General features: G+C 71.5%; 94 protein-coding genes and 1 other RNA gene (1 of these 95 running past the window's edge). 56 read left to right on the forward strand and 39 right to left on the reverse strand.

Annotation, left to right across the window (positions count from 1 at the left end; translation table 11 throughout):
* Positions 1 to 893: 893 nt before the first annotated feature.
* Positions 894 to 2,180, reverse strand: coding sequence for a coenzyme F420-0:L-glutamate ligase (locus ABZ810_RS07225; protein ID WP_358400348.1), 1,287 nt, complete (start codon positions 2,178 to 2,180; stop codon positions 894 to 896).
* On the reverse strand, positions 2,177 to 3,115 hold the full coding sequence (cofD, locus tag ABZ810_RS07230) for a 2-phospho-L-lactate transferase (protein ID WP_358400350.1): 939 nt from the start codon (positions 3,113 to 3,115) through the stop codon (positions 2,177 to 2,179). The genes ABZ810_RS07225 and cofD overlap by 4 nt, the downstream gene beginning before the upstream one ends.
* A gap of 222 nt (positions 3,116 to 3,337) precedes the next feature.
* Here cofD and ABZ810_RS07235 point away from each other — a divergent pair, with 222 nt between their 5' ends.
* The 4 genes from ABZ810_RS07235 (at position 3,338) to ABZ810_RS07250 (ending at position 11,438) form a co-directional block, all read left to right on the forward strand.
* On the forward strand, positions 3,338 to 4,354 hold the full coding sequence (locus ABZ810_RS07235; protein WP_358400353.1) for a hypothetical protein: 1,017 nt from the start codon (positions 3,338 to 3,340) through the stop codon (positions 4,352 to 4,354).
* Positions 4,355 to 4,571: 217 nt separating this feature from the next.
* Entirely contained in the window at positions 4,572 to 4,835 is a 264-nt protein-coding gene (locus ABZ810_RS07240) for a WhiB family transcriptional regulator (protein WP_067487041.1), read from the forward strand.
* 184 nt (positions 4,836 to 5,019) lie between these two features.
* Positions 5,020 to 9,981, forward strand: a complete 4,962-nt coding sequence (locus tag ABZ810_RS07245; protein WP_358400356.1) for a glycosyltransferase — start codon at positions 5,020 to 5,022, stop codon at positions 9,979 to 9,981.
* Positions 9,982 to 9,983: 2 nt separating this feature from the next.
* A complete protein-coding gene (locus ABZ810_RS07250) occupies positions 9,984 to 11,438 on the forward strand; it encodes a DUF5719 family protein (protein WP_358400359.1) in 1,455 nt (484 codons plus the stop codon).
* Between the two features lie 305 nt (positions 11,439 to 11,743).
* On the opposite strand, the gene ABZ810_RS07255 is transcribed toward ABZ810_RS07250, so the two are convergent.
* Together ABZ810_RS07255 and ABZ810_RS07260 are read right to left on the reverse strand one after the other, a co-directional pair.
* The gene (locus tag ABZ810_RS07255) at positions 11,744 to 12,568 is read right to left on the reverse strand and encodes a DUF899 family protein (RefSeq protein ID WP_358400362.1); all 825 of its coding nucleotides are present in this window, start codon (positions 12,566 to 12,568) and stop codon (positions 11,744 to 11,746) included.
* 440 nt (positions 12,569 to 13,008) lie between these two features.
* Positions 13,009 to 13,437: a metallopeptidase family protein gene (locus ABZ810_RS07260; protein WP_358400365.1), complete on the reverse strand. Its 429-nt coding sequence runs from the start codon at positions 13,435 to 13,437 to the stop codon at positions 13,009 to 13,011.
* Positions 13,438 to 13,963: 526 nt separating this feature from the next.
* Here ABZ810_RS07260 and ABZ810_RS07265 point away from each other — a divergent pair.
* The 8 genes from ABZ810_RS07265 (at position 13,964) to ABZ810_RS07300 (ending at position 22,385) form a co-directional block, all read left to right on the forward strand.
* A complete protein-coding gene (locus ABZ810_RS07265) occupies positions 13,964 to 14,344 on the forward strand; it encodes a DUF3499 domain-containing protein (RefSeq protein ID WP_358400368.1) in 381 nt (126 codons plus the stop codon).
* 148 nt (positions 14,345 to 14,492) lie between these two features.
* Positions 14,493 to 15,842 (forward strand): phosphomannomutase/phosphoglucomutase, encoded by a 1,350-nt coding sequence (locus ABZ810_RS07270; protein ID WP_358400371.1) that lies wholly within the window; start codon positions 14,493 to 14,495, stop codon positions 15,840 to 15,842.
* Between the two features lie 2 nt (positions 15,843 to 15,844).
* A complete protein-coding gene (locus ABZ810_RS07275; protein ID WP_358400374.1) occupies positions 15,845 to 16,021 on the forward strand; it encodes a Trm112 family protein in 177 nt (58 codons plus the stop codon).
* Positions 16,022 to 16,216: 195 nt separating this feature from the next.
* Complete coding sequence (locus ABZ810_RS07280) at positions 16,217 to 17,341, forward strand: bifunctional phosphoglucose/phosphomannose isomerase (RefSeq protein WP_358400377.1); 1,125 nt, start codon at positions 16,217 to 16,219, stop codon at positions 17,339 to 17,341.
* A complete protein-coding gene (locus tag ABZ810_RS07285) occupies positions 17,342 to 18,415 on the forward strand; it encodes a cation diffusion facilitator family transporter (protein ID WP_358400379.1) in 1,074 nt (357 codons plus the stop codon). It abuts the gene before it with no gap.
* Positions 18,416 to 19,224: 809 nt separating this feature from the next.
* Positions 19,225 to 20,604, forward strand: a complete 1,380-nt coding sequence (locus ABZ810_RS07290) for a sensor histidine kinase (protein WP_358400382.1) — start codon at positions 19,225 to 19,227, stop codon at positions 20,602 to 20,604.
* A gap of 21 nt (positions 20,605 to 20,625) precedes the next feature.
* Positions 20,626 to 21,297, forward strand: a complete 672-nt coding sequence (locus ABZ810_RS07295; RefSeq protein WP_358400385.1) for a response regulator transcription factor — start codon at positions 20,626 to 20,628, stop codon at positions 21,295 to 21,297.
* 179 nt (positions 21,298 to 21,476) lie between these two features.
* On the forward strand, positions 21,477 to 22,385 hold the full coding sequence (locus ABZ810_RS07300; RefSeq protein WP_358400388.1) for an alpha/beta hydrolase: 909 nt from the start codon (positions 21,477 to 21,479) through the stop codon (positions 22,383 to 22,385).
* On the opposite strand, the gene ABZ810_RS07305 is transcribed toward ABZ810_RS07300, so the two are convergent.
* Positions 22,310 to 23,836, reverse strand: a complete 1,527-nt coding sequence (locus ABZ810_RS07305; protein WP_358400391.1) for a helix-turn-helix domain-containing protein — start codon at positions 23,834 to 23,836, stop codon at positions 22,310 to 22,312. The genes ABZ810_RS07300 and ABZ810_RS07305 overlap by 76 nt on opposite strands.
* A 202-nt stretch (positions 23,837 to 24,038) precedes the next feature.
* Between ABZ810_RS07305 and ABZ810_RS07310 the strand changes: the two genes are divergently transcribed.
* Positions 24,039 to 26,819, forward strand: a complete 2,781-nt coding sequence (locus ABZ810_RS07310; protein ID WP_358400394.1) for a LuxR family transcriptional regulator — start codon at positions 24,039 to 24,041, stop codon at positions 26,817 to 26,819.
* Positions 26,820 to 26,888: 69 nt separating this feature from the next.
* On the opposite strand, the gene ABZ810_RS07315 is transcribed toward ABZ810_RS07310, so the two are convergent.
* On the reverse strand, positions 26,889 to 27,041 hold the full coding sequence (locus ABZ810_RS07315) for a hypothetical protein (protein WP_358400397.1): 153 nt from the start codon (positions 27,039 to 27,041) through the stop codon (positions 26,889 to 26,891).
* Positions 27,042 to 27,141: 100 nt separating this feature from the next.
* Positions 27,142 to 27,480, reverse strand: a complete 339-nt coding sequence (locus ABZ810_RS07320; RefSeq protein ID WP_358400400.1) for a MerR family transcriptional regulator — start codon at positions 27,478 to 27,480, stop codon at positions 27,142 to 27,144.
* Between the two features lie 168 nt (positions 27,481 to 27,648).
* On the opposite strand from ABZ810_RS07320, the gene ahcY (ABZ810_RS07325) reads away from it, so the two are divergent.
* The 4 genes from ahcY (ABZ810_RS07325) to ABZ810_RS07340 all read left to right on the forward strand — a co-directional run bounded on the left by ahcY (ABZ810_RS07325) (position 27,649) and on the right by ABZ810_RS07340 (position 32,665).
* Positions 27,649 to 29,079, forward strand: a complete 1,431-nt coding sequence (gene ahcY / locus ABZ810_RS07325; RefSeq protein ID WP_358400403.1) for an adenosylhomocysteinase — start codon at positions 27,649 to 27,651, stop codon at positions 29,077 to 29,079.
* Positions 29,080 to 29,314: 235 nt separating this feature from the next.
* A complete protein-coding gene (gene ahcY / locus ABZ810_RS07330; protein ID WP_358400405.1) occupies positions 29,315 to 30,571 on the forward strand; it encodes an adenosylhomocysteinase in 1,257 nt (418 codons plus the stop codon).
* The gene (locus ABZ810_RS07335) at positions 30,571 to 31,152 is read left to right on the forward strand and encodes a hypothetical protein (protein WP_358400408.1); all 582 of its coding nucleotides are present in this window, start codon (positions 30,571 to 30,573) and stop codon (positions 31,150 to 31,152) included. The genes ahcY (ABZ810_RS07330) and ABZ810_RS07335 overlap by 1 nt, the downstream gene beginning before the upstream one ends.
* 229 nt (positions 31,153 to 31,381) lie before the next feature.
* Positions 31,382 to 32,665 (forward strand): M14 family metallopeptidase, encoded by a 1,284-nt coding sequence (locus tag ABZ810_RS07340; RefSeq protein WP_358400411.1) that lies wholly within the window; start codon positions 31,382 to 31,384, stop codon positions 32,663 to 32,665.
* 57 nt (positions 32,666 to 32,722) lie between these two features.
* On the opposite strand, the gene ABZ810_RS07345 is transcribed toward ABZ810_RS07340, so the two are convergent.
* Positions 32,723 to 34,168, reverse strand: a complete 1,446-nt coding sequence (locus tag ABZ810_RS07345) for an RDD family protein (RefSeq protein ID WP_358400414.1) — start codon at positions 34,166 to 34,168, stop codon at positions 32,723 to 32,725.
* A gap of 94 nt (positions 34,169 to 34,262) precedes the next feature.
* On the opposite strand from ABZ810_RS07345, the gene ABZ810_RS07350 reads away from it, so the two are divergent.
* Positions 34,263 to 35,258, forward strand: coding sequence for a stage II sporulation protein M (locus ABZ810_RS07350; protein WP_358400417.1), 996 nt, complete (start codon positions 34,263 to 34,265; stop codon positions 35,256 to 35,258).
* Between the two features lie 46 nt (positions 35,259 to 35,304).
* Here the strand turns inward: ABZ810_RS07350 and ABZ810_RS07355 are convergent, their stop codons facing one another.
* The 5 genes from ABZ810_RS07355 to ABZ810_RS07375 form a co-directional block, all read right to left on the reverse strand.
* Positions 35,305 to 36,597, reverse strand: a complete 1,293-nt coding sequence (locus ABZ810_RS07355) for a DUF58 domain-containing protein (RefSeq protein WP_358400420.1) — start codon at positions 36,595 to 36,597, stop codon at positions 35,305 to 35,307.
* Complete coding sequence (locus tag ABZ810_RS07360; RefSeq protein WP_358401688.1) at positions 36,597 to 37,580, reverse strand: MoxR family ATPase; 984 nt, start codon at positions 37,578 to 37,580, stop codon at positions 36,597 to 36,599. Before ABZ810_RS07360 ends, ABZ810_RS07355 begins: the two co-directional genes overlap by 1 nt.
* Positions 37,581 to 37,651: 71 nt before the next feature.
* On the reverse strand, positions 37,652 to 38,917 hold the full coding sequence (locus ABZ810_RS07365; RefSeq protein WP_358400423.1) for a DUF4350 domain-containing protein: 1,266 nt from the start codon (positions 38,915 to 38,917) through the stop codon (positions 37,652 to 37,654).
* Positions 38,914 to 39,684, reverse strand: coding sequence for a DUF4129 domain-containing protein (locus ABZ810_RS07370; RefSeq protein WP_358400426.1), 771 nt, complete (start codon positions 39,682 to 39,684; stop codon positions 38,914 to 38,916). Before ABZ810_RS07370 ends, ABZ810_RS07365 begins: the two co-directional genes overlap by 4 nt.
* Positions 39,681 to 40,877 (reverse strand): hypothetical protein, encoded by a 1,197-nt coding sequence (locus ABZ810_RS07375; protein WP_358400429.1) that lies wholly within the window; start codon positions 40,875 to 40,877, stop codon positions 39,681 to 39,683. The genes ABZ810_RS07370 and ABZ810_RS07375 overlap by 4 nt, the downstream gene beginning before the upstream one ends.
* Before the next feature lie 389 nt (positions 40,878 to 41,266).
* Between ABZ810_RS07375 and mtrA the strand changes: the two genes are divergently transcribed.
* The 3 genes from mtrA to ABZ810_RS07390 all read left to right on the forward strand — a co-directional run bounded on the left by mtrA (position 41,267) and on the right by ABZ810_RS07390 (position 45,628).
* On the forward strand, positions 41,267 to 41,944 hold the full coding sequence (mtrA, locus tag ABZ810_RS07380) for an MtrAB system response regulator MtrA (RefSeq protein ID WP_151558308.1): 678 nt from the start codon (positions 41,267 to 41,269) through the stop codon (positions 41,942 to 41,944).
* A gap of 67 nt (positions 41,945 to 42,011) precedes the next feature.
* Entirely contained in the window at positions 42,012 to 43,643 is a 1,632-nt protein-coding gene (mtrB, locus tag ABZ810_RS07385; RefSeq protein ID WP_358400434.1) for an MtrAB system histidine kinase MtrB, read from the forward strand.
* The gene (locus ABZ810_RS07390; RefSeq protein WP_358400437.1) at positions 43,640 to 45,628 is read left to right on the forward strand and encodes an LpqB family beta-propeller domain-containing protein; all 1,989 of its coding nucleotides are present in this window, start codon (positions 43,640 to 43,642) and stop codon (positions 45,626 to 45,628) included. Before mtrB ends, ABZ810_RS07390 begins: the two co-directional genes overlap by 4 nt.
* Before the next feature lie 69 nt (positions 45,629 to 45,697).
* Here the strand turns inward: ABZ810_RS07390 and ABZ810_RS07395 are convergent, their stop codons facing one another.
* Positions 45,698 to 45,853, reverse strand: coding sequence for a Cys-every-fifth RiPP peptide CefA (locus ABZ810_RS07395; protein WP_358401690.1), 156 nt, complete (start codon positions 45,851 to 45,853; stop codon positions 45,698 to 45,700).
* 186 nt (positions 45,854 to 46,039) lie between these two features.
* Between ABZ810_RS07395 and ABZ810_RS07400 the strand changes: the two genes are divergently transcribed.
* The 4 genes from ABZ810_RS07400 to ABZ810_RS07415 all read left to right on the forward strand — a co-directional run bounded on the left by ABZ810_RS07400 (position 46,040) and on the right by ABZ810_RS07415 (position 50,217).
* A complete protein-coding gene (locus ABZ810_RS07400; RefSeq protein WP_358400439.1) occupies positions 46,040 to 46,594 on the forward strand; it encodes a phosphoribosyltransferase family protein in 555 nt (184 codons plus the stop codon).
* A 709-nt stretch (positions 46,595 to 47,303) separates the two neighbouring features.
* Positions 47,304 to 47,981, forward strand: a complete 678-nt coding sequence (gene raiA, locus ABZ810_RS07405; RefSeq protein WP_358400442.1) for a ribosome-associated translation inhibitor RaiA — start codon at positions 47,304 to 47,306, stop codon at positions 47,979 to 47,981.
* A 324-nt stretch (positions 47,982 to 48,305) separates the two neighbouring features.
* A complete protein-coding gene (locus ABZ810_RS07410) occupies positions 48,306 to 48,962 on the forward strand; it encodes a response regulator transcription factor (RefSeq protein WP_358401692.1) in 657 nt (218 codons plus the stop codon).
* A gap of 76 nt (positions 48,963 to 49,038) precedes the next feature.
* The gene (locus tag ABZ810_RS07415; protein ID WP_358400445.1) at positions 49,039 to 50,217 is read left to right on the forward strand and encodes a crosslink repair DNA glycosylase YcaQ family protein; all 1,179 of its coding nucleotides are present in this window, start codon (positions 49,039 to 49,041) and stop codon (positions 50,215 to 50,217) included.
* Positions 50,218 to 50,426: 209 nt separating this feature from the next.
* Here ABZ810_RS07415 and ABZ810_RS07420 read toward each other — a convergent pair whose 3' ends face one another.
* Positions 50,427 to 50,762, reverse strand: coding sequence for an HGxxPAAW family protein (locus ABZ810_RS07420; protein WP_358400448.1), 336 nt, complete (start codon positions 50,760 to 50,762; stop codon positions 50,427 to 50,429).
* Between the two features lie 182 nt (positions 50,763 to 50,944).
* On the opposite strand from ABZ810_RS07420, the gene secA reads away from it, so the two are divergent.
* Complete coding sequence (gene secA / locus ABZ810_RS07425; protein WP_358400450.1) at positions 50,945 to 53,791, forward strand: preprotein translocase subunit SecA; 2,847 nt, start codon at positions 50,945 to 50,947, stop codon at positions 53,789 to 53,791.
* 169 nt (positions 53,792 to 53,960) lie between these two features.
* Here secA and ABZ810_RS07430 read toward each other — a convergent pair whose 3' ends face one another.
* The 4 genes from ABZ810_RS07430 to ABZ810_RS07445 form a co-directional block, all read right to left on the reverse strand.
* Complete coding sequence (locus ABZ810_RS07430; RefSeq protein ID WP_358400452.1) at positions 53,961 to 54,434, reverse strand: Rv3235 family protein; 474 nt, start codon at positions 54,432 to 54,434, stop codon at positions 53,961 to 53,963.
* A gap of 306 nt (positions 54,435 to 54,740) precedes the next feature.
* Positions 54,741 to 56,114 carry a PTS transporter subunit EIIC gene (locus tag ABZ810_RS07435; protein WP_358400454.1) on the reverse strand — a complete coding sequence of 458 codons (1,374 nt, stop codon included), beginning with the start codon at positions 56,112 to 56,114 and terminating at the stop codon, positions 54,741 to 54,743.
* A gap of 33 nt (positions 56,115 to 56,147) precedes the next feature.
* A complete protein-coding gene (locus ABZ810_RS07440; protein ID WP_358400456.1) occupies positions 56,148 to 56,888 on the reverse strand; it encodes a GntR family transcriptional regulator in 741 nt (246 codons plus the stop codon).
* Between the two features lie 278 nt (positions 56,889 to 57,166).
* Positions 57,167 to 58,546 (reverse strand): PTS transporter subunit EIIC, encoded by a 1,380-nt coding sequence (locus ABZ810_RS07445; RefSeq protein WP_358400458.1) that lies wholly within the window; start codon positions 58,544 to 58,546, stop codon positions 57,167 to 57,169.
* Positions 58,547 to 58,709: 163 nt separating this feature from the next.
* Here ABZ810_RS07445 and nagA point away from each other — a divergent pair, with 163 nt between their 5' ends.
* From nagA to ptsP, 7 genes are all read left to right on the forward strand, one after another.
* Positions 58,710 to 59,864, forward strand: coding sequence for an N-acetylglucosamine-6-phosphate deacetylase (nagA, locus tag ABZ810_RS07450; protein WP_358400461.1), 1,155 nt, complete (start codon positions 58,710 to 58,712; stop codon positions 59,862 to 59,864).
* 8 nt (positions 59,865 to 59,872) lie between these two features.
* Positions 59,873 to 60,916, forward strand: a complete 1,044-nt coding sequence (locus ABZ810_RS07455; RefSeq protein ID WP_358400463.1) for an SIS domain-containing protein — start codon at positions 59,873 to 59,875, stop codon at positions 60,914 to 60,916.
* A gap of 8 nt (positions 60,917 to 60,924) precedes the next feature.
* Entirely contained in the window at positions 60,925 to 61,209 is a 285-nt protein-coding gene (locus ABZ810_RS07460) for a PTS glucose/sucrose transporter subunit IIB (RefSeq protein ID WP_358401694.1), read from the forward strand.
* 30 nt (positions 61,210 to 61,239) lie between these two features.
* Entirely contained in the window at positions 61,240 to 61,689 is a 450-nt protein-coding gene (locus ABZ810_RS07465; protein ID WP_358400466.1) for a PTS glucose transporter subunit IIA, read from the forward strand.
* On the forward strand, positions 61,680 to 62,354 hold the full coding sequence (locus ABZ810_RS07470) for an HAD family phosphatase (RefSeq protein ID WP_358400468.1): 675 nt from the start codon (positions 61,680 to 61,682) through the stop codon (positions 62,352 to 62,354). Before ABZ810_RS07465 ends, ABZ810_RS07470 begins: the two co-directional genes overlap by 10 nt.
* A 20-nt stretch (positions 62,355 to 62,374) precedes the next feature.
* Positions 62,375 to 62,641: an HPr family phosphocarrier protein gene (locus tag ABZ810_RS07475; protein ID WP_358400470.1), complete on the forward strand. Its 267-nt coding sequence runs from the start codon at positions 62,375 to 62,377 to the stop codon at positions 62,639 to 62,641.
* An 87-nt stretch (positions 62,642 to 62,728) separates the two neighbouring features.
* Positions 62,729 to 64,426, forward strand: a complete 1,698-nt coding sequence (gene ptsP / locus ABZ810_RS07480; RefSeq protein WP_358400472.1) for a phosphoenolpyruvate--protein phosphotransferase — start codon at positions 62,729 to 62,731, stop codon at positions 64,424 to 64,426.
* Between the two features lie 24 nt (positions 64,427 to 64,450).
* Here ptsP and ABZ810_RS07485 read toward each other — a convergent pair whose 3' ends face one another.
* From ABZ810_RS07485 to ABZ810_RS07495, 3 genes are all read right to left on the reverse strand, one after another.
* Positions 64,451 to 64,906, reverse strand: a complete 456-nt coding sequence (locus tag ABZ810_RS07485; RefSeq protein ID WP_358400475.1) for a hypothetical protein — start codon at positions 64,904 to 64,906, stop codon at positions 64,451 to 64,453.
* 127 nt (positions 64,907 to 65,033) lie between these two features.
* On the reverse strand, positions 65,034 to 66,680 hold the full coding sequence (locus ABZ810_RS07490) for a glycoside hydrolase family 3 protein (RefSeq protein ID WP_358400477.1): 1,647 nt from the start codon (positions 66,678 to 66,680) through the stop codon (positions 65,034 to 65,036).
* Between the two features lie 398 nt (positions 66,681 to 67,078).
* Complete coding sequence (locus ABZ810_RS07495) at positions 67,079 to 68,296, reverse strand: BadF/BadG/BcrA/BcrD ATPase family protein (protein ID WP_358400479.1); 1,218 nt, start codon at positions 68,294 to 68,296, stop codon at positions 67,079 to 67,081.
* On the opposite strand from ABZ810_RS07495, the gene ABZ810_RS07500 reads away from it, so the two are divergent.
* Together ABZ810_RS07500 and ABZ810_RS07505 are read left to right on the forward strand one after the other, a co-directional pair.
* Positions 68,262 to 69,224: a MurR/RpiR family transcriptional regulator gene (locus ABZ810_RS07500; protein ID WP_358400481.1), complete on the forward strand. Its 963-nt coding sequence runs from the start codon at positions 68,262 to 68,264 to the stop codon at positions 69,222 to 69,224. The genes ABZ810_RS07495 and ABZ810_RS07500 overlap by 35 nt on opposite strands.
* A complete protein-coding gene (locus ABZ810_RS07505; RefSeq protein ID WP_358400484.1) occupies positions 69,221 to 70,111 on the forward strand; it encodes an N-acetylmuramic acid 6-phosphate etherase in 891 nt (296 codons plus the stop codon). Before ABZ810_RS07500 ends, ABZ810_RS07505 begins: the two co-directional genes overlap by 4 nt.
* A 377-nt stretch (positions 70,112 to 70,488) precedes the next feature.
* On the opposite strand, the gene ABZ810_RS07510 is transcribed toward ABZ810_RS07505, so the two are convergent.
* On the reverse strand, positions 70,489 to 71,685 hold the full coding sequence (locus ABZ810_RS07510) for an acyl-CoA dehydrogenase family protein (protein WP_358400487.1): 1,197 nt from the start codon (positions 71,683 to 71,685) through the stop codon (positions 70,489 to 70,491).
* A 43-nt stretch (positions 71,686 to 71,728) separates the two neighbouring features.
* Here ABZ810_RS07510 and ABZ810_RS07515 point away from each other — a divergent pair, with 43 nt between their 5' ends.
* From ABZ810_RS07515 to ABZ810_RS07540, 6 genes are all read left to right on the forward strand, one after another.
* Positions 71,729 to 72,382 carry an HAD family phosphatase gene (locus ABZ810_RS07515; protein ID WP_358400489.1) on the forward strand — a complete coding sequence of 218 codons (654 nt, stop codon included), beginning with the start codon at positions 71,729 to 71,731 and terminating at the stop codon, positions 72,380 to 72,382.
* 139 nt (positions 72,383 to 72,521) lie between these two features.
* Complete coding sequence (locus tag ABZ810_RS07520; protein ID WP_358401696.1) at positions 72,522 to 73,028, forward strand: hypothetical protein; 507 nt, start codon at positions 72,522 to 72,524, stop codon at positions 73,026 to 73,028.
* A 283-nt stretch (positions 73,029 to 73,311) separates the two neighbouring features.
* A complete protein-coding gene (pruA, locus tag ABZ810_RS07525) occupies positions 73,312 to 74,940 on the forward strand; it encodes an L-glutamate gamma-semialdehyde dehydrogenase (RefSeq protein ID WP_358400491.1) in 1,629 nt (542 codons plus the stop codon).
* A gap of 115 nt (positions 74,941 to 75,055) precedes the next feature.
* On the forward strand, positions 75,056 to 75,598 hold the full coding sequence (locus tag ABZ810_RS07530; protein ID WP_358400493.1) for a hypothetical protein: 543 nt from the start codon (positions 75,056 to 75,058) through the stop codon (positions 75,596 to 75,598).
* A 234-nt stretch (positions 75,599 to 75,832) separates the two neighbouring features.
* Positions 75,833 to 76,543 (forward strand): haloacid dehalogenase-like hydrolase, encoded by a 711-nt coding sequence (locus ABZ810_RS07535; RefSeq protein WP_358400495.1) that lies wholly within the window; start codon positions 75,833 to 75,835, stop codon positions 76,541 to 76,543.
* A 134-nt stretch (positions 76,544 to 76,677) separates the two neighbouring features.
* Positions 76,678 to 78,642 (forward strand): acetoacetate--CoA ligase, encoded by a 1,965-nt coding sequence (locus tag ABZ810_RS07540; RefSeq protein WP_358400498.1) that lies wholly within the window; start codon positions 76,678 to 76,680, stop codon positions 78,640 to 78,642.
* A gap of 75 nt (positions 78,643 to 78,717) precedes the next feature.
* Here ABZ810_RS07540 and ABZ810_RS07545 read toward each other — a convergent pair whose 3' ends face one another.
* Together ABZ810_RS07545 and ABZ810_RS07550 are read right to left on the reverse strand one after the other, a co-directional pair.
* Complete coding sequence (locus ABZ810_RS07545; RefSeq protein ID WP_358400500.1) at positions 78,718 to 79,434, reverse strand: alpha/beta fold hydrolase; 717 nt, start codon at positions 79,432 to 79,434, stop codon at positions 78,718 to 78,720.
* A 95-nt stretch (positions 79,435 to 79,529) separates the two neighbouring features.
* On the reverse strand, positions 79,530 to 80,414 hold the full coding sequence (locus ABZ810_RS07550) for a hypothetical protein (protein ID WP_358400502.1): 885 nt from the start codon (positions 80,412 to 80,414) through the stop codon (positions 79,530 to 79,532).
* A 334-nt stretch (positions 80,415 to 80,748) separates the two neighbouring features.
* Between ABZ810_RS07550 and ABZ810_RS07555 the strand changes: the two genes are divergently transcribed.
* Both ABZ810_RS07555 and ABZ810_RS07560 read left to right on the forward strand, forming a co-directional pair.
* Entirely contained in the window at positions 80,749 to 80,922 is a 174-nt protein-coding gene (locus ABZ810_RS07555; protein WP_358400505.1) for a hypothetical protein, read from the forward strand.
* Between the two features lie 139 nt (positions 80,923 to 81,061).
* The gene (locus ABZ810_RS07560; RefSeq protein WP_358400508.1) at positions 81,062 to 81,196 is read left to right on the forward strand and encodes a hypothetical protein; all 135 of its coding nucleotides are present in this window, start codon (positions 81,062 to 81,064) and stop codon (positions 81,194 to 81,196) included.
* Between the two features lie 53 nt (positions 81,197 to 81,249).
* Here ABZ810_RS07560 and ABZ810_RS07565 read toward each other — a convergent pair whose 3' ends face one another.
* The 3 genes from ABZ810_RS07565 to ABZ810_RS07575 form a co-directional block, all read right to left on the reverse strand.
* Positions 81,250 to 82,263 (reverse strand): endonuclease/exonuclease/phosphatase family protein, encoded by a 1,014-nt coding sequence (locus ABZ810_RS07565; RefSeq protein WP_358400510.1) that lies wholly within the window; start codon positions 82,261 to 82,263, stop codon positions 81,250 to 81,252.
* Between the two features lie 202 nt (positions 82,264 to 82,465).
* Complete coding sequence (locus ABZ810_RS07570; RefSeq protein WP_358400512.1) at positions 82,466 to 83,062, reverse strand: hypothetical protein; 597 nt, start codon at positions 83,060 to 83,062, stop codon at positions 82,466 to 82,468.
* Positions 83,063 to 83,152: 90 nt separating this feature from the next.
* Positions 83,153 to 84,214 carry a C40 family peptidase gene (locus ABZ810_RS07575; RefSeq protein ID WP_358400515.1) on the reverse strand — a complete coding sequence of 354 codons (1,062 nt, stop codon included), beginning with the start codon at positions 84,212 to 84,214 and terminating at the stop codon, positions 83,153 to 83,155.
* A gap of 341 nt (positions 84,215 to 84,555) precedes the next feature.
* On the opposite strand from ABZ810_RS07575, the gene ABZ810_RS07580 reads away from it, so the two are divergent.
* Positions 84,556 to 86,274 (forward strand): serine/threonine-protein kinase, encoded by a 1,719-nt coding sequence (locus ABZ810_RS07580; protein ID WP_358400517.1) that lies wholly within the window; start codon positions 84,556 to 84,558, stop codon positions 86,272 to 86,274.
* Between the two features lie 163 nt (positions 86,275 to 86,437).
* Positions 86,438 to 91,270 carry an NAD-glutamate dehydrogenase gene (locus ABZ810_RS07585; RefSeq protein ID WP_358400519.1) on the forward strand — a complete coding sequence of 1,611 codons (4,833 nt, stop codon included), beginning with the start codon at positions 86,438 to 86,440 and terminating at the stop codon, positions 91,268 to 91,270.
* Positions 91,271 to 91,346: 76 nt separating this feature from the next.
* On the opposite strand, the gene ABZ810_RS07590 is transcribed toward ABZ810_RS07585, so the two are convergent.
* The 3 genes from ABZ810_RS07590 to prfB all read right to left on the reverse strand — a co-directional run bounded on the left by ABZ810_RS07590 (position 91,347) and on the right by prfB (position 94,628).
* Entirely contained in the window at positions 91,347 to 92,261 is a 915-nt protein-coding gene (locus ABZ810_RS07590; RefSeq protein WP_358400521.1) for a hypothetical protein, read from the reverse strand.
* Between the two features lie 130 nt (positions 92,262 to 92,391).
* The gene (locus tag ABZ810_RS07595; protein ID WP_358400523.1) at positions 92,392 to 93,402 is read right to left on the reverse strand and encodes a hypothetical protein; all 1,011 of its coding nucleotides are present in this window, start codon (positions 93,400 to 93,402) and stop codon (positions 92,392 to 92,394) included.
* A gap of 110 nt (positions 93,403 to 93,512) precedes the next feature.
* Positions 93,513 to 94,628: a peptide chain release factor 2 gene (gene prfB / locus ABZ810_RS07600; RefSeq protein ID WP_358400525.1), complete on the reverse strand. Its 1,116-nt coding sequence runs from the start codon at positions 94,626 to 94,628 to the stop codon at positions 93,513 to 93,515.
* Between the two features lie 114 nt (positions 94,629 to 94,742).
* Between prfB and ABZ810_RS07605 the strand changes: the two genes are divergently transcribed.
* Entirely contained in the window at positions 94,743 to 95,801 is a 1,059-nt protein-coding gene (locus ABZ810_RS07605) for a hypothetical protein (protein ID WP_358400528.1), read from the forward strand.
* A gap of 24 nt (positions 95,802 to 95,825) precedes the next feature.
* Here the strand turns inward: ABZ810_RS07605 and ABZ810_RS07610 are convergent, their stop codons facing one another.
* Complete coding sequence (locus tag ABZ810_RS07610) at positions 95,826 to 96,011, reverse strand: hypothetical protein (RefSeq protein WP_358400530.1); 186 nt, start codon at positions 96,009 to 96,011, stop codon at positions 95,826 to 95,828.
* Between the two features lie 349 nt (positions 96,012 to 96,360).
* On the opposite strand from ABZ810_RS07610, the gene ftsE reads away from it, so the two are divergent.
* The 9 genes from ftsE to ABZ810_RS07655 all read left to right on the forward strand — a co-directional run bounded on the left by ftsE (position 96,361) and on the right by ABZ810_RS07655 (position 104,504).
* Positions 96,361 to 97,050 carry a cell division ATP-binding protein FtsE gene (gene ftsE, locus ABZ810_RS07615; RefSeq protein ID WP_358400533.1) on the forward strand — a complete coding sequence of 230 codons (690 nt, stop codon included), beginning with the start codon at positions 96,361 to 96,363 and terminating at the stop codon, positions 97,048 to 97,050.
* Between the two features lie 62 nt (positions 97,051 to 97,112).
* Positions 97,113 to 98,018, forward strand: coding sequence for a permease-like cell division protein FtsX (gene ftsX / locus ABZ810_RS07620; protein WP_358400535.1), 906 nt, complete (start codon positions 97,113 to 97,115; stop codon positions 98,016 to 98,018).
* Between the two features lie 154 nt (positions 98,019 to 98,172).
* Positions 98,173 to 99,411, forward strand: coding sequence for a S41 family peptidase (locus ABZ810_RS07625; RefSeq protein WP_358400538.1), 1,239 nt, complete (start codon positions 98,173 to 98,175; stop codon positions 99,409 to 99,411).
* A 10-nt stretch (positions 99,412 to 99,421) separates the two neighbouring features.
* Positions 99,422 to 99,895 (forward strand): SsrA-binding protein SmpB, encoded by a 474-nt coding sequence (gene smpB, locus ABZ810_RS07630; protein WP_358400540.1) that lies wholly within the window; start codon positions 99,422 to 99,424, stop codon positions 99,893 to 99,895.
* Between the two features lie 86 nt (positions 99,896 to 99,981).
* Positions 99,982 to 101,901 carry a penicillin-binding transpeptidase domain-containing protein gene (locus ABZ810_RS07635; protein WP_358400543.1) on the forward strand — a complete coding sequence of 640 codons (1,920 nt, stop codon included), beginning with the start codon at positions 99,982 to 99,984 and terminating at the stop codon, positions 101,899 to 101,901.
* Positions 101,902 to 102,274: 373 nt separating this feature from the next.
* Positions 102,275 to 102,647: a transfer-messenger RNA gene (gene ssrA / locus ABZ810_RS07640) on the forward strand.
* Between the two features lie 331 nt (positions 102,648 to 102,978).
* Positions 102,979 to 103,128 carry a hypothetical protein gene (locus ABZ810_RS07645; protein WP_358400545.1) on the forward strand — a complete coding sequence of 50 codons (150 nt, stop codon included), beginning with the start codon at positions 102,979 to 102,981 and terminating at the stop codon, positions 103,126 to 103,128.
* A gap of 74 nt (positions 103,129 to 103,202) precedes the next feature.
* A complete protein-coding gene (locus ABZ810_RS07650; protein ID WP_358400547.1) occupies positions 103,203 to 103,586 on the forward strand; it encodes a DoxX family protein in 384 nt (127 codons plus the stop codon).
* A gap of 21 nt (positions 103,587 to 103,607) precedes the next feature.
* Positions 103,608 to 104,504: an RNA polymerase sigma-70 factor gene (locus ABZ810_RS07655; RefSeq protein ID WP_358400549.1), complete on the forward strand. Its 897-nt coding sequence runs from the start codon at positions 103,608 to 103,610 to the stop codon at positions 104,502 to 104,504.
* Positions 104,505 to 104,523: 19 nt separating this feature from the next.
* Here ABZ810_RS07655 and ABZ810_RS07660 read toward each other — a convergent pair whose 3' ends face one another.
* The 5 genes from ABZ810_RS07660 to ABZ810_RS07680 all read right to left on the reverse strand — a co-directional run bounded on the left by ABZ810_RS07660 (position 104,524) and on the right by ABZ810_RS07680 (position 111,070).
* Positions 104,524 to 106,233: a serine/threonine-protein kinase gene (locus ABZ810_RS07660; protein WP_358400551.1), complete on the reverse strand. Its 1,710-nt coding sequence runs from the start codon at positions 106,231 to 106,233 to the stop codon at positions 104,524 to 104,526.
* Positions 106,234 to 107,229 carry a hypothetical protein gene (locus ABZ810_RS07665; RefSeq protein ID WP_358400553.1) on the reverse strand — a complete coding sequence of 332 codons (996 nt, stop codon included), beginning with the start codon at positions 107,227 to 107,229 and terminating at the stop codon, positions 106,234 to 106,236.
* Between the two features lie 82 nt (positions 107,230 to 107,311).
* Positions 107,312 to 108,685 (reverse strand): MFS transporter, encoded by a 1,374-nt coding sequence (locus ABZ810_RS07670; protein WP_358400555.1) that lies wholly within the window; start codon positions 108,683 to 108,685, stop codon positions 107,312 to 107,314.
* A 178-nt stretch (positions 108,686 to 108,863) separates the two neighbouring features.
* Positions 108,864 to 110,843 (reverse strand): hypothetical protein, encoded by a 1,980-nt coding sequence (locus ABZ810_RS07675; RefSeq protein WP_358400557.1) that lies wholly within the window; start codon positions 110,841 to 110,843, stop codon positions 108,864 to 108,866.
* Positions 110,844 to 110,917: 74 nt separating this feature from the next.
* Positions 110,918 to 111,070, reverse strand: a complete 153-nt coding sequence (locus tag ABZ810_RS07680; protein WP_358400559.1) for a hypothetical protein — start codon at positions 111,068 to 111,070, stop codon at positions 110,918 to 110,920.
* Positions 111,071 to 111,326: 256 nt separating this feature from the next.
* On the opposite strand from ABZ810_RS07680, the gene fxsT reads away from it, so the two are divergent.
* Positions 111,327 to 113,867, forward strand: coding sequence for an FxSxx-COOH system tetratricopeptide repeat protein (gene fxsT / locus ABZ810_RS07685; RefSeq protein ID WP_358400561.1), 2,541 nt, complete (start codon positions 111,327 to 111,329; stop codon positions 113,865 to 113,867).
* Here the strand turns inward: fxsT and ABZ810_RS07690 are convergent.
* Together ABZ810_RS07690 and ABZ810_RS07695 are read right to left on the reverse strand one after the other, a co-directional pair.
* Positions 113,798 to 115,093 (reverse strand): FxsB family cyclophane-forming radical SAM/SPASM peptide maturase, encoded by a 1,296-nt coding sequence (locus tag ABZ810_RS07690; protein ID WP_358400563.1) that lies wholly within the window; start codon positions 115,091 to 115,093, stop codon positions 113,798 to 113,800. The two genes, fxsT and ABZ810_RS07690, sit on opposite strands and share 70 nt — an antisense overlap.
* A gap of 88 nt (positions 115,094 to 115,181) precedes the next feature.
* Positions 115,182 to 115,343: the final stretch of a GNAT family protein gene (locus ABZ810_RS07695; RefSeq protein WP_358400565.1), read on the reverse strand. 381 nt of this gene lie beyond the right edge of the window; 162 of the gene's 543 nt are visible here — the last part of the coding sequence; its start codon lies off the right edge, out of view; the stop codon is at positions 115,182 to 115,184.

Consider the following 115,343-nt stretch of genomic DNA (forward strand, 5'->3'; position numbering starts at 1 on the left):
GGACAATCTCGTCCTTGTGCTCCTGGGTGAAGTGCCGCCTTTGTCGCGCCAACGACCTTCCTTTCCGGTTCTCCCCAACCCTAGTTGGGGACCTGCCCGGAAGGTTCGGGGCACCTCAGGTGTGCGGAGGCCGGATAGGCCGGTGTGCGGACGTTTGCGAGGGAGTACGCGGACTGCGAGGGGGTGTGCGGACCGCGAGGATGTGCGCGGACGTCTGTGTTTTGGTCTGGATGCTTGCGGGATGCACGGATGTCTTTTGCGTGATGGCTGTGGGGTGTGTGGACGACTTTGGGGGCTTAGAGGCGCACGGGAATTGCGTGTCGGTTGTAGGGCTGTGGGATGCGTACGGGGGTGCGCTGGCTCGTGTGGGTGCTCGCGGGGGAGCGTGGACGTCTTGTTCGCTGTGTGAACGCCTGCGGGTGCATGGACGTCTCGGCGCGCCTGTAGGGGCGCTGGTGGGGCGTGCGGACGTCTGCGCGCCGTCTGGAGGCCCGTGGGAGCCCGGGGAGGCTCGTGGATGTGCGTGGTCGTGTGCGCGGCTGTCTGGACGTCTGCGGGATGCGCGTGAACATCTGCGCGTTGGTGCGGATGGTTGTGGGCCGCGCAAGCGTTTGCGAGTCGGCCCTGTGTGCTTGTAGGGCAGGCGACGTTGCGTGTTGGCCTGGGGCGTTGTGGGCGCGCGGACGTTTGCGGGATGCGCGTGGAGTGCCTGCGCCTCTGGGGGTGCTGTGGGGCGCGTGGACGTCTTGGGTGCTGGTCTGGACGGTTGCGAGATAGGCGTGGACGCTCTTGCCTCTGTGTGGGCGTGTGGGCGTGTGGGCGGGCGCGGGGACGCCTGCGCGGCTGTGTGGTGCCGGTGCGGGCGGGTGGACGGGCTGTGGGGCGGACTGGGGCTAGCGGACCTGGATGTAGGCGTCGGGGGTGCGGGGTGGGCGGTCTCTTGGCGGGGCGGCGGGGTGGCCTACGCCTACGGCGCCCATGGGGTCCCACTCGTCGGGGAGGTCGAGGACGTCGCGGACGACGTCGCGGCAGAACATCGTGCTGGACACCCAGCAGGAGCCGAGCCCTTCGACCGCCAGGCCGACCAGGAGGTTCTGCACGCCAGCGCCGGTCGCGACGACGAACATCTCGCGTTCGGCGCGGGCGCGGCGTTCGTCCGGGTAGTCGTGCGAGCCGTCCATGACCAGGCACGGGACGATCAGGTACGGGGCGCGCCGGAGCACGTCGCCGCGCCGCAGCCGCTTGGCGATCGACTCCGGGGTGAAGCCGTCCCGCCGCAGGTCGGCCTCCCAGGCGTCGCGCATCGCGTCGAGCAGTTCGGTGCGGGCGTCGGCGGATTCCAGGAGGACGAAGCGCCACGGCGTGGTGTGGTGCGGCGCGGGCGCGGTGATGGCGGCGGCAACGGCGCGCCGGACCGCGGCGGGATCGACGGGCTCGCCGGTGAATTCGCGGATCGTCCGGCGCGCGTGCAGGACGTCGGACGAGCCGTACCGGAACATGTCGTCGGCCGACGGCCGTACCAGCGCCCGTGCGCCCGGCCCGTCGTCGTCGGTGACCAGGCCGGACAGGCCGCGCACCACGGCGATCGGCACGCCGTCCAGCTTGCCCTTGACCAGTTCGGCCGCCGCGGCGATCTCGTCGGCGATCGCGGTGACGGTCGCGTCCAGCCGGTTGCCGTAGGTGTCCTCGCGGCCCCGCAGGTCGTCCAGCGGGGCGAGGCCGGCGACGCCGATGGCCGCGTCGGTCAGGCCGATCCGCCAGGGCCGCCCGAACGTGTCGGACACGATGACCGCCGTGCGTACGCCGGTGCGCGCGTGGAGGTCGGCGCGGAGCCGGCGGGCCGACTCGTCGGGGTCTGCGGGCAGCAGCAGGACGGTGCCGGGCTCGGTGTTGGACGCGTCGACGCCGGCGGCGGCCATGACCAGGCCCTGCCGCGTCTCGACGATCCGCGTCTCGCCGTTCGCGTGCCGCCGCCGGGCGACCACCCGGACGGTCTCGGCGTCGATCGCCTTCTCGCGGTCGGCGGCGACGAGCACCCGCCCCTCGGCCTTGCTGACGATCTTGGACGTGACGACGAGGATGTCGCCGTCCTCCAGCATGTCGGCCGGGACCAGGGCGGCGACGTCGTCGCCCTCCCGCACCTCCGGCAGCCCGGGGAGCCCGAAGACCTGGAGGTTCATGCCAGCTCCAGGGCCAGGTCGAGGGTGGCGCGGGCGAGGTCGGCGGTGGCCTCAGGGTCGCTCATCAGCAGCGGCCGGGCCCGTACCTCCATGCCGTCCACCCGGACGCCGGCGTCGGCCTCGGCGACCAGCCAGCCGTTCACCAGGTCGGGCCCGTAGAGCTCGGCCACGGCCCGCGCGGAGGTCTCGACGCCGATCGCGGTCAGGCAGGCGTCGGCCATGCCGCGCACGGGCGCGTCCCCGATGATCGGCGAGACGCCGGCCACGGTCTTGGCCGCGACCGCCGCCCGGACGCCCGGCACCGACAGGATCGTGCCGATGCTCACCACCGGGTTGGACGGCGGGAACAGCACCACGTCGGCCGCCTCGATCGCGTCGAGCACGCCGGGCGCGGGCTTGGCGTCCTCGGCGCCGACCAGCGCGATCGACTCGGCCGGCAGGGAGGCGCGCAGCCGCACCCACCACTCCTGGAAGTGGATCGCCCGGCGGCCCTTGTCGGGCTCGTTCACCACGACGTGCGTCTCGACCTGGTCGTCGGTCATCGGGATCAGGCGTACGCCCGGCCGCCAGCGGTCGCACAGGGCCTCGGTGACGGCCGACAGCGGGTAGCCGGCCGCGAGCATCTGGGTGCGCACGATGTGGGTGGCGAAGTCGCGGTCGCCGAGGCCGAACCAGCTCGGCCCCACCCCGTACTCGAGCAGCTCCTCCTTGACGGTGAAACTCTCGTCGGTGCGGCCCCAGCCCTGCGCCTCGTTGATGCCGCCGCCCAGCGTGTACATCACGGTGTCCAGGTCGGGGCAGACCCGCAGCCCGAACAGCGAGATGTCGTCGCCGGTGTTGCCGATCACTGTGATCTCCGCCTCGGGGGCGGCGGTCTTCAGTCCACGCAGGAAGCGGGCTCCGCCGATGCCGCCCGCCAGCGCCACGATCCTCATGCGGGCCAGCCTATGGCGCCCGGGTGGGCCTGTCTGACGGCGGTCCGGCCGTTGCCGCCGGAACGCCGCCCACCTGGGCGGGCTGAGGCCCGGCGGAGCCGTGCGGAGAGCGGCCGAACGGGTAAACACGGGTGTACACGATCATTGCCTTGGGGACGCGGGGCAGCCCGATGTGCAAAGCTTTGGGTTGGAAACCGATTCCCTCTGTCTGGAGAGATGGTCGTGAACAAGGAAGCCGTCCAGCGCCTGCGTGAACCGGCCGCCTGGGTATTGCTCGCCTCCGCCGGGTTGCAACTGCTCGCCGGCATCATCGACCTTCTGTCCGGCGGCGGTTTCAAGTACAGCGCGCTGTCGGAGATCGCCAACGGCACGTTCACGAGCGTCGCGGTGGTCGGTCTCCTGGTGATCGCGGTGTTCCTGGTCACATGGCAGGACCCGCCCACGCCGCAGGCGCGGACGATCGTCATGGGCGCGCTGGCCGTGCTCGGCGGCATCGCGCTCTTCACCGTGATCGCCTGGCTGGCGGGCATGCTGGCCGGCGGTGACGACGCGGCGGGCCTCACCGTCAGCGCGTCCACCAAGTTCGCGGCGTTCCTGGTCGGCATCGCCAAGCTCGGCGTGATCGGCATCGGCGGCTGGTTCATCTTCACGGTGTTCCAGAGCATGCAGCCGGCCCGCCCGAAGGCCCCGGCCCCCGGCGGCCAGGTGCCCGGCGGTTACCCCGACTACGGCTACCAGCAGGGCCAGGCGGGCCAGCAGGGTCAGCAGCAGTACGGCCAGCAGGCCGGCTACGACCAGCAGGGCCAGCAGCAGGGCCAGCAGCAGTACGGCCAGCCGGGCTACGAGCAGGGCGGCCAGCAGTACGACCAGGGCGGCCAGCAGTACGGCCAGCAGGCCGCTTACGACCAGCAGGGCCAGCAGCAGGGCCAGCAGCAGTACGGCCAGCAGTCGTACGGGCAGCAGGGGTACGACCAGGGCGGCCAGCAGTACGGGCAGCAGGCCGGCTACGACCAGCAGGGTCAGCAGGGCCAGCAGCAGTACGGCGGCCAGGCCGGCTACCAGCAGCAGCCCGCCGAGGAAGAGGGCGCCGGTGAATGGACCCGCGCCTATGGTGGTTCGTCCGACGATTCCGGTCAGCCGGGCGGTTACGGCCAGCAGGGTTACGGTCAGCAGCCTCAGCAGGGCGAGCAGCGCCCCGAAGAGGGCGACTGGTACCGCGACAACCGCCCGCCGCAGTGAACGGCTCAGTGAACAACTGACAGGACCAGCTGATCACTCGTCAATATCGGCCGATCCGATACCCATAAAGCCACCTATGTCACCCCGGAAACTTGTTCCGCTTGACGGGGCGGGCGCTACACGCGTGTAATTTCGTGGGTGTAGTTCTATGCCTTCTCGGGGGATGGAGCTCGAGGGAAGGCATTGACCAGGGGCTCCACGGGCTAGGAGGTGCGCTGTGAGCGAGGTAGTGATCCCGCTGGCGCACGGCACAGACGGTGAAGAGTTGGGCTGGCAGGAGCGCGCGCTGTGCGCGCAGACGGACCCGGAGGCATTTTTTCCGGAGAAGGGCGGCTCGACTCGCGAGGCCAAGAAGGTGTGCCGGGCATGCGAGGTGCGGGCGGAGTGCTTGGAGTACGCGCTTCAGCACGATGAACGTTTCGGTATTTGGGGGGGACTGTCGGAACGCGAACGTCGCAAGCTGAAGCGCCAGGCCGTCTGAGGAGACGTCGCCAGGGACGATCCACCATCGGTGTGGCTCCCCGTCCCAGGGTGACGACGCGCGCGAGCGCGCCCCCGATCTAGGGGGATCCCAGGGCGGGTCTCCCGGGGCACGCGTACAGTTGTCAGCCGTGTCGGCCACTGGCCGGCACGGCTGCCGATCGTCGACCCCCAACGAGCGCCCCTTGTCGACCCCACATTCTCGTCAAACGGACCGCCATGTCGTCACCGCGGTCCTCGTCGCCCATGACGGCGCGCGCTGGCTCCCGGAGACGCTCAAGTCGCTGCTCACGCAGACCCGGCCGGTCCAGCGCCTCGTCGCGGTGGACACCGGAAGCCGCGACCGCGGCCCGGCCGTGCTGGCCGAGGTCGTCGGCGCCGGCAACGTGCTGACGTTGCCCCGGACGACCGGGTACGGCCAGGCGCTCGCGGACGCGCTCGGCCACCCCGCAGCGTCGATCCCCGTTCCCGACGACTCCCCGGGCGAGCCGCGCACCGAGTGGGTCTGGCTGCTGCACGACGACTCCGCCCCCGCGCACGACGCCCTGGCGCTGCTGCTGCGGGTGGCCGACTCCGATCCCAACGCGACCGTGCTGGGCGCCAAGCTGCGCGACTGGAACGACCGCCGGGTGCTCCTCGAACTGGGCGTCACCATCGACGGCGCCGGCCGCCGCGAGACCGGCCTCGACCGGAGCGAGTTCGACCAGGGCCAGCACGACGGCATCAAGGACGTGCTGGCGGTGAGCAGCGCCGGGATGCTGGTGCGCAGGGACGTGTGGGAGCGGCTCGGCGGCTTCGACACCGGGTTCGGGCTGTTCCGCGACGACCTCGACTTCTGCTGGCGGGCGCTCGCCGCGGGCCACCGCGTGGTCGCGGTCAGCGACGCGGTGCTCTTCCACGCCGAGGCCTCGCGGCGCGGGGTGCGCGACGGCGCCCTCGCCGCCGAGCCGGTGCGGCGGCGCGACCGCCGCAACGTGCTCTTCACGATGCTCGCCAACCTGCCGTGGCTGCCCGCCGCGCGGGCGCTGGTGCGCAACGTCTGGTCGACGTTCGTCCGCGTGCTGTTCCTGATGCTGGTCAAGCAGCAGCAGGCCGCCAAGGACGAGCTGGGCGCCCTCGGCGACGTGCTCAAGAGCCCGCGCCGCCTGCTGCGCATGCGCGCCGCCCGCTCCGAAGGGCGGCGGCACGTCTACCACAGCGTCAAGCGGTACCGGGCGCGCTGGGTGGCGGCGCGGTACGCGTTCGAGATGCTCGGCGCGTACGTCGCGGCCCGCAACGCGGCCGGCCGGCGGCACGACGACGAGGACGCGCCCGTCCCCGACAAGCCGAGCGTCGTCCGGCGCCTGCTCGCCCACCCGGGCCTGGTGCTGGTCCTGGTCCTCACGTTCATCACGGTGGCCGCCGAACGGTCGCTGCTCACCGCCGGCGGGACACTGGGCGGCGGCGCGCTGGTCCCCGCGTGGGACGGCGCCGGGACGCTCTGGAGCCAGTACGTCTCCGGCTGGCACCCGGTCGGCCTCGGCTCGGACGCGGGCAGCCCCCCGTACGTCGCGGTGCTCGCCCTGCTGTCGACCCTCACGTTCGGCAAGCCGTGGTTGGCCGTGTCGTTGCTGCTGCTCGGCAGCGTGCCGATGGCCGGGCTCACCGCCTACCTCGCCGCGCGCCTGGTCATCCCGGACGAGGCCCGGCCCGGCCGCCGTTCGCGCCGCGCGGGGCCGCGCATCCCGGTGCCGTACGTGCGCGCGTGGTTCGCCGCCGTCTACGCGCTGTTGCCCGCCGCCACCGGCGCGATCGCGGGCGGGCGCCTCGGCACCGCCGTCGTGATCGTTCTGCTGCCGCTGATCGCCGTACAGGTGGCACGGATGTACGGGCTGCCCCGCGGCGGCGTGTCCGCCGACCCGGTGCTGCGGCACAAGAGGTCGGCCCGGGCCGCGTGGATGGTCGCGCTGCTGCTGACCGTCGCGATGGCGTTCGTCCCGCTGGTGTGGCCGCTGGCGCTCATCGGCGGCGCGCTGACCTGGGTGCTCTTCGAGGGCCGGTCCGGCCGGGGCCGCGGCCGGCGCAACCTGGTGATCGCGCTCGCCACGCCGCCGCTGCTGCTCCTGCCGTGGACGGTCGGGATGCTCCTGCACCCGTCGCGGTTCCTGCTGGAGGCGGGCCCGCACGTCGCCGCGACCCCGCTCGCCACCGCCCAGGACCTGATCTCGCTCAACCCCGGCGGCCCGGGCACCCCGGCCCGCTGGACGATGTACGCGCTGCTGGTGATCGCGCTGACCGCCCTCGTGCTCCGCGGCCGCCGGACGGCGGTGCTGGCGGGCTGGATGCTGGCGATCTTCGGCGGCATGACCGCGATCCTGGTCAGCATGGCCACCGTGGCCAAGGGCGCCGACGAGGCGCCCGCCTGGCCGGGCGTGGCACTGGTGTTCGCCGCCGCCGGCGTGCTGCTGGCGGCCACCGCGGTGGTGCAGCGCGGCGTCGAACTCCTCGCCGGCAAGCACCTCACCTACCAGGCGGGCGGCGCGCTCGTCGTCCTCGCCGCCCTCAGCGTCCCCCTCGTCGCGGCGGGCGCCTGGGTGGCGCGGGGCGCCGGCGACCCGCTCGGCAAGGTCGACCCCGACGTCATCCCCGCGTTCGTCACCGCGCCGACGGGCCCGCGCACGCTGGTCATGCGCCGCGAGGCGTCCGGCCGCGTCACCTACACGCTGGTGCGGGGACAGCGGCCCATGCTCGGCGAGTCCGAGACGCCGGTGAACGACGGCGCGCGGCGCCGGCTCGACGGCTTCGTCGCGGGCCTGGCCGGCGGCCGCGTCGGCGACAGCCAGGCGCTCACCCGCATGGGCGTCCAGTACGTCCTGGTGCCCCGCCCCGGCCGCGACGCCCTGACCGGCGTCCTGGACGCCAACCCCGAGCTCACCCGCCTCAGCCGTACCCGCGACTTCGGCACCTGGCGCCTCCCGGCCGCAGCCGGCCGGATCATTCTCCTGGACGGCGGCACCGCGACCCCGCTCCCCAGCGGGGCCGTGGGCACGACCATTACCGTCCCGGCCGGCACCCGGCCGCGCACCCTCCTGGTGGCCGAACCCGCCGACGGAGGCTGGCGCGCCGCGTTCAACGGCGCCGAGGTACCGGGCAAGACCGTCGACGGCTGGGCCCAGGGCTACGAACTTCCGGCCGCCGGAGGGCAGTTCGAACTCTCCCGCGGCATGCTCACGCGCCAACTGTGGGTCGGCCTCCAGGCCGCCGCGTTCCTCCTGGTCGTCGCTCTGGCCCTGCCCGGCGTCCAGCTCGAGGGCCAGCCCTCCCAGAGCGGCCACGCCCGCCGTGGCAGAGGCCGCCGGGCCAGAGTGACCGCCGGCTCCCTGGCCCGCCGCCCCGAAGCCCTCCGCCACCGCCCCACCCACCCCGAACCCCCCGACCCCACCCAAGCCCCGCCCCCCGACCCCACCCCCGCCTTGGAAACCGGACTCGGCCTAGGGCGAGGAACACGAAGCGAGACCGGCCGCGAAGCAGAGCCGGCCGGAAGCGGCAGGGAGCCCGGTACCGGACGTGAATCCGAGCTTGAACGCCCGCGCGAGGCCGGAAGTGGCACGGAGCCCGGTACCGGACGTGAATCTGGGCCTTGGGCCGGGCACGAATCCGAGCCCGCATCTGAAGCAGGACGTGGTTCCGCGCCCGAACCCAGCCGCGAAGCGGAGCTTGAGGCCGGACGCGGATTCGGGCGTGGCATCGGACGCCGTGCACGGCGCGATGCGGAGCGCACTGCCGACCGGGACGCTGAGCAGGTCCCCGAACCCAGAGCCGGAAGTGGGTCCGTGCCCGGCGCCAGCCGTGGAACGGAGCCTGAGTCGGGACGTGGCCCTGGACGCCGTGGGCGGCGCGGCGCTGACCGGGATGCTGACCGGGACGCTGAGCAGGTCCCCGAGTTCGGAGCAGGACCCGGGTCCGAGCCTGAGTCCGGCCGTGAGGCGGAGTCCGAGTCGGGACGCGGACGCCGTGGGCGCCGCGGGGCGGGGCGTGGCGCCGGTCGGGATGCTGAGCAGTCCTCCGAGTCCGGAGCCGGACGCGGTGCGAGGCGTCGTAAGGGACGCGATGCCGAACGGGATGCAGAGCAGGATTCCGAAGCAGGGGCCTCCCGCGGAGTCGGGCGCGGTGCGTGGCGCAGCGCAGAGCACGAAGCAGAGCAGATCCCCGAGCCCGGAGCCGACCCTGCCGAACGCGATGGCGGGCGCGGTTTCGGACTCGGTTTCCGACGTGGGACCGACCGTGGTACCCGCCGCAGTGGCGAGCACAGAGCCCCCCGCAGTACCGACCGCGGAGCCGGACGCAGGACAGATCGTGGGGCCGGGCCCGGTGGTGAACGTGGAGCCGACCCCACCGATGAACGCAGCGGCGAGCCCAGAACCGACGGCGGAGCCGAGCCGGGTGCCGTGCGTCGAGGCGAGCGTCGCGCTGACCACAGCGGCGAGCACGAGGCCCGGCCTGGGAGTGGGTCCACCGCCGAGCGTGGAACCGGCAGCGGCGAGCACGTGGCCGGACACGGCAGCGGACACACTGCCGAGCGCCGTCCCGACGAAAGTGGCGAGTACACGGCCGAATACGGGAGCGGGGCTGCCGCCGAGCGTGATGCTGGCAGTGGCGAGCACGTAGCGGGACGCGGCAGTGGGCGCACTGCCGAGCGGCGTCCTGACGGAGGCGGCGAGTACGCGGCCGGATATGGGAGCGGGGCTGCCGCCGAGGGCGGTGCCGGGAGTGGTGAGCATGCGGCGGGTTATGGAAGTGGGCGCGGTGCTGAGGGTCGTTCCGACAGCAGTGGCGGGTACGTGACCGGATATGGGAGCGGGGCTGGCGGCGAGGGCGGTGTCGGGAGTGGCGGGTATGTGGTTGGGCGGGGAAGTGAACGCGATGCTGCTGGCAGTGGTGAGCACGCGGCTGAGGATGACGGCGGGCGCCGGGCTGAATCAGGGTCCGGGCTTGGGGCCGTGCGCGGAGCCTTGCGCGGCTTGAAGCGCCGCGTCGCGCGTCGGGCGGACCGCGGCGACGAGGGTGACGCGGAGCGATCGGCCGAACGGGAGGGCGGCCCGGAGTCCGCAAGCGAGTCCTCTGGGGCCGCGGCTGGGGCGGGGTCTTCGGCTGAGGAGCGTTCCTGACGATGGACAAGATCCTGCGGCTGCTCGGGTTCCGCCATGCCACTGCCGGGCTGGTCCTGGTGGCGTTGCTGGCGTTGTACGGGGCGGCGACGCTGGCTCGGCCCGCTGACCGGACGAGGGCGGCGGCCGGCAACGTCGAGGCGGCGGTGACGGCGGCGTCGCTGGTGTGCCCGTGGGGCGGCGAGGACGGCCGTCTGAGCCTCCTCACCCAGCCGAAGGGCGGCGCGGGCGGTAGCGGCCGTCTGGACGTCGTGCAGACCACGGACGGGAAGCCGGTCGGGTCCGCGGCCGGCCCGGGCACGTCCTGGCTCAAGGACGTGCGCCGCAGCAAGAGCGCCTCGTTCACGATCCGGGCGAACGGGACGCTCGCGGCCGGGCTCGAGGCCGAGCGCACCGTTCACTGGGACAAGGGCCGCGACCGTGGCCTGGCCGGCACGAGGTGCGCGCGTCCCGGCACCGACCTGTGGTTCCTCGGGCCGGGGCCCGCCGCCGCGGAGAGCATCGAGCTCTACCTCACCAACATCGACGCGCAACCGGCGTCCGTCGACATCACGGCGCTGTCCGGGGAGGGGCCGCTCGACACCGTCGACGGCCACGGCATCCCCGTCGACCCGTACAGCACCGAGATCGTCCGCATCGGCGGGTCGCCCGAGGGTCTCGGCGAGATCGTCAAGACGGCGCGCGACATGGCGCTGCGCGTGCGCGCGGGCACCGGCCGCGTGGCGGCGTCGGTCCGGGTCCGGATCGGCGGCAAGGAGGGCATCGAGTGGATGCCCCTGTCGCCCGCGCCGGCGACCTCGCTGGTCGTGCCCGGCATCCCGGGCGGCGGCGGCCGCCGCCAGCTGCTGATCGGCGTTCCCGGCGAGCAGGACGCCCGCATCCGGATCCAGGCGATGACGTCCAGCGGGGCCTTCGCGCCTCAGGGGCAGGACGTGATCGACGCCCCCGCGGAGACGGTGACCCCGTTCGACCTCGACCGGGCGTTGTCGGGCAAGCCCGCCGCGGTGCGCCTGGTGTCCGACCGTCCCATCGTCGCGGGGCTCAACGCCCAGCGCGGCGCCGACGTCGCGTTCGGCACCGCCACGGAGCCGCTCGGAGCGGGCGGCGGCATGGCGGCCGACAACCGGTTCGCGTCCTACCTGCAGCTGACCGCCCCGGCGGCGGCCGCCACGGTACGGGTCACGACCGTGGACGCGCAGGGGGCCGGCACGCCCAGGGACGTTCAGGTCCCGGCGGGCCGCACCGTCGAGGTCCAGCTCGCCGCACCGCGGCCGGGCGCCCCCGGCTACGGCCTGATGGTGGTGCCGCGGCCCGGGTCGGGGCCGGTGCACGCCGCCCGCACGCTCTCCACCGGCAAGGGCGGCGGCGTGCTCTTCACGATCATGCCGATCGGCCCGGCGCTCACCACGGTCAGCCTGCCGCCGGTGGGCGACTCCCAGACCACGCTCATTCCCTGAGAACGCTGGAACGGGATCTTCTTCGGGTCGTAGGCGGCGAAGGCGAATAGGTGCCTGACGCCCTGCGGGCGGGTATAGGCCGCCCGCCTTCGGAGCCGGGGCTCGCGGTCGGGGTCGCGGGAGGTCTTCCAGGTCTTTATGCGTTGAAGTGAAACGCCCTCCTCGCGGAGCAGGATGCGCAGGCTCTCGTGGCTGATGTCGCCGACCACCCCCTCGGCGATCAGGAAATCGGCCAGCTTGGCCAGGCTCTCTTGTGCAGGATTAGGGCGTGTCTCGAAGACGACTGCCCTACTTCGAGACACGCCCTAGTGACAGTTGTGAGGCATGGGCGCTGTTCCTGTCTCCGCGGTTCCGAGGTCGTCGGAGTGTCCGGCGTGAATTCGCGGCCACTGGGCGGTGGGGCGTCCGTTGGTCCGCATGTGTGCCGACTCCCTGTCAACCTGCGGTTGCGGCCAGCCGGAGGGCGAGTCCTCCCACGGCTCCTGGCGCCCGTACACGGTGAGGTCCATGAGCGCGTAGCTGTAGTCCATCGCCTCGACGCCGCGGCGCGTCGTCCAGTAGGTCTCGAAGACGCGGTCGCCCTCCCGCACGTAGCACACGAGGTGCATCAGGCCGGGCTCGCGACCGACGAGGAGCGCGTCAAGGGAGGGCTGTGCCGAGTACCACGGCATGTCCCAGCCCATGAAGTCGCGATAGCGGACGCTTTCGTCGTAGGACACCTGGGCATCGCTCGGGCCGAACGCGGTGTTGCGGCCCTGGCTGAAGACTGCGTAGGTGATGTCACGGGAGTGCAGGTAGGACAGCTCGCTGGCCTGGCTGAGGAACAACGTGCAGCCCTCGCACTGCTCGGGCGCGGGCCGGCCGGGCCACCACATGAAGTAGTAGGCGATGAGCTGCCGACGTCCTTCGAACGCGTCCAGCAGGGTCACCGGCCCGCTCAGTCCGATCAGCTCAAGGCTGGCATCCACCTCCACCATGGGCAGGCGCCGGCGGGCCGCCGCGATCGCGTCCCCTTCGCGGGTATGGGCCTTCTCCCGAACCCGCAGCGCCTCTACGTCGGCCTGCCAGGTGTCCCGGTCGACGACCGGCGGCAGCGCAGAGGTGTCGTTGTTCTTCGAATCATCGTTCACGATCGTCTCCTAGATTCAGTCGTGACCGTGCGTGGTGCCTCCCTGAGGGCGCGGGTGGTTGCGGCTCCCAGCCGAGCCCGATGGGCCCTCATCATCCTCGATCCTCGCGCCGCGGATGAGAAACCCTCATGGACTGGGGCGCGACCGCACGATCTCGCGGACATATCCGACTCGAAACGACATCCGCATCGCCGCAACACAGCAGGGTGGAGCCCACCCGAAACCCAAAGAAGGTGTCCAAGATCAGTTTGTGAAGACAGACCTGGACACCCTCGTGATCGCACTGTACGTCAAGATCGACGACGATGCCGCCGGGATCGCCCGGCTGCCTGGCAGGCCGCCCCGCTGTCGCATTCAGAGCTGATCTGCCTGGCGGTGATGCAGGCGATGCCGGGCTGCCACTGCGAGGCCCGCCGGCTCAGGGCCCCTTGCCCGCGCGGCTAGTCCTCGGGGGTGTCGTAGCTGGGGTCCACGGATTCCGGGGTCACGCCCAGGAGGTCGGCGATCTCTTCGACGAGGAGGTCGCGGACCAGGCGGCTGAGCTGGTCGTCGCCGGAGGTGCGGGCCTCCACGGGGCGGCGGAAGACGACGATGCGCACGGGGCGGCCGGTAGTGCCGGGGACGGTCTGGCCGAGGGGAATCACGCCGTCGAACCAGGGCTCGAGGTCGGGCACCTCTTCCACGGCGAACTCGACCTGGGCGAGCTCACGGCCCCAGCGGCCCTCGAGCCGGCTGACCTGGTCGCGGACGATGTCGTCGAAACGCTCCGCGCGGGTGCGCGAGACCGGCGCCTGCGGGGGCGTCAGAGGGCCACGGAGGCCACGACCGCGGCGGTCGCGACGCCGTGCGCCTGCCACACGGGATCGCACGTGACAGAGCCTACCTCTCGCGGCACACCAGGCGCGCTCCCGGGCGAGGGGTGAGCTGAGGACGCACGGTGCGCGGTGCGGTGTCACGCACTGTTCACACTTGCCATTGTCCACGTTTGGGCGAATTGCGAACTACGCGAGATATGTGCAGTTCAGAGATCGAGCTGCGGTCGTCACAATGCGTTCATGTTGATCTCTGTGGATTCGTGTGGAGCCTGTGGCCACAGTGATCTCGCATAACTTCCGGCGGTCATGACCGTTCCGTCGTGGCGACGTCGGTGGCTCTCAGTGCCGGGCTCCATGCTCGGTGGTGGCGGCTGGGCTCTGACCTTGCGTTCACCGGATGCGACGGTGATCCGCTCGTGGTCACGGTCGCGGCCGACCCCGCCATCGCCCGCCGGCTCGGCACCGCAGGGCGCCGGACAGGGCACGGAATGTAGTTGTTACGCCGGAAATGGGCCGGTAACGGCGACACGTGCACGCGGGTGGTGGCGGACGCGGCGGCGGCCAGGTACGGTCGGCCATCGTGAGCCCCGTCCGCATCTGCTCCCGCACCGCCTGCAAGGCGTCGGCAGTCTTCACGCTCACGTACGTCTACCGCGACTCCACCGCGGTACTGGGGCCGCTCGCCACGTACGCAGAGCCGCATTGTTATGACCTGTGCGCGGAGCACTCCGAGCGGCTCACCGCCCCCATGGGGTGGGAGCTCGTCCGCCTGCCCGTCGGCGCGGAGACCGAGCCCAGCGACGACGACCTCGAGGCGCTCGCGGACGCCGTCCGGGAGGCGGCCAAGCCCGCCGCCGGAGGCCGCCAGGAGCCCGTCGGCCAGGGCACCGAGGTGGGCCGCCGCGGCCACCTGCGCGTCCTGCGCTCCGACTCCACCGGCACCCCCGCCCCCCAGGACTGACCCGTCCGACGGGCTTCCTCTCGCTGACACTGACCGTTGTCGGCCGTGACAACGCGCGTTCGCCCGGGCGTGGCGGGTCGCGGGACCGCTCACCGGTAGGCTCGGAACTCGCAGGCCGACTCGCAGGCTGGACGGACAGGGAGCAGGAGTGGGCGACCTCGCCAAGATCTTCAAGGCGTACGACATCCGTGGCATCGTGCCGGAGGAGCTGGACGCCGCGACGGCCGAAGCGGTCGGGGCCGCCTTCGTGCGGGTGACCGGCGCCTCCGCCGTGGTGACCGCGCACGACATGCGCGAATCCTCCGTGCCGCTGGCCGAGGCGTTCGCCCGCGGCGCGACCGGTCAGGGCGCGGACGTGATCGAGGCCGGGCTCGGCTCGACCGACCTGCTCTACTACGCCAGCGGCAGCCTCGACCTGCCCGGCGCCATGTTCACCGCCAGCCACAACCCGGCCAAGTACAACGGGCTCAAGCTGTGCCGGGCGGGCGCCAAGCCGATCGGCCGCGACACCGGGCTCACCGAGATCCGCGACCTGGTCGAGGCGGGCGTGCCGCCCTACGACGGCAAGGCGGGCACGGTGTCGCAGCGCGACCTGCTCAAGGGTTACGCCGACCACCTCAAGACGCTGGTCGACCTGTCGGGCATCCGCCCGCTCAAGGTCGTCGTCGACGCGGGCAACGGGATGGGCGGGCACACCGTGCCGCCGGTCTTCGAGGGCCTGCCGATCGACCTGGTGCCGCTCTACTTCGAGCTGGACGGCACGTTCCCCAACCACGAGGCCAACCCGATCGAGCCCGAAAACCTGCGCGACCTCCAGGCCAAGGTGCGCGAGACCGGGGCCGACGTCGGCCTGGCCTTCGACGGCGACGCCGACCGCTGCTTCGTGGTCGACGAACGCGGCGAGATCGTCTCCCCGTCCGCGATCACCGCGCTGGTGGCGGTGCGCGAGCTGGCCAAGCACCCCGGCTCCAGGATCGTGCACAACCTGATCACGTCCAAGGCGGTACCCGAGATCGTCACGGAGCACGGCGGCGAGCCGGTCCGCACCCGGGTCGGCCACTCGTTCATCAAGCAGACGATGGCCGAGACCGGCGCGGTGTTCGGCGGCGAGCACTCGGCGCACTTCTACTTCAAGGACTTCTGGTTCGCCGACTCCGGCATGCTGGCCGCGCTGCACGTGCTGGCCGCGCTGGGCGAGCAGGACGGGCCGCTGTCGGCGCTGCTGACCGAGTACGACCGCTACCCGGCGTCCGGTGAGATCAACAGCGAGGTGGCCGACCAGGACGCCGCCACCGCGAAGGTCCGGGAGTCCTTCGCCGGCAGGCCCGGCGTTACCATCGACGAACTCGACGGCCTGACCGTCGGCACCGACGACTGGTGGTTCAACCTGCGGCCCTCCAACACCGAGCCGCTGCTCCGCCTCAACGCCGAAGCCGCCGACGACGAGACCGTGGCGGCCATCCGCGACGAGGTGCTGGCGATCGTGAGGGGGAAGTGACCGTGAAGCTCGACTCCTGGCTGCTGGAGATCCTGGCGTGCCCCAACTGCGGCGGCTCGCTGCGAGCCGAGGAGCAGGCGGCCGAGCTCGTCTGCACGGGCTCGTGCGGCTACGCGTACCCGGTGCGCGACGACATTCCGGTGCTCCTCGTCGACGAGGCCCGCACCCCCGCCCCGTGAGCGAGCCGCAGGGGCGCGGTGTCGTCTGGACTGAGGAGCCTGCGACGAGGGAAGGCGGCGCCGGAAGGCGCCCCGTAGGTGAGCGGGAGACGCTGTGAGCGAGCCGCAGGGGCGCGGTGTCGTCTGGACTGAGGAGCCTGCGACGAGGGAAGGCGGCGCCGGAGGGCGCCGTCCCGTTGGTGAGCGGGGGGCGCTGTGACCGACACGGTCGCGCTGGACGATCCGGCCGCCATCGAGGCGGCCGACCCGGGCGGGATGTTGCGCCAGGTCGCGTCCGCCGCGGCGCAGATCCGCGAGGCGCACCGGGCGACCGTCGAGGCGGGCGTCGACCGCCTCGCCGAGGACGGGCGCCCGCGCGCGATCGTGGTCACCGGCATGGGCGGCTCGGGCATCTCCGGCGACGTGCTCGCCGCGGTGTGCGGGCTGGGCTGCCCGGTCCCGATCGTGACCGTGCGCGGCTACCGGCTGCCCGGCTGGGTGGGCGCCGCCGACCTGGTGATCGCGGTGTCCTGCTCCGGCGGAACGGAGGAGACGCTCGCCGTCGCCGGCGAGGCCGCGCGGCGCGGTGCCCGGCTGCTCTTCGTGGGCGGCCCCGATTCGCCGCTCGCGGAGATGGCCGCGCAGACCCGGGCGCTGTTCGTCCCGGTCCGGTCGGTGGGCCAGCCGCGCGCGACGGTCTGGGCGCTGACCGTGCCGCTGATCCTCGCCGCCCGCGCGCTCGGGCTGGTGGAGGTCTCCGACGAGGTCGTGGAGTCCACCGCGACCCTCCTGGAGGACGTCGCGCACCGCTGCCGGCCCGCGAGCGAGCCGTTCGTCAACCCGGCCAAGCGCATCGCGCTGGAGCTCGCGGGCGACGTCCCGATGGTGTGGGGCACCTCACCGCTGGCGGGTACGGCCGCCTACCGCTTCTGCTGCCAGCTCAACGAGAACGCCAAGTATCCGGGCATTCACGGAGAGCTGCCCGAGGCGGACCACAACCAGGTCGTGGCGTTCGACGGGTTCTTCGCTCAGAAGGCCGCGGACCCGGACGACTTCTTCCGTGATCGCACCGACGACACCGATCATGGCCTCCACCTGCTGGTTCTCCGGGACCTTGAGGAGCATCCGCAGGTGGCCAAACGCCGTGAGGTGTCGGTCGAGCTCGCCCGTGCCAGGGGGGTCGCCGTCACCGAGATCACCGCGGAGGGTGAACATCCGCTGCAAAGGATCGCTACGCTGATCGCGCTTGGGGACTATGTGACCGTTTATTTGGCCATCGCCCTGGGTGTGGACCCCACGCCCGTGACGGCCATCCAAGAGCTCAAGGCGAGGATTGCGTAGATGAGTGCAGAGGGCGGTACCAAGGCGATCGTCGCCGCATTGGTCGCCAACCTGGGTATCGCGACCGCCAAGTTCGTGGCGTTCGCCTTCACCGGTTCGTCGTCGATGCTGGCCGAGGGCATCCACTCGGTCGCCGACTCCGGCAACCAGGGGCTGCTGCTTCTGGGCGGCAAGCGCGCCAAGCGGGCGCGCACGCCGCAGCACCCGTTCGGGTACGGCCGGGAGCGGTACTTCTACGCGTTCGTCGTCGCCGTCGTGCTGTTCACCATCGGCGCGGTCTTCTCGCTGTACGAGGGCTATCACAAGATCAGCCACGCGCTCGACCACCCGGACGAGAAGATGGAGTCCGCGGCCTGGGCGTTCGGCGTGCTGATCGTCGCGATCATCATGGAGTCCTTCTCGTTCCGCACGGCGATCCAGGAGTCCAACGCCGTCCGCGGCGAGCAGGGCTGGTGGCAGTTCATCCGCCGTGCCAAGGCGCCCGAGCTGCCGGTGATCCTTCTGGAGGACCTGGGCGCACTCGTCGGCCTGATCCTCGCCCTGGGCGGCGTCACCATGGCCGTCGTGACCGGCGACCTCGTCTGGGACGGCGTCGGCACCATCGCGATCGGCATCCTGCTGGCCACCATCGCGATCATCCTGGCGATCGAGACCAAGAGCCTGCTGATCGGTGAGGGCGCCGGCCCGGAGGCGGAAGAGCAGATCGTCGAGGCGCTCGAGTCGGTCGAAGAGGTCGACCGCGTGATCCACATCCGGACGCAGTACGTCGGCCCGGAAGAGATGCTGATCGCCGCCAAGATCGCCGTTCACCACGACGACACCGCCGCCGAGGTGGCCCGCGGCATCGACGCCGCCGAAGGCAAGATCCGCGCCCAGTTCCCGGAGGCGCGGCTGATCTACCTCGAGCCCGCCCTGGACGAGGCGCAGCCCAAGAGCCCCACTCCCGCCGCGGAGACCCCCGAGTCCGAGGCCCCCGAGTCCGAGGCCACTGACCCCGAGGCCACTGACCCCGAGGCCACTGACCCCGGCGCCACGGAGGCCGACAGCAAGCCGGAGACCCCCGCCTCCTCCTGACATCAGAAAGACGTCTACCCGCCCATCTCGTGGCGGGTAGACGTCTTTCTGCGTAAGACCGTGAGGATGGTCACACGGGAGGCGTTTCCCTCGCCGGCCGGCCGGGCGGCCGGTCGACCCCAGCCCAGGCAAGACCGGCACGGACGGACGGCGAGGGCGCCTTCCCATGCTCCCCGCCCGGACCCCTGAAGCCGGACGGTTCTGGCGCGACCTGGCGGCAGCTCCGCCGAACCCCCTAGGTCAGCGGGGCCGCCGCGTTGGTCACGCTTAGAACATTACGTTCGCCCACCTCATCCGTACGTCCCCCAAAAGGAGGGAAATGGTGTCGTCCTCTAGGGGGACCCGCCCCTGAGGCATAACACCGCACGGTGAGGTGAGCATCGGGGTGAAAGGGACAGTATTGATAGGTGACCAGCGACGACCGTCCCGACAAAGCCCCGCCCCGCGCGCGTGGCCACACACCTCCGCCCGCCGATTTCGGCCCGGCGCTCGCCCACCATGCCTGGCGGCTGTCCGGACGCGTCGTCGCAGGTCTGGGCCAACTGCTTCTGTGGATCATCACCGGGGTCGGGCGGCTGCTGCGGCCGCTGGGCCGTGCGCTCGCCGCCAAGCTGTACGGTTCTGGCCGCCGTCCCGGCGCGGAGCCCGGCGTGACGCATCCGGGCGCGGCGCCCGGGATGGCGCCTCCGGGCATGGCGCCTGGCATGGCACCTGGCATGGCACCTGGCATGGCACCTGGCATGGCACCTGGCACGGCGCCTCCGGGCATGGCACCCGGGATGGCGCCTCCGGGAGGGGCGCCGCATGGGGTGGCGCCTGACGGGACGGCGGTGCTGCCCGGCTCGGCGACGCGGACGGCGCCGTTGCCTCGGTGGATCAACGCCTGGGCCGAGTTCACCGCGTCCTGGTACTTCGCGCCGCTCACCGGGCTCGCGCTGACCATCGCCGCGCTGGCCGAGCTCGCGCCGCGCAGCGAGTCGCCGCTGAGCGTGGCGGGCGGGTTCGCGGTGGCCGCCACGCTGCCGCTGGTCTGGCGGCAGGAGTACCTGCGCCCGGTGGCGGCGGTGGCGCTCGGGGCGTTCGCGGCCAGCCTGCTGACGGGGCAGGGGCTGCTGATCACCACCACGTTCGCCGCGCTCTACACGCTGTACGCGCTGGGCCGGCAGCTGCCCCGGCAGTCCGCGGGGGCGCTCGCGGTGGGCAGCCTGGTCACGGTCGCGGTGGTCTACTTCGCCACCACCACGCTGGACGAGATCCCCTGGCCCGCGCCGGTCGTCGCGGTGCTGGCGGCGATCGGCCTCGGTGACGCCCGCCGTGCGGTCGAGTCGGCGGGCCGTACGGAGGCGGCGGCCGAGGAGCGCAACAACGAGACGCTGACCCGGCTGACCGCCGTCCAGCGGGAGCAGGCGGTCATGCGCGAGCGGGCCCGCATCGCCAGGGAACTGCACGACGTGGTCGCGCACTCGGTCTCGATGATCGCCGTTCAGGCCGAGACCGCCCCGTACACGATGGACGACCTGTCGCCGGAGGCCCGCGCGGGCTACACCGAGATCGCCAAGACCGCCCGGGACGCGCTGGTCGAGATGCGCCGGCTGCTCAGCGTGCTGCGCGCCGACGCCAAGCCGGAGCCGGAGTCGCAGACGGCGCCGCAGCCCCGGCTGGATCGCCTGCCGGACCTGATCGACCAGCATCGCGGCGCGGGCGGCCGGGTGGACCTGGAGGTCCACGGCGATCCCCGGGCGTTGTCGACGACGGTCGAGCTGTCGGCGTACCGCATCGTCCAGGAGGCCCTGACGAACGCGCGGCGGCACGCGCCCGGCGCGGAGGTGCACGTGGACCTGACCTATCTGCCCGACCGGCTCGCGGTCCGGGTCCGCGACGACGGCGGCGACGCGCCGACGATGGTGTTCAGCCGTGACCCGTCCACCACGCGCGATGACGGCGGGGAACCTGGAGGCCCGAACGCGCGTCATACCGGGGAGACTCGTCTCCAGTCCGCGCCCTCCGCGGACTCCGGTGGCGGACACGGTCTCGTGGGCATGCGGGAACGTGCGACCATGCTGGGCGGACGTTTCACCGCGGGACCGGCAGTAGCGGGCGGTTTCCTGGTGGAGGCCGAGCTCCCGCTGTCGAGGGAAGGGAACCCGACCCGTGATCCCGGTTCTGAGGCACCTCCCGCCCACCGCTGACCCTCGCCTGGAGCCGGCACGATGATCAAGGTGATGATCGTCGACGACCAGACGATCGTGCGCGCGGGGTTCGCCGCCCTGCTGGACGCCCAGCCCGACATCTCGGTGGTCGGCGAGGCCGGCGACGGCCGCGAGGCCGTGCGGATGGCGGCCACGGACCGTCCGGACGTCGTGGTCATGGACATCCGGATGCCCGGCATGGACGGCATCGAGGCGACCCGCCGCATCCTCGCCCGGCCCGGCGCCGACGGCGTGCGGGTCCTGGTGCTGACGACGTTCGACGTGGACGAGTACGTCTACGAGGCGCTGTCGGTGGGCGCCAGCGGGTTCCTGCTGAAGGACGCGACCGCCGACGAGCTGGTCTCGGCCGTACGGGTGGTGGCGCGCGGCGACTCGCTGCTCGCGCCCCAGGTCACCGGCCGCCTCATCCGCGAGTTCACGCAGCAGCGCCGCAACCGGCCGCAGGCGCCGGAGGCGCTGTCCACGCTGACGGCCCGCGAGACCGAGGTGCTGGTGCTGATCGCGGGCGGCCTGTCGAACGGTGAGATCGCCGCGCGGCTGGTGGTGAGCGAGCACACGGTCAAGACCCATGTGGCGCGCGTCTTCACCAAGCTCGGCCTCCGCGACCGGGCCCAGGCCGTGATGCTCGCCTACGAGTCGGGCCTGGTCGTCCCCGGCGCCAACGGCACCTGACCCACCCGGACGGCAGGAGACCGGTGATTTCGCCGATGCGCGGCGGACGCTGGGAACCAAGAATTGCGGACGTCGATATCCGCCGAAACCGGCAGAAACCACCCGGATCTGACTGGTTTCCCCCAACTCAGGAGTGCATCGACGTGCGTTTCCCCACCACCCCGCCACGCCGTTCGAGCATGCGTGCACGGCTCGCCTTGACCGCCGCGGCGGTCGCCATCACCGGCACCACCGCGGCGGCGGTCTCGGCCGTGGCCGTGGCCGAGTCCCCCGTCAGCACCGCCCGGCTCAGCGCCGCCGCGGCGGCCGAGAACCCCTACGAGCGCGGTCCCGCCCCCACGAGGTCGAGCATCGAGGCCTCCCGCGGCTCCTTCGCCACCTCACAGACCAGCGTCTCCTCGCTCAGCGTCACGGGCTTCGGCGGCGGCACCATCTACTACCCGACCAGCACCTCCGAGGGCACGTTCGGCGCCGTCGTCATCTCGCCCGGATACACCGCGGACCAGAGCAGCATGGCCTGGTACGGACCGCGCCTGGCCTCGCAGGGCTTCGTCATCTTCACCATCGACACCCTGACCCGGTTCGACCAGCCCGGCAGCCGGGGCGACCAGATGGCCGACGCGCTGGAGTACCTGACCGAGCGCAGCTCGGTCCGCAGCCGGATCGACACCTCCCGGCTCGCGGCCATGGGCCACTCGATGGGCGGCGGCGGAACGCTGGAGCTCGCCCGGGACATGCCCACCCTCAAGGCGGCCATCCCGCTCACCCCGTGGAACCTGACCAAGACCTGGTCGACCGTCCGCGTGCCCACGATGATCATCGGTGCCCAGAACGACTCGGTCGCCTCGGTCAGCTCGCACTCCGAGCCGTTCTACCGCTCGCTGTCGTCCGCCCCCGACAAGGCCTACATCGAGCTCCGGGGCGCCTCGCACTTCGCGCCGAACACCAGCAACACCACCATCGCGAAGTACAGCCTGTCGTGGCTGAAGCGGTTCGTGGACAACGACACCCGCTACGACCAGTTCCTCTGCCCCATCCCGAGTGAGTCGACGATCTCCGAGTTCCAGGAGACCTGCCCGCTGGGCTGACCGCCCGCAGGGACGTCCCCGGGTGCGTTCGCCTGAACGTCACCCGGGGCGTTTCCCTGTACGGCCCCCGCGGCATTCCCATGAACGGCCCCCGGCGCGTTCCCCTGAACGCTTCCCGGGGAGTTTCCGTGCGCGGCCCCAGGAGCGCTCCCGTGCGCGCTCCCGTGCGCGTTCCCGGATGCGTTCCCGGATGCGTATGCCGGGGGACCGCCCTGGACGTTCGCCTGTTCCGGCGGCGGCCGCATCGTGCGGTCGCCGCCTTCGTCGTCGCCGTCGGTGAGGCGCTGGGCGTGCAGGGCCAGCGTGAGCTCCACCAGATCGCGCGGGCGGCTCAGCGACCGGCCGGTGAGCTGCTCGAGCCGCCGCAGCCGCGTGAGCACCGTGTTGGGGTGGCAGTAGAGCACCCGGGCGGCCCGCCCGGCGGCGCCGTCGCAGTCGAGCCAGGCGCCGAGGGTCGCGAGCAGGACGTCGCGATGCCCCGGCTTCACCGCGTCCAGGCCGCCCAGGACGGTGCGTTCCAGCCGTTCGGCCAGGCGCGGCTCGGAGACCAGCAGCGCGCTCGGCAGCCGCTGCCCGAGGACGGCGATCTCGCCGCGCGCCGACCCGTCGGAGCCGGAGGAGGGAGTGGTGCGCAGGGCCGTCCGGGCGAGCCGGTGGGCGGCGCCGATCTCGGCGAGCGACCCCACGACGATGCTCACCCCCGCGCGGTCCCGCACGTGCGGCCGCAGCACCGCGACCAGGTCGTCGAGCCCCGCGGCGCCGAGCGCCACGAGCGCGATCTGCGCGTCGGCGGTGGTCCGCCAGATGAGCCGCATCGTGCCGCTGTGCGCGGGCGGGTGGGCCGGACGGCTGAGGACGGCGACCGCGTACCGCCCCTGGAGGGGGAGCCCCAGCACGGACGACGCGGTGGCGAGCAGCCCCCCGTCCACGCCGCGTCCCGACAGGAGCGCGTCCAGGATCGTCCGGGTCCGGGCGGCGTCGCGCTGCCGCATCAGGGACTCGGTGCGGTGGTAGGAGTCGGCGGCGGCGCGCGACTGCTGGTCGATGGCCTCCCACGTCCGGCTGGTCTGTTGCAGGAGCATCGCCACCGCCGCGGGGTCCTCCCTGTCGACGACCTCGACGATGCCCTCCCAGAAGATCCGTCCGGCCAGGCGGTACGAGCGCAGCAGCTGGTCGAGCGGCTGCCCCTGCTCGGCGCGCCTGCGGCCGAGGCGTTCGGCCCACCGCAGGTCGGCGCGCCCGCCGGTGGGGTGCAGGATCGTCTCCAGGCCGTGGCCGAGCCCGACCTCGCACACCTCGCGCAGGTCGTCGTCCCGGACCCAGGTACGGTGCCCGCCGTCGCCGCCGTGGATCTCGCTGAACAGCCGGTCGGCCAGCTGGGGGAGATGGTCGGTGAGCCGCGCGGCGGCCATTCGCATGATCGTGCCGTCGGCCGGTTCGGTCGTGGCCATCTGCCCGTCACCTCCACGCAGGGGCGCGCTCATGGTGTCATCACTCGTTTTCCGGGGCCACCCCGCCCCCTTCGCGGACGGTCCGATTGTGCTCGTTCACAACGGCGCGGCCCTCTGATTGCGCTGGGTCCCCGTTTCCGAACGCCGCTCTGGACCCGTTCCGCCCGCCGTGTTGAGGTGTGGGCCCACAGGAGGGTGCGCCATGGGACCTCGAAGCCCGCTCCCGATCCACGGCCGTGACGACGAACTGGACGCGCTCGGAGGGATGCTCGTCCAGGCCCGCGCCGGTGACGGCGGAGCCCTGACCATCGCCTCGGGTCCCGGAATGGGACGCACCACGCTGCTCGCCGAGACCGTGCGCAGGGCCGGCCCCGACGTCCTGACCCTCGGCACGCGCGGCGTCCGGCACGAGGCGTCCGTCCCGTTCGCCGGCCTGCACGGGCTCGTCCGGCCCCTGGTCCGGCCGTTCGGCCGGCTCCCGAACCTGCTGAGCCGCCTGCCCGCCGCGCAGGCGCGGACGCTGACGACCGCGCTGGCGAACGGCGCCGACCCCGCCGAGGTGGGCACGGCGCTGCCCGCCGCCGTCCACGCCCTGCTCGCCGAGGCGGCCCGCGCCGGCCCCCTGCTCTGCTGGATCGACGACGTCCACTGGATGGACCGCGTCTCGCTGGAGGCGCTCGCCTTCGCCGCCCGCCGGATGGCGGCCGACCCGATCGTGATGGTGTTCACGGTCCGTGACGACCCGCCCGTCATCGCCGGCCGCCAGCCGCTCGACGCCATTCCCCGCCTGGCCGTCGGGCCGCTGGAGGAGGCCGCGAGCCTGCGCGTCCTCGCCGACCTGACCGGCGGTCCCGGCGTTCTGGACGAGGGCCTCGCCGAGGAGCTGGCCGAACTCGCCGGAGGCTGCCCGCGCGCCCTGGTCGACCTGGTCGCCGGGCTGATGCCCGCGCAGCTGTCCGGCGACGCTCCGCCGCCCCGCGAGCTCCCGGGCGAGAGCACGCTGCGCGTCTACTACCGGCGCAGGCGCCGCCGCCTGCCGCCCGGCGCGCGGCGGCTGGCGATGCTCGTCGCGGCGGGCGAACGCCTGGAGCTCGGCACGATCGCCCGTGCCGCCACCGCCGAAGGGATCGCGCTCGGGGCCCTGGAGATGGCGCGCAACGCGGGCCTGGTCAGGATCGAGGGCAACATCGCCGAGCCGCCGAGCCCGCTCGTCCGGTCGTGCCTGTACGCCGACGCCCCGCTCGCCGAACGGCGGTCCGCCCACGCGCTGCTCGCCCGCGTTCTCGACCAGGACCGGCACCGGCACCAGCGCAGCCTCCACCGCGCCGCGCTCGCCCTCGAACCGGACGAACGGCTGGCCGGCGAACTGGCGGCGGCGGCCCGTACGGCGGGCACGTTCGCCGATTCCAGCCGGGTCTGGGAACGGGCCGCCGAGCTGACGACCGAGCCGGGCCTCAGGTCCGACCGGCTCCTCGCCGCCGCCTCCGACGCGTGGACCGCGGGACGTCCCAGACGTGCCCGCGCCCTGCTCAGGCGGGTCCGCGCCTACGCCGACACCACCGAGCGGGTGGGCCGCGCCGACCTCCTCCAGGGCGAGATCGAACTGGCGGACGGCCTGCCCGCGACGGCCGTCGACCTGCTGATGCGGGCGGCCAGGCAACTCCGCGCCGCCGACCCGGAAGCCGCCGCCAGGGCACTGGTGAACGCGGGGGAGGCCGCCGACATGGCCGGGGACCACCATTCCCACGTCCTCGCCGCGGAGCAGGCCGCGAGCCTGCCCGCCCCCCGGGGCGCCGAGCACCGCCTGGCGCTCGCCCATCTCAGCGGTATGGGCAAGACGCTCCAGGGGCGCCCCCGGGAGGCCGCCGTCCGGCTGGACGAAGTCCTGCGACTGGCCGACACCGTCGACGACTGCGCCGCGCTGATCTGGGCGAGCGCCGCGGCGCTGGCGCACGGCCGTCACCACCGCGCGCGGGCGCTGGCGACCCTCGCGGTGACCGGCGCGCGCCAGCACGGCGCCGCGCCCCTCAGCCCGAGTGCCCTCACCATGCTCGCCCGCTGCGAGATGGCACTCGGCCGCTATCCGGTGGCCGTGGCCGTCGCGTGGGAGGGGGCGTGTGCGGCACGCGCCACCGGGCAGCGCAACCGGGAGGCCGAACTGCTGGCCACCCTGGCGCTGCTGGCGGCGTTCCTCGGCGACACCGAGACCTGCCTCCAGCGCCTGCACGAGATGGGCACCGTCGTGGGCGGCCGCGGCCTGAACCGGGCGGCGGCCTACGCGACCTGGGCCCACGGCTTCCTGGCCCTCGCCGAGGACAGCCCCGCCGACGCCGCCGCCCGCCTCAAACGCCTCACCGGCGGAGGGACGGCGCACATCATCGTGCGCACGGTCGCCATCCCGCACTTCGTCGAGGCCGCCGTCCGCTGCGGCCGCCGCCGCGCCGCCGCCCGCGCCTTCACGTTCTACGAACACTGGGTCGCCGGCTCCTCCAACCCCGCCGGCGAGGCCCTCACCGAACGTTGCCGCGCCCTCCTCACCGAGGACGAGAACGCCGCCGGAGCCCACTTCGACGAAGCCCTCCGCATGTTCCGCGAAGGCGACTCCCCGCACGAGCTGGCCCGTACCGAACTCCTCTACGGCCAGCGCCTCCGCCGCGACCGCAGACCGCGAGACGCCCGCGAGCACCTGCGCACCGCCCTGGAGCTCTTCGAACAGGTCGGCGCCCACCGCTGGGCCGAACGAGCCCGCACCGAACTCCGAGCCGCCGGCGACACCCTCACCCCCGACATCGCCGACGCCGACCTGGAAGCCCTCACCGCCCAGCAACTCCGCATAGCCCGCCTGGTCGCCGACGGCGCCACCAACAAGGAGATCGCGAGCCGCCTCGTCATCAGCCCCCGTACCGTCGACCACCACCTCCGGAACGTCTTCACCCGCCTGGGCATCCGCTCCCGAGTGGAACTGGCCAAACTGGTCCGCTGACCGGCTCCCTGCGCGAAGGGCACTCGCTCAGCGGCTCCACGTCCACCGCCTGGCGAGAGCGACGCCTCGTCAGCGTTGGTAAGGGCTGGTCAGGGTGGTGGGGGTGGTCAGGTCGCGCTGGGCCTGCTGGACGCTCAGGCTTTCCGCGTGCTCGTAGCGAAGGCGCCGGACACGGCCGGTCATGGCGACATCGTGCAGGGCGGAGATCAGGCGCTCGTCCATGCCACGGCTTGCCCGGCGTTCGTGTCGCCGACTCGCGGCGAGCCCGGATGCCCAGATGCCCAGATGCCCGGATGCCTGGGTGCCGGAGGTCGAGCGGGGGTCAGGGGCGGCGGTGGAGGAGGCGGAGGGCCTTTTCCTTTTCGAAGTCGAGGGCTCGGGTGGGCGGTGCGGAGAGGCGGCCTATACGTTCGCCCAGTTCGCGTACCCGGGCCTGGACCTCGGGCTCCGCGAGGACGCGGAGGCCGAAGGCCAGTTCGGCGGGGCCCACGTCGTAGCGTTTCTCCAGTGTCAGGGCGAGGGCCACGGCGCGGAGCTCGGTGTCGCCGAAGCGGCGGTGGCCGCTCTGCTCGCGGGTCGGCGGCAGCAGGCCCAGGGCCTCGCGGTAGCGGAGCATGCGGGGCGAGGTGCCGAGCCGCCGGGCGGCCTCCGTGATGCGCATGGGGGCAATTCTGACAAATTAGTGTTAGAAAGTCGCCCTCAGGCGTGCTTTGGGCTTCGGGGCGCGCCTAGACTCGCGGGCAGACCCACGGGCGCGGTCGGCACTGATCCACCGTCGATCCCCGATCAACACCGCCGATCACACGCGGACGCAAGGAGCAACGAAAGCATGGACTACAAGGTCGCCGATCTGTCGTTGGCCGACTTCGGACGCCGGGAGATCCGGCTCGCCGAGCACGAGATGCCCGGTCTCATGGCCGTACGCGAGGAGTACGCCGAGGCCAAGCCGTTGCGCGGCGCCAAGATCATGGGCTCGCTGCACATGACGATCCAGACCGCCGTGCTGATCGAGACCCTGGTGGAGCTCGGGGCCGACGTCCGGTGGGTGTCGTGCAACATCTTCTCCACCCAGGACCACGCCGCCGCGGCGGTCGTGGTGGGCCGGGACGGCACCGTCGAGGAGCCCAAGGGCGTGCCGGTGTTCGCCTGGAAGGGCGAGACGCTGGACGAGTACTGGTGGTGCACCGACCAGGCGCTGTCCTGGCCCGACGGCACCCCGCCCAACATGATCCTCGATGACGGCGGCGACGCCACGCTGCTGGTCCACAAGGGCGCCGAGTACGAGAAGGCGGGCGCCGTCCCGTCCGCGGACGAGGGCGACCCCGAAGAGTGGGGCATCATCCTCGAGACGCTGCGCCGGACGATCGGTGAGCGGCCGGGCCGCTGGACCGAGGCCGCCGCCGCGATCAAGGGCGTGACCGAGGAGACCACGACCGGCGTGCACCGGCTGTACGAGATGGCCAAGGCCGGCACGCTGGCGTTCCCGGCGATCAACGTCAACGACTCGGTCACCAAGTCCAAGTTCGACAACAAGTACGGCTGCCGCCACAGCGTGATCGACGGCCTCAACCGCGCCACCGACGTGCTGATCGGCGGCAAGGTCGCGCTCGTCGCCGGCTACGGCGACGTGGGCAAGGGCTGCGCCGAGGCGCTCAAGGGCCAGGGCGCCCGCGTGATCGTCACCGAGATCGACCCGATCTGCGCCCTGCAGGCCGCGATGGACGGCTTCCAGGTCGCGACGCTGGACGACGTCGTCGGCACCGTCGACATCTTCGTGACGACCACCGGCAACTTCAACATCATCACGGCCGACCACATGGCCCGGATGAAGCACCAGGCGATCGTGTCCAACATCGGGCACTTCGACAACGAGATCGACATGGCCGGCCTGGCCCGCGTCGAGGGCGTCGTCAAGACCGAGATCAAGCCGCAGGTGCACGAGTGGCGCTTCCCCGACGGCCACACCATCCTGGTGCTCGCCGAGGGCCGCCTGATGAACCTGGGCTGCGCCACCGGCCACCCCTCGTTCGTCATGTCCAACTCGTTCACCAACCAGGTGATCGCGCAGATCGAGCTCTTCACCAAGACCGAGGAGTACCCGATCGGCGTCTACGTGCTGCCCAAGCACCTGGACGAGAAGGTCGCCCGCCTGCACCTGGACGCGCTCGGCGTGAAGCTGACGACGCTCACCAAGCAGCAGGCCGAGTACATCGGCGTCGACGTCGAGGGCCCGTACAAGCCCGACCACTACCGATACTGATTCTTATTGCGTCGCCCTCGGCGTCGGGCGCTGGCGCGCCCTCCTTCAACGGGCGGCGCCGGCGATCGCCGGCATCGCGCCCGACTCGCCTGGCGGCTCGCTCCGCGATCAGTTCCTCGCAGGCTCGGAACTGCCTTCGGACGCGGTCGCACGCCGGGCGCCGGGCGCGTGGTCGATCAGGTGACACTGCCGGGCGGGCTTCGATCCGCCCGGCAGTCGCTTATGAGGGGTGACGATGAGCGACATCGCGGACGCTTCGCTGGCGTACGAGGGCGTGAAGCGGATCGAATGGGCCGACCGGACCATGCCCGTGCTGCGGCAGATCCGGGAACGCTTCATCGCGGAACGCCCGCTGGAGGGGTTCAAGGTCGCGGCGTGCATGCACGTCACGACCGAGACCGCCAACCTCATCCGCACCCTCCAGGCGGGCGGCGCGAGCGTCGCGCTGGCCGCCTCCAACCCGCTGTCCACGCAGGACGACACCGCCGCCGCGCTCGCCCAGGAGTACGGCGCGCAGGTCTTCGCACGGTCGGGCATCGACCGCGAGGGCTACTACCGGCACATCTACCAGGCTCTGGAGACGGAGCCCGACCTGGTGCTCGACGACGGCTGCGACCTGGTCAACACCCTCCACAGCGACCGCACCGACCTGCTCGGCACGGTCAAGGGCGGCTGCGAGGAGACCACGACCGGGGTGATCCGGCTGCACCAGATGGCCCGCGAGGGCGTGCTGCGGTTCCCGATGGTCGCGGTGAACGACACCGACACCAAGCACATGTTCGACAACCGCTACGGCACCGGCCAGTCGACGCTGGACGGCATCATCCGCGCCACCAACACCCTGCTCGCCGGCAAGACGATCGTCATCGCCGGCTTCGGCTACTGTGGCCGCGGCCTGGCCGAACGTGCCCGCGGCCTCGGCGCCCGCGTCGTCGTCACCGAGATCGATCCGGTCAAGGCGCTCGACGCCGCGCTGCAGGGCTTCGCCGTCCAGCCGATGGCGCACGCCGCCCCGCACGGCGACGTCTTCATCACCGTCACCGGCAACCGCGACGTCGTCGCCGCCGAGCACCTCGCGGTGATGAAGGACGGCGCGATCCTCGCCAACTCCGGCCACTTCGACATCGAGATCGACGTCCGCGCGCTGGAGGAACTGGCCCACCAGGTGCACCGCAACGTGCGGCCGAACGCCGACGAGTACGTCATGGAGGACGGCCGCCGCCTGGTGCTGCTGGCCGAGGGCCGCCTGGTCAACCTCGCCGCCGCCGAGGGGCATCCCGCGGCGGTCATGGACATGTCGTTCGCCGACCAGGCCCTCACCTGCGCCTGGCTGGCCAAAGAGCACGAGGGCCTCGCCCCGGCGGTGCACGAGGTGCCCAAGGAGATCGACACCGAGGTCGCCCGCCTCAAGCTGGCGTCCATGGCGATCGGCATCGACACGCTCACGCCCGAGCAGGAGGACTACCTCCGCTCCTGGCGCCTGGGCTCCTGATGCCCCGCGGAACGTACGTCCACCTCGAAGAACAGGTCGAGGAGACCTTCCAGTGCGCGCCGGGCGCGGGCGGCTGGCGGTACGTCGGGCAGCGGTCCGACGGGATCCGTCTCGATCTCGTCGTGGACGGGCGGTGGCGGCAGATCCGGATGGAGCTCGTGACGCCCGACTGGTGGATCAGGGGCGGCGTGACCGGCCACGACCTCGACTGGGTCAGGGCGGCGACGGGCGCCGAGACCGCCACCGAGCACGGCGAACGCGCGGCCGGCTTCGTCGGCGAGTCGCCGGGGTTCCTCGTCGCGGTGGCGCGCTTCGCACGGCTCCAGGTGGGGGAGCAGACCGACGTACGCCTCGTCCGGCTCGGCGGGCCCGCGCTGTCGGCGCTGACCGAGCTGTGGCGGTGGCGGCTGGCGGGCGTCGAGACGCACGAGACCGAGACCGAGCCGCTGCCGGTCGAACGGTACGAGGTGACCGACCTGGCGACCGGCGAGGTCACCATGGTGCACCTCGCCGGCGACCTCGTCCTGGACGCCCCCGGCATCGAACTGACCGACCTGACGACCCCGCCCACCCTCGCCTGAGGGCTCTTCGATGGACGGCGCTGAAATTTCAGTCACCCTTTGATTCCGACTGAACGCGGGCCCGTCCGAACGCCGTTGACCTGCCGAAACACGGAGACATCCGGGTCATCGGGCGGATACCGCGGGCCATTGTCAAAGGCCGCGGCAGAGGTCATCGTGACGACACCCGCGAGCGCTCGTGGACTTCCTGTGGAAAACCCGCTCATGCGAATGGCAGGTGTCCCGTCACATGGTGATCCCCCGAAGATTCGCTCCCCTCGCCGCCGTCCTCGCGGCGTTCGTCCTGGTCCTGACAGGCCAGTCGAGCGCCGGCGCGGCCGCCCCCGCCGCCGAGCCCCCGTCCGGGCAATACCTGGTCACCGGCGCGACGACGGCGCAGCAACGTTCCCAGGTCGCCCGTACCGGCGCCGCGATCGACAACGTCCGGGCGGACGGCTCGGTCGAGGTCAGCGCGATCCCGTCCGAGGTCGGCGCGATCAGGAGACTGGGCCTCAAGGTCACCGCGCTGCGCGTCCCCACGCCCGCGCCGTCGGCGCCCAGCGTCGCCGCGACCTCGTACCACACCTACGCCGAGACGCTCGCCGAGATCGACCAGGTGGTGGCCAACTACCCGCAGATCGCGCGCAAGGTCGTGTTCGGCAAGAGCTACCAGGGCCGCGACATGGTCGGCGTCAAGATCAGCGACAACGTGGCGTCCGACGAGGCCGAGCCCGAGGTGCTCTACATCGGCAACATCCACGCGCGTGAACGGCTCACCAACGAGCAGGCGCTGTACTTCATCGGCATCCTCACCAAGGAGTACAACGCCACCACGCGCATCACCAACCTGGTCAACAGCCGGGAGATCTACATCCTGCCGATCACCAACCCCGACGGCCAGGTCTACGACATGACCAGCGACGTCTCGGCGGGCCGCATGTGGCGCAAGAACCGGCGCCCCAACTCGACCTCGACCGGCACCGACCTCAACCGCAACTTCGCCTACCGCTGGGGTTGCTGCGGCGGTTCGTCCGGCAGCGGGTCGAGCGAGACCTACCGCGGGCCCTCGGCCGAGTCCGAGCCGGAGACCAAGGTCGTCTCCAACTTCGTGCGCAGCCGGGTCGTCGGCGGCACCCAGCAGCTGAAGATCTTCCTGGACATCCACTCGTACGGGCCGCTGGTGTTGTGGCCGTTCGGCTACACCTACTCCAACACCGTGCCCGGCGCGATGTCGGTGGACGAGGAGGCCGCGCACCGCACCATCGGCCGCGAACTGGCCTCGACGAACGGGTACACGCCCGAACAGGCCAGCGACCTCTACATCACCGACGGGACGACCGACGACTGGACGTGGGGCAACCAGCGCATCTTCTCGTACACCTTCGAACTCGGCGGCGGCAGCTTCTACCCGGCCGTCTCCCAGATCGACACCCTCATCACCCGCAACCGTGAGGCCCTCCTGAGGCTCACCGAGTACGCCGACTGCCCGTACCGGTCCATCGGCAAGCAGCAGCAGTACTGCGGCACGCCCTAAGCCCCGCCTGGCCGTCTTCCCACCGGGCCCCGACCCGGGTCATCCGGTGGGAAGCGGTCAGGGGTGCTGCTCGGGCGGCGGATAGGGCGGCTGCTGCTGGGCCTGCTGCCCGTACGGCTGCTGCCCCGGCGGTCGCCCATAAGGATGCGGGTGAGGCGGCGGCTGTTGCGGCTGCTGTTGTTGCTGTTGCGGCGCGTACGGCCCCTGCTGCGCGTACGGAGGCTGCTGTGTGTACGGCCCCTGCGGCGGATACGGCCCCTGCGGCGGGTACGGAGGCTGCTGTTGCGGCGCCCCGCCGTACGGCGGCTGCGGAGGTGCCGCCCCATACGCAGGACGCGGCGGCTGCCCGCCGTACGGAGGTTGCTGGGCCGCCGGCCCACCAAACGCACCCGTCCCATCAGACCAGCCAGGCCCACCGGCACCACCGGGAGCGCCGGGCCAGCCGGACCCACCGGGAGCGCCGGGCCAGCCAGGCCCGCCCGGCCAGCCGGGGGCGCCGGGGCCGCCCGGAGCGCCGGGGGGAGCCGGGGTCAGGACGTCCTGGTACGGGCCTGAGCCGTAGTTGGGGGGCGGCAGGAAGGCGGGACGGCCCGGGGCGGGGGCGCTGAACGGCGGGGGAGCGGGCGGCCCCGAGGGGGTCGCCGCGACCGGAGGCGAGCCCGCCATGGCCATCGCGGGCTCCGGCGCGGGGTTGGCCGGACCCGGCCAGGCGGCGCCGAAGTGTTGTCCGGCGACGCGCATCCGGCGGGCGCGGCGTTGCGCGAGCCGCCATTCGTCCCGGCGACGCCGTTCGGCCAGGATGGCGGAGAGCAGGATCTCGGGGCGCACGCCCGCCGGGGGCGGCGGGCTCACCACGGCGGTCACCTGGTCGGCGATCCGCTGGCCCAGCGCGTCGCGCACCTCCGGCAGCAGGTCCCAGAAGCGCGCCAGGTACTGCCGAGCGGTCATCGCGAGGTCGTCCGACAGCTGCGAGATCTCGAGGTTCTGCGCCCAGCCCGCGAGCTGCGGCGGCATCACCGCGACCGGGCCGTAGATCGTGGTGCTGGTCGTCCGTTCCTGGATCACCACGGTGCCCGCGAAGAGGTCGCCGAGCCGCTTGCCGCGCCTGCTCATCAGCGACGAGATCAGCGCCGGGGCCCCGGCGAAGACCCAGAACTCCAGCCACCCGGCCAGCGCGCGGAACAGCGCCTGCCGGAACCGGACCGGCCCGCCGTCGTCCGACACCACCCGCAGCCCCAGCGCCAGCTTGCCCAGCGTCCTGCCCCGCGTGGCCGTCTCGAAGACGCAGGGGTAGCCCACCTGCACCAGGACGGTCGTCAGGATCGCGATCCCGGCCGCCCACGCGTCGTCGGCGACCAGCACCGTCATCCGCGCCAGGACCAGCGCGAAGTTGAGGATGACCAGCTGGAGCATCAGGTCGATGAGGAGCGCCAGCGCACGGCTGGCGAGCCGTGCGACCTTGACCTCGACCGCGACGGCCTCACCGGTGACGAGCTCGGCCATGTACGTCCTCCAGCGTCGGGCGTCGGGCCCGATCGGCGGGCAGGGAACGAGTCCATTTTGCCCGGTCGGTGACCCGACACGTTACTCTCCCCAGGTGGACGTCGATGCCTATGTGGCCGCCCATGACGAAGAGTGGAAGCGGCTCGAGCGGCTGATCAACAACAGCCGCAAGCTCAGCGGCGCCGAGGTCGACGAACTCGTCGAGCTCTACCAGCGCACCGCGACCCACCTGTCGGTGGTGCGTTCGAGCTCGCCCGATCCGCTGCTCGTGGGGCGGCTGACGTCGCTGGTGGCGCGCGGCAGGGCCGCCGTCGCCGGTGCCCAGGCGCCGATGTGGCGGGACGTGTCGCGCTTCTTCACCGTGTCGTTCCCGGCGACCGCCTACCGGATGCGCTGGTGGTGGATCGGCTGCGCGGTGCTGGGCAACCTGTTCTCGCTGGCCGTCGCGATCTGGATCGTCAAGAACCCCGACGTCCAGGCCTCCATCGGCACGCCGGGACAGATCCGCGAGCTGGTGGAGAAGGACTTCGCCAACTACTACACCGAGCACTCGGCGGCCTCGTTCGCGTTCAAGGTCTGGATCAACAACGCCTGGGTGTCCGCGGTCGCGATCATCTTCGGCATCCTGCTGGGCATCCCGGTGATCTGGGTGTTGTTCCAGAACCAGCTCAACCTGGGCCTCACCGGCGGCCTGATGGTCGCCCACGGCAAGGGCGACATCTTCTTCGGCCTGATCCTGCCGCACGGCCTGCTCGAGCTGACCGCCGTCTACCTGGCCTGCGCGGCCGGGCTGAGGCTCGGATGGACGATCATCGACCCGGGTCACCGGCCACGCTCGCAGGCCCTGCCCGAAGAGGGCAGATCGACGATGAACATCGCCCTGGGCCTGATCGTCGTGCTCTTCGTGTCCGGCCTGATCGAGGGCTTCGTGACCGGCTGGGTCCACACGACCTGGCTCCGCATCGGCATCGGGGTCGTCGCCGAGGTCGCGTTCCTCACCTACATCTTCGTCCTGGGCCGCCGGGCCGTCCGCGCCGGCGAGACCACCGACATCCTCGACGGCCCCGACCGGGCCCCCACCGCCGCCTGACCAGCCCCCAACGCCGCCGCCTGGTCCGACCCCCCAGGCGCGGCGGTCAGAGGCGGCCGGCGGTTTTCAGGGCCAGGTAGGCGTCGGCCAGGGCGGGGGCCAACTCGTCCGGGGGAGCGTCGACGACCTCGACTCCGTACTTGCGGAGCTCGGCGGTGAGGCGGCGGCGTTCGGCGCGGGCACGTTCGGCGGCGGACGCGTCGTACACCGAGGCCAGGTCGCCGCGGGCCGCGGCCATCTCGCCGACGCGCGGATCCGAGACGGCGGCGATCATCAGCAGGTGGCGCGAGGTGAGCTGCGGCAGCACCGGCAGCAGGCCCTCCTCGATCGCGGCGGGGTTGAGGTCGGTCAGGAGCACGACCAGGCAGCGCTGCCGGACGCGCGACATGAGCGTGGAGACCATCCCGGCGGCGTCGGACTCGATCAGCTCGGGCTCGATCGGCGCGAGGGCCTGCACCATCGCGGTCAACAGGTCGGAGCGGGAGGCGCCCTCGACCCTGGCCCGCACCTGGCGGTCGTAGGCGAGGAGGTCGACCCGGTCGCCCGCGCGGGACGCGAGCGCGCCGAGCAGCAGCGCCGCGTCCATCGAGCAGTCGAGCCGCGGGATGTCGCCGACGCGGCCGGCGGAGGTGCGGCCGGTGTCGAGGACGAGGTAGATCCGGCGGTCGCGCTCGGGCCGCCACGTGCGGACGACCACGTCGGCGCGGCGGGCGGTGGCCCGCCAGTCGATCGAGCGCACGTCGTCGCCGTCCACGTACTCGCGCAGCGAGTCGAACTCGGTGCCCTGCCCGCGGATGAGCGCCACGTGCTGGCCGGTCAGCTCGCGCAGCCTGGCCAGCTTGGCGGGCAGGTGGCGGCGGGACGGGAAGGCCGGCAGGACGCGCACGGTCCAGGGCGCGGAGCGTGAGAGCTGGCGCGCGGCCAGGCCCAGCGGGCCGACCGAACGGACCGTCACGGTCACCGCGGTGCGGTCGCCGCGCCGGGACGGCACGAGCGTCATGTCGACGCGGCGGCGTTCACCGGGCGGCACGCTGATCTTGACCGTGCGCGGGGCGGCGTGCGCGCTCGGCGGCCAGGCGTCGCGCAGCCGCGCCTTGACCCGGCGGCCGCCGAGGTTCTCCACGATGAGCCCGACGTGCGCGGTCTGGCCGAGCCGCACGTTGGTGTCGCCGGAACGGTGGAAGCGCAGCGCGCGGACGTTCCCCGCCAGCGCCAGGTCGAGCACGACGAGGAGCAGCAGGGCGCCCCAGATCGCGAACAGCGTCCACCAGCTCGGGAGCAGGAGCGGGACGGCCGCGCCGAGCAGCGCGAGCAGCCCCAGACGCCCGGTCAGCGCCATCAGCGCGGGGCGGGGACGTGGGCGAGGATGCCCTCCAGCACGCCGTCCGCGGTCGCGCCCTCGAGCTCGGCCTCGGGGCGCAGCTGCACCCGGTGGCGGAGCGTCGGGCGGGCCAGCGCCTTCACGTCGTCCGGCGTCACGTAGTCGCGGCCCGACAACCACGCCCAGGCCCGCGACGTGGCCAGCAGCGCGGTCGCCCCACGGGGGGAGACGCCGAGCTGGAGCGACGGCGACTGGCGGGTGGCCCGGCACAGGTCGACGACGTACGCGGCGACCTTCGGGTCGAGGTGCACGCCGCGCACCGCGGCCCGGCCGGCGGCCAGGTCGCCGGCGCCCGCGACCGCGACGATCTGCGACAGGTCGCGCGGGTCGAACCCGGCGGCGTGCCGCTGCAACATCGCGATCTCGTCGTCCCTGGCCGGCACCGGAACGGTCAGCTTGAGCAGGAACCGGTCGAGCTGCGCCTCGGGCAGCGGGTACGTGCCCTCGTACTCGATCGGGTTCTGGGTGGCGCAGACGATGAACGGGTCGGGCAGCGGGCGCCCGGTGCCCTCGACCGACACCTGACGTTCCTCCATCGCCTCGAGCAGGGACGCCTGGGTCTTGGGCGGCGTCCGGTTGATCTCGTCGGCGAGGAGCAGGTTGGTGAACACCGGGCCCTCGCGGAACTCGAACTCCGCGGTCCGGTTGTCGTAGATCAGCGAGCCGGTGACGTCGCCGGGCATCAGGTCGGGCGTGAACTGCACCCGCTTGAAGCCGAGATCGAGCGCCTGCGACAACGTCCGGATCATCAGCGTCTTGGCGGTGCCGGGCACGCCCTCCAGCAGCACGTGGCCGCGGCACAGCAGCGCGATGACCAGGCCGGTCACCACCGAGTCCTGGCCGACGACGGCCTTGCCCACCTCGGCGCGCAGCGCCGCCAGGGCCTTGCGCGCGGCGTCGGCCTCCGCGCCGCCGGCCGCGCCCGCGGGTGGCGTGTCCACCGCGCCGGCCGATCCGGCGCCGGGGGCGTCGGCGGGGGATTCGCCGTCCTTGGCGAGCTCCACGGGATTGTTCACGATTGCCGAACCTGCCTTTCCAGGTCGTCGAGGAAGTCGGTGAGCCCCACCAGTTGCTCGTCGTCCGCCGGCTCAGGACCGTACAGCGCCGCGTGCACCGCCGCCTCGCCGGCGTTGGTGCGGGCCGCGACCGCGGTGATGATCTCGTGCGCCGAGGCGGGGTCCTGCGCGGCGCTGCGCGGCAGCCCGAGCAGCGGTACGAGCCGTTCCAGGGCTCCGGAGCGCAGCGCGGCGGCGGCCCGGTCGCGGGCGCGGTGGGCCCGGTAGAGCCGGGCGCGGCCCTCGACGGTCTCGGCGGAACGCACGATCACCGGCAGGGTCTCGGTGACCACCGGCCCGAGCCGCCGCGTCCGCCACAACGCGATGAGGACGACCGCCACGACCAGCTGCAGGGCGAACAGGTGCACCTTCAACGGGACGAGGTCGAAGAACGACTGGTCGCCGCTGCGGGTGCCGGCCGGCGGGAGGTCGGGGATCAGCCAGACCACCGACGGCCGTGCGCCGGCGAGGTTCATCCCCAGGGCCGCGTTGCCCTCTGCGGTGAGGTTCTCGTTGGTCAGCGGGGTCGCCGACCCGAGGACGGTCACCGTACGGCCGTTGGCGAGATTGGGCGGCAACTGGACGAGGCGCGGGTGCTCTTCGGCGCGGTAGCAGCCGATCGCGCCCGCGGGGAGCTCGTAGGTCTGCGAGCGGTCGAACTCGACCCGGCCCGCGAGCGTCGCCTCTCGCAGGGAGCACTTGGGGTCCGCCGTCCGCTCGAAGCTGCCCCCGGCCGGCTGGACGCCGGGCGCGACGGCTTCGAGGAGGTCGCGGGACGGCTCCACGAGCAGGAGGTCGCCGGTCGTGCCGCGGAGCCTGGACACGTCGGCCTGCGTGAGGCGTTCCGGCCGGGTGACCACCAGCAGGGACCCGGGGGAGGCCTGCCGGACGGCGTCGTCGGCGCCGCGCGCCACCGAGACGGACGAGCCGCGCTGCTTGATGATCTCGGCGAGCGCGCGGGTGCCGCCCTCGCCGGGCGCGGTGGGGTCGAGGTACTGCGGCGTCACCGACGGCTTCAGGGCGGCCAGGACGACGGCCACGGCGATCATCGCGAGGATCACCAGGGCGATGCCGCGGGACGCGCGGAAGCGGCGTCCGGCGACCTGGCGGGCCGTCGGCTCCCCGTTGCCGCCGCCCCCGTTCGTGCCTGTGCCGCCGTTCCCGCCGGTGGGCGCGCCTCCGGACGGTGCGCCGCCCGGCGCCGGTGCGATCGTGCTGGTCATCGCCGCTCACCGCCGCTGGCGCCGCCGGTCGTGCCGTCGCTGGTGCCGTCGCCGTCGGCCGGGACGTACGGTGCGCGCCAGGGGCCGCCGGCCGCCTGGAGCACCCTGGCCTCGGCGGATTCGGGCTCGGCGTCGTCGTCGCCGCCCAGCGGGCGGGGGCGGGCGGCCCGCACCCGTTCCTCCAGGCGGGTGAGCGCGGCGTAGCCGTCGGGCGTGCCCGGCCGGTCGCCGTACCAGACGTCGTCGAAGATCCGTACGCCCGCGGCCAGCTCGTCGGCCAGGTCGGGCAGGGCGTCGCCCGCCTCCGCCGCGAGCTCGTCGGCGGTACGGCCGGGCCGGGGACCGAGGATCGCGCGTTCCTCCAGGTCGCGGGCGATCGCGCGGAGCCGTTCGCGGATGGCCTCGCGCCACCGTCCGGCGGCGGCGTGGTCCTCGGCCGCGTCGCGGTGGTCGCGGGCCCGCGTGGGGGTCTCCTCGAGCAGGGATTCCTTGCGGGACCTGGCGTTGCGGCGGCCGCGCATCACCCACAGGATCAGGGCGATCGCCGCCAGCAGGATCACCACGATGATCACGATGGAGACCCAGCCGCCGCCGTTGCCGTGCGCCTGCGGGGCGGACGACTCCTCGAAGAGCCGGCCGAGCCATTCGGTGAAGCGGTTCCAGAGCCGTTCCAGCCAGGACGGGTCGTCCTGGTGGTAGATCGGCTTCTCCAGCTCGCGGCGGGCCGCCTCGCGGGCCTCGTCCCGCCCGATCGGATCGAGGATCATGAGCTGCCCCGGGGGGTGGTCGGCCGCCCGGCGTACGGCTGGGCGATCAGCGGGCTGGGCCGCCAGAGGTCGAAGAACCCGTCATCGTCCGGCCGCGCCCCCCGCCCGCCGGCCGCCGCTCCCGCCGACCCGGGCACACCGGCGGCTACGCCTTGCGAAGCGCCCACGGCGTGCGGCCCGTCCTCGGCCTGCGGAGCGCCCTCGGGCTGCGGGGCGGGCGCGACCGGGTGGGGCGGGGCGTCGTCGTCCGGGCGGGTGCGCAGGTCGAGGTCGAGGCCCTCGCGCCGCATGCGGCGGTCGAAGTAGAGCAGGGCGATGACGCCCGCGTCGAACGGGAGGACGACCGACCAGCTGACGATCCGGCCGACCGTGTCCAGGGCGATCTTGAGGACCAGTTCGGTGCCGTGCGGATCCTCGTCGAAGAAGATCGTGTCGGCGACCAGGAACGGGATGCGCAGCGCGAAGAACCCCATGAAGAACGTGATCATCACGGTCAGCAGCAACGTTCCGCACGTTCGCCACCAGCGGCGCCTGGACAGCGCGGCGGCCCGGCCCAGCGCCCCGGTGAGGCTCTGCCGTTCGAGCACCACGGCGGGAGCGGCCGGCACCAGCAGCACGTACACCCAGATCATCAGGCCCAGCCCGGCCGGGATGCCGATCAGTCCGGCCAGCGCGATCACCGCCGGGTGCGCCTCCGCCGCGACCAGGAGCGCGAACGGCAGCACGGCCAGCGTCAGGAAGAGCAGCGGCGCCACGATGGCCACGGCCGAGACGACGAACAGGCGGCCCAGCCGGGGCCGCGTGTCGCGCCAGGCCTGGCGGAGCGAGGCGGGCCGGTCGAACATGCTGCGGCCCAGCACCGGCCCCAGGAACCCTGACAACAGGACGATCCCGAACGCCGAGAGGGTCAGGCCCATGACCGTGAGCCAGATCTGGGTGCCCAGCGAGTTCCAGAACTCGCTCTCGGTCAGGCTGCTGCTCGACTGCGGCCCGACGAGGTAGTACGCCGTCAGTGAACCGATCACCTGGATCACCGTGGTGATCACCACCGAGAGGCCCAGCGTGGCCCGGGGGTGGCGACGGATCCCGGCGATCGCGCCGTCCATGATCTCCGAGATGGACATCGGCCGGAACGGGACGTCGCCGCCCAGGAGGGTGGCCTGGTCAGGCTCCCAGCCCTTCGTTCCCGGCATGTTCGGTGTCCCCTGCTCCCCGGTGTGATCGCGGCCGTTCACGTCAGGCCGCGCGGCGTTCAGGTCATCCTGTCACGAGCCGGGTGCCCGAAATGTCGATCAGCGGCGAAGTGGCGGCCGTTCCGGCGATTCGCCAATGTTCTGGAGTTTGCTGGACACTCCCGGTCAGGCGGTGGTCGTGAGACCGTGCAAATCCCGGTCAAGCAAGGGTCAGGCCCTTGGGCGGATGTCGACGATCCGGCCTCTGAAACTGGGCGGGGGTACCGCATGTGCCGGTGACGGTGGCCAGGAGGGGTCATGTACAAGGCAAACGCGGGTAACCTTGCACCTCAAGCTGTAATTTTCACCACCCCACTCCACCGAACCCCGACTTTGTGACGATGAGGGCCATGAGAGGACGTGTACTGGTCGTCGATGACGACCTCGCGCTCGCTGAAATGCTTGGCATCGTGCTGAGGGGCGAGGGCTTCGAGCCGTCGTTCGTCCACGACGGCGACAAGGCGCTGGAGGCGTTCCGGGAGACCCGGCCCGACCTCGTACTGCTCGACCTGATGCTTCCGGGGGCGGACGGCATCGACGTGTGCCGCCAGATCCGCGCCGAGTCCGGCATCCCGATCGTCATGCTGACGGCCAAGAGCGACACCGTCGACGTGGTCCTCGGGCTCGAGTCGGGCGCCGACGACTACATAGTCAAGCCGTTCAAGCCCAAGGAGCTGGTGGCCCGGGTGCGCGCCCGGCTGCGCCGCACCGACGAGCCCGCGCCGGAGACCCTGCTGATCGGCGACATCACCATCGACGTGGCCGGCCACTCGGTCAAGCGCGGCGACAAGCACATCCCGCTCACCCCGCTGGAGTTCGACCTGCTGGTCGCCCTGGCCCGCAAGCCGCGCCAGGTGTTCACCCGCGAGGTGCTGCTGGAGCAGGTCTGGGGCTACCGGCACGCCGCCGACACCCGCCTGGTGAACGTCCACGTGCAGCGGCTCCGCGCCAAGATCGAGAAGGACCCGGAGCGGCCCGAGATCGTGGTGACCGTGCGCGGCGTCGGCTACAAGGCCGGACCGGCCTGATCGGCCGCGCTCGCCAGGAAACCTCGGACCCCCCGGTGAACGGCAGGAACCCACGGCCATGCCGGCCATGACGTCGATCAAGCGGAACGTGCGGCGCGGACTCGTCACGTTCCGCCGGATCGTGCGCGGCGCGACCCGGCGGCTCTACACGCGCTGGCGCCGGTCGATCCAGGTCCGGGTGGTCACGTCCACGCTGGTCATCTCGGTCGTCGTGGTGGCGCTCCTCGGCGTCTTCCTGCAGCTGCAGATCACCGCGGCGCTGATGGAGGCCAAGACCAACACGGCGGTCGGCCAGCTGGACGAGGGCCTCGCCGCGGTCCGCCGCGACCTGGCCAGCTCGGCCGAGACCGGCACCCGGCCGGAGACGGTGGTCAACAACCTCAAGGCGCGCAGCGGCCCCTCCGGGCTCTACGAGGTCTACATCCGCGACACGTCCAACGAGTTCGTCGACGGCTGGACCACCAACGAGCTGAGGCAGGAGAGCGTGCCGCGGCGCCTGCGCGAGGAGCTCCGGCAGGCGTCGGCCGGCGCCAGGCCCGGCACGGCGAGCACCTACGGGACGCTCTCGTACAACGACCGGCGGTCCGAGCGCGGCCTCATCGTGGGCGGCCGCGCCGGGCAGTTCGAGCTCTACTACCTGTTCCCGCTCACCCAGGAGCAGAAGACCCTGACCGACGTGCAGCGCACCCTCGTGGGCGTCGGCGTGGTGCTGGTGGTGCTGCTGGCGGCGATCGCGTCGCTGGTCACCCGGCAGGTCGTCATCCCGGTGCGGCTGGCGGCCCAGGGCGCCCAGCGGCTGGCGGCCGGACGGCTCGAGGAGCGCATGCGGGTGCGCGGTGAGGACGACCTCGCCCGGCTCGCCACCTCGTTCAACGACATGGCCGCCAACCTGCAAGACAAGATCGGCGAGCTGGAGGACCTGTCGCAGGTGCAGCGGCAGTTCGTGTCGGACGTCTCGCACGAGCTGCGCACGCCCCTCACGACCATCCGGATCGCGGCCGACATGCTCTACGAGCACCGCGACACGTTCGACGACCCGTCCGTCGGGCGGTCCGCCGAGCTGCTGCAGAGCCAGCTCGAACGTTTCGAGTCGCTGCTCGCCGACCTGCTGGAGATCAGCCGGCACGACGCCGGCGCCGCGACCCTCGACGCCGAGTCCGTCGACGTCCGCGACCTGGTGCTGCGCGCGGTGGGCGACTCGCAGACGCTGGCCGAGCGCAAGGGCAGCAAGGTCGTGCTCCAGCTGCCCGGCGAGCCCTGCATGGCCGAGGTCGACCGCCGCCGCGTCGAGCGCATCCTGCGCAACCTCCTGGTGAACGCCGTCGAGCACGGCGAGGGCGAGGAGATCGTCGTCTCCGTCGCCGCCGACCGCGACGCCGTCGCCGTGGCCGTGCGCGACCACGGCGTGGGCCTCAAGCCGGGGGAGGGCCAGATGGTGTTCGACCGGTTCTGGCGCGCCGACCCGGCCCGGGCCCGCACCACCGGCGGCACCGGCCTCGGCCTGTCGATCTCGCGCGAGGACGCCCAGCTGCACGGAGGCTGGCTCCAGGCCTGGGGCGAGCCGGGCGTCGGCTCGCAGTTCCGGCTGTCGCTGCCCCGCGTCGCCGGCGCCGAGCTGCGCGGCTCGCCGCTGCCGCTCGTCCCGCTGGGCGCGGGCAGCGCCCGCCCCCTCTTCGCCGAGCTGGAGGTGAGCGAATGAACCTCCGCAGCCCTCTCACCCACAGGAACGTCCTTCGCGGAGCCGCAGGCCGAACGGACGCGACCCACGGCCGCACGCACGACTCTCACGCGGCCGCCGACAGCCGAGCGGACGCGACCCACGGCCGCACGCACGACTCTCACGCGGCCGCCGACAGCCGAGCGGACGATGTTCGTGCGGCCGCGGGCAGGCGGGCGAACGGGCCGATCGTCCGGCTGACGGGGTGCGCGGCGGCCCTGCTGCTGGCGAGCACGGCGTGCGCGACCGTGCCCAGTGGCGGCCGGGTCGTCTCCGGCCGTTCCGCCGACCGGGCCGAGCAGGCCGACGACCCGTACGTGCGGCTCATCCCGGTGCGGCCCAAGGCGGGCTGGTCGCCGGAGCAGATCGTTTCGGGCTTCCTGTACGCGTCGGCGAGCTTCGACGACGACCACCGGGTGGCGCGCGAGTACCTGTCGGGCAACACCGGCTGGCAGCCCGGTGCCAGGCCCGCGGTGACCGTCTTCCAGGACCGCCGCTTCGCACCGCGCATCGACAAGATGAGCGAGACCCAGGCCACCGTGAAGGTCGCCGGCGACCAGCTCGGCGCGATCCTGCCGGAGGGCCAGTACACCGCCGACCCCAAGCGGGTCGAGGTCAGCTTCGAGCTGACCAAGACCCAGCAGGGCGCGTGGCGGATCACCGGCCTGCCGCCGGAGGTGCGCGCCAGCCTGCTGCTGACCAAGGCGGACGTCGACCGCGCGTTCCGCACCATGAACCTCTACTTCTTCACGCCCGACCAGCAGCAGCTCGTGCCCAACGGGATCTTCCTGCCGCTGGCCAACCGGCGGCACCTGGCCACCCACCTGGTGCGCGCGCTGCTCACCGGGCCCACGTCCTGGCTGAGCCCGGCGGTCAAGAGCGCCTTCCCGGCCGACACCAAGCTGGTCGGCGACGTCCACATCGACAAGGACATCGCCACCGTCAACCTCAGCGGCCAGGCCCGCGCCGGTGATCCCGAGCGCATGTCCGCCCAGCTCAGCTGGACGTTGCGGCAGCTGTCCGACATCAAGCAGTGGCGGCTGCGGATCGACGGCGAGGAGATCGCGCCCGAGGGCCACGACGAGACTCAGCCGATCCGGTCGTGGCAGGAGTACAACCCCGACGGCCAGCTGAGCGAGGAGAAGGAGAGCACCGAGACCCCGTACTTCATCGGGTCCAAGGGGCAGTTCAGCGGCCTGCTGTCCGGCAAGGAGAACCCGCTGTGGACCGGCCTGGCCTACCGCCTGGCCCGGCCGGCGGCGTCCCCGGACAAGCTCGAGGTCGCCGGTCTCAGCCCCGAAGGGGACAAGGTCCTCTACAGCGACAAGCTGCCCTCGGCGACGAACCTGCAGACGTTGCTGACGTCCCAGCAGCCCGGCTCGCGCTTCACCCCGCCGACCTGGGACCGCAACAACCAGCTGTGGGTCGTCGAGACCGCCAGGGACGAGTCCTGGTTGTGGGTGCGCAAGCGCGGGCAGAGGTTCCAGCGCGTCGAGCACTGGGGTCTCGGCGGCCGTGAGGTGCTCTCGCTGCGGGTCGCCCGCGACGGCGTCCGCGCCGCGGCCATCGTCAAGGTGGACGGCCGCACCCAGATCCAGATCGGCCGCATCGCCTACGACCCCTCCGGAGCCATCGACGCGGGCGCCTTCCTGCCGGTCAGCTCCGAGCTGGTCGACGCCAAGGACCTCGCCTGGCGCAGCTTCGGCACGCTGGCCGTCCTGGGACGCAAGGGCGGCGACTCCCAGGCGCTCCCGTACCTCGTCCCGGTCAGCGGCAGCGCCATCACCCCGCTGGGCATCGGCGCCCTCGGCGAGCCCGAGTCGATCGCCGCGTCCCCCGGCGCGCCCGTCTACATCGGCACCCGCAGCGGAGACCGTTCCCAGATCTGCCAGCAGCAGGCACCCCGCGACCAGTACAGCGAGTGGTCCTGCCGCATCAACGGCTCCGATCCCAACTACGCCCGCTGAGGGTTATCCACAATCGGCGGCGCCCCTTCCGCGGCGGCCCCGCGTCCGGCCAGCATCTTCCTCATGCACTTACTCCAAGTCCTGCTGGACCTCGTGCTGCCACAGCCCTGCCCCGCCTGCGGCACATCCCTCCACACCGCACGCGTCCACACCGCACGCGTCCACACCGCACGCGTCCACACCGCACGCGTCCACATCGCACCCCTCACCACCGCACGCGGTGATCCCCCAACCCCTCTCACCCCAGGCGTCTCACGCGCCTTCCTCGCCCCCCGCCCGGCCACAGGCCCCCTGTGCGGCCCCTGTGCCGCCCTCCTGGCATCCGATCCCCGCCAGGCCACTCCGACACCGGCCCCGGACGGTCTGCCCGCCACGTGGACTGTGGCGGCCTACGAGGGCCCCGTACGAGCCATGATCGTCGCCCACAAGGAACGCGGGCGCCTCGCCCTGGCCCGCCCCCTGGGCACCTGCCTGGCCCAAAGCGTCCAAGCCGCCCTGACCCACGCCCCGCCCCATGCTCTGGCCCACGCCCCGCCCCACGCCCCGCCCCACGCTCTGGCCCACGCGCCGAATCCCGCTCCAGGCGTGGTGGGGGTGGTGGCGGTGCCCTCGGCTCGGGGGGCGGTGCGGGCGCGGGGGCATGACGCCGTGCGGCGGATGGCGGGGGAGGCGGTGCGGGAGCTGCGGGCGGCGGGCGTGCCGGCGGAGAGGCTGGACGTGTTGCGGCAGGGGCGGCGGGTGGCCGACCAGGCGGGGCTGTCCGCGTCGGCGCGCTCGGTCAATCTGGCGGGGGCGTTCGAGGTGGGCGGGCGGGCGGCCGGACGGGCGGCGGGGCGGCGTGTCGTGGTGGTGGACGACGTGGTCACCAGCGGGGCGAGCCTGGCGGAGGCGGCGCGGGCCCTGCGGGCGGCCGGGGCGGTGGTCATGGGTGCCGCGACTGTGGCGGCGACGCCACGGAGGTGGTGACGACCTGGGAAGGGTGACTTTCTTCACTCAGATCGGATGATGTGGCAACTAGTGACGGTGCGTCACCGAATCCCGTCCGAGATGTCGTTGATCGCCTGAATCATCGTGATATCAACAGTCACGACCAGTCATCGTGTTGGTCGGGATTCCTCAAACTCACCCGATGGCCAGATGCCTGTGACCTGGGCTGGGGCGTTTTCCTTAACCCCTGTGTGCAGGGGGATGCGCGGCGCGTGAGTGTGGCCGAGGGAACGTTCGAGAGCGCCCTCTCGGCCTCGGGTGATGACGGTCCGTGAGTTTTTCCTGCGTTCACCCCCCTGACATTCGTGGCCTGAGGGGTTAGCGTTCCTGACATGGCACCCGCCCGGGTCCGTGGTTGCGTCGGATCGCAGTGCTCTTCGAGGGCACGGAAGGCGGTCCGGCTAGCCGATGCCAGGCGCAGGCGAAACGGCCCACGTAAGGCGACTTCTCGTCGACCGATCACGGTGCGCCTTAGAGGTAAGTCCTGCCCCATCGGGGGATCCGACATCCCCCGTGCCGGGAGAAGGGCAGTAGTGGCGAAAGCGCCGCGAGCCCCTCAGCAGGCGGATGTGGGGACGAAGACCAGGTCGGCCGGGCGGGTGCGACCCACCGAGATGTGGTGTTCGGCCAGGACGATCAGGAGTTCTGGCATGAGCGCGGAGTGCAATCGGGAGAAGGGGGGTCCCGCGTGGACATCATCGTGAAGGGCCGCCGTACGGACGTCAATGACAGGTTCCGGCGGCATGTCGACAACAAGCTGGCCAAGATCGAGAAGCTCAATCAGAAGGTCATCCGCGTCGACGTGGAGGTGTCACAGGAGCGCAACCCACGCCAGGCCGACCGGCGGGAACGCGTCGAGATCACCATCAGGCACGGCGGGCCGGTCATCCGGGCCGAGGCCGCCGCGGACGATCGATATGGAGCCCTGGACCTGGCACTCGACAAGCTCGAGTCCCGGTTGCGCCGAGACAGCGACCGGCGGAAGGTCCACAAAGCCCACCACGGCAAGGCCCCGGCCAAGCTCGCCACCATGGAGTCCCTGCCGCCCGAGGCTCTGCCCGAGCCGATGACCGCCGCCACCGCCACGTCCGTCGCCGAGCCCGTTCAGGAGCTCGACGGCTACGAGGAGGCCGAGAACACGACGGACGGGCACCTCGTCCCGATCGCCATGGACGGCGACTGTCCCGTCGTCGTTCGCGAGAAGTTCCACAAGGCCGAGCCCATGGGCATCGAGCAGGCCCTTTTCGAGATGGAGCTGGTGGGCCACGACTTCTTCCTCTTCCGCGACAAGGCCACCGGACAGTCCTCCGTCGTCTACCGCCGGCGGGGCTGGGACTACGGAGTCATCCGCCTTGTCGAAGAGTGATGTGGCACTTGCGTCACGTCACCGCGCCGATCATGTCATGATCTAGAAAGGCGTCAGAAGCACAGCCGCGGACGCGGTGGTCCGGGGCCGTCCTCGAAGACGGCCCCGGACCTCCCAGCGCTCCACCACGAACCCAAGATCACGCACTGTGAAGGGGGGAAGCGGCGTCTCCTCCACGTCGCGCCTCACGTGAGCGAGAATCCCGAGACTCGCGGCGCCGCGGCGGTACCCCGTCAGGCCGCCGCCGGCGACTCCACCGGCGGTGCGGCACGCGCGTCCCGCCGGAACGACGGCGAGGCCGGAAGCGCGTCCGCCGCCGATCCGATCAGCGTGCTCATCGTCGACGACCACGCGCTGTTCCGCCGCGGCCTGGAGATGGTCCTCCAGGGAGAGGACGACATCGAGGTCATCGGCGAGGGCGGCGACGGGCACGAGGCCGTCCAGATGGCCGGCGACCTGCTCCCGGACGTCGTGCTGATGGACATCCGCATGCCCCGCCGCAGCGGCATCGAGGCCTGTACGGCCATCAAGGAGGCGGCGCCCAGCGCCAAGATCGTGATGCTGACCATCAGCGACGAGGAGGAGGACCTCTTCGAGGCGATCAAGGCCGGGGCCAGCGGCTACCTGCTCAAGGAGATCTCCATCGACGAGGTGCCGCAGGCGGTGCGCGCCGTCCACGGCGGCCAGTCGCTGATCAGCCCGTCGATGGCGTCCAAACTGATCACCGAGTTCGCCTCGCTCGCCAAGCGCAGCGAGGAGCGCACCCAGCAGGTGCCGGCGCCACGCCTGACCGAGCGCGAGATGGAGGTCCTGCGCCTGGTGGCCCGCGGTCTGGGCAACCGGGAGATCGCCAAGGAGCTGTTCATCTCCGAGAACACCGTCAAGAACCACGTGCGCAACATCCTGGAGAAGCTCCAGCTGCACTCCCGGATGGAGGCCGTGGTCTACGCGGTGCGCGAGAAGCTGCTCGAGATCACCTGAGCCCGAGCCCGAGCCCTGACCCGGCCCTCACCACCGCCGAAGCCGTTTTGTCGGTGTCGTGATTTACGATCGCGGCGTGAACGAACTGACCGCCGACGAGGCCCGCCGTATTCAGCTGCGCGCTCAGGGCCTGCTGGGCGCCGCGGGTCTCGGCCATCGCCGTGGCGGCGTTCCGGCCCTCCTGGAGCATCTGGGCGCCGTCCAGCTCGACACGATCTCCGTGCTCGCCCGCTCGCACGAGCTCGTCCCGTACGCCCGGCTCGGCCCGGTCGGCCGCGCGGCCGTCGAGGACGCCTACTGGGGCGGCGGCACGACCTTCGAATACTGGGCGCACGCCGCCAGCATCCTGCCGATCTCGGAGTGGCCCTCGTTCGCCTTCCGCCGCCGCGCGTTCCGCGCCCGCGGCGTGCGCTGGCACAAGGTGTCCGACGACGTCTGCGACGAGATCCGCAAGCGCCTCCAGACCGACGGCCCGCTCACCACCAAGGAGCTGGGCGGCGCCAAGGCCGGCGGTGACTGGTGGCAGTGGAGCGACCACAAGATCGCGATCGAGTGGCTGCTCGACATCGGCGAGGTGGTCTGCGTCCAGCGTGTGGGCTGGCGCCGCGTCTACGACCTGGCCGAACGGGCGGTGCCCGCCGAGTTGCTCGCCCAGGAGCCGGACGACGCGACCTGCCTGGCCCGCCTCGTCGCGCACACCGGCCGAGCCCTGGGCGTCGCCACCAAGGCCGATCTCGCCGACTACTACCGGCTCAAGCAGGACCAGGTCGACGCCGTCACCGAGGCCGCGGGCCTGGTCCCCGTCCGCGTCCAGGGCTGGAAGAACGGCGCCTGGGCCGACCCCGGGGCCCTCGCGACCCCGCCCCGCGGCCGTCACACCACCACGCTGCTCTCCCCGTTCGACTCCCTGGTGTGGGATCGGGCCCGCACCTCGCGGGTCTTCGGCTTCGACCATCGCCTGGAGGCCTACACGCCCAAGGCCAAGCGGGTGCACGGCTACTTCGCGATGCCCCTGCTCTCGGGCGGACGGCTGCTCGGCCGCGTCGACCCCGGCCGCGAGGGCACGACCCTCATCGCCCGCCAGGTGACCCTGGAGCCCTGGGCCGTCACCCCCGCCCGCGTCGAGTCCACCCTCGAGGCCCTGCGCACCGCCCTGTGGAACGCCGCCGCCTGGGTCGGCTGCGACGCCCTCCGCATCGACCGCCTCGACCCGTCCCACCTGACCCCGTCGATAGACCTGAGCCCACCCGCCTGAGCCCACCCGCCTGAGCCCACCCGCCTGAGCCCAACGCCGGGCGCCCCTCAGTCCGGCGGGCGGTCGTGGGAGCCGGTGGAGCAGCCGTCAGGGGCGGCCGGGGCGGGCGTGGCGCCTGGTGGGTGGGCTTCTGGAGGGGGCGACGCGGGCAGAAGAAAGCCCGTCTTGCCCCTGGTCGGGGCAGACGGGCTGGAATTCAGGCGGGTGGATCAGCCGTGCGGCGTCTGGTGCGTGTCGGTGGCGATGGGCTTGTTGAGCGTTTCGCCGGCCAGGCCGCCGCGGCGCCTGTCGGTGCGCTTGCCGAAGAGCGAGTAGTCCACGATCTCCGGGATCTCGCGCGGGGCGTCCACCACCACGTCCGAGAAGATGTGCACGGCGCCCATCAGGACCCCGCCGAGCGCGACGACCGCCGCCCCGATCCAGAAGACGATCCAGTTCGGGCCGATGCACAGGGCCACTCCACCGATCACGAAGCCGATGAAGACGACCGTGACGGCCACCCATGAACTGGGCCGTCCGGCGTGGGATCCGAGCTCATCTGACATGTTCGCGCCTCCCCTAGGTGCACTTTAGATCTTCCGCGTCGCGAGGCAGTCAAACAGAAAGCCGCCTGGATTGCGCCGTCGCGTGAGCTAGACCATCCTTGGACTCGCCTACGATGGCATCGTACGTGTGGTGTGCGTGCCGCTGGTCGCGGTCAACCACGATCTGCAAGGAGCCTCCGAGAGTGCCGCCAGTCATCGATAAGATCCTTCGCGCGGGCGAAGGCAAGACCCTGCGCAAGCTCAAGAAGCTCGCGGATCAGGTCAACTCGATCGAGGAAGACTTCCTCGAGATGAGCGACGCCGAGTTGCGCGAGCTGACCGACAAGTACCGGGAACGGATCGCCGAGGGCGAGACCCTCGACGACATCCTGCCCGAGGCGTTCGCGACCGCCCGCGAGGCGGCCAAGCGGGTGCTCGGCCAGCGCCACTACGACGTGCAGGTCATGGGCGGCGCGGCGCTGCACCTCGGCAATATCGCCGAGATGAAGACCGGTGAGGGCAAGACCCTCACCTGTGTGCTCCCCGCCTATCTGAACGCGCTGTCCGGCGACGGCGTCCACGTGGTCACGGTGAACGACTACCTGGCCAAGCGTGACGCCGAGTGGATGGGGCGCATTCACCAGTTCCTGGGGCTCGAGGTCGGTGTCATCCTCCCGCAGATGACGCCCGAAGAGCGCCAGGCCGCGTACAACGCCGACATCACCTATGGGACCAACAACGAGTTCGGTTTCGACTACCTGCGCGACAACATGGCGTGGAGCCTGGAGGAGTGCGTCCAGCGCGGCCACAACTTCGCCATCGTCGACGAGGTCGACTCGATCCTGATCGACGAGGCCCGGACGCCGCTGATCATCTCCGGCCCGGCCGAGCAGAACTCCAAGTGGTTCGGCGAGTTCGCCAAGATCACACCGCGTCTCAAGCGCGCCGAGCTGATCAGCACCGCCGGCCAGGTGGACGAGTACGGCCCCGGTGACTACGAGGTCAACGAGAAGAAGCGCACCGTCGGCATCACCGAGGCCGGTGTCGAGAAGGTCGAAGACTGGCTCGGCATCGACAACCTCTACTCGTCGGAGAACACGCCGCTGGTCTCGTTCCTCAACAACGCGCTCAAGGCCAAGGAGCTCTACAAGAAGGACAAGGACTACGTCGTCATGAACGGCGAAGTCCTGATCGTCGACGAGTTCACCGGCCGCATCCTGCACGGGCGCCGTTACAACGAGGGCATGCACCAGGCCATCGAGGCCAAGGAAGGCGTGGCGATCAAGGACGAGAACCAGACTCTCGCCACGATCACCCTCCAGAACTACTTCCGCCTCTACGGCAAGCTGTCCGGCATGACCGGCACGGCCGACACCGAGGCGGCCGAGTTCAACAAGACCTACAAGGTCAACGTCGTGCCGATCCCGACGAACAAGCCGATGATCCGCGAGGACGTGGCCGACGTCGTCTACAAGACCGAGCAGGCCAAGTTCGAGGCGGTCGTCGAGGACATCGCCGAGCGGCACGACAACGGCCAGCCGGTCCTGGTCGGCACCACCTCGGTCGAGAAGTCCGAGCGGCTCTCCAAGATGCTCAAGCGCCGCGGCATCCCGCACCAGGTGCTCAACGCCAAGCACCACGAGCAGGAGTCGGCGATCGTCGCCGAGGCCGGCCGCAAGGGCGCCGTCACGGTCGCGACCAACATGGCCGGCCGAGGCACCGACATCATGCTGGGCGGCAACCCGGACTTCCGCGCCGACCTCGAGCTGCACCAGCGCGGGCTGTCCCCGCTGGAGACGCCCGACGAGTACGAGGCCGCCTGGCCAGAGGCCCTCGACAAGGCCAAGGACGACGTCAAGGGCGAGCACGAGGAGGTCGTCGACGCCGGCGGCCTCTACGTCCTGGCCACCGAGCGGCACGAGTCGCGCCGCATCGACAACCAGCTGCGCGGCCGTTCCGGCCGTCAGGGCGACCCCGGCGAGTCCCGCTTCTACCTGTCCCTCGAGGACGACCTGATGCGGCTGTTCAACTCGGCCCGGGTCGAGTCGATCATGACGCGCCTCAACATCCCGGACGACGTGCCGATCGAGTCCAAGATCGTGTCGAACGCGATCAAGTCGGCGCAGAGCCAGGTCGAGCAGCAGAACTTCGAGATGCGCAAGAACGTCTTGAAGTACGACGAGGTGCTCAACCGGCAGCGCCAGGTCATCTACGCCGAGCGCCGCCGCGTGCTCGAGGGCGCCGACCTGCACGAGCAGGTCCGCCGGATGATCGACGAGGTCGTCAACGGCTACGTCGCGGGTGCCACCGGCGAGGGCTTCGCCGAAGAGTGGGACCTCGAGAAGTTGTGGAAGGCGTTCAAGCAGCTCTACCCGATCTCGCTCACGACCGAGGAGCTGGCCGAGGAGGTCGGCGGCGACATCTCCGGCCTCGACGCCGAGACGCTCGCCGAGAAGGTCCGCGAGGACGCCAACGGCGCGTACGACAAGCGCGAGGAGGAGCTCGGCGGCGAGGTCATGCGCGAGCTCGAGCGCCGGGTCGTCCTCTCCGTGCTCGACCGCAAGTGGCGCGAGCACCTCTACGAGATGGACTACCTCCAGGAGGGCATCGGCCTGCGGGCCATGGCGCAGCGCGACCCGCTGGTCGAGTACCAGCGCGAGGGCTACGACATGTTCAACGCGATGCTCGACGGCATCAAGGAGGAGTCGGTCGGCTACCTCTTCAACCTCGAGGTCGAGGTCGAGGACCAGGAGGAGCAGGCCCCCACGGTCGGCGCCGCCCCGGTCGAGGTCTCCAAGTCGGCCAAGCCCGACGAGACCGACGACCTGCCCGAGGACGACGCCCCGCACATCAAGGCCAAGGGCCTGGACGAGCCGAAGCGTCCCGCCAAGCTCGACTACTCCGGTCCGACCGTCGACGGCGAGGGCGGTGTCGAGCACCACTCCGAGGACGCCGCCGACGAGTACGCCGGCGTCGGGCGCAACGACCCGTGCCCCTGCGGCTCGGGCAAGAAGTTCAAGCGCTGCCACGGCGACCCGCGCAACAACTGACACACCCCGAAACGGCCTCCCGGACCTGCTCCGGGAGGCCGTTTCGTGTTCCCGCCCGAAGATCCCGATGCCCTTGAAGACGGGGATCCCGAAACCAGGCGTCCCTGCCGGCCGGCGCCAAGGCCGGCCGGCGCCAAGGCCGGCCGGACCGGGCCGGCGGGCGGTTGTATCAGCCGAAGGTGTGAACGCGGGGCCTGCCGCCGTGGTCGAGCGTCGTCTGCACGGTGGTGCACCGCCAGCGCCCTCGACGATGCTCCAGGCGGAGGGCGATGCCCTGCACGCGGCCGTGGATGACGGCGACTGCTCCCGCCTCGGCCGCGTTCGGGGCGGGTCGTTGCAGCCAGGACGTCAGGATCCGCGGCGGGACGATACGTTCGGCCGTCTCCAGGCGGCCCTGGTGCGCGGCCAGCGCGAGGCACACCTCGGGGAGCGCGCGCCGGGCCAGCTGCCGCGGCGGCAGGGTCCCCGCGAGGACCTCGGCGACCAACCGCACGGTCGCCTCCGCCATATCTCGGATGCCCGGCGGCTCCTGCGTCCCGGACATGGCGCGCAGGGTCTCGGGCCGCAGCGCGAGCGAGCCGTCGACGGCGTAGCCGGTCGTGGTGAGGGGGAACGGGCGGGACCGCGGATGGCGCATTGCCATGGATGACCTCCTTGGTGATTCCGAGCTCGTCGGAAACAGGAGGCTCAGAAGCCCGCGTTGATACGTCCTGGCCACCAGCGGACGCACCCGTAACACCAGGCCCGGCAGACGAACACGCACCAACCGCCCGCAGCTCGGACGAAGGCGGCGGTCGCAGAGCCCAACGCGTGGTCGTGGGGCTGCGGGTCGGCGGATGTGAAAGCGGCGGCGGGGCGTCCAGGACGCCCCGCCGCCGCGGGAGCGAGTCTCCTCAGGTGGATGGAGGAGACTCCGGTCGGGACCCGTGGGCTGACGGGTCCCTGGTGTCTAGCTGGCAGGCGCCGGAACCTCGTCGTCCTCGCTACGCCGCTTGCGGGTCTTCTTCTCCCCGGCCGCGACCTCGGGATCGGCGGCGGGGTCGGCCGCCACCGACTCCTCGCCGTCCGGCTCGCGGCCGGGGGTGGCGAAGTTGAACTTCGTGATCAGGAATTTGAACACGAAGTAGTAGATGAAGAAGTAGGCGACCCCCAGGCCGATGATCAATGCGAGGCCTTCGGTGTTGTCCTTGCGCGCGTTGAGGAGCATGTCGATCGCGCCCGCGGAGAATCCGAAGCCCAGCTGGGCGCCGAGGGCCTCCAGCAGGGCCATCGAGATGCCGGTCAGCACGACGTGCACGACGTACAGGACGGGGGCGACGAACATGAACGCGAACTCGATCGGCTCGGTCACGCCGGTCACGAACGCGGTGAGCGCGGCGGAGATCATGATGCCGCCGACCGCGGGACGCCGGTGCGCCGGAGCGGCGCGCCACATGGCCAGGGCCGCGCCCGGCAGGCCGAACATCAGGACCGGGAAGTAGCCGGCCAGGAAGCCGCCCGCGTTGGGGTCGCCGGCCAGGTAGCGGTTGATCTCGCCGTGCACGACGCCGTCGGCGCCCTGGTAGTCACCGAAGACGAACCAGATCAGGGAGTTGGGGATGTGGTGCAGGCCGAACGGGAGGAGCAGGCGGTTGACCACGCCGTACACGCCCGCGCCCGCGGCACCCGCCCCGGTGACCCAGTTGCCGAAGTCGTTCAGCCAGCCGCCGAAGACCGGCCAGATGAAGCCGATGGCCACGCCCAGGAACAGGGCCGTCACCGCGGTGATGATCGGCACGAACCGGCGCCCGCCGAAGAAGGCCAGGTAGGTCGGCAGCTTGATGCGGTAGTACCGCTGGTAGAGCAGCGCGGTCACGATGCCGATCAGGATGCCGCCGATGACGTCGGTGGGGTTCTTGGCCGCCCAGTCGATCACCGCCGTGGGGGTGCCGTCCTGCACCTTGTCGATCATGACGCGCGACTTCAGGTCGTCGCTGTGCGAGAACATGATCTTGGAGACCCGGTCGAAGACCAGGTAGCCCACGACGGCTGCCAGGGCGGTGGAGCCGTCGGCCTTCTTGGCGAAGCCGATCGCGACGCCGACCGCGAACAGCAGTGGCAGGGCCTGGAAGAGGGCGTCGCCGGCGCTGCCGACGACCTCGGCGATGCGCACCCAGCCGAGCCCGTCCTTGCCGAGCATGTCGGGCTGGCCGAGGCGCAGCAGCAGTGCGGCGGCGGGCAGCACGGCGATCGGCAGCATGAGGCTGCGGCCGATCCGCTGCAGGACCGCGAGGGCCTTGGAGTTTCCGCCGGGCACGGTGCCCACGGCGGTCGTGGAACTCATCAGGGGGTTTCCTCCTCGATTACCGGGGGTGCGCTACGAGCGCGTAGGGGGATTTCCGAGGGCCGTGTGGATCTGGTAGCGGTCGGCGCGGTAGGTCGACACGCCCAGCTCCGCGCAGACGCCCCCGGCGTAGGAGCGCCGTTGCAGGAGCAGCACGGCGCTGCCCCGGGGGATGTGGAGTTGTTTGGCCTCCGTCGCGTCGGCGAGGGCGGCGTCGATGGTCTGGTCTCCGGCGTCGAAGACCAGGCCGTACACCGCCTCGAGCACTCCGTAGAGGGAGCGGTCGGCGAGGCGGCGGTCCAGGAGGTCGGGAGCGAGGGAGGCGAGGATGTGCGAACGTTCCAGCGCCATCGGCTCGCCGTCGGCGGTCCGGAGACGTTCGATCACGTGGATGGCGGTGCCTGCCTCGACCTCGAAGAGGCGGGCCAGCCGCGCGTCGGCCGCGACGGTGCGCCGGGCCAGGTCGATCGCGCCCGGCCGCAGCCCGCGGCTGAGCATGTCCTCGGTGAACGAGACGAGCCGCAGCGGCATCTCGATCTTTGGCCGGGCGACGAACGTGCCCTTGCCGGGCACCCGGTAGAGACGTCCCTCGGTCACCAGCTGGTCGACGCCCTGGCGCACGGTCATCCGGGACAGGCCGTACTCGGCGCACAGTTCCCGCTCGGACGGGATCGGGGCGTCGACGGGCAGTTCCGCGGTCTCGATCAGGTCCAGGAGGATGGCGCGGAGCTGGAAGTACTTCGGTACGGGGCTGTGTGGGTCGATGGCAGTCACGGGAATCCTCGGGGCCGGGGAGTCCGGTCGGGACGTACTGGTCAAGTCATGTCAGTACTGGTCTAGGCCGGACTAGACCACACAAAATTAACGCCTGTCAATGCACAGATGAATAACGGCCGCATCACGTCACGGTGAGCAAACCCGCAGGTCAGCAGGTTGTGAGCGCGGAGACGCCCGGGATGGGGCCGCTGTCGCCGGCCGCCGCCCCGGGCGCTCTCCGCCGCTCCCGCGAACGTCCCGGTCTAGGTCAGGGCCTAGACCAGTGGTAAACCCCGCTAGCCGGAGCCGGACGTCTTGTCCGCGGGCTTGTCCGCGGGTTTGTCCGCGGGTTTGTCCATGGGCTGGTCGATGATGCCGCCCAGGGTGCCGTCGTCGGCCGCGGCGCCCTCCGGCTCGCGCCCCGGCGTGGGCAGGTCGAACTTCTTGATCACGAAATAGAAGATCGCGAAGTACAGGAAGAAATAGACCACGCCCAGGGCGATGATGGCCCCGAGATGCCGGGTGTTGCTCTTCGTCGCGTTGAGCAGCATGTCGATCAGGCCAGCCGAGAACGAGAACCCGAGCTGCGCGTCGATCGCCGCCAGCACGAACATCGAGACGCCGGTCAGCACCACGTGGATCGCGTACAGGATCGGCGCCACGAACATGAACGAGAACTCGATCGGCTCGGTCACGCCGCAGACGAACGCGGTGAGCGCGGCCGAGATCATCAGGCCGCCGACCGGGCCGCGGCGGTGTTTGGGCGCCGCCATCCAGATCGCCATCGCGGCGCCGGGCAGGCCGAACATCAGCACCGGGAAGAACCCGGCCAGGAACGTGCCGGCCGTCGGGTCGCCCGCCAGGTAGCGGTTGATCTCGCCGTGCGACACCACGCCGTCCGGCCCGGTGTAGGTGCCGAACGTGAACCAGACGAGCGTGTTGAGGATGTGGTGGAGGCCGAACGGCAGCAGCAGCCGGTTGGAGATGCCGTAGATGCCCGCGCCGGTCGCGCCGAGCCCGGTGATCCAGTCGCCGAAGTCGTCGATCCAGCCGCCGAGCGTGGGCCAGGCGAACCCGAACAGCACGCCGAGCAGCAGCGCGGCGGCGGCGCTGATGATGGGCACGAACCGCCGTCCGCCGAAGAACGCCAGCCACGTCGGTAGCTTGATCCTGTAGAAGCGCTGGTAGAGCAGCGCCACCATGATGCCGACGACGATGCCGCCGAGGACCTGGGTCGGGTTCTTGGCGCCGTAGTCGATCGACTCCTTGGCCGCGCCGTCCTGCATCACCGTCCGGACGACCGAGTCCTTCAGCGTGTCGCTGTGCGCGAACATCACCTTCGAGACCCGGTCGAAGACCAGGTAGGCGACGACGGCCGACAGCGCGGTCGAGCCGTCGGCCTTCTTGGCGAAGCCGATCGCGACGCCGACGGCGAAGAGGATCGCCAGGTTGTCGAGCAGCGCGCCACCGGCGGCGGCGAAGACCTCGGCGACGCGGTTCCAGCCGAGGCCGTCCGCGCCGAGCAGGTCGTCCTGGCCGAGGCGGAGCAGGATGCCGGCCGCGGGCAGGACCGCGATCGGCAACATCAGGCTCCGGCCGATGCGCTGGAGCACCGCGAACGTGGACGACCAGGCGCCGCGCGCCCCGCCGCCGCTCGTGGCAGCCATGGAACTCATGAGCGGATGACCTCCCCCGAGTGGGCCTCTCGCATGAAGTTCGGCCCGACATCTTCGCTCTGTCTGATGTGTGGAGTATGGTTCGTACTGGTCTAGTCCGGACTAGACCAGTAGTCATATGACAGCAAAGAGCGGCTCAAGCATCACGGAGAGTACGCAGCGCATGGCAGCACTTCTGATCACCGCGAACCGCTTGGTCTCGACCCCCGTCGACGGTGGTCCTACCCGCGTCCTCTCTCCGGGATTCGTCCGCGCCGAGAACGGGACGATCGTCGAGGTCGGCGAGGGCCGCCCCGGCCGGGCCCCTGACCTGGACCTTCCCGACGGCGTGCTCGCCCCCGGACTGGTCGATCTCCAGGTGAACGGCTTCTACGGCCACGACATGGTCGACGCCGACGAGGCCGCCTGGCACACCGTGGTGAGCCGCCTGCCCGAGACCGGCGTCACCGCGTTCCTCCCGACGTTCATCACCGCTCCGGTCGACGTCCAGGCCAAGGCGCTGCGCTTCGCGCGGGAGCTGCTGCCCCGCCTCCCCGAGCGCGGCACCAAGGTCCTCGGCGTCCACCTCGAAGGGCCGTTCCTCGCCGAGAAGCGCAAGGGGGCGCACAACGCCGGCTTCCTCACCTACCCGGCGCCCGGCGCGATCGCGACGCTGCTGGAGACCGGCCTGGTCAAGCTGGTGACGCTGGCGCCCGAACGCGACGGCGCGACGGCGGCGATCCGCGCCCTCACCGAGGCCGGCGTCCTGGTCAGCGTCGGCCACAGCGACGCCACCGCCGAGCAGGCCGAACGCGCCGCCGACGCGGGCGCCCGCATGGTCACCCACATCTTCAACGCGCAGAGCGGGATCGACCACCGCGCGCCCGGCGTCGCCGCGCAGGCGCTCGTCGACCACCGGCTGCACCCCGGGCTCATCGTCGACCTGCACCATGCCGCGCCGCTGGTCTGCCGGCTGGTGTTCCAGGCCGCGCCCGGCCGCGTCGTGCTCGTCACCGACGCCGCCGCGTCCGCCGGCATGCCGCCCGGCACCTACGAGCTGGGCGGCGAGCCGATCGAGATGCCCGCGTCCGGCCCGCCGCTGCGCGCCGACGGCACGATCGCCGGGTCCGGCCTGCGGCTGGACGAGGCGATCGGCAACGCGGTGCGCATCGGCGTCGACCTGGTCGCCGCCGTGGACGCCGCCACGCGCGTCCCGGCCGACCTCATCGCACGTACGGATCTCGGCCGCATCGCCCCCGGCGCCGCCGCCGACCTGGTCTGGCTCGGAGATGACCTCCGGGCGCGTACGACGTGGATCAACGGGCAGAAAGCCTTCTGAGGGGGATCATGAGCACCAGCCGAATGCGGGCTGAGATCGGCGAGCAGCCCGAGGCGCTGCGCCGCACTCTCGAGGCCCTGCTGCCGCGGACGGCCGATGTCGCACAGCTGGCGCGCGAGACGCGCCAGGTGCTGTTCATCGCGCGCGGCTCGTCCGACAACGCCGCCGTGTACGGCCGCTACCTGGTCGAGTCGCACGCCGGGCGGCTCGCCACGCTGGCCGCGCCGTCCATCGCGACGACCTACAAGCGCAGGCTCGACCTCGACGGCGTGCTCGCCGTCGCGATCAGCCAGTCCGGCAAGACCGAGGAGATCGTCGAGACGCTCGACTGGGCCGCCGCCAACGGCGCCCGCACGGTCGCGATCACCAACGGCGCCGGCTCGCCGCTCGCCGAGGCGGCCGAGGTCGCGCTGGTCACGCAGGCGGGCGACGAGCTCGCGGTGCCGGCCACCAAGACCTACACCACCCAGCTGGCCGCGCTGTCGGTGCTGGGCCTCGGCCTCGGCGCCGACGTCGAGCTGGACGACCTGCGCCGGGTGCCCGACGAGGTACAGCGGCTCATCGCGGTCACCGAGGCCGCCGAGGCGCTGCCCGCCATCGTCGAGGAGCTCGCGCAGGTCCCGGGCGCCGTGGTGTCCGGCCGCGGCATCGCGTTCGGCACCGCGCTGGAGCTGGCACTGAAGATCAAGGAAGCCTGCTACCTGCACGCCATGGGCCTGTCGTACGCCGACCTGCTGCACGGCCCGATCGCGGTGGTGGACGGGCAGACGCCCGCGCTGCTGGTCGCCGCCGACGACGGCCCGACGTTGCCCGGCACGATCGCGCTGGCCCGCCGCGTGCAGGGCGCCGGCGCCCGCGCGTACGGCATCGGCGGCGGCAGCGGGCTCGCCGCGGCCTCGTCGCTGGCGCTGCCCGGCCCGGCGCTGCCGGAGTGGATCGCGCCGCTGGGCCTCATCGTGCCCGGCCAGATCCTGGTGGAGCGCCTGGCGCGCCGGCTGGGCCTCGACCCGGACGTGCCGCGCGGCCTCAACAAGGTCACCCAGACAGACTGACTCTCCGCATCCCGGCGCGACGGCGCGCCGGGCACGACCATCCGAAAGCAGGAACGACCATGGACAAGGCCGAGGCCATCATCGCGGCGCTGGGCGGCGCCGACAACATCATCGAGATCGAGCCGTGCGCGACCCGGCTGCGGACCGAGGTCAACGACGGCGGCAAGGTCGACGACGCCGCCCTCAAGGCCGCCGGCGCCTTCGGCGTGATGCGCAGCGGCACCGTCGTCCAGGTGGTCGTGGGCCCGGAGGCCGACACCATCGCCAGCGACATCGAGGACATCCTCGAGTAACGCCCGACCGGCTCGGCAAGGAGTGTTGTCATGACGCGAGTTCTGTCGCCCGTGAGCGGGCGGGCCGTCGGCCTGGCGGGCGTTCCCGACCCGGTGTTCGCCCAGGCCATGGTCGGCCCGGGCACCGCGGTCGATCCCGAGCGCGCCCCGGGGCAGGCGCTGGCCCCGGTCAGCGGCAAGATCGTCAAGATGCATCCGCACGCGTTCGTGGTCGTCGACTCCGAGGGCCACGGCGTGCTGGTGCACCTGGGCATCGACACCGTCCAGCTCAAGGGCGAGGGCTTCGAGCTCCTGGCCGCCGAGGGCGACGCGGTGACGGCCGGGCAGGCGCTCGTCGGCTGGGACCCGTCCGCGATCGAGGCGGGCGGCCGTTCGCCGATCTGCGCGGTGGTGGCGCTGGACGCCAACGGGGACGCGCTGGCGGACGTCGTGGAGTCCGGCGAGGTGGAGAAGGGGGCCGAGCTCTTCACATGGAGTTGAAGGCCGCCATCGGGGACCTCAGGGCAGCCGTCTTCGACCTCGACGGAACACTGATCGACACCGAGCCGCGCAACCGCGAGATGTGGGCGCGCATGTTCGACGCTAACGGCGTGCCGTACGACGAGGCGCTGATCGCGTCGTTCGCGGGACGGCGCGGCCGGGAGGTGCTCGCCGAGCTGGCGCACCTCTTTCCCGGCCGCACCGTCGAGGACCTCTTCCACGAGGTCGTCTCGTACGAGACGGGCCCGGACATGCCGCCCGTCCAGGAGGTGCCGGGCGCGGTCGTGCTCGTCCGGTCGCTGCACGCGGCCGGCGTGCCGCTGGCCGTGGTGACCTCCGGCGTCCGGGTGTACGCCGAGGGGCTGCTCGACGGGCTCGGCATCAAGCACCTGCTGGACGTGCTGGTCACGGCCGACGACGTGGCCAACGGCAAGCCCGACCCGGAGGGTTTCCTTGCCGCCTGCGACGCCCTCGGGGTCGAGCCGGCGCACGCCCTCGGCTTCGAGGACGCTCCCGCCGGGGTGGCCGCGGTCAAGGCCGCGGGTATGACCTGCGTGGGGATCACCACCACCCAGCCGGCCGCGGCGCTCGCCGCGGCGGACCGGGTGGTGTCCGACATGACGGAAGTCGACCTGAGCTTCTGGGGCCTCCCGGACGCCGGGTGAATATGAGGAGTTGTTTTCCAGTGACGCAGCGGAACGTCAAGATCGAATCCAAGGTGGGCCTGCACGCGCGGCCGGCCGCCCTGTTCGTCCAGGCCGCCGCCAAGGCCGGCGGCGAGGTCACGGTGGCCAAGCGCGGCGGTGACCCGGTGAACGCCAAGAGCATCCTGTCGGTGCTCGGCCTCGACGCCCGGCACGGCGAGGAGGTCGTGCTGTCGGCCGACGGCGACGGCGCCGACGCGTTGCTCGACGAGCTCGAGGCGATCCTGTCCGAGGTGGAGCCCGCCTGAGCGGCTTGGCGCTTGAACGCCCGGGCGCCCGGTGGCGGCGGGCCGCCGACGTCCTGACCTGATTTCGATCGCCGGAGGTTGCGTGAGATGAGTCCCAGCGTGTTGCGGGGTGCCGGGGTCAGCCCGGGTGTGGGTGCCGGGCCGGTACGCGCCGTCGCGGGCGCCGTGCCCGAGCCCGAACGGGGTTCCCGGCACGCTGGGGACGCGGCGGCCGAGACCGAGCGGGCCCTCGGGGCGCTCGCCGCGGTGGCCGACGACCTCGAGTCGCGCGGCGTCCGGGCCGCCGAGGCGGGCAACAAGGAGGGCCAGGACGTGCTCAACGCCCAGGCCCTCATGGCGCGCGACCCCGGCCTGGCCGACGGCGTCAAGGCCAAGGTCGCCGAGGGGGCCGCCGCGGCCCGCGCGGTGTTCGAGGCGTTCGGCGTCTACCGCGAGATGCTGGCCGGCGCCGGCGAATACCTGGCCGCCCGGGTGACCGACCTCGACGACATCCGCGACCGCACCGTCGCGCGCCTCCTCGACCTGCCGATGCCCGGCGTGCCGGAGTCGGACGAGCCGTTCGTGCTGGTCGCCCGCGACCTGGCGCCCGCCGACACCGCCGTCCTCGACCCGGCCCTGGTGGTGGCGTTCGTGACCGAGGAGGGCGGCCCGACCAGCCACACCGCGATCATCGCCCGCACCATGGGCGTCCCGGCCGTCGTCGCCCTGCCCGGCGCGACCGATCTGGCCGACGGCACCACCGTCCTCGTGGACGGCGCCGCCGGCACCGTCCAGGTCGACCCGTCCGAGTCGGAGGTCGCCTCCGCACGTTCCGCCGCGTCCGCGCAGGCCGCCGTGCTCGCCGAGGCCACTGGGCCGGGCGCGACCAAGGACGGCCACAAGGTCCCGCTCCTGGCCAACATCGGCGGCCCCAAGGACGTGGAGGCCGCCCTGGCCAACGGCGCCGAGGGCGTCGGGCTCTACCGCACCGAGTTCCTCTTCCTCGACCGTTCCGACCCGCCCTCCGCCGCCGAGCAGGAGGACGCCTACCGCAGGGTCCTGGAGGCGTTCCCGGACGGCCGGGTCGTCGTCCGCACCCTCGACGCGGGCGCCGACAAGCCGCTGGCGTTCCTGCCGCCGCCCGGCGACGAGCCCAACCCGGCCCTCGGCGAACGCGGCCTGCGGCTGATGCGCGTCCACCCCGACGTCCAGGCCGCCCAGCTTTCCGCCCTCGCCCGCGCCGCCGCCGGCCAGACCGCCAAGCTCGAGGTCATGGCCCCGATGGTCACCGACGCCGACGAGGCCGCCGCGTTCGCCCGGGCCTGCCGCGCCGCCGGCATCGAGCACCCCGGGATCATGGTCGAGGTCCCCGCCGCCGCCCTGCGGGCCCGTGACCTGGCGCCGGAGGTCGAGTTCTTCAGCCTGGGCACCAACGACCTCACCCAGTACGCCTGCGCCGCCGACCGCCAGATCGGCGGCCTGGCCCACCTCCAGGACCCGTGGCAGCCCGCCGTCCTCGACCTGATCGCCATCACCGCGCAGGCCGCCGCCGACGCGGGCAAGAGTTGCGGCGTCTGCGGCGAGGCCGGCGGCGACCCGGCCCTGGCCTGCGTCCTGATCGGCCTGGGCGTCACGTCCCTGTCGATGAGCGCGCCGTCGCTGCCCCTCGTACGGGCCGCCCTCGCCCGGCACACCCTGGTCGAATGCCGCCACGCCGCCGAGGCCGCCCGCGCCGCCCGCACCGCCGCGCAGGCCCGCAAGGCCGCCCGAGCCGCCCTCCCCGCCCTCGCCGAGCTGGGCCTCTGACCTGAGATCACCCGACCCGATCGGCTAACCCGAGATCACCCAGCCGCTCCCGGTCCGCCGGAGGGTGAAACGCGCGGCCAGCACACCACCTGGCCGCGCGGGCTCGCCCTTCCACCGCAGGTCCTCGAACCGCACGGTGTACTCGTCCGCACCCGGTCCGGGCTTGCCCTTGGGCACGACCACCTTCCGCAGCGCCGCGACGTCCTTGGGCCGCAGCCTCTGCCGTGCCGCCCCGAAACCCGTCCGGCAACCCGTCGGCGTCCCGAAGACCGAACGCTGGTAGACGGGCGCCAGCAACGAGCAGACCTTCGCGTCGCCGCCCGCGATCCCGCGCAGGAACCGGTACACCACCGTCCGGGCCGCCAGGTCCTGGGCCGGTGCGAGCGCCGGCAGGCTCTCCCGCACGACGGGCGTCGCGGCCGGGGGTCTCCCACCCCCGTCGTCACCGCTGCAAGCGGCCGACGACAGGACGACGATCACGGCAACCAAGCAAACGTTCGGGCGCACAAAGAGGGATCTTTGCAGCCCGGCCCCGCCCCGGCCAAGCCCTCCGCGTCAGCCCCCCGCGTCAGCCTTCCGCGTCAGCCTTCCGCGTCAGCCTTCCGCGTCAGTAGGTGAGGCCGGTGCCCACCGGCTCGCCGCCCGCCGGCACCGGGAGCCTGCCGGTCGGCTTGATGGTCCCCGCCAGCGCCCTGGCCAGGGCCGCGACCGCGGGCGAGCCGGACGAATAGGTGGCCACGGCGGCCTTGGCCTGGCCGGCCTTGTCGAGGTCGTACGGGCGCCCGAGGGCGGCCAGGATGACCGGCTTGGAGCTGAAGGCCTTCACCTGCGCGGCAGCGCCGGCGGCTCCGGCGTTCAACGTGGTCAGGACGACGGCGTCGGCGTTCCTGATGGCCGGGACGGTGCGGACGCCCTCCTCGCGCAGGGCCGCGGCCAGGTCACCACCCCGCGGGCCTGACACGTACACCGACTTGCCCTTGAGCGGGAGGATCTTCTCGTTGCGCACGACGGTGACCGCGTGCTCGGCGACCCGCCGGACCGTGGCCCTGCTCTCCTTGGACCCGACGACCTCGGCCGCCCGCGCCGGATCGACGCGGGTGCCGCGGAACAGGCCGCGCTGCTCCTTCAGCCGCAGTATGCGCGAGACCGCGTCGTCCAGCCGCTTCTCGGAGATCTTGCCGCTCCTGACGGCCGCCATCACCGCCCGGTGGGCGCGCGGCAGGTTCATCGGCATGAGCAGTTGGTCGGCGCCCGCGTTGAGCGCCCGGACGGCCACGTCGCCGTCGTCGTACTTCTTGCGAGCCCCCGCCATCTGGAGCGAGTCGGTGACGATGACCCCCTGGTACCCGAGGCCTTCGCGCAGCAGCCCGGTCAGCACCTTCCGCGACAACGTGGACGGTTCGCCCGAGCCGTCCAGCTTGGGCACCACGATGTGCGCCGACATGATCGCGTCGACGTTGCTCCTGATCGCCGCCTTGAACGGGGGAGCGTCGAGCTTCTCCCACTCCGCCCGGGTGTGGTTGATCACCGGCAGGCCCGTGTGGCTGTCGGTCGCGGTGTCCCCGTGCCCGGGGAAGTGCTTGGCCGTCGCCGCCACGCCCGCGGCCTGGTAACCCTCGATGGCGGCGTCGAGCATCGTCGACACCAGCGCCGGGTCCGAGCCGAACGACCGGACGCCGATCACCGGGTTGGCCGGGTTGACGTTCACGTCCGCGACCGGCGCGTAGTTCTGGTTGATCCCCACCGCCCGCAGCTCGGCCCCGGTGATCCGCGCCGCGTCGCGGGCGTCGGCGGTCCGCCGGGTGGCGCCGAGCGCCATGTTGCCCGGGAACGAGGTGATGAACGGGGTGCGCGACACGATGCCCTGCTCCTCGTCCACGCCCAGCAGCAGCGGGATCTTGGACGCCTTCTGCATCGTGTTCGACTGGGCCGCGGTCTGCGCGGGGGTGCGCATGTTCTGCGGGAAGTAGATCAGCCCGCCGACCCGGTACCGCTTGATGATCGACTCCGCCGCGGCCTGGCTCGAGAACGTGGGCACGAACACCTGCCCGACCTTCTCGGCCACCGACATGTCGGCCACGAACGCCGGGATCCACGAGGCGGGGGAGGCCGGAGCGGCGGGGGCCGATCCCGTCGCCCTGCCGTCCGGCGACGCGCCGGACGTGGTGCCGTCGCCGTCGCACCCGGCCGCCAGCGGTACGGCGAGCACCGCCGCGGCGGCCAGCACGACGACCGATGAACGTGGAGCACGCACTGGACCAGGCCCCCCGACGGGGTCTCTCGTTACGGTCTTGTGATCTGACCCAGCGACGTTAGCCGCTCCCCGGCCACCTGTCGACTCAGCCACCACTCCTATGCACGCCCGATGCGAACCCCCGCCCGGCCCGTTGCGGCAGAGGCGTCGCGTACAGGTTCCGAGAGGTGTGGCACAGGTGGCGTTCTGTGCTCGTACATGGGGTACATATCCGCATGTGCCCTACACCTGCGCATGCGGATACGCACACCGTGCGGCATAACGCACGAGACCACCCCGAGCGGCGTGACACGGCCGAGCACCAGCCGTTCCACCGATTCAGGGCAGCACGAACGTACTCACCGCACCACGCACGCGAGCGCGCTATCGGGTCGTGGGGCGAGCCGAGGCCGCAGGGCCTACAAGCACAGCCTGCGGAGGGCCATGCTCGCCGCGCCGACGGCGCCGTCGCCGGCCCGGGCCGGATCGCAGGCGAACCGGTCGCGCAGCCCGTCCCGGACGGCCTCGGCGACCGGCCCGTCCCGCAGGACGGAGCCGTGCATGACGACCGGGGCGTACGGGTCCGACAGCGCGGGCCGGACCGCGTCGACGTCCCGCAGCAGCCACTGGGCGGCCTCCTCGGTGATCCGGCGCGCGACCGGGTCGCCGGCGGCCGCGGCGGCCGCGACGACCGGGCCGAGCCGGCCCAGCGCGGCGGGCGGCCGGCCGTACACCTCCTTGATGATCGCCTGGGCGAGCTGTGGATTGGGCGTCGCCGGCGGCGGATCGGGTGGAGGCGGCTCGGGTTCGAGGGTCACCGTCCCGGGACCGGCTTGTCTCGGGACGGTGCCAGGAGCGCTGCGGGCAGCGGGTCTGGAGGCGAGAGCGGGTGCGCCGGCCAGCATCAGGGGCCGTTCGTGCCGCGGCCGAGGGCGACTGGCATCGATCTCCGTGACGACCGACACGCCGAGCAGGGCGCGCGGCACCGAATCGGTGAGCAGGGTGGGGGACCCCCTGCCGTCATAGGCCGCCAGTGCGGCCCGGACCGCTTCCCTTCCCAGCCATACGGCGGAGCCCTCGTCGCCGACCAGCCAGCCGTAGCCGTCGGCGCGCTGGAGAATCGCGCCGTCGCTGATCACCGCGGCTCCGGCACCGGTGCCGGAGAAGACCACGATGCCCTTGGTGGCTGTGGTGCCGGCGGCGAAGGCCACCGCGATGTCGGTCACGACGGCGGGCGAGCCGCGCAGACCGACGGCCTGCCAGGCTCGGCGCGCCGCGCTGACCGCGGCGGGCCGGCCGGCCGACCCGGCACCGGCGATTCCGAAGACGCCGGCGAGGATGTGAGAACGGTCCAGGTCACCGAGAGCCGCTTGGAGAGCGGTGGTGAGCGCACCCGCGGTATCGCCGCCGGAATTGGGGTTCGCCCCGGGACCGGTTCCGGAACCGGCCAGGGCGCCCCCGAGCGTGAGTACGACACAGCGGGTCTTCGTGCCACCCGCGTCTATACCGATCACGTATGGACCGGCCAAATGGGTCAACACATGGCGACCGTAGCCTTTTCTACCGTTGACGTGACATCCGGGGAGTAAGAAAATTTCTTCCATGAGGAAACCCACCGGCTCAGAGCCAGGGGGCATAGGGGAGACCGGGGCACCCAAGGTCGACGCGGCGGTCAAGGAGTCGACGCCGCTGAGCACCGTGGTGCGGGTGCGATCTTTGCTTCCTTCGCTACCCCCAGCAGAAAGGCGCGTCGCGCAACGCGTCATCGACGACCCCGAAGGGGTCGCCAACTCCACCATCACCGAACTCGCCCAGACCTGTGGCACCTCCGAGACCACCGTCATCAGGTTCTGCCGGGCGATCGGGTTTCATGGATACCCAGAGCTGCGGTTGACCCTGGCGACGGAGGCGGGGCGGGCACAGAGCGCGTCCGGCGGCCGGGTCATCGGCAGCGACATCAGTCCTGACGACTCTCTCGAACAGATCGTGGAGAAGGTGACCTTCGCCGACGCCCGGGCCGTGGAAGAGACCGCGGCCCAGCTCGACATCAAGATGCTCGAGCAGGTCGTCGACGCGATCGTGGGCGCGGAACGGGTCGACGTCTACGGCGTCGGTGCCAGCGCCTTCGTCGCCAAGGACTTCCAGCAGAAGATGCATCGCATCGGAAGAGTCTGCTACGCCTGGTCGGACGCCCACATCATGCTGACCAGCGCCGCGGTGCTGGGCAGCGGGGACGTCGCGATCGGGATCTCGCACACGGGCGCGACGGTGGAGACCATCGACGCGCTGGAGGTAGCAAAGAGCAAGGGGGTGACGACGGTAGCCCTGACCAATTTCCCCAAGTCCCCGATCGCCGAGGTGGCGGACCTGATCCTGACCACGGCGGCACGGGAGACCACGTTCCGAGCGGGCGCGACCGCCAGCCGGCTGGCGCAGCTGACTGTGGTCGACTGCGTCTTCGTCGGAGTGGCCCAGCGGACCTTCGGGCAGACCCGCAAGGCCCTGGAGGCCACGTACGAGGCGGTCCGTGGGCGGACCGTGCGACCCGACCGGAGGCGTCGGTGATCGACTGCGAACTCCCCACCGAGGGGCGGAACCCACGGACCATTGACGTCGACACGCTGCCCACCCTCGAGGTGCTTCGCCGCATCAACACCGAGGACGCCACCGTCCCGCGCGTGGTGGCCGCCGTGCTGCCCGAGCTGGCATGCCTGGTGGACCTCGCGGTGGACTCCCTGCGGGCGGGCGGCAGAGTGCACTACTTCGGCGCCGGAACGTCCGGACGGCTCGCCGCGCTCGACGCGGCCGAGCTTCCCCCGACGTTCGGCATCTGGGGCCGGGTCGTCGCACACCACGCGGGCGGACCGCGCGCGTTGTCCCAGGCGGTCTCGGAGGTCGAGGACGACCACGAGCAGGGCGCCCGGGACGCCGCCGAGGTCCAGCCCGGCGATGTCGCCATCGGCATCGCCGCCAGCGGCCGCACCCCCTACGTGGTGGGCGCGCTGCGCGCCGCCACGGCGGCCGGCGCGCACACCGCGCTCATCAGCTGCAATCCGAGCACACCGTACGGCGACGAGGTCGACGTGCACATCGGGCTCGCCACCGGACCAGAGGTGATCAGCGGCTCCACCCGGATGAAGGCCGGCACCGCCACGAAGCTGGTGCTGAACTCCTTCTCCACCACACTGATGATCAGGCTGGGTAGGACCTACTCCAACCTGATGGTCAGCGTCAACGCTCTCAACGCGAAGTTGCGCACGCGGCTGGTGCGGATCCTCACCGAGGCGACCGGACTGGACGCCCTCACCTGTGAGAACGCGCTCGCCGAGGCCGGCGGGGACACCCGCGTGGCCCTGGTCTCGCTACTCGGCGAGGTGCCCGCCGCACGTGCGACGGTCGCGCTGGAGGAGTCCCACGGCGGAGTCAGAGAGGCTCTCCAGAGATTGGCTTAGCGGCGGTGTCGATCCGGCCTCGTGAAGCCGCGCCTTCGGCCGACTTCACGACCCGGTCGCGCGCTCGCGTGACGGCCGAGGTCGCCGGTCACGGCGATCGCGCGCCGTCATGTCCCTGGCCCCTGTGAGCATGGTCGCTCCCGACGCCCGAACGTCCCCCGACCCGAACGTCCTCCGACTTCGAACGCCCTCACCGGACGTCCTCCGCCCCGGACGTCTCCGATCTCGAACGCAGCCGACTCCGAACGCAGCCGACTCCGAATGCTCCCGACTTCGAAACGCTCCCGACTTCGAACGCACCCGAACCCCGCTCCCGAGCTCGGTGATCATGCGATCGGCGACGCGTCGCCGATCGCATGATCACGCCGGGCTCGCCGTCAGGTCAGGTAGGGCCTGAGCTCCTGCCGGGCGACGGTGCGGACGTGCACCTCGTCCGGCCCGTCGAAGATGCGCATGGCGCGGACCCAGGCGTACATCGCCGCGAGCGGCGTGTCGTCGGAGACGCCGGCGCCGCCGTGCACCTGGATCGCGCGGTCGAGCACCTCGTGGGTGATGCGCGGCACGACCACCTTGATCGTCGCGATCTCGGTGCGGGCGCCTTTGGCGCCGTGCTTGTCGATCAGCCAGGCGGTCTTGAGCGTCAGCAGGCGCGCCTGCTCGATCGCCATGCGCGACTCGGCGATCTGCTGCTGGACCACGCCCTGCTTGGCGAGCGGCTGCCCGAACGCGACACGGTCGACGGCGCGGCGGCACATCAGCTCCAGCGCCCTCTCGGCCATGCCGAGCGCCCGCATGCAGTGGTGGATGCGGCCGGGGCCCAGCCGGGCCTGGGCGATCATGAATCCGTCGCCCTCGCTCGCGATGATGTTGCCCGCCGGGACGCGCACGTTCTCGAAGAGGATCTCCGAGTGGCCGTGCTGGTCCTGGTAGCCGAAGACCGGCAGGTGCCGCAGCACCTGGACGCCCGGGGCGTCGCGCGGCACCAGGATCTGCGACTGCTGCCGGTGGACGGGCCCGTCCGGGTCGGTCTTGCCCATCACGATGAAGATCTTGCAGCGTTCGTCGGCGGCGCCGGTGATGAACCACTTGCGCCCGTTGATCACGTACTCGTCGCCGTCCCGCACGATCGAGGTGGTGATGTTGGTGGCGTCGGACGAGGCGACCTCCGGCTCGGTCATCGCGAACGCGGACCGGATCTCGCCGTTCAGCAGCGGCTCCAGCCACCGCTTCTTCTGCTCGTCGGTGCCGAACATGTGCAGGACTTCCATGTTCCCGGTGTCCGGCGCCGCGCAGTTGACCGCCTCGGGGGCCAGGTCGGGGGACCGCCCGGTCAGCTCGGCCAGCGTCGCGTACTCCAGGTTCGACAGCCCGGAGACGTCCGGCAGGAAGAGGTTCCACAGGCCGCGCCTGCGCGCCTCGGCCTTGAGCGTCTCGACGACAGGGGGAAGGGCGTGCGGGTCGTTCTCCGCTCGCCAGGCCGTGTAGACCGGCTCGGCCGGGTACACGTGCTCGTCCATGAACTCCTGCAGTTTCGCCTGGTAATCCTGAGCCTTCGGGCTGAGTTCGAAGTCCATGGCGGCCAGTCTGGCAGAACGCCGTTCGGTAGCTTCGGGCGGGATGTCCTACCATCTGCCCGTGACCGTCAAAGCTGTGATCACCGACTGGGGCGGCGTGCTGACCTCGCCGCTGAACGACGCCATCGCCACCTGGCTGACCGCCGACCGCATCGACGCCGCGCACTACAGGACGGTGATGCGCGCCTGGGTGAAGCAGGCCTACGACGGTGAGGGCGTCAACCCGATCCACGGGCTGGAGGACGGCACGCTCGAACCGGCCGAGTTCGAACGCCTGCTGGCGGCCGAGCTGATCACCGTGGACGGTGGCGCGGTGGTGGCCGAGGGCCTGATCGCTCGCATGTTCACCGCGTTCGCGCCGGTCGAGCCCATGTACGACGCGCTGCGGACCCTCCGCGCGGGCGGCACCCGGACCGCGCTGCTGTCCAACTCGTGGGGGAACGACTACCCGCGCGACCTCTTCGCCGACCTGTTCGACGCGGTCGTCATCTCGTGCGAGGTCGGGCTGCGCAAGCCGGACGAGGCGATCTTCCAGCACGCCGTCGGGCTCCTCGGCCTGGAGCCCGCCGACTGCGTGTTCATCGACGACATCGACCACAACATCACCGCCGCCGAGGCCATGGGCATGCGCGGCATCCTTCACACCGACCCCGCCGAGACCGTGGCCGCCCTCCGCGCCCTGGGCCTGCCCGCCTGACCCCCTGCCCGCCCAATCCCCTGCCCGCCTGCCCGCCTGACCTCCGGGCCGCCTGGCGCCCGGCTGCCGAGGGGCTCGCGGTGGTCGCGGGCCTGTCGGACTGACCGGCCGCCGGGTGGTCTGGCAGACTCTGATCGTCATGCGCGTCTACCTGCCGTCCACGCTCACCGATCTCGCCCGCCTGGTGAAGGCCCGCGAGACCGGTCCCGCGCCGGTCGCCGCCTACGCCGTGACCCCGGCGCTGCGCGAGTGGTACGCCGGTGGCGACCTCGAGGAGCTGGAGTACGCGGCGATGACCGCCGCGGCCAGGGCCTCGCTCAGGCTGCTGGCCGCCGATCCCGCGACCCCGCCGCGGCGGGTGGTGCTGGCGGCCGAGGTGCCCGACAAAACGGTGGAGTGGGCCCGCGGCGTCATCCCGGCCGACGACGCCCGCGCGCTCGTCCAGGTGACGAGCGTGGTGCCGTGGAGCACGATCGCCTCCGGCCACGTCGACGACCCGGACGCCGCGGACGACGTGCGCGCGGCCGTGGCCGCCCTGGCGGCCGCCGACGCCGGAGACGAGGACGCCCAGTTCACGGTCGACGGCGCGGAAGGCCACGAACTCCTGTGGTACGCGACACAGGAGCTGGCCCACCTCGTCCCCTGAGCACGCGCCGGGCCGCCCGCGGGGGCGGCCGATGCGGCAGGTCGCACCGCTGGTCTCCGCTCGTTTCCGCTGGTCGCCTACGAGGGCGGGCGAGCGCCAACGAGGGCGGACAATTGGTGCTTTGGACTCCAAATCGGGTCGATTGGGCATGATCTCGTAGGCTGCTGGTAGGTGCTTCGTTCCAGCGGGTAGATCCCGATGAGCGGGAGCCGGCGGTCCGCCGCCCGTCCCCTGGACCACGCCTGTTGTCGACAACGATGTCGGATTTTCTGGGAGCGATCAGATGGATGCCGTCACCAACGTGCCCACGCCGGTGAACGAGCCGGTCAAGGGCTATGCGCCGGGCAGCGGCGAGCGGGCCGCGCTCGAAGCCAAGATCAAGGAACTCGGCGGCGAGCAGATCGACCTGACCATGACGATCGGCGGCGAGAAGCGCCTCGGCGGCGGCTCGCCCATCGACGTGGTGGAGCCGCACAACCACCGGCACGTGCTCGGCCAGCTCAGGAACGCCACCGACGACGACGTGAGCGCCGCGGTCGACGCCGCCCGCGACGCCGCCCCCGGCTGGCGGGCGATGTCGTTCGACGACCGGGCCGCGATCCTGCTCAGGGCCGCCGACCTGCTGTCGGGCCCGTGGCGGTCCACGATCAACGCCGCGACCATCCTCGGCCAGTCCAAGTCGGTGCAGCAGGCGGAGATCGACTCGGCCTGCGAGCTGATCGACTTCTGGCGCTTCAACGTCGACTACGCGCGCCAGCTGTACACCCACCAGCCGATCTCGTCGCCGGGCGTGTGGAACCGCATGGAGTACCGCCCGCTCGAGGGCTTCGTGGTGGCGATCACGCCGTTCAACTTCAGCGCCATCGCCGGCAACCTGCCGACGTCCGCCGCCCTGATGGGCAACGTGGTCCTCTGGAAGCCGTCGCCCACCCAGCAGTTCGCCGCGCACTTCACCATGCGGCTGCTGGAGGAGGCCGGCCTGCCGCCCGGCGTGATCAACCTGGTCACGGGTGACGGCCAGGCGGTGTCGAACGTGGCGCTGCCGCACCCGGAGCTCGCCGGGATCCACTTCACCGGCAGCACCGGCACGTTCCAGCACCTCTGGCGGACCGTCGGCGACAACATCACCGGCTACAAGAGCTACCCGCGGCTCGTCGGCGAGACCGGCGGCAAGGACTTCGTCGTCGCGCACCCGTCGGCCGACCCCGCCGTGCTCAAGACCGCGCTGGTCCGCGGCGCGTTCGAATACCAGGGCCAGAAGTGCTCCGCCGCCTCGCGCGCCTACGTGCCGCGGTCGGTCTGGAGCCGCATGCGCGACGAGTTCTGCGACGAGGTCGAGGCGCTCACCATGGGCAACGTCGCCGACGACCTGTCGGCGTTCATGGGCGCGGTGATCGACGAACGTGCGTTCGCCAAGCACAGGCAGGCCATCGAGCGGGCCCAGGGCCTCGACTCGATCAAGGTGCTGGCGGGCGGCATCCTCGACGACGGCGAGGGCTACTTCGTCCGCCCGACCGTGCTGGAGTCGGCCGACCCGACCGACGAGATCTTCACCAAGGAGTACTTCGGGCCGATCCTCGGCGTGCACGTGTACGAGGACTCCGACTACGACGCGATGCTCACCCAGATGGAGGGCGCCGCCGAGTACGGGCTCACCGGCGCCGTGATCGCCCAGGACCGGGCCGCCGTCGCCGACGCCGCCGAGAAGTTGCGGTTCGCGGCCGGCAACTTCTACGTCAACGACAAGCCCACCGGCGCGGTCGTCGGCCAGCAGCCGTTCGGCGGCGCGCGGGCCAGCGGCACCAACGACAAGGCGGGCTCGATCTTCAACCTGATCCGCTGGACGAACGTGCGGTCGATCAAGGAGACGCTGGCGCCGCCGACCGACTACCGCTACCCCCACATGGGGTGATCGACCCCCCTCCATGGGCCCGTTGACTCGGCACTTGACTGGCAGTTGGGAATAGCCCGTACGGCTCGCACCGTTCTTTACCTGCGAAGACGTAGTCGACGAAGGGTGACGCCGGATGCGCCGGATCCTGGTCGTGGGGAGCGTGCTCGCCGTGGCCACCGCGGGGGCGGTGGTCGCGGCCGCACGGTTCTCCGACGTCCGTGCCGAGCCGGTGGAGGCGTCGGCCGCCCAGCACCAGCTCTCGCTGAAGGCCGACACCGGGATCACGCCGGTGGGGGCGGCGAGCCTGCTGCCGGGCGGGCAGTTCGAGTTCGCCTTCCAGATCACCAACCACGGCCCGGCGGCGGTCGAGCGCCTGATCGTCCGCACGGAGAAGGTCGCCGGCGCCCGAGGTGGCCAGGACCTGAAGATCGTTTCGCTGAGCGGCGGCACCTGCCGGATCGAACGCGGCGTGAGCTGCCACTTCGAGGAGCTGCCCGCGGGGGAGACCCGTACCGTCCGGGTCCGGGCGCAGGCCGAGACGACACGGGCCGCGGGCGAGAAGCTCAAGCTCCGCACCTTCATGGCCACCTACATCCCGGGCCTCGGCGACCAGATCAGCTGCGGCGTCCTGGGCCGGACCGCCACCACCGAAGGCACCTTCGCCGCCCCCCGCTGACCCGAGCCCGCGGTCGCCCGAGCCCGCGCGGGTCGGCGTCCATACGTGCCTCCGGCACCCGGGCCGAGCTCCGCGCGGCCGCCAGTGGCGAGCACGGCCTTTACGGAGGTCTGTCCGGGTCTCGGCTTGCGGGGACCGGGGCCGAGGGCCGACGATTGAGCCGCCCGCCACGACGGCGGGCGGCTCGCGTGCCGACGCGCACGCGGATCCCCCCGACGTCGAGCAAGGAACGGGATGGCAGCTCTGAACCGCCTGGTGTTGTGGAACATCGATCACACTCTGGTGGACGTGGGGCGGGTCACCCGGGAGGCCTACGCCGAAGCGTTCCGGCACACCACCGGCAGGCCGCTGGTCAGGCTCGCCCCGACGCCGGGACGTACCGAGTCGGAGATCATCTTCGAGACCCTCGCGTTCAACGACATCGTCACCACCGACGATCACCTGCCCGCGTTCATGCCCGCGCTCGCCCGGGCGTTCGAGGCCCGCCGCGCCGACCTCAAGGCGCACGGCCGCGTCCTGCCCGGCGCCCGCGAGGCCGTCGCCGCCCTCTCCCGCGTCTCCGGCACCGTCCAGTCCGTGCTGACCGGCTCCATCCAGGCCGGCGCCGTGCTCAAGCTGACCGAGCTGGGCCTGGCCGGCGGCCTCGACCTGGAGGTCGGCGGCTACGAGAACGGCGTCTACAGCAAGGCGGCGCTGCTGGAGCTGGCCCGTTCCCGCGCGGGGGAGAAGTACCGGACCCGCTTCACCGAGTCGTCCACCGTCTACATCGCCGACTCGCCCCGCGACGTCCAGGCCGCCCACATCGCCGGGTCGCCGATCATCGCCGTCGCCACGGGCAGCGCCACCGAGGCCGAGCTCCGTTCCGCCGGCGCCGAGGTCGTGCTCCCCACCCTGGCCGACACCGACGCCGTCCTCCGCTCCGTAGCCTCCCTGGCCCACGGCTGACCCCGGCCCGGTGGTGCCGGGCTCGGGGTTGCGGCCCACCCCGCCGTCGCGTCGGGTTGCGGGGTTGTGCATGCTGGCTCGAAGCTGGGGAATCCGTGCGGCGCGGCGCGGGTACGCGAGAGGAGACCAGGGCGATGGCACAGGACGATCCGACCGTTGGGAGCGCCCCGCTCTGGGAGCCGTCCGAGGAGATCGTCGCCAACGCCAAGGTGACGCACTACCTGCACTGGCTCTGGGACCGCGGCGTGCTGGCCGACACCTACGACGAGCTGTGGCGCTGGTCGGTCACCGAGGTCGACGCCTTCTGGGACTCGATCTGGGACTACTTCAAGGTCGTCGGCCACCGCGGCGACGGCCCCGTCCGGTCCGGGGGGCACATGCCGGTGGACGGGCTGCGCTGGTTCGACGGGGCGACCGTCAACTACGCCGCCAACGCGCTGCGCCGTGCCGAGGAGACCCCGGACGAGACCGCGGTGATCTTCCGGTCCGAGGCGGGCGGGCATCGCCTCCTCACGTACCGCGAGCTGGCCCTGCACGTGGCCGAGGTACGCGCGGGCCTGGCCGCCCTCGGCGTCGGCCGCGGCGACCGGGTCGCCGCCTACCTGCCCAACATCCCCGAGGCCCTCGTCTGCTTCCTCGCCACGGCCTCCCTGGGCGCCATCTGGTCGTCCTGCTCGCCCGACTTCGGCTCGTCCAGCGTCATCGACCGGTTCGCGCAGATCGAGCCCAAGGTGCTGATCGCCGTCGACGGCTACGCCTACAACGGCAAGCACTTCAGCCGCCTCGACACCGTGCGCGAGATCGAGGAGTCGCTCCCGACCCTCGCCGCCACCGTCCTCATCCCGTACCTGGACCCGGCCTCCACGCCCGAGGGCCTCCGCGTCGGCATGCCCTACGGCGACCTGCCCCGCGACGGCCACCCCCTGGAGTTCGAGGACGTCCCGTTCGACCACCCGCTCTGGGTCGTCTACTCGTCGGGCACCACCGGCCTGCCCAAGCCGATCGTGCACGGCCACGGCGGCGTCGTCCTGGAGCACCTCAAGGCGCTCTCGTTCCACCAGGACATCGGCCACGGCGACGTCTTCTTCTGGTACACCACGACCGGCTGGATGATGTGGAACTACCTCATCGGCGGTCTCCTGGTCGGCTCGACCGTCGTCATGTACGACGGCGCGCCCATCGACCTCTGGAAGCTCGCGGCCGACGCCAACGTCACCTACTTCGGCGTCGGCGCCCCGTACATCCTGGCCTCGCTCAAGGCGGGCGAGGAGCCGGGCAAGGACCTCGACCTGTCCGCCCTGCGCGGCATCGGCTCCACCGGTTCGCCGCTGACGCCCGAAGGCTTCACCTGGGTGTACGAGGCGGTCGGCGAGGACCCCCTCCTCGGCTCGTTCTCCGGCGGCACGGACGTCTGCACGGGCTTCGTCGGCCCGTCCGTCCTCCTGCCGCTGCGCCCCGGCGTCATCCAGTGCCGCGGCCTGGGCGCCAAGGTCGAGTCGTTCACCGAGGACGGCAGGCCCGCCCTCAACGAGGTCGGCGAACTCGTCCTCACCGAGCCCATGCCGTCCATGCCGGTCTTCTTCTGGAACGACGAGGACGGCAGCCGCTACCGCGAGTCGTACTTCGACATGTACCCCGGCACCTGGCGGCACGGCGACTGGATCAAGGTCCTGGACGACGGCGGCTGCGTCATCTACGGCCGTTCCGACTCGACCCTCAACCGCGGCGGCATCCGGATGGGCACCGCAGACTTCTACCGCGTCGTCGAGGCGTTCACCGAGATCGCCGACAGCCTCGTCATCGACACCGGCCGCCTGGGCCAGGAGGGCCGCCTGATCCTCTACGTCCAGCTCACGCCCGGCTCGTCCCTGTCGGACGACCTGACCAAGCGCCTCAAGTCGTCCCTGCGCGCCTCCCTCTCACCCCGCCACGTCCCGGACGAGATCCACGAGGTCCCCGGCATCCCGCGCACCCTCTCCGGCAAGAAACTGGAGATCCCGGTCCGCAAGATCCTGCTGGGCACCCCGATCGAGCAGGCCGCCAACCCCGACTCCATGGCCAACCCCGAAGTCCTCCAGCACTTCACCCCCGACAACTGAGGGCGTCCTCGTCCGCCGTCCTCGACCGGGCGCCGAGCCCCTCGGCGCAGCACCGCGCCGCGCCCACCGATGGCCTCATCGGAGCACCTCGCTGCGCGCGCTGATGGCGTCGGCGACGGCCTGCGGGTGCGTCAGCTGAGGGTGGTGACCGGCGCCGGGAACGATCGTCACGGCGGCGTCCGGAAGCCCTTCGACGAACGCCCTGCCCGCCGGGGACAGCGGATCTTCGGAGCCCACGATGACGTGGACGTGCCCGGGATGACGTCGCAGCTTCGCCATGAGGTCGTCGCGCCACGGCGACGCGGTCTCGGCCAGCAGCCGGGCGGCCGTGGCCGCGACGGTGCCACGCCGCAGATCCGCCACGACGCCGCCGAGCGCGGCCGCCGCCTCGGTGGTCCCGGTGAGCCGCTCGGCGAGCTTCTCGCGGCCGACACGCTTGAGGTACGCCCGCGTGAGGAACGTCCATCGAGCGGAGCGGGACGGGTACGCCTGAAGGAAGAACGGCGCCACGAGCGTGAGCTGCTCGACCGAGCCGGGGTGAGAGGCGGCGGCCTCGACGGCGGCCGCGGCGCCGATGGAATGTCCCACCAGGTGGTGGGCGTCGGCCACGAGCCCCGCCAGCCAGGACGGCCAGTCGTCCCGTCCTCCCGCGCTCATCCCCAGCCCCGGCAGATCGACGGCACGCGCCCCTCCAAGCCCGGCCACGACCGGAGCCCAGGTGTCGGCATTCACCGGCAACCCCGGCAGCACCACCGTCGGTGCCCCCGAGACACCCACCTCGAACGTCCGCACCCCACCCACCGCGCTGAACCGCCTGCCACCCGCACGGCCATCAACCCGCCCACCACCCACGGGGACGTGCAGCCGCTCGCTGCTCGAAAGAGGTGTCACACGATCGCGCCGTCTGGGTTGCCGCGTGGTGGAGGCAGCTGACGGTATGCCTCACTCAGCTCGGCCGCCTCCGGAAGCCTGAGTGCTTCTACGGCTGTGATGACCTCGGCGACACGCCAGTAGTTCGACGGAACCAGGCGTCCGCTGTTGAGGGCCTCCATAGCGGTGTGGGCGGCCTCGTCGGGTTGGTGCGAGGCAAGGAGGGCAAGAGCGAGATCAAGCCTCGCGGAGGCGGCCCGACGCGGCCGTGCGGGACCGCTGACCGGCTTCTCCAGGCGGCCCAGGACACCACGCGCGTACTGTTCGGCGGCCGGATCCCCCAGCCATGAGAGCGTGGTCGCGGTGTACGCGTCGCTTTTGGCCGGGTCGTACCTGAAGTGGTGCTCGGGGCGTTCCGGCATCCGCAGGGGCGACACGAGGCGCTCGACTCGGGTCAGAGCTGCGCGAGTCTCTGGGGCGGCGCCAAGCCGGGCCCAGGCGCGCCCTTCTTGCGCGGTCGCCTGGATGAACGCGGAGCCGGTCTTGGGCGCGACCTCTTGAGCGCTTCGGGCAAGTGACACGGCCCGCCGGTAGTCGCCATCGGTGAGGAACTGCCACGCCTGGATTTCGAGAGCCCACGCAAGGATCTCGGTATGGCCAGAATGATCAGCGAGTTGTGAAGCGGTCCGGAGGCGTGCGGCCGCAGCCGGGCGCTTGCCCAGGTCGATGTCGCATGTGGCCGCCAGCAAGGACAGCCACGCCCCCACGACGATGAGGCGACGGCGCTGAGCCAGGGTCATGCGAGCGTCCATCAGGTGCGACACGTAGGCGAGATGTTGCCGGGTGCGGACCAGTAGGTCCGCCGGGGCCGAACGTGGGTAGGCGGACGCCAGGTCGTCCACCACTAGCTCCAATGTCACGAGCGTGTCGTCGCCGACGTCGCTCGCCGCAACGCGGCGTGCCAGCTCGAGAGCTTGAAATTCGTCGGAAGCGGCGTCGGCAACGGGGTGCTTCTGCGTCGCACGTTCCGGCTCGATCTCGCCTCCGCCTCTCCATTCTCCCCTTCAACTGCGCTGTGTGACGCGGTTTGACTGAGAGTGCGGAGCGTGCCGTCGACTTCCCATGGGGCCAACGATAGGCGCCGGTGCGTGCCCCGCCTCGAAAACGAAAGCGACCCCGGCCCGGTGCGCGAACACCAGGGATCCCGGGGCCTGACCGGACAACGGAGGTCCGGCTATGGGCAAAGTACAGGTGAGCCTGCGCAGCATGGTGTTCACCCGCGACGGGTCCGCCTTCGTCCACTCGCAGGAATGGTCGGCCCCGGACAAAGGAACGGACCTGGGTGCCTACGTGGCCGGAGACCTGCTTCGCAAAGGCGCCCGCGACCTCATCGACGGCATCCCCCACTGAACGGGAGCCCGGAGCCGCGACGCCGACGGCGGGGATTCTCGGCGAAGTGGTCGTGCCGGTCTATGCCGGATCGGCAGGGCCAGGGCGTCGCCCACGCGCTCCACGACGAGTTGCTTCGGGGGGAGGCGAGGAACGGGCGGTGCTGCTGGTCTGGGAGGACAACGACTCGGCCCAGAACGCGTATGCGCGGTGGGGGTGGAAGAAGGTCAGGAAGCTGTGGCCGTTCCCGGACGCGCCGGATTTCGGCTCGCTGGTCATCGAGTTGCCGATCTGACCTTGGGTCCAGGCCCCCGGGAGCCGGGGTCCGCGCTCCCGGGGACGTCGTGGCTAGGGGACCCACTCGCCGGACGTGTAGCAGTGGTCGCTGGAGAACGGGTTGTTCTCGCAGAACGGCCTTGGCCTGATGGCCAGGTTCTGGGCGTCGACCCAGATGTAATCGATCTTGGAGTGGGGGGTCCGCCGGACGGGGTTGTCGTTGGAGTCGGGCTCCCAGTTCGGGTAGGTGTTGCCCGACACCAGGTCCCACAGCCCTTGGTTGTAGGAGTCCGGCAGTTCGTCCACCTCGAGCTGCCCGTCACGGTTGTTGGGCACCAGGTTGAGGTCGCCGGCGAGCACCCTCTTGCGTCCGGCGGCGTAGCCGGTGGCGATCCAGAGGTACTCGTTGGCCTGCGCCTGGCCGATGGTGAGGTCGCTGCCCGGCGCTCGTTCGGTACCGGTCTCCAGATGCGCGGTGCACACCGACATCGGGCCGGCGTAGGTTCCGAGCCTGAGACAGAGCATGGCCCGGCACTCCTCGTCGCCGCAGTCGCCGACCCTCGCCGCCTCCTGGGTGGGGAAGAAGAGCGCTTCGCCGCCTTCGCGGATCCCTCCCGGATGAAGGATCGCGCTTCCGTACGGGCCATCGCAGTCAGAGCTGTCGTTGAGGGCGTAGACCATCGTCCCGGCGGAATTGAGGCGCTTGGCGAGGTCGTCGAAGTCGCTCTTGCACACCTCGTTGAGGGAGAGGAACCAGCCGCCGTCGACCGTCATGAAGTAGGCGGCCAGGTTCCGCGCGTGGTCGACGAGCTCCGGATGCGCGACGCAGGCGTCGTTGCCCGCGCAGAGGTTGTAGTGGTGGATCTTGACGCCGACCTGCTGGGATGACAGCGCCCCCGGAGGGGCCGTCCGCTGACGGCCGGGAGGAGCCGGCACCGAGTGGACCTTCGGCGTCGGATGGGGGGTGGTCACGATCTGCGACATCCGTGGAACGGCGCTCGTCTCGCTCGCGGACGCGACGCCGAAGACTCCGAGCCAGGCCACCATCCCTGCCAGCATCGCGATCGCGACAGATCTTCGTCGCACCGGGCACCTCCTGGGTCGACCCATCACTGGGCGGCTGAGCCCCTGAGGCGAGGAACGTCACGATGACCCGGCTGCGACCGGCACCGTCACAGGCGCCACGAGGGACCTTCACAGCGAATGCTGGACCGATGCCGCGGACGCGTATAGAACGAACGCGCAATGGCCCGAAGCGGTCACCAGGAAGCCGCGATGCGCGGCGGGTTCAGCGTGGGCGGGATCTGTAGGTCTCTATGTCGCGGCGGCGGTAGAGGCGGCGGACCCGGCCGCCTCCCAGGGGTTCTTCTTCGGCGGGCTGGGGCCAGCCGGCGGGTGGGCGTTTGGCGTAGACGGTGGCGCTGGACTGGGCCAGGCCCAGGATGCGGGCCGCTTCGGCGAGGGTGACGAGGTCGTCGGGGGATACCTCGGGGGCGGCGGACCCGTGAGCCTCGTACCAGGTGAGCCACTCGGACTCGTTCCAGTAGAGGGTCCGGCCCGACTGGTGTGCGGGGGCGGGGTGGCCGTTGTCGGCGCGTTCCGACCAGAGCTTCTTGAGGGTGTGGCGGGAGATGCCGTGCCTGGCGGTCAGGTCGTCCCGGGTGACCAGGCCGGGAGGTGGCGCGGCGGGGGTGGCGCGGGCGGTGTGCCAGCGGTCCCAGGCGTCGGCGTCCCAGGCGAGCTGGCCGCCGACGGTGCCCGCGGGTTCGGGGTGGCCGTTGGCGGAACGTTCGCGGTACCACTTCTCCAGGGTGCTGCGGCCGACGCCGTGGGTCTCCATGAGGTCGGCGCGGGTGTAGACGCGGCGCCCGTCGAGTGTGGTCATGCGGGTCATTGTGGCGAACGCGCGCCGGGCGGGTGGTGTTCGCCCGGCGCGCGTCCCGGCTCAGCTCAGGACGTGGTGTCCCGGCTCAGCTCAGTAGAGGCTCGTCGGGATCGCCGGGAGCCGCTTCCAGCCGGGGCGGACGGCCCCGACGTAGTTGGTGCGGTAGTAGCCGCTCAGCCGCTCGACGCTCACCCGGCGGCCGGTGCGCGGCGCGTGGATGAAGCGCGACTTGCCGACGTACATGCCGACGTGGCCGAGGCCGTTGAAGAAGACCAGGTCGCCGGGCCTCAGGTTCTTGCGTGACACCCGGTTGCGGATCTTCCTGTACTGCGTCGCGGCGACGCGCGGCACCGGAACCCCGGCGCGGCGCCAGGACTGCTGGGTCAGGCCCGAGCAGTCGAAGCCGCCACCGCCGGTGCCGCCGTACACGTACGGGCGGCCGCGTTGCGCCAGTGCGAAGCGGAGCGCGCGGTCGGCGCGGCGCTGCCACTGGGCCTCCATGCGCGCCCGCTGCTTGCGCACCGCTTGTTGCAGTGCGGCCAGCCGCTTGGCGTTGGTGTTGCGCATGCCGTTCTGCCGCTTGCCCGCGGAACGGACCGGCGCGGCCTGGCGGACGGCGGCGACCTTCCCGTTGGCGTACGTGACGGAGACCTTGCCGCCCGCACGGGCGAGCTCCATCCGGCTGGACGCCGTCGCGGTGTGCGACCGGCTGGACGTCGCGGCGCTGTGCCCCTGGTGAGGGGCGGCGGCCACCTGTGCCTGGTCAGGAGCTGCGGCCGCTTGCGGCTGCGCCTGAGCTGCGGCGGGTCCCTGGTCGGGCGCCGCTGCCGCCTGCGCCTGGTCTGGCGTCGCGGCGGCGCGGGCTTGTGACCGGTCCCGTGTCGCGGCCGCGCGCGCCTGGTGAGGCGCTGCGGCGTCGTGCGTCTGGTCGGGAGCCGTGGCGGTGTGCGCCCGGCTCGTCGCCTGGTTGACCGCCTGGGTGTCGATCGCTTCGGCCGGGCTGTTCGCCTGGGCGGTCGCGATCGGGTCCTGGGCATCGGACGAGGCCTGGATCTTGTCAGGTTGAGAGAGCTCGGCGGCCTCGGCGACCCCGGGGACCATGGCCAGCGCGACGGTCGTCGCGCAGCACGCGGTCTTTAACGGAATGGACATGCCTGTCAAACCTCCTAACGACGAAGATCGTCAGGCGGCGGTCTACCCGGGGCATGCGCGTGACACGCCTGGAAGTTGCCGAAAAACCCACTCTGGCCTGCGCTTTCGTGGGCATTGCGCAATTGGTGGTGGTATCGCGGATGGGGTGTTCGGGGCTAGGCTGGCCGTTCGCGTCAAATGTGGCCGGAGAGGGAGCGGATCGGGCAGATCACGCCGTAGGGTCGCAGGGCCGGGTCAACTTTCCCTGGGACTGGGGCGTCCCACCACGGAAGGCTGGTCTGTGCTGATTCGGCTACGGTCCGGTTCGGCGCGAGCAAGTCGAGAGAGGGGCTGTGCCACGCATGGAGGTTGGGGCACTGCGATCCGGTGATCCGGAGCAACTGGGGTCGTACGCTCTGATCGGCCGGGTCGGCGAGGGTGGCCAGGGCACCGTCTTCCTCGGCACCGCGGAGGACGGCCGCAGGGTCGCCATCAAGCTGCTGCACGCGGAGCTCACCTCGGACGACAAGGCGCGGGCGCGGTTCCTGCGCGAGCTCGAGGTCGCCAAGCGGGTCGCGCCGTTCTGCACCGCCCAGGTGATCGACGCCGACGCGGACGGCGAGCGTCCCTACATCGTCAGCGAGTACGTGCCGGGGCCGTCGCTCAACCAGCTGGTGCTGGCGGAGGGACCGCTGCGCGGCGCCGCGCTGGAACGGCTGGCGGTGGGCACGGCGACGGCGCTGTCCGCCATCCACCAGGCCAAGATCATTCACCGCGACTTCAAGCCGCACAACGTGCTCATCGGCCCGGACGGGCCGCGCGTCATCGACTTCGGCGTGGCCCGGGCGATCAGCGGCTCCACCACATTGACCAGCAAGGTCATCGGCACCCCCTCCTACATGGCGCCCGAGCAGTTGCAGGGCGACGAGATCGGCACCCCGGCGGACGTGTTCTGCTGGGCGGCGACCCTGGTGTTCGCGGCGATCGGCGAGGCGCCGTTCGGCCAGGACACCATCCCGGCCGTGATCAACCGGATCCTGCACCACGAGCCCAATCTCGGCGACCTCGAAGGGCCGCTGCGCGGCCTGGTCTCCGACTGCCTCAACAAGGAGCCGGACGAGCGTCCGCAGGCCCGCCAGGTGCTGATGCGGCTGCTCGGCCACGAGGAGATCACCGTCGCGGCCCCGGTGGTCGTGGCGCCGGCCGCCGACGAGGACGGCACCGCGATCCTGGCGGCGGGCAGCGAGGTCGCGGCCGAGTTCGGCGACGACCTCGACGACCTCGACGACCTCGACGAGTTCGGCGAGGCCGGCGAGGCCGGCGAGTTCGAGCAGGCCGCCGGCTACCACGGCGACGCTGACGGCGACGTTCACGGCGAGGCCACAGACGAGGACGAGGGCGAGCCCGCGGACGAGACGAGGGTCGTCGCGGCCGTCACGCCGTCCGGCGACGACCCCACCGCCGGACGTCGTGAACGCCTGCCCAGCCCCGCCGAGTTCATCGCGGAGAACGCCGATTCCCTCGGAGAGAGCACCATCCCAGGTGCCCGGGGCGGCGACCAGGCGGCCAAGCCGGGCGGCGGCGGGCTCCGGACGGTCTCCAACCGGACGGCGCTGCTCACCGCGGCCGCGGTCGTCCTGATCGTGGTGGCGGTGACGTCGGTGGCGCTCGCGCTGGGCGGCGGCCAGAGCCCGGCCAACCCGGCGAGCAACCCGGGGCAGAACGTGCCGGCCGACATCTCGGGCGACTCCGGTTCGCCGGACGACGAGCCGGCCTCGACTCCGACCCGGCGCCAGCAGCCGCTGCGGTCGACCAGCCCGACGCCCACCGTGTCGCCGTCGGCGACGCCGACGGACACGCCCACGAGCACGCCGCCGACCGGCACGCCGACCGACACTCCGACGGGCACCCCGACCGATCCGCCCACCGACCCCCCGACCGATCCGCCCACCGATCCGCCCACCGACCCGCCCACCGGAGAGCCGGCGGGCACCGAGGGCGGCCCGGCCGCCGACGGCGATCCCGCGTCGTCCCTCACCCGGTACGGGTCGGACGCCGCGTTCCCCCGGCGCGCGGGCTAGAAATCTGGTGTCATCGGGGCGAACTGATCGGTCAGGTGGCGGGGCGGGCGACGGCACGAACGAGTCGCGGCCCCGCCGGTCGGCTTTGCGCCGATTCCTGGCTACGCTGACGCAGTGAGCGGCGCCACAACGTTGTGGCGGAGGGCCTCAAGGGGAGTTGTTGATGGGCGGCAAGCTCGACCAGGCTAAGGACGACCTGCTCAGGCGGGCGGCTGAGACGTGGGCCCAGGGGGCCGGCGCGCGCCGGGGCGGAGATCTGGAGGAGTCGGTCGCGTACCTCCGGCTGTACTACCGGCACGTGGACCCCGAAGATCTGCTCTCCCGCGACCCCGCCGACATCTGCGGGCCGGCCATGGCGCACCGGGCGCTCGGCGAGGAACGGCCCCAGGGCCGCGCCAAGGTGCGGGTCTTCACCCCCACCATCGAGGAGAACGGCTGGGACCCGGGGCACACCGTCGTCCAGGTGGTCACCGACGACATGCCGTTCCTGGTCGACAGCGTGTCGATGGAGATCGCCCGGCACGAGCTGACCGCCCATCTGATCGTGCACCCGCTGCTCGGCGTCGACCGGGACGTCGCGGGCCACATGAAGGCGTTCCGCGGCAAGCTCGACAGCGACACCGACATCGACGAGTCGTGGATCCACGTCGAGGTCGACCGCACGAGTGACCGCGCCCGGCTCGAACAGGTCGAACGCGACCTGCTGCGGGTCCTCCAGGACGTGCGGGTCTCGGTCGAGGACGAGCCCAAGATGCGCTCCCGCGCCGGCGAGATCGCCCTCGAGATCCGGGAGAACGCGCCGCCGCTGCCCGAGAAGGAGCTGGCGGAGGGCGTCGAGCTGCTCGACTGGCTCGCCAACGGACATTTCACGTTCCTGGGCTACCGCGACTACACGCTCACCGACGACGGCACCGCGCTCCGCCCCGAGCCGGGCAGCGGCCTGGGCATCCTGCGCAGCGACAAGCCGGAGTCGGAGGGGTTCGCCTCGCTGCCGCCCGAGGTGCGGGAGAAGGCCACCGAGAAGCACCTGCTGGTGATCACCAAGGCCAACTCGCGGTCCACGGTGCACCGGCCGCTCTACCTCGACTACATCGGGGTGAAGAAGTTCGACGAGAACGGCGAGGTCAGCGGCGAGCGCCGGTTCCTCGGCCTGTTCACGCACGTCGCCTACAGCGAGTCGATCTCGCACGTCCCGGTGCTCAAGCGCAAGCTGGACGAGGTGCTGGAGCTCGCCGGCTTCACCCCGGACAGCTACGACGGCCAGGACCTCATCGAGATACTGGAGAGTTACCCGCGCGACGAGCTGTTCCAGATCTCGGTCGAGGACCTGCTGCCGATAGCGCTCGGCGTGCTGCGGCTGCGCGAGCGCCGCCAGCTCAAGCTGTTCCTGCGCAAGGACCTCTACGGCCGCTACATGTCGTGCATGGTCTACCTGCCGCGCGACCGTTACACCACCAAGGTCCGGCTGCGCATCCAGGAGATCCTGCGGCACGCGTTCCACGGCGTGAGCGTCGACTACAGCGCCAACGTGACCGAGTCGACCCTGGCCCGCCTGCACGTGGTCGTCCGCGGCGAGCGCGGCCGGCCGCTGCCCGACGTCGACGCCGACGACCTGGAGGCGCGCCTCGCCGCCGCCACCCGGTCCTGGGCCGACGACCTCAGCGACGCGATCCTGGAGCAGTGCGGCGAAGAACGGTCGAGCACCCTGTCGCGCCGCTACGGCGACGCCTTCCCGGAGGGCTACAAGGCCGACTTCCCGGCCCGTACGGCGGTGGCCGACCTCAAGCGGCTCGAGGAGCTCGGCGCCGAGGGCGAGATCTCGATCAACCTGTACGAGCCGTTCGGCGCCGGGCCGGGGGAGCGCCGCCTCAAGATCTACCGGCTGGGCCCGCCCATCTCGCTGTCGCGCGTCCTGCCGCTGCTGACCAACATGGGCGTCGAGGTCGTCGACGAGCGCCCGTACGAGATCAACCCCCACGAGGGCGACCGCGGCTACTGGATCTACGACCTGGGCCTGCGCTACGAGCCGCGCGCGGACGTCGACGAGGACGACGTCAAGCGGCTGTTCCAGGACGCCTACAACGCGCTGTGGCGCGGTGACATCGAGAACGACGGCTTCAACGCCCTGGTGCTCCACGTCGGCCTCGACTGGCGGCAGGCGATGGTGCTCCGCGCGTACGCCCTCTACCTGCGGCAGACCGGCACGCCGTTCACCAAGCGCTACATCGAGCAGGTGCTGCTCGGCAACCCGTCGATCACCCGGCTGCTGATCCGGCTGTGGCAGAGCCGCCTCGACCCGGCGCTGGCCGGCGGCGAGGAGGAGCGCAGCGCCGGGATCGCCGAGGAGCTGTCCGGCAAGCTGGACGAGGTCGCCAGCCTCGACGAGGACCGCATCCTGCGGTCCTACCTGGCGATGATCATGGCGACGCTGCGGACGAACCACTACCAGGCCAAGCCCTACCTGGCACTGAAGTTCGACCCGGAGGCGATCCCCGACCTGCCGCAGCCGCGGCCCAAGTTCGAGATCTTCGTGTACTCGCCGAAGGTCGAGGGCGTGCACCTGCGCTACGGCAAGGTGGCCCGCGGCGGCCTGCGCTGGTCCGACCGGCGCGAGGACTTCCGCACCGAGATCCTCGGCCTGGTCAAGGCGCAGGCGGTCAAGAACACCGTGATCGTCCCCGCCGGGGCCAAGGGCGGCTTCGTCGGCAAGCAGCTGCCCGACCCGGCCGCCGACCGCGAGGCGTTCATGCAGGCCGGCATCGCCTGCTACAAGGACTTCATCTCCGGCCTGCTCGACGTCACCGACAACCTGGTGGACGGCAAGGTCGTGCCGCCGCCCAACGTGGTGCGCCACGATGACGACGACACCTACCTGGTGGTCGCCGCCGACAAGGGCACCGCCACGTTCTCCGACATCGCCAACGAGGTGGCCGCCTCGTACGGCTTCTGGCTCGGCGACGCGTTCGCCTCCGGCGGCTCGGTCGGCTACGACCACAAGGCGATGGGGATCACCGCGCGGGGCGCCTGGGAGTCGGTGAAATACCACTTCAGGTCGCTCGGCAAGGACATCCAGCACGAGGACTTCACGGTCGTCGGCATCGGCGACATGAGCGGCGACGTCTTCGGCAACGGGATGTTGCTCAGCGAGCACACCAGGCTGGTCGCCGCGTTCGACCACCGGCACATCTTCATCGACCCCGACCCGGACCCGGCGGTGTCGTTCGAGGAGCGCAAGCGCATGTTCGCGCTGCCGCGCAGCTCGTGGGCCGACTACAACACCGAGCTGCTGTCCAGGGGCGGCGGGATCTTCCCGCGCACCAAGAAGTCGATCAAGCTGAGCCCGGAGATCCGCGCCGCCCTCGGCATCGCCGACGACGTGCTGGCGATGACCCCGTTCGAGCTGATCCGCGCCGCCCTGCTGGCGCCGGTCGACCTGCTGTGGAACGGCGGCATCGGCACCTACGTCAAGGCGTCGGTCGAGAACAACGCCGACGTCGGTGACAAGGCCAACGACCTGGTGCGCGTCGACGGGTCCGAGCTGCGCTGCAAGGTGATCGGCGAGGGCGGCAACCTCGGCCTCACCCAGCTCGGCCGCATCGAGTTCGCGCGTGAGGGCGGCCTGGTCAACACCGACTTCATCGACAACTCGGCGGGCGTCGACACCTCCGACCACGAGGTCAACATCAAGATCCTGCTCGACCAGGTCGTGCGCGACGGCGAGCTGACCCGCAAGCAGCGCGACCACCTGCTGTACGAGATGACCGGCGAGGTCGCCGAGCTCGTCCTGCGCGACAACTACGCGCAGAACGTCACGCTGGCCGCCGCCCGCGCCCAGGCCCCGGCGATGTTGCACGTGCACGCCCGGATGTTGCGCAAGATGGAGCGCGCCGGGCGGCTCAAGCGGCGGCTGGAGTTCCTGCCCGACGACAAGGCGCTGGCCGAACGGCGCCAGTCCGGCCGCGGCCTGACCGGACCGGAGTTCTCGGTGCTGCTGGCCTACGCCAAGCTCACCCTCGACGAGGACCTGGTCGTCTCCGACCTGCCCGACGACCCCTACCTGCGGTCCTGGCTGGTCGACTACTTCCCGACGCCGCTGCGCGACCGGTTCCAGGACTACATGGAACGGCACCCGCTGCGCCGCGAGATCATCAACACCGCGGTCGTGAACGACCTGGTCAACAACAGCGGCATCACGTTCATGTTCCGCATGAACGAGGAGACCGGCGCCTCGCCCGGCGACATCGCCCGCGCCTACCTGGTCGCCCGCGAGGTCTTCGACATGCCGCGCTTCTGGGAGTCGGTCGAGGGCCTGGCGCACCAGGTGGACGAGTCGACGCAGGTCGCGATGTTGCTGGAGGCGCGCAAGCTCACCGAACGCGGCGCCCGCTGGCTGCTGCACAACCGGCGGCCCCCGTTCGACATCCAGGACACCATCGACTTCTTCGCGTCCGGCGCCTACACGCTCGGCGCCCAGCTGCCCAAGCTGCTGGTGGGGCTCGACCTGGCCGGGTTCGAGCAGCGCCGCGACGGTTTCGCCGAACGCGGCGTGCCCGACGAGCTGGCCGAGCAGACCGCCATGATGGTGCCCGCCTACTCCACGTTCGACCTGGTGAGCGTCGCGCACGACATCGGCCGGCCGGTGGAGGAGGTCGCCGAGGTCTACTTCGACCTGGCCGACCGGCTCCAGCTCACCCGCCTGCGCGAGCGCATCATCGCCCTGCCGCGCGACGACCGCTGGCGTTCGATGGCCCGCAGCGCGCTCCGCGACGACCTGTACGTGGCGCACGCCGCCCTCTCCCGCGATGTCCTGGTCGCCAGCGCGTCCGGGGCGCAGCCGGAGGCGCGCCTGGCCAACTGGGCCGACAAGAACGAGACCGCGGTGCTCCGCGCCCAGCAGACCCTGACCGAGATCTGGGAGAGCGACAGCTTCGACCTGGCCACCCTCTCGGTGGCCCTCGGCGCGATCCGCACCCTCGTCAACGCCAGCGGGCTGTAGTCACCGGCTTTCGCGGCCTCGGGATATCTTCCCCGGGGCCGCGAGGCGTTTCGGGGGGTCCGGCCGGGGCGCGGGGCTAGTAGGCGGTGGTGAGGGAGACGGACTCGCCCAGGACGGTGCCCTTGCCGGAGGCGGGGGAGTAGCCGATGGCGAGCCACTGCCAGCCCGCCTGGATGGCGCCGGACGGCTTGGTCTTGGTCCTGGTGAGCTGGTTGCGGATGTCGGCGGGCAGGTTGCCGGTGCTGCCGCCGCTGAGCGCGGTCTTGTGGGTGAGGCCGTACCAGACGAGCGAGCCGCCGTCCTTGGTGCGGAGGGCGTAGGACGGGCCCGGACCGGGCGTGTAGCGGGCCCGGGAGGGCTTCCAGCCGCCGTAGGAGGGCGTGCGGGCCTTGGCGGTGTAGGCGTCCGGTGTGAACGCGGTCTGGTCGCCTGAGGTCAGATAGGCGGCGTGCGCGGCCGGGAGGCCCCGGTCGGCCGCCGGTATGGCGTACCCCTCGCTGTCGTAGGCCAGCTCCGGCGGCTTGCCCTTGAACGTGAGCCAGTGCGCGGCCCGCCAGGAGTCCTTGGGGCCGGCACGGACGAAGAGCGCGAGGACCTGCTGCTCCCTGCCGCCGGACCGCTGGAGGGCCGCGGCCGCGAACCAGGAGGTCTTGCCGCCGCCGTTGCGCGGTACGTACAGGACGGGGTTGAGCAGGGCGATCCGGGTGGTGGCCGGGAGTCGCCCGTACGCGCGGACGCGGGCGCTGACCGGGGCCTCGAGGCCGCCGGTGACCGCGGCCCGCCACTGGCGTTCGTCGCCCGAGGTGACCGCCTTGTTGTGGCGGGCGGTCCAGTCCTTGAGGACCTTGTCGGCCTCGGCCGCGGTGACCGCGGGCTTCTCGCTGGGGGAGCCGGCCTTGACCGCCGGGGACGCGGGGCCGTCCGAGCAGGCGGCGGTGAGGAACAGCAGCAGCGCGCCGCCGGTGAGCACCGGGACCGACTGTCGGAGCAATTCCCCACCTCAGCGGACGATTCGGAAGTATGCCGCGTCAGTGTAGAAGACTGGGAAGGTCCGAAGGGTGCCGATGCCGCCCCGCTGCAGCGGTCAGGAAGAGCAGGGCGGCACCGGCACCCGACGGAGATCAGGAACCCGCGGCCTGGACGGCCTTGCGGTACATCCCGGTGACGGTCGTCTGGCCCTCGCGCGGCACCGCCGCCAGGTACTGCACCAGGACGGTGGTGTCCAGGCGCTTCCTGGCGGAGGCCGGCGGGGCGAGCCCGACGAGATCACCGGTCACTGCCAGCTTGCCCTTCTTGCGGCTGGAGTACGCCTCGTTCTGCCGGACGACGTACCAGACCAGCGCGCCGCCGTCCGTGGTGCGCAGGGCGCGGACGGGGCCGGGCTCGGCGGTGAAGCTCGAGGTCAGCGTCACGCCGCCGGGCTTGAGCTGGCGCTGGGCCTGGCGCAGGGCGTCGTACGCCTGGGTGGTCGTGGGCCCGGCCGCCAGCCCGGCCGCGCCGGGGGCCTGCGGGCCGCCGGTCAGGAGCGCGGCGTGCGCGTCCGGGACCTTGGCGGGCTGGAGCGCGGGCGCGTTGTCGTCGGGCCGCACCGGAGTGGCGTAGCCCTCCTTGTCGAGGGCGACCTTGGCGAACGCGGCCTCCGAGAGGTAGGGATCGGCGGCGAGCAGCCACGGGCCGCCGGGCTTGGCCTGCGTGAACAGCAGCGCGTGCCGCAGGGAGTCTTTGCCCGTCTCGGTGGTGACGTCGGCCGCGAACCAGCGCGGGTGGCCGTCCATGCGCGGGATGTAGAACGCGGGCTTGGTGAACTTGGCGACGGTGGCCGTGCGCTGCCCGATCGCCTTGCGGAGCTTGAACTGCGCGGTGTCCATGGCCAGTTGCGGCCCGGTCTCGACGGCGGCCAGGGCCTTCGCGTCGAGGGTCGCGGCGGCCTTGTTGGCGGCCGCGCCGTAGGCGTCGATGACCTTCGCGGCCTCCGCCTTGGTCAGCGCCGGCGTGGCGGCCGTGTCCTTGGCCGACGAGCTGTCGCCGCAGGCCGCCGCGGTGCCGAGCAGCAGGGCCGGCAGGGTGAGCGGCAGGACGAGCGGGACGGCGAGTCGTGGCAGCGGACGGATGGCGCGGTCACGAACGAGCATGGTGGAACCCCGAAGGTCAGGCGAAGAAACGATCCACCCTCATCATCACAGAGTGACCGACAGGTCACGCAGCGAATCCGGAATGAGTGCTATGCCCGGCTTTTCGGTGATCAGGAGCTTGCCGACTCCTGCTGGCGCATCCAGCGGATCTCGGCCTCGATGAACTCGTCGATGTCGCCGTCCAGCACCGAGGTCGGGTTGCCGACCTCGACGCCCGTGCGCAGGTCCTTGACGATCTGGTACGGGTGGAGGACGTAGTTGCGGATCTGCGTGCCCCAGCTGCTGGTGCCCTCGCCGCGCAGCGCGGACATCGCCTCCGCCTCCTCCTGCCGCTTGCGCTCCAGCAGCTTGGCCTGCAGCACGTTCATGGCCGTCGCCTTGTTCTGCAGCTGGGAGCGCTCGTTCTGGCAGGAGACCACGATGCCGGTGGGGATGTGGGTGATCCGCACCGCCGAGTCGGTGGTGTTGACGCCCTGCCCGCCGGGGCCGGACGACCGGTAGACGTCGATGCGCAGTTCGCTCTCGTCGATGTCGACGTGGTCGCTCTGCTCGACGACCGGCACCACGTCCAGGCCGGCGAACGAGGTCTGCCGGCGGCCCTGGTTGTCGAACGGCGAGATGCGGACCAGGCGGTGCGTGCCGTGCTCGCCGCGCAGCGTGCCGTAGGCGTAGGGGGCCTTGACCGTGAAGGTGGTCGACTTGATCCCGGCCTCTTCGGCGTAGGACGTGTCGTAGACCTCGGTGGGGTAGCCGTGGCGTTCGGCCCAGCGGAGGTACATGCGCTGCAGCTGCTCGGCCCAATCGGCCGCGTCGACCCCGCCCGCCTGGGCGTTGATGGTGACGAGCGCCTCGCGGGCGTCGTACTCGCCCGACATCAGCGTGCGGACCTCGAGCTGCTGGACGGACTTGTGCAGCAACTCCAGCTGCTCGTCGGCCTCCTTGCGGGTCTCCTCGTCGTCGAACTCCGCGGCGAGCTCGTAGGCGGCGCCCACGTCCTCGTGATGCTTGCGCAGGCCCTCGACCTTGCTGAGCTCGCTCTCCAGGTACGACAGGCGGCGCGTCACCGACTGGGCGCGCTCCTGGTCGTTCCACAGGTCAGGGTCGGCCGACTGCTCCCGCAGCTCGGCGATGTCACGCCGCATGCCGTCGAGATCCAGCACCTGCTCGATGCCGGCGAGGGTCGAGCCGAGCTCCTTGAGCTGTTCTTCGGGTTCGATGCCTGCCACAGGTCGAGCTTATCGCCGCCGGGGTAGTGCCCGAGCGCCCGGCCATACCCCGGCTGATGGCAGAATCACGGGTCAGCGTAGTGATTTCGGAAAAGATCCAGGGGGCGAGGGCGGGTGCTGAGGGTCTCGCGGACGGTGGTGGCGCTGCTGCTGACCGTGCCGTTCGCCGTCAGCGGCTGTGCCGGTGACGGGCGGCCCGCGGCGCGTACGTCCAGGACCGTGATCGCGACCGCGACGCCGACCCCCGAGCCGCTGACGCCCGAGGTCGCCGAACGCCAGTTCAGGACGTTCATCATCGACGAGGACGTCGCGCGGGCGGCCGGCGACGAGCGGCTGGCGCTCAGCTGGGTCACCGACGGCCAGTCCCCGCTGACCGCGGCCGAATACCGCAAGGCGGCCTTCGAGGGCGATCCGGTCCGGCGCTACGACTACGGCGAGCCCAAGCTGCTCGTGCCCAAGCTGGTCGACTATCCCCACTGGTTCGTGGCCCAGGTGCCCCGGACCGTCAAGGGCGACGCCGAGAGCACCCGCGAGACCTACCTGGCGTTCGTGCGGCGCAGCCCGGCCGACACCTGGAAGCTGAGCCTGAGCACGACGCTGGCGCCGAAGGCCCGGGCGCCCAAGGTGACGGTCGACGCCGACGGCTACGCGACACCGCTGGCGACCACCGACGCCTCCGTGCTGATCCAGCCGCGGGCGCTGCCCGGCATCCAGGCCACGCTGGCCGCCGAGGGCCCCGACAGCGTCGCCGCCAAGGTGATGAAGGCCGGGCGCTACACCACGGGCTACTACTCGCAGACCCGCAAGGACAGGAAGAAGGCCAAGGAGAACGGCCTGGAGCTGGAGGCCGTCTTCGTGGCGACGTCCTTCCCCTTCTTCCCGCTGCGCACCGACAACGGCAGCGGCCTGGTGCTCTACGCGCTCACGCGCAACAGCGTCATGAAATCCAAGGACAAGGACAAGGGCAAGCCGCCGATCTCCCCGGACGTGGCCCACCTCCTGGACGGCACCGTCGAGGGCGCCGAGATCCACACCACCGACATCTTCCAGTTCGGCGCGTACGACCCGGTCAAGGTGAACGGGGACGGGCGGGACGGCAAGGTCCAGGGCAAGGCCGACGTGATCGCCGAGGCGGGCGCGCTCGCCCGCGCCACCACCCCGGCCCCCAAATAACGAAGGTCCGGCGTGGCGTATCTCTCAGCCGGCGGCGCGCTGGACGACGAGCGCCACGAACAGCAGCGCCACCAGCCCGGCCAGGATCAGGACCGGCGGGATGGACGGTCCGTGGCGGTGCATCTCGTCACGGGCGATCCGGCAGGTCGGGCACCTTCCCTCGACCACCGGACCCGAGCACCGAGCGCAGATCAGGTGTTCGCAGCTCATGTCGTGGGCCCCTATCTCCGTGCAATTCGCCATCATCCAGCGTAGCCGGACTGTATGGTCGTTCCGGCAAGTCCGAGAGCTCAAAGGGCACGAACCGGCGTACGTCGGGAGTCAGCGGTATGGCAGGCACTCGTTTTCCCGGGGCCGACACGCCGCGCCCAACGGCCGTCCCGGCACCCCCTCGCCGCCTCGTACGGGCCGAGGCAGTTGACTCTCCCCTCTATAGTGCTCGGAAGCCACCTGGTCACCCGGCCGGGCGGCGCAGCGGAGTCGCTCCCATCCCGGATCCGTCCGGGGTTCCCGGCGTCACCGTTCTCAGACCCCTAGACTGAACCGCCGTGATGCAGCCGTGATCCATTTCGACAACGTCACCAAGGTCTACAAGAGCCAGAACCGGCCGGCCCTCCAGCACGTGAACGTCGCCATCGAAAAGGGCGAGTTCCTGTTCCTGGTCGGTCCGTCGGGCTCTGGCAAGTCGACCTTCCTGCGCCTCGTCCTCAAGGAGGAGCGTCCTACCCAGGGTCACGTGCACGTGGCGGGCAAGGACCTCAGCCGGTTGACCAACTGGAAGGTGCCGCACCTGCGGCGCCGTATCGGTTGTGTCTTCCAGGACTTCCGGCTCCTCCCCAACAAGAACGTCTTCGAGAACGTCGCGTTCGCCCTCGAGGTGATCGGCAAGCCCCGGCGTTTCATCAGCAAGGTGGTCCCCGAGGTCATCGACCTCGTCGGACTCGAAGGCAAGGCCAACCGGATGCCGGACGAGCTGTCCGGCGGTGAGCAGCAGCGCGTCGCCATCGCCCGGGCCTTCGTCAACCGGCCCATGATCCTCCTGGCCGACGAGCCCACCGGGAACATCGACCCGGCCACGTCCATCGGCATCATGAAGGTGCTCGACCGGATCAACCGGACCGGTACGACCGTGGTGATGGCCACCCACGACGCCGCGATCGTCGACGCCTTCCGCAAGCGCGTCGTCGAGCTGGAGGACGGCCGGGTCGTCCGCGACCAGTCGCGAGGCGTCTACGGCCAGGCCTACTAGGCCCGGCGCCCCCCAGTTCTCACGCTCCTTCCCGGGGCCCAGGCGATCAAGGACAGCGAGGCATGCGCGCACAGTTCGTTTTCCAGGAGATCTGGATCGGTCTCCGACGGAACCTCACGATGACGATCTCGCTCATCATCACCGTCGCCATCGCCATGGCGCTCTTGGGCACCGGTCTCCTTCTCAGGCAGCAGGTCGAGTCGTCCAAGAGCTACTGGTACGACAAGATCGAGGTCTCGGTCTTCCTGTGCGCCAAGACGAGTTCCAACACCAGTTGCGGCAAGAAGGACATCACCCCGCAGCAGCGCGACGCCCTCCGCACCGACCTTGAGAAGCTGCCCCAGGTGGCCAAGGTCGAGTACGAGAGCAAGGAGCAGGCGTACGCCCGGTTCAAGGACCGCTTCTCCAGCACGCCCGGCTTCGTGCAGAGCGCCAAGGAAGGCGACATCCCCGACTCGTTCCGCATCCGGCTGAAGGACCCCGCCGAATACAAGCAGGTCGCGCAGGCCGTGCTGGGCCGGCAGGGCGTCGACCAGGTGATCAACGAGCAGGAGATCCTGAAGAAGTTCTTCAAGATCCTCGGTGGCCTCCAGTGGGCCGCCCTGATGATCGCGCTGATCCAGGTCATCGCCGCCGTGCTGCTGGTCGCCAACACCGTCCGCCTGTCGGCGTTCAACCGGCGCCGGGAGACCGGGATCATGCGCCTGGTCGGTGCGTCCAACACCTATATCCAGATGCCCTTCATCATGGAGGGCGCGATCGCGGGCCTGATCGGCGGCCTGTTCTCGGCCGTCCTCCTGGTGGGCAGCAAGATATTGCTCGTAGACCGGCTGGCGGGCAACGTCGGGTTCGCCAGCCAGCTGTCGTGGAGCGTGGTCCTGCTGGTGATCATCGCCACGGTGTGCTTCGGCGTGCTGCTCTGCGCGTTCGCCTCGTTCCTCACCCTGCGCCGCTACCTGCGCATCTAGCGACCGGCCGCGGCGCCCGGCGAACGGGTTCCGGCTGCGGTCTCATGGCCATCCGGGGTCGGGCACGCACAGCGCGTGCCCGGCCCCGCGGCTTTGTCCACAGGGCGCCACGTCCGCGGCGTCCGCGGGGGCCGCGGTGTCTACACTTGGCCGCATGTTCCGGTTCAGCGGCCGTGCGCTGCGCGCGGCAGCCCTGGCCGTCGCGGTCATCTGCGCGTACGCGGCCGGAGTGGTCACCGGGGGCACGCCCGAACGGGCGGCGGCGCCCGCCGGCCGGTCCCTCCTCGACGAGGCGGCCGCCAAGATCGGCAACGAGGCAGCCGAGCCGGTGTCCCGCGGCGAGCTCGAGCACGCCGCGATCGACGGCATGCTCAAGCGCCTGGGCGACAAGTGGGCGCGCTACTACTCGGCACGGGAGTTCGACGACTTCCGCGGCCGTCTCAACGGCCGCTACAGCGGCGTCGGGGTGTGGCTGGGCGTCGTCGACGACGGCGGAGGCGGACCCGCCGACGGCGACACCGGCGGCTCGGGCGCCACGAGCGAAGGCGGCGGTGCGGGCAAGCGGGTCAGGGTGGCCAGCGTCCAGCCCGGGTCCGCCGCCGAGCGGGCCGGCGTCCGGGTGGGCGACGTGATCAGCAGGGTGGGCGACCGGGCCGTCACCGGGTGGGACGTGACGCGGGTCGCCACGGCGCTGCGCGGCACGCCGTCCAGCGACGTCGTGCTGACCGTCGACCGGGCCGGCCGCGAGCACCGCTTCACGCTCGTCCGCACGGCCGTGTCCAGCGGAGACGTGACCGTGTCGGCGCTCGACCAGCACATGCAGATCATCCGTGTCGGCGCGTTCACCCGCGGGGTGGGCCGCCAGGTGCGCGGAGCCCTCTCCGACTCGCCCGACCGCCACCGCGGCGGCGTCCTGCTCGACCTGCGCGGCAACCCCGGCGGCCTGCTGACCGAGGCGGTCGAGACCGCCTCAGCGTTCCTCGCCGACGGCCTGGTGGTCACCTACGAGCGGCAGGGGCGCCCGGCCGAGCGCATGAACGTCACCCAGCCGGGCGACAAGGCCACGCCGCTCGTCGTCCTGGTCGACGCGGGCACCGCCAGCGCCGCCGAGGTGGTCGCGGGCTCGCTGCGCGATCGCGACCGCGCGGTGATCGTCGGATCGCGTACCTTTGGGAAGGGCTCGGTCCAGGAGCCGGTCCGGCTGGCCGACGGTTCGGCGATCGAGCTGACCGTCGGTCGCTACCGCACCCCCAGCGGCCGTAATCTCGACGGTGTCGGGATCGACCCGGATGTGGCGGTCTCCGCCGACCGGCCGCCCCGCGAGGCCGAGCAGCGCGCACAGGCCGTGCTGCGAGGCCTGCTAGCGACACTGCCGAACAAGGACCGAGGCTGAGGCTGATCCCGTGCCACGTGAGACAGGGCGCAAGAACATCGCCCAGAACAAACGCGCCCGCTACGACTACCACATCGACGACACGTGGGAGGCGGGCATGGTGCTGCTCGGCACCGAGGTCAAGGCGCTGCGCGCCGGCCGCGCGTCGCTCGTGGACGGCTACGCGACCGTGCGCGACGGCGAGGTGTGGCTCGACAACGTGCACATCCCGCAGTACGTGCAGGGCACCTGGACCAACCACGCGGAGAAGCGCCCCCGCAAGCTGCTCCTCCACAAGCGCGAGATCCAGCGGATCGTCGCCAAGTCGCAGGAGCCGGGCTGGACGCTGATCCCGCTCGCCCTGTACTTCAAGGACGGGAAGGCCAAGGTCGAGATCGGCCTGGCCCGTGGTAAGAAGGCCTACGACAAGCGGCAGGCGATCGCGAAACGGGAAGCCGACCGGGAGATGCAGCGTGCGAGCGCGGCCCGCTTCCGGCGACGGTGAGCGGTGAGCGGGGACGTGCGTTCACACGAGGCGCGTACGGTCGAGCCGGCCGGCCAGGCCGGCTCGGGAGACGGTGAAGGGTGTCCATGAACGGCGTGACGACGGTGCGCCGCCGGGTGGTCTCGGTGGCGGCCTGCGGGATCCTCGTCGCGGCGGGGACCTCCGGCTGCTTCGCCGAGCAGTCGGCGATGCCCACCGTGCGCGACTTCCTGGTGGCCTGGCAGGTCGAGAACTACGAGGCCGCCGCCAAGCACACCACGGGCGCCGAGCGGGCGCTGGTCGCGCGTTCCCTGGCGGGGCTGCGCAACCAGCTCGACGCCGCCTCGATGAAGCTCGCCCTGGGCCAGCCGGTGCCCGCCGGCAAGAAGCCGGGCCGGGCCATCGTCAAGAACGGCGAGACCGCCGAGGCCCGCTTCGCGGTCAAGATCGACCTCGGTGAGAACGGCGAGCCCTGGACCTACACCGGCGTGATGAGGCTCAAGCGCCTCAAGGGCAAGTGGAAGGTCGTCTGGGACCCGTCCATCATCCACCCGCAGCTGAAGGCCGGGCAGCGCCTCGCCGTGATCTCCGAGACGCCCAAGCGCGGGATCATCCAGGACAACAACGGCGGCTCCCTGCTGCGGATCGTCCAGGCGGACATCATCGGCGTCGTGCCCGGCCAGCTCGCCGACCCGTCCAAGACCGTCCAGGGCATGGTCAAGGCCCTGCGCTTCAGCGGCAACCGCACCCTCGACACCGAACGGCTCCTCGGGCGCATCAGGTCCGCCCCGCCGGAGAAGTTCCTGCCCCTGCTGACGGTCGAACGGCCGGCCGTAGGCGGCATCGCCCAGCAGCTCGGCCAGGTCCCGGGCCTCCAGGTGAAGCCCGTGCACGCGCCGATCGACCCGACCCAGGCCACCGAGTTCATCGGCCGGCTCGGGCCCGCCACCAACGACCGCCTCCAGCAGGTCGGCGCCCCCTACCAGCCCGGTGACACGATCGGCGTCAGCGGCCTCCAGCTCCTCATGCAGCGCCGCCTGGCCGGCACCCCGACCGTCCGCGTGATCGCGCAGGACGACGCCGGCCGCAACGTCGAGGAGCTGCGGGCATGGCCGGGCAGCGAGCCGCAGCCCGTCAAGACCACCATCAGCAGCATGGTCCAGAAGCGCGCCGACTACGCCCTCGCCGGCCTGCCCCACCCCGCCTCGATGGCCGTCGTGCAGCCCGCCAGCGGCGCCGTGCTCGCCGTGGCCAACCACCAGACCAACGGCCAGAACCGCGCCCTCGAAGGCCGTTTCCCGCCCGGCCTCACGTTCGGCATCGTCGGCGCCGAGGCACTCCTCAACAGCGGCCTCGGCCGGGAGGAGAAGACCAACTGCCCCCCCACCGTCAACGTCGGCGGCAAGACGTTCACCAACCCGGGCCCGGCCCGCGGCGAGCGCACCTTCGAGGCCAACTTCGCGCTCTCCTGCGCCACCACCCTCGCCGACCTGAGCACCAGGGTCGACGCCGCGGCGCTCATGGCGGCCGCCAACCGGTTCGGGCTGGGCAAGGACTGGGGCATGACCGTGCCCGCGTTCACCGGAACGGTCCCCACCCCCGCCAACGACGCCGCCAAGGCCTCCCTCATGATCGGTGAGGGCGTGGAGGTCAGCCCGCTCGCGATGGCCCTGGTGGCCGCCGCCGCCGCGAACGGCACCTGGCGGCCCGCGTTCATGCTGAAGGACCCGCGCGACGCCCAGGCGGGCCTGGTGGGCCAGCCGCTGGCCGCCGCGGCGACCCTCGACCTGAAGTCCCTGACGCAGGCCTCGGTCCGGCGCGGCACGGCCAAGAGCGCCAACGTCGCCAGCGTCTCCGGAGTCGCCGCCACGGCCCAGGTGAACGGCAAGACCGTCTCGTGGTTCGTCGGCTCCCGCACCGACTACGCCTTCGCGATCGCCGTCGAGGGCAAGGTCGACGCCGCCGCCCTGGTCAAGCGCTTCCTGGCCCCCAAGATCCCCACCACGCCCGCCAGCAACGCCCGCTGACCACCGGTCGCGCTGGGGCGCCGCGATCGCGAGCAGGACAGCTCGCGTTACAGAACGTTGCAGCTTTGTTATCTCTTTACGCTCGGGTCGCAACCTTCCCGGGGGTCCCGAGCGTCTTTATGGGTGACTGAGATACCGCTTGGGGGGTTGCGGACTCAGTCGCCGTGATGAGACCAGAGCCTCGTCTCGGGGGAGGCTCTGCCGTCCGGACCGGCCCGACCCTGCCGGTCGGCCCCGGTGGGTGCGCGACTTGATCGCCACCCACCGGGGCGTCACTTTTCCGGCCCCCGGGAATCCCGTTGGCATCACCGCTGTTATCCATGTAGCGTCATCTGTACGGACGTCCCCGGACGTCCGTTTGACAACTCAACATGGGGGTGACCGGCTTCGACTTCGGTAGGTCGAGCCAGGGGAAGCGGGTCGAGGGTTGCTGTCGTGACCTCGAAAATCCTGTGACAGCAAACCAATAACTGCCAACAAGAAGCAGTCCGAGTTCGCTCTCGCCGCCTGAGGCGAGTAGCGACTCTGTCAGCCCGGGTGAGTCTCCGCCCCGGGGTCTGGCATCGCTAGGAGACTCCACCTGTAATCCCGGCCGCGGGGATCACAGGAACATCTAACAGTGGCTGAGCCCGTCGGCAACTTGCCTGCGTGAGTGCCGGGGCTGAGAAAACGACTAGCAGGCTGCGCCCGGAGAAGCCCTGACTCATCATCGAAGGACGCGGGTTCGATTCCCGCCACCTCCACTCGTGGGACAACTGTGCCCGCAAGCCTTTGGCTTGCGGGCCGTTCTCGTTTCGTCCTTCCTCCCAGGGGGACGACCCCCTGGAACCCCCGATGTGGGGGCTCCGCCCCCACGCCCCCTGCCCTTCGCTTCGCTCGGGGCCTTTGCTTCGCTCGGCTCCGAGGGGCTCGCTTCGCTCGGGGCCTTTGCTTCGCTCGGCTCCGAGGGGCTCGCTTCGCTCGGGGCCTTTGCTTCGCTCGGTTCCGAGGGGCTCGCTTCGTTCGGGGCTCGCTTCGTTCCTTGGCGTCGGTGATCCGATCGACTGCGGGCCCGAGTGTTGTGGTGTCGGGGCGGCGGTGCAGAGGCACGGCGAACGGGTTCGTTGGCGGCTGATCGGAGACCGCTGGAACCGCGAGCTGCTGTCGGCGGAGCTGGAGTTCGATCGTGAGGAGTACCTGTTCACGGTCGAATGGGCGCGTGACGCCTGGCGCGCCGCTGCGGGGTGATCTGGCTCACGGGCTGTCACAAAGGTCGATCGCGCGGTGTCTTGAGGCCGAACTCGCACAACGGAGGAGACCTCATGAACCTCGCACTGTGGATCGCCGCCGGTCTGCTGGCCGCGGTCGCGCTCGTCGGCGGCATCACCAAGACGTTCGTTCCCAAGGAGAAGCTGGCCGCGCACAGTGGTGGCGAGTGGACCGCGCAGGCCGGTGCCGGCTTCGTCAAGACGCTCGGGGTCCTTGAGCTGCTGGCGGCGGTGGGGCTGGTCCTGCCCGCCGTGCTCGGCATCGCGCCGGTCATGGTGCCGGTGACCGCCGTGTGCTGGGTCCTGCTGATGGTGGGTGCGATGATCACCCATGGCCGCCTGGGGCAGTACGCGCTCGTGATGGTGAACCTCGTCTACCTCGCGCTTGCGGTCTTCATCGCGTGGGGACGGTTCGGCCTGGAGCCCTTCGTCGGCTGACGAGGAGGAAGGGATCGAGAGATGAGCGAGAACGACACCGACCCGGCGACCGGGGCTTTCGTCGAATACCGCAACCTGCTCTTCACCGTGGCGTACGAGATGCTCGGATCGGCGGCGGATGCCGAGGACGTCCTCCAGGAGACCTGGCTGCGGTGGGTCAAGGCCGATCTGGAGGAGGTGCGCGACCAGCGCGCCTATCTGGTGCGGATCACGACCCGGCAGGCGCTCAACCGGCTGCGTTCGATGTCGCGGCGCAAGGAGGCGTACGTCGGGCCCTGGCTGCCCGAACCGATGCTCACCACGCCGGACGTGGCCGAGGACGTCGAGCTCGCCGAGAGTGTTTCGATGGCGCTGATGCTCGTTCTGGAGACGTTGTCGCCGACCGAGCGCGCCGTGTTCGTGCTGCGCGAGGTCTTCGACGTCGGGTACGAGGAGATCGCGGACGCCGTCGACAAGAGTCCGGCGGCCGTTCGCCAGATCGCGCACCGGGCCCGCCGGCACGTCGACGCGCGCCGCCCTCGCGAGGCGGCCTCCCCGGGCGAGACCCGGGCGGCTCTGGCGTCGTTCCAGCGTGCCGTCGAGACCGGGGATCTGCAGGGCCTCCTCGACGTGCTCGCCCCCGACGTCGTCCTCATGGGCGACGGCGGCGGCGTCAAGCAGGCCGCGCCGCGGCCGGTCACCGGCGCCGGCAAGGTGGCACGCTTCATGCTCGGTGGCCTGGGCAAGGTCGACGGCGCACTCACCGCCTCGGCCACCGTGGTCAACGGCAACCCGGCGCTCGTGGTGCACCTGGACGGAGAGCTGGACGGCATCATGGCGTTCCGTGTGGAGAACGCCCGCATCACCGGCCTCTACTACGTCCGCAACCCGGAGAAGCTCACTCGGGTGGAGTCCGAGACGCCGCTCACCCTGCGCTGATGATCGGTCGTGTGGTGGTTCACAGGTCGGGGTGGAAGGACTGGAGGGTGTTGTCGTCTCCGCTGGTGAGGATGGTGGGGCCGTCGTGGTCCAGGTAGGTGAGGGGGAACGCGCGGTTGGCGGAGGTGGTCCCGGCGGTGAGGGGGTCGCTGAGCTCCTGGCGGGTCACCAGGTCGAAGACGCGGATGTAGCGGTCGGCGGCGGCGGTGATGAGGAGCGGAGAGCCCTGGTGGGTGCCGAAAGTGACCGCGGTGACGGCGCTCAGGTGGGGGACGGAGGCGATCTCGCGGCGGGCGGTGAGGTCCCAGACGCGGGCGGTGCGGTCGTAACTGCCCGTCAGGGCGATGGGCTTGCCGTCCAGGTCGCCGCACGCGATGGACGTCACCTTGTTGGTGTGGCCGGTCAGGGGCGGGCCGACGAAACGGAGGGTGGCCAGGTCGACGATCCTGAGGGCCTGGTCCCAGGCGCCGCCGGTGACCGCGACCGTCTGGGCGCCGAGCTCGCAGCAGGCCGCGGACATGACGTGGTTGTTGTGGAGGAGGAGCTTGGAGCGGGACGTCGTCAGGTCCCACTGGAGGGTGCGGTCGTTGCTGATGCTGATCGCCGTCCGGCCGTGGACGGTGAGGGACAGGACGGGGCCACGGTGGCCGTGGAGGGGGTCGCCCAGGCGGTCGCCGGTGGTGAGGTCCCAGAGGTTGATGGTGTGGTCCTGGCAGCCGGTGAGCAGGACGTCGGAGGCGCAGGCCACGGAGAGGACGGGGGAGTCGTGTTTGAGCGGGGCGCCTAGCTGGCGGTCGGTGGTGAGGTCCCAGACGCGTGCCGTCAGGTCCTGGGAGCCGGTGACGGCGATCCGGGCGTTGGTGGCGATGGACGTGATCGGGCGGGTGTGGCCGGCGAGCGTGGTGGGGGCGCGAGGCTTCTGGGGTGGAATTCGGGGGCGGAGCAGCGTGGTCAGGTCGCGGGCGGAGGGGCGCTTCGCGGGGTCCTCGCTGAGGCAGGCCTCGATGATCCTGCGGAGGGTCGGGGGGACGTCGTCCAGGGCGGGGGCGTCGTTGGTGATGCGGAGCAGGACGCCGTTGTCGTGGTCGTCGCCGAACGGGGGCACGCCGGTCGAGGCGAAGACCATCGTCGAGCCCCAGGCGAACACGTCGGTGTGCTGACCGACGGGACCGCCGGTGATCTGCTCGGGGGCCATGTAGGCGGGGGTGCCGCGCAGTTCGTGGTCGCGCAGCGCGATCGTGTCGAGGGCGCGGACCACGCCGAAGTCGATGACGCGGGGGCCGTCGGCGCTCACGAGGATGTTGGCGGGCTTGAAGTCGCAGTGGACCAGGCCGGCGTCGTGGATCGCGGTGAGGGCGGACGCGGTGCCCGAGGCGAGGGCCAGGAGATCGTTCCCCCGGTAGGGGCCCTGGTCGTCGACGCGGCTCTGGACGGACTCGCCGGCGATGTACTCGCTGACGATGAACGGGCGGCCGCCCTGCTCGCCGGAGGCCAGGACGTCGGCGGTGTAGCCGTGGACGCGGCCGGCGGCCTCGATCTCGCGGGCGAAGAGGCGGCGTCCCTCCTCGGTTCCGGAGAAGCGGCGGTGCAGCAGCTTGACCGCGACCTTCCGGGGGCCGGAGGTGCACAGGTAGACGATGCCCTGGCCGCCCTCGCCCAGCCGGGCGGTCACCAGGTATTCGCCGATCCACTGCGGATCGCCGGCGCGTACGGGCCGCGGGCCCGGCACTTACGCCGATCCCATCGTCTCGACCGCGCGGGTGAGCTCGCGCATCTGCGGTGAGTCGCCGACGAACTGCCGGACGGCGCGCAGGAACTCCTGGAGGCCCCGGGGTTGCTCGCGGCAGGCCGTGACGATCACCGTCAGGTCGGCCCAGTCGTCGTCGGAACGCCGCGTCCTGATCGTGGTGGTGAGCGCGAGGGGCAGCTCGGCGACGATCTGGTCCCGGATGCGCCGGTGGCGGAGCCGCGGGATGTCGAGGGCGCGGTCGACCGCGATGTCGGCCTCCGAGGGTTCGTCGATGATGGTGACGGCGACCGGCGGGTCGGGGGTCGTCGGTGGGCTCGCGGTGAGGGCGGGCCGTGCCGGGACGGCCTGCTGGTATGCCGGTACGGCGCGTACGGCGGCGAAGCCTCCGGGTACGCGCAACCACGCGGAGCCGGCGGTCTCCTTCACCGTGATCGTGAGCCTGAAGTACTCGCCGGGGTCCACCAGGCCGAGGCCGTGCCGGATCACCCCCTGATAGACGTCGTCGGACGCGATCATCGCCAGGTCGGCCCCGGTGCGCTGGAGGACCTGTTTGAGCTGGGAGGCCTCCAGCAGGCGGAAGACGTGGTTGACCGCGACGCCGACCAGGCCGTGCTCGTCGGTGTGCACGTATCCCGCGTGGACGGCCAGCCGCAGTTGCATCCGCGCCTCTCCGGCGGAGAGGTCGTTGTGCCTGCGCACCTCGGCCCGCAGCCGTTCGATCAGGGACGTCAGCAGGACCGCGGTGTCGATCCACGGCGGAACGGCCACGAGCGCGCCGTCGCCGCGGTCCTCGCGGTAGCAGGAGTCGAACGCGACGTCCTCACCGTCGAAGGCCTTCCGCAACGAGGTGTAGAGGGCGTCGCGGAGCCTGTGGTGGTGGGCCTCGTTCCTGTCGGGGTGGCCGAACGAGGCGATGTCACAGACGAACAGGGAGCACAGGCCGTTCGGGGACCACTCGTGAGAGGGGACAGGCATGCTGCGCCTTCCGTCCGGAGGGGCGTTCCTCTGAAGCTCTACCGGATGGTGCGCAATCCGACTAGGTCAGATGACGCACTCGCTAGACCGCGACCGGTGTACGGGCCGGGACGGGCTCGGGGGCGGGGGCGGGCTCGGGCAGGCCGGGCCCCAGGGGCGGGACGGCACCGCGGCGCGGGGCGGGCTTGAGGAGGCCGGCGCACCGCCGCGGGCGCAGGAGGACGGGGGTCAGCAGCGTCACCGCGAGGATCATGAAGAAGACCAGCCAGGCCGCCGCGTGCGGCTGGAGCCGGACGACGATGTAGCCCGCGGCCAGCGCGCCCAGCGGCACGGCGCCGCTGGTGAGGAACCGGTTGATGCTCAGGACGCGGCCGAGCATGCGGTCGGGCACCTCGCGGGTCAGGTACATCATGATCGCCACGTTGAGGTGACCGCCCATGAGGCTCAGCAGGCCCCAGGAGACGAGGCCGATGACCGGCTGCGCGGAGACCGCGATCACGAAGGTCAGCCCCGTCCAGGCCACCGCGCAGGTCACGATGATCGCCTGCTCGTCGCGGAAGCGGCGGCGCACCAGGGGGGAGAGGGCCGACCCGGCCAGCCCGCCGACTCCCGAGGCGGCGAGCAGCAGGCCGATGTCGGTCTCGGACATGCCGGTGTCCTTGGCGAGGACGACGAGCAGCAGGACCACGGTCTGGAAGAAGAAGTTGGCCACGCCGCAGACGACGATGACGGTGCGCAGAAAAGGGCTGCGCATCACCAGGCGCAGCGCGGCGCGCAGGGAATCACCGGACGCGCGATCGTTTTCGTGTGACGCCGGATCGTCACTGGGGCGCGGTTGATAGTCCTTTTCCTTCATCAACCGCAGCGCGATCATCGACCAGACACTGGCGACCAGGGTGACAACATAAGGCGCGAAATTGCTCAGAGTGAACAGAAAACCACCGAGTGGGCGGCCCATCAACTGGGCCAGGTGATTGCGGCTTTCGTTCACCGCCAGCGCGGACGGCAATTTCTCCGGGTCGACCACGTGCCGGACGGCGGTCAGTTCGGCGGCGGCGTAGAGCACCAGCAGCGTGCCGTCGAGGAAGGTCAGGACGATCAGCCACCAGCGCGGCTCGTTCACCAGGATGAGCGCGCCGGCCAGGATCAGGCAGAGCACGAGCCGCCCCCACAGGCTGAGGACCATCAGCCTGCGCCGGTTGAACCGGTCGACGCACCAGCCCGCCGGCAGGTGCATGAGCAGGCTCGGGGCCAGGCTCGCCGCGGCCACCCAGCCGGCGAACACCGCGGAGTCGGTGAGCAGCAGGGCCAGGAGCGGGTTGGCGCCCGCGGAGCAGGTGCTGCCCAGCTTGGAGCTCGCCATGGCGCTCCACAGCAACGTGAAGTCGAGGTGACTTCCTACTGCGGACTTTCCCCTGGCGGCCACCCAGCGCCGCATATGTGCCACACCAGCCATGAACCAGATGCCCTGAACGTGAAGGAGGAAAAGACGGCAAATCTGCCCCTGTTTATGTCGCCCTTGTGGCAAGTGTCCGATTGCCACTTTCCCCGAAGCCAGTGGGTCGAACGGTATCAGCACGGGCTGGAGAGATGGCAGAAAGCCGCGCTTTCCCACCTGTCCCGTCAGCGCCCCGTCAGCGCGCCATCAGCCTGCTGGCCTCTTTGTGGAGATGCGGCGGGAGCGGCGGGCGCCGCGCCTTGACCGCCCGTTCCGCCAGCCCGGCCGCGGCGTCCGCGTCGCCCTCGAGCCTGAGCGTCCGGGCCACCCGGAGCAGGACGGGGCCGCTGTCGCCCGCGTCGGCGACGATCTCGAGGTCCCCGTCGTTCGCCGTCCGGCTGGTCGCGCTGGTGTGCACGGCCAGCATCCAGGCGGCCCGGCTGGAGGGCCGGTCGGAGTAGTCGACCCGGTCGAGGTCGCGGAGGGCCGATTCCGGACGATCAAGGTCCGCCAGCAGCTCGCCGCGCAGCCGCAGGGCCTCGGGGGTGCCGCCGTCCCTGGCCAGCGCGTCGTCCAGGATGGCGATGGCCGCCTGGGCGCGGCCCGCGTACCAGAACGCCAGCGCGAGCGCGATCTTGATGTGCAGGTCGCCCGGCAGCTGGGTCAGTGCCGCGCGCAGGTGGTTGACGGCGTCGGGCGTGCCGTCGCCGATCTTGAGCCGGCCGACCGCCGCGAGCAGCACGCCGACGTGCGCCGAGTCGCCGAGGGCGCCGAACGACCTGGTCGCCGCCTCGTAGTGGGCGATCGCCTCGGCGTCGTCGCCGCGTTTCCAGGCGACGGTGCCGAGCAGGCACTCGGCGGACGCGCGGATCCGGGTGTCACCGGCGTGCCGCAGCAGCGTCATGGCGTGGTGCTCGGCCAGTTCGAGCTCGCCGGTGGTGTTGGCCGCCTCCGCCGCCGCGAGATCGGCGTGCTCGGTGGTGGCCAGGGGCGGCGCCCCGACCTCCAGCCTTGCGATGATCGGCTGGAGGCGCGGGTGGCTCAGCCGGACCGGGTCTCCGACGTGGAGCAGGTGAACGTCCTCCAGGGCGCGCAGGACGGCGCCGGAGGGGACCGCGGCGGGGGCCCTGGTCGGGGCGGGCGAGCGGGTCGAAGCGAGCATCCGGGTCACGGCGGGCGTCCTGGCCGTGATGGGCGTGCCGCCCGTCGCGGCGGATGCCTCCGTCGCGTCGTCGCCGAAGGTCTGCCGCAGCCAGCGGAGGAGCAGGCTCTGCCCGATGTTGTGGTCGGCCGCGACGCGCGCCACCGCCTGCCGGTAGTGCTCGGTGAGGATCTGGTCGACCGTCGCGTTCAGCTCGTTGATCCTGCCGTCGCCCGCCGGGAGCTCGCGCCAGAGCCGGTCGCACACGATCTGCAGCAGCGCGGGGCTGACGCCGGGCGCGCCCGCCCGCAGGTCGTCGATCAGCGCCTCGGCGCTGGCCGCCAGCGGGTGGCGACCGGCCGACACGGGCCCGGCGACGGCCCGGCGCGCGCCGTCGGAGGTGAGGGGGCGCAGCGGGAAGTCGGCCATCAGGCGGTCGGGGACGCCGGCTTTGACCAGCAGGGCCGCCAGCTCGTCGCGGTGGCGGGTGCGGACGGCGAGGAGCAGGTGCAGCCCCGGGTGGGCGGCGACCGCCGCGGCCAGCTCCGCGGCGAACCGGCGGCCGCGTTCGGCGGGCGGCTGCTCCCCGGGCGCCTGGAACAGCAGGTCGGCCCGGTCGACGGCGGCGAAGACCGGCAGGGGCGCGCCGAACCGGTCGGTGCGCAGGTGGCGCCGGATCAGGCCGTGGACGGAGGCGCCGGCCACCCGGCTCAGGTCCTCGCTGGGGAACCAGGAGGTCAGCAGCGCCAGCACGAACGGGTCGAGCCCCGGCCACAGGGCCAGCGGGAAACCGGCGGGGCAGGCGAGGTCACCGGCGGGCGGAACGTCGGCGTCGCGGGCCGCTCCGAACTCGTCCAGGACACCGGCCTGGAGCAGGGAGGTCTTGCCCACCCCCGGTGGCCCGTGCAGGATCACCACCCGGTGCCGCCGCCAGAGCCTCGACAGCGCCACCGTCTCGTCGGCCCTGCCGTGGAAGATCGTGTTGTCCGTCGCGCTGAAGGAGCGGGGGCCGACGAAGAGGTGACGGGTGCTCATCACAGGTCACGTCAGATGGACGAAGGGTCGGCCGCCCGGCCGGGCCGGGGCCTGGTCGGACGGCGGCCGATCGTTCAGCTCACGCCGACACTGTCGAAGCGCGCGCCGTCGACGGCGGGGACCGGTGGCGTGACCGCCGCCTGCACCGCGTCCGTGAGCGCCGGGAGATCGCCGGGTTCCAGGAGATCGAGGATGTTCTCGTGCAACTCGATCGCAAGAGGTGCCATGGATGTCTCCCTGGTCGATCGGCTGGTGCGGCCCGGCTCGCGTGCTCCGCCCTCAGATCAATATAACCCGCGACCGGCCCGCGTCTAAGAGCCAGAGAGAAAACCTTGATTATGGGGGGCCGAATTCCAAGTCCGTGTCGTGTGACACAGACTCCAATTGTGGAGTGCCACATCTTGCGCCTATAGAGGAAATTGTCTCGCCCGAATAGTGTGGAGGCGACGACTGTTGCTGGGCGGGTGACCGGAGGCGGATCGGATGGCTGGTAGAGAGACGGTCGGCGGGACGCCCGGGGCGCGGAGGCCCCAGGTGTGGGGACAGATTCCACCTCGCAACCGGAATTTCACCGGCCGTGAAGAGCTGCTGGCCAGGCTGCGTGAGGGCATCGCCGGCAAGGTGACGGCCGTCGTCCCCCAGCCGCACGCCCTGCACGGCCTGGGCGGAGTGGGCAAGACACAAATGGCGGTGGAGTATGTGCACCGCTACCAGTACGACTATGACCTCATTTGGTGGGTGCCCTCTGACCAGCCGGTTCTGGTGAAGACCACGCTCGCCGAACTCGCTCCTTTTCTCGGTCTTCCCTCCGCGGCGGTCAGCGGTATCGACGACGCCACCCGCGATGTGCTCGACGCGCTGCGCCGGGGCGAGCCGTACGCCAAGTGGCTCCTGGTATTCGACAATGCCGACCAGCCTGAGGACCTTTTCGACATCATTCCGCAGGACGTCGGGCACGTTCTGATCACCTCGCGCAACCACCGCTGGGCCAGCCAGGTGGAGACGGTCCCGGTGGACGTGTTCCGCCGGGACGAGAGCATCGAGTTCCTCTCCAAGCGGGTCCGCGACGCGATCTCCGTCCAGGACGCCGACCTCCTCGCCGAGGAGCTGGGCGACCTGCCGCTGGCGCTCGAGCAGGCGGGCGCCCTGCTGTTCGAACGGGGCATGACCGCCGCCGAGTACCTCCAGCAGCTGAGCGAGCGCACCAGCCAGCTGCTGTCGCAGGGCAGGCCGGTCGAGTACCCGGTGCCGATGACGGCGGCCTGGAGCCTGTCGGTGACCAACCTCAGCGAGACGTTCCCCGAGGCCGTCGATCTGCTCCAGCTGTGCGCCTTCTTCGGGTCCGAGCCCATCCCGCGGGACGTGTTCGGCCAGGCGCCGGAGGGCCTGTCGCCCAACCTGTCCGAACTCTTCTCCGACCCGATCCGGCTCGGCCGGGCCGTCGGCGAGCTCGGCCGCTACGCCCTGGCGCGCCTGGACGTCACCAACCGCACCGTCCACGTGCACCGGCTGGTCCAGCGGCTGGTGCAGGACGAGCTGTCCATCGACGAACAGCGCAGGATCCGGCACGAGGCGCATCTGCTGCTGGCCGCGTTCGAGGCGGGCGATCCCGACGACTCGGCCAACTGGCCGCGCTACGGCAGCCTGCTGGGACATGTGACGCCGTCGCTGGTCGCCGAGTGTTCGGACGCCAAGGTGCGGGCGTTCGCCGTCAACGTCCTGCGCTACCTGTTCCGGTCCGGTGACTACCGGTCGGCCCAGTCCGTGGCCACCGACTTCACCGAACGCTGGAGCAGGGACTCGGGTCCCGAGCACGCCGACGTCATCCGGGCCCAGCTCGAACACGCCAACATCCTGCGCGAGCTGGGCGAGTACGAGGCGGCGACGGAGCTCAACCAGCAGGTGCTGGCGACGGCGGAGCGGGTGCTGGGCCTCGAACACGACATCAGCCTCTGGTCGCTGCGCGGCTCGGCCGCCGACATGCGCGCCGCGGGCGACTTCCGCGCGGCCCTCCAGCGCGACGCCGAGGCGCTGCGCCGCTGCGAGGAACGTTACGGCGAGCATCACGGCTCCACGCTGCGCGCCGTCAACAACCTGGCCATCAACCACGGCCTGCTGAGCGACTACGAGCGGGCCAAGGAGCTGCACCAGCGGGCCTACGCGGGCTGGCGGCGGCCGGAGAGCAGGCTCGTCCAGGCGAGCATGATCAACGCGTTGAACGGGCTCGCGCGGGCGCTCCGCCTGTCCGGGGAGTTCTCCGAGTCCTTCGACATCGGCGAGGACGCGTACGCGCTGGGGCAGCAGATGCTCGGCGCGGACCACAACTGGACCATGCGGACCGGCCGGGACCAGTCGATCACGCTCAGGCGGCTGGGGGAGCTGGAGGAGGCCGAGGAACTGGTCCTCCAGATCCACGACCGGTGCGTTCGCATCCTCGGGCTGAAGCACCCCGACACGCTCGGGACCGCGATCACCCTGTCCAACGTGATGCGGGCGAGGGGCCGGCTGGACGAGGCCTTCCGGCTGGTGGGAGACACCGCCGCCAAATACCCGGACGTGTTCGGCGACGAGCATCCGTTCACCCAGGGATGCCGTACCGACCTCGCCGTCCTGTACCGGGTCCGCGGCAACCCGGAGGAGGCGCGCAGGCTGAACGAGCGGGCGCTGGAGACGCTCGAACGCAAGCTCGGGCGCGACCACGACTACACGCTGACCGCCGCCCTCAACCTGGCCAGCGACCTGGCCGCGCTCGGCGAGCTCGACGCCGCCTGCAAGCTCGGTGCCGACTCCCACTCCCGCCTGCTCGCGCTCTTCGGCGACCGGCACCCGCTCACGCTGACGGCGGCGGCCAACCTCTCCGCCGACCTGACGGCGTCAGGCATGCCCGAGGAGGCCGAGCCGCTGATCGAGCGGACCCGGGAGACCTACCGGCGCGGCCCCGGCCTCGGCCTCGATCACCCGGACGCCAAGGTCTTCCTCGAAGGCCGGCATCTCGACGCGGACTTCGACCCACCGCCCGTGTGATCATTGCGCGCGGTGATCGCCTCCAGGTCGGCGGAGACGGCGGCGTGGATGTGGGTGATGAGCCGCTGGAGGTCGTGGCAGTAGACGCTGGGATTGCGGAAGCCGGTGCCGCTCTTGTAGCGGTGCGCGTAGTGGCCGCCTCCGCAGACCTCCCGCAGCCGGCAGCGTCCGCACTCGTCGGCGAGCGCCAGTTCGCCGATCTGCCGGGCCGCGATCGACGGCAGCAGCAGCACGTTCTCGAACGGGTCGCGCGAGATGTGCAGGCGCGTGCCCGAGGCGCCGTCGAACGCGGACTTGAGACTGTCGACCTGCTCGATCTCGCCGTTGGTCTCCACGACCACGACCGCCACCGGCGACAGGCCGACCGCCTCGCACGTGGACGGGCGGCCGAACAGCAGGCCCATGATCTGCTCGAAGAGCAGGACCTGGGTGCGCTTGACGGGTGACCGGTACCACCGGTCGAACACCGCTGCCAGCCAGTCGCCGTAGGGCGTGGACGTGTCGGCGCGGCGTCCCGGCGGGGGAGCGTCCCAGTTGCCGTGCGGGAGCAGGAAGTTGACGCGGGGAGGTTCGAACTCCAGCAGGGCCTCGTAGGTCCGGACCGGATCGTTGTCCAGGTCCACGGTGCTCAGCAGGCCGCCGAACAGATGCCGGTACGCGGGTGCGCCGAGCCGCTGGAGCCCTTCCCGGACGGCCTGGAAACTGCCGTCGCCGTTCCGCTTCCTGCGGTGCCGGTCGTTGTCCTCCTCGTCGCCGTCGAGGCTCACGCCCACCCGGACGCCGTGCTCGCGGAACAGTTCCAGCACCGGCGAATCGAGCAGCACGCCGTTGGTCTGGATCTGGAAGCGGACCTCGACGTCGGGCTCGCACGCCGCCCGGACCGTCTCGATCGTGTAGCGCAGATGCTCGACGCCGGCGAGCAGCGGTTCGCCGCCGTGCAGGGTGACGTCCACGTGGCGCAGGAGCCGGGCCCGCGCGTGCTCGGCGATCCGCACCGCCACCTGGTCGACGATCGGCCTGGCCATCCGCCGGGGCTGGCGCCGCCAGCCCTGGTCGGCCATCTCGTAGATGTAGCAGTAGTCGCAGGCGAGGTTGCAGCGACTGTGCATCTTGAGGACGAACTCCTGGAACGGGACGGGCCGCCAGCCCTGTCCCAGCAGGGCCGTGATGTCGAGGTTCCGTGGCCACTCCGCCGCGTGCGCGGGCAGTCCGGGGTCATCGGCCAAGCTGATCGCCCCCTGGGGCAGGGTCCGGGCGGCGCGTCGCGCCGTGTCCGTTCCGAGTCGGCGCTGACTCGATGTGTCGGTATGTTCCCTAAATGTCGGTCAATCGACCGCCGTCAGCCATAATCGCCCAGCGTTCGTGATCGCGCCACTCTCCGCCGACGCGGATGCGGACGCGCTCGGACCCCTCGTCCGGCGGCCGGAAGCCGGCCCGGACGACGACCTGCCGGGAGGCGACGTTCCCCGGCTGAAC

The organism is Spirillospora sp. NPDC047279 (genome assembly GCF_040643285.1).
GTDB lineage: Bacteria > Actinomycetota > Actinomycetes > Streptosporangiales > Streptosporangiaceae > Spirillospora.

Excerpts from the sequence above, each read along its gene's own strand:
- ABZ810_RS07225 (WP_358400348.1), bottom strand. The coding sequence starts at position 2,180 with ATGAACCTCCAGGTCTTCGGGCTCCCCGGGCTGCCGGAGGTGCGGGAG.
- cofD (WP_358400350.1), bottom strand. The coding sequence starts at position 3,115 with ATGAGGATCGTGGCGCTGGCGGGCGGCATCGGCGGAGCCCGCTTCCTG.
- ABZ810_RS07250 (WP_358400359.1), top strand. The coding sequence starts at position 9,984 with ATGGACAAGATCCTGCGGCTGCTCGGGTTCCGCCATGCCACTGCCGGG.
- ABZ810_RS07285 (WP_358400379.1), top strand. The coding sequence starts at position 17,342 with ATGAGTGCAGAGGGCGGTACCAAGGCGATCGTCGCCGCATTGGTCGCC.
- ABZ810_RS07295 (WP_358400385.1), top strand. The coding sequence starts at position 20,626 with ATGATCAAGGTGATGATCGTCGACGACCAGACGATCGTGCGCGCGGGG.
- ABZ810_RS07300 (WP_358400388.1), top strand. The coding sequence starts at position 21,477 with ATGCGTGCACGGCTCGCCTTGACCGCCGCGGCGGTCGCCATCACCGGC.
- ABZ810_RS07305 (WP_358400391.1), bottom strand. The coding sequence starts at position 23,836 with ATGGCCACGACCGAACCGGCCGACGGCACGATCATGCGAATGGCCGCC.
- ABZ810_RS07310 (WP_358400394.1), top strand. The coding sequence starts at position 24,039 with ATGGGACCTCGAAGCCCGCTCCCGATCCACGGCCGTGACGACGAACTG.
- ABZ810_RS07315 (WP_358400397.1), bottom strand. The coding sequence starts at position 27,041 with ATGGACGAGCGCCTGATCTCCGCCCTGCACGATGTCGCCATGACCGGC.
- ABZ810_RS07320 (WP_358400400.1), bottom strand. The coding sequence starts at position 27,480 with ATGCGCATCACGGAGGCCGCCCGGCGGCTCGGCACCTCGCCCCGCATG.
- ahcY (WP_358400403.1), top strand. The coding sequence starts at position 27,649 with ATGGACTACAAGGTCGCCGATCTGTCGTTGGCCGACTTCGGACGCCGG.
- ahcY (WP_358400405.1), top strand. The coding sequence starts at position 29,315 with ATGAGCGACATCGCGGACGCTTCGCTGGCGTACGAGGGCGTGAAGCGG.
- ABZ810_RS07335 (WP_358400408.1), top strand. The coding sequence starts at position 30,571 with ATGCCCCGCGGAACGTACGTCCACCTCGAAGAACAGGTCGAGGAGACC.
- ABZ810_RS07340 (WP_358400411.1), top strand. The coding sequence starts at position 31,382 with ATGGTGATCCCCCGAAGATTCGCTCCCCTCGCCGCCGTCCTCGCGGCG.
- ABZ810_RS07345 (WP_358400414.1), bottom strand. The coding sequence starts at position 34,168 with ATGGCCGAGCTCGTCACCGGTGAGGCCGTCGCGGTCGAGGTCAAGGTC.
- ABZ810_RS07355 (WP_358400420.1), bottom strand. The coding sequence starts at position 36,597 with ATGGCGCTGACCGGGCGTCTGGGGCTGCTCGCGCTGCTCGGCGCGGCC.
- ABZ810_RS07365 (WP_358400423.1), bottom strand. The coding sequence starts at position 38,917 with ATGACCAGCACGATCGCACCGGCGCCGGGCGGCGCACCGTCCGGAGGC.
- ABZ810_RS07370 (WP_358400426.1), bottom strand. The coding sequence starts at position 39,684 with ATGATCCTCGATCCGATCGGGCGGGACGAGGCCCGCGAGGCGGCCCGC.
- ABZ810_RS07375 (WP_358400429.1), bottom strand. The coding sequence starts at position 40,877 with ATGCCGGGAACGAAGGGCTGGGAGCCTGACCAGGCCACCCTCCTGGGC.
- mtrA (WP_151558308.1), top strand. The coding sequence starts at position 41,267 with ATGAGAGGACGTGTACTGGTCGTCGATGACGACCTCGCGCTCGCTGAA.
- mtrB (WP_358400434.1), top strand. The coding sequence starts at position 42,012 with ATGACGTCGATCAAGCGGAACGTGCGGCGCGGACTCGTCACGTTCCGC.
- ABZ810_RS07390 (WP_358400437.1), top strand. The coding sequence starts at position 43,640 with ATGAACCTCCGCAGCCCTCTCACCCACAGGAACGTCCTTCGCGGAGCC.
- ABZ810_RS07400 (WP_358400439.1), top strand. The coding sequence starts at position 46,040 with ATGATCGTCGCCCACAAGGAACGCGGGCGCCTCGCCCTGGCCCGCCCC.
- ABZ810_RS07420 (WP_358400448.1), bottom strand. The coding sequence starts at position 50,762 with ATGTCAGATGAGCTCGGATCCCACGCCGGACGGCCCAGTTCATGGGTG.
- ABZ810_RS07430 (WP_358400452.1), bottom strand. The coding sequence starts at position 54,434 with ATGGCAATGCGCCATCCGCGGTCCCGCCCGTTCCCCCTCACCACGACC.
- ABZ810_RS07435 (WP_358400454.1), bottom strand. The coding sequence starts at position 56,114 with ATGAGTTCCACGACCGCCGTGGGCACCGTGCCCGGCGGAAACTCCAAG.
- ABZ810_RS07445 (WP_358400458.1), bottom strand. The coding sequence starts at position 58,546 with ATGAGTTCCATGGCTGCCACGAGCGGCGGCGGGGCGCGCGGCGCCTGG.
- nagA (WP_358400461.1), top strand. The coding sequence starts at position 58,710 with ATGGCAGCACTTCTGATCACCGCGAACCGCTTGGTCTCGACCCCCGTC.
- ABZ810_RS07455 (WP_358400463.1), top strand. The coding sequence starts at position 59,873 with ATGAGCACCAGCCGAATGCGGGCTGAGATCGGCGAGCAGCCCGAGGCG.
- ABZ810_RS07465 (WP_358400466.1), top strand. The coding sequence starts at position 61,240 with ATGACGCGAGTTCTGTCGCCCGTGAGCGGGCGGGCCGTCGGCCTGGCG.
- ABZ810_RS07470 (WP_358400468.1), top strand. The coding sequence starts at position 61,680 with ATGGAGTTGAAGGCCGCCATCGGGGACCTCAGGGCAGCCGTCTTCGAC.
- ptsP (WP_358400472.1), top strand. The coding sequence starts at position 62,729 with ATGAGTCCCAGCGTGTTGCGGGGTGCCGGGGTCAGCCCGGGTGTGGGT.
- ABZ810_RS07500 (WP_358400481.1), top strand. The coding sequence starts at position 68,262 with ATGAGGAAACCCACCGGCTCAGAGCCAGGGGGCATAGGGGAGACCGGG.
- ABZ810_RS07495 (WP_358400479.1), bottom strand. The coding sequence starts at position 68,296 with ATGCCCCCTGGCTCTGAGCCGGTGGGTTTCCTCATGGAAGAAATTTTC.
- ABZ810_RS07510 (WP_358400487.1), bottom strand. The coding sequence starts at position 71,685 with ATGGACTTCGAACTCAGCCCGAAGGCTCAGGATTACCAGGCGAAACTG.
- ABZ810_RS07515 (WP_358400489.1), top strand. The coding sequence starts at position 71,729 with ATGTCCTACCATCTGCCCGTGACCGTCAAAGCTGTGATCACCGACTGG.
- ABZ810_RS07520 (WP_358401696.1), top strand. The coding sequence starts at position 72,522 with ATGCGCGTCTACCTGCCGTCCACGCTCACCGATCTCGCCCGCCTGGTG.
- pruA (WP_358400491.1), top strand. The coding sequence starts at position 73,312 with ATGGATGCCGTCACCAACGTGCCCACGCCGGTGAACGAGCCGGTCAAG.
- ABZ810_RS07530 (WP_358400493.1), top strand. The coding sequence starts at position 75,056 with ATGCGCCGGATCCTGGTCGTGGGGAGCGTGCTCGCCGTGGCCACCGCG.
- ABZ810_RS07535 (WP_358400495.1), top strand. The coding sequence starts at position 75,833 with ATGGCAGCTCTGAACCGCCTGGTGTTGTGGAACATCGATCACACTCTG.
- ABZ810_RS07540 (WP_358400498.1), top strand. The coding sequence starts at position 76,678 with ATGGCACAGGACGATCCGACCGTTGGGAGCGCCCCGCTCTGGGAGCCG.
- ABZ810_RS07555 (WP_358400505.1), top strand. The coding sequence starts at position 80,749 with ATGGGCAAAGTACAGGTGAGCCTGCGCAGCATGGTGTTCACCCGCGAC.
- ABZ810_RS07570 (WP_358400512.1), bottom strand. The coding sequence starts at position 83,062 with ATGACCACACTCGACGGGCGCCGCGTCTACACCCGCGCCGACCTCATG.
- ABZ810_RS07575 (WP_358400515.1), bottom strand. The coding sequence starts at position 84,214 with ATGTCCATTCCGTTAAAGACCGCGTGCTGCGCGACGACCGTCGCGCTG.
- ABZ810_RS07580 (WP_358400517.1), top strand. The coding sequence starts at position 84,556 with ATGGAGGTTGGGGCACTGCGATCCGGTGATCCGGAGCAACTGGGGTCG.
- ABZ810_RS07585 (WP_358400519.1), top strand. The coding sequence starts at position 86,438 with ATGGGCGGCAAGCTCGACCAGGCTAAGGACGACCTGCTCAGGCGGGCG.
- ABZ810_RS07595 (WP_358400523.1), bottom strand. The coding sequence starts at position 93,402 with ATGCTCGTTCGTGACCGCGCCATCCGTCCGCTGCCACGACTCGCCGTC.
- ABZ810_RS07610 (WP_358400530.1), bottom strand. The coding sequence starts at position 96,011 with ATGAGCTGCGAACACCTGATCTGCGCTCGGTGCTCGGGTCCGGTGGTC.
- ftsX (WP_358400535.1), top strand. The coding sequence starts at position 97,113 with ATGCGCGCACAGTTCGTTTTCCAGGAGATCTGGATCGGTCTCCGACGG.
- ABZ810_RS07625 (WP_358400538.1), top strand. The coding sequence starts at position 98,173 with ATGTTCCGGTTCAGCGGCCGTGCGCTGCGCGCGGCAGCCCTGGCCGTC.
- ABZ810_RS07635 (WP_358400543.1), top strand. The coding sequence starts at position 99,982 with ATGAACGGCGTGACGACGGTGCGCCGCCGGGTGGTCTCGGTGGCGGCC.
- ABZ810_RS07650 (WP_358400547.1), top strand. The coding sequence starts at position 103,203 with ATGAACCTCGCACTGTGGATCGCCGCCGGTCTGCTGGCCGCGGTCGCG.
- ABZ810_RS07655 (WP_358400549.1), top strand. The coding sequence starts at position 103,608 with ATGAGCGAGAACGACACCGACCCGGCGACCGGGGCTTTCGTCGAATAC.
- ABZ810_RS07665 (WP_358400553.1), bottom strand. The coding sequence starts at position 107,229 with ATGCCTGTCCCCTCTCACGAGTGGTCCCCGAACGGCCTGTGCTCCCTG.
- ABZ810_RS07670 (WP_358400555.1), bottom strand. The coding sequence starts at position 108,685 with ATGGCTGGTGTGGCACATATGCGGCGCTGGGTGGCCGCCAGGGGAAAG.
- ABZ810_RS07675 (WP_358400557.1), bottom strand. The coding sequence starts at position 110,843 with ATGAGCACCCGTCACCTCTTCGTCGGCCCCCGCTCCTTCAGCGCGACG.
- ABZ810_RS07680 (WP_358400559.1), bottom strand. The coding sequence starts at position 111,070 with ATGGCACCTCTTGCGATCGAGTTGCACGAGAACATCCTCGATCTCCTG.
- fxsT (WP_358400561.1), top strand. The coding sequence starts at position 111,327 with ATGGCTGGTAGAGAGACGGTCGGCGGGACGCCCGGGGCGCGGAGGCCC.